Raw genomic sequence first — 94289 nt, 5'->3', positions numbered from 1 at the left:
TTGCAGGCTCACTGGTATCTAGAATTACGGATAATTTTCAGATTTTGAAACCAGCATCTTCAAGTTGAACGGGTATAATCTAAGGCGCTTTTGTCCCCGAGCGTGCCTTAAACCCGATGATATAATACAAGCCTGAACAAATATTTGTTAGTGCTGTTAATAAATTAGTGATAAGTTCTTTATTGCAACCTTCAAATGGGTATAAATCAAAGTTTCTGATCCAGAAATCGTGAGCTAATTTTTCGAATCAAGAGTCCCAAAGAAATGACATCTTTCATTGAAGCATATAAAAGAACAGGAAACTCAATAATCGCCTATAAACAAGTCGTAAACTGTGACGATAAGTCTTTGAAAGAGATAGTCAAAGAGTCATTTTCGTCTTTAGAGCAAGTTTTCGAAGAAGTGGATTTTTATGTATCAACCGAAACTAAACGCGGCATTCTTAGAAATACAGGCAAAATAATAGGTGGTATTGTGTCTCTCGGTGGCTCTTATATGCTGGAATTGCATAACAAGCACTATTCTGACATTTACGAAGCTATTTATAAGCCAGCTTGCAATATAATTGAGTCAATTGAAAAAGACACTAATGATTGCCTATCTTCGATAGGGGAGCAACTGACTGAGCTAAACAAAACACTCAAGCCAGTTGGAAATATTCTTAACTCAAGGACAAACAGTGATCCAGCAACGCGAGACTCTTTGACTCGGATTAACAAGTTTAATACTGGCTTTAATACATCTTTAAATACGGGTTTCGGTGGCCTAGTGGGCGGCTCTGCGGCTCTTGGCGCATGGGGACTAGTTTCGCTGATTGGTTCCGCGTCTACTGGCACAGCAATATCTTCCTTGTCAGGTGTTGCTGCTACCAATGCTACGTTAGCTTGGTTTGGTGGAGGGTCGCTTGCTACGGGTGGAGCTGGAATGGCTGGTGGATTTTGGGTTCTAGGAGGTATTGTTGCTGCCCCAATAGTATTTTTCTCGACGAAAAGCGCTTATAAAAAAGTAGATACTGTCAAAGAAAAGAGAAATGAACTGACTGAAGAGTCAGATAAGGTCATGAAACTAACAGTACAAGCCTCGACTCAGTTAATAGAAGCTAGAAAACAACAGGCCCAAATAGCAGCTTTGATTGCCGAGTATGTTCCTAAAATAAAGGGCGAACTAAGATTATATAAGTTTCACCGTTCATTCTGGAAAGACATCTTTGGCTGTACAATGAACTCAGAGCAACAGAAACACTATAATAACTTGAACAAACTGGCAAGCGAGCTTCTAGATAAGCTAGGTATTAAATAAGCTTACATACTACTGCTAAAAAATTCCGAATATGGACTTTCGTTGCTTACGTCTAAGACAATGAGGTTTTCCACCGAGCGTGTTATTGATGTATATACAATTTCTGGGGTATCCTTTTGGTCCATTAGATAAAAAACCGTCTTAGATTCTAACCCCTTAAAACTGTGAACCGTTGATAGCTTTATCAGACCGCTATTGGCGTAAAAATGGTTCTTCTTAATGCGTCTTGCTCGTTCCATATCAGAACGTAATTCTTTGTTCTTATATACATATTGATGTAACTCATCTTCAGACATTGACTTGAGTTGTTCCAATGAAACTTTACTATCATAAGCCTTTATCATTTGATGTAATTCTTGATAGGTTTCAAACATACAGTGAGTCTTCTCTATTTCATTAAACTTTTGGACCAACTTTCTGACGAGGTAAATGTTTGACGACAATATGACCACGTCATTCGGATTAAAGTTATTAACCCTGATAGTTTTTTGAATAAGTTCAAAAGATTTCTTTTCCCAGTCACCACTACATTGATGAAACTCTAATATCTCAAATGTAAATCCTTGTTGTATAGGGACTGTTTCTATCAATTCTGAATCTGAATACTTTTCAATTAGATACTTTGACTGGTAGTCTTTGAATACTTGGTTGAGGGGGGATTCCAAACTGGTTCGGTACGAACGTTTTAACTTCTTCCAACTTCCAAATCCCTGTGCAATCACAGCCGCACGCTTGTCATCGCGCTCGTAAATGTTTTGTGATTCATCGCCAAATAACACCATCTCACCTTCAGAAGAAAGAAAATTGTCTCTTAATATCTTGACCCATTCACTCTCAAAATCCTGAACTTCATCGACGAGAATTGTTTGGTATCGAGTTAACTGGTAATTCTGAAAACAGTCTTTTTTATACAAACCATCTAGGCTAAAGCGTGCTATTAAATCAGAGATATCCTGTCCACTAGCGTTAATTTGACTGTTATAGAATTGGTGGTAATTGGTAACCGCAAAATTTTGCTCATCACGGTAACCTAATATATCACTAATCCTGTCTTTTATTAGATTTTTAAGAGTGATGTTAAACGTTACAATTAGCACTCTTTCCTTATGTCGCTCGTGCGCATTGACAGCTCTTTGGGCGATTATTGTAGTCTTTCCACAACCAGCAACACCTTTAATCTTTTCCTTCCCTACGCAACTTACAGCCAACTTAGCTTGCTTATCGTCTAAGGAAACAGCTTTACCTTGCTTTAATACATGTTCACAAGGCATTAGACGACGCTTCAGGTCATCATATACTCTATCATCGAATAGTACTTGAGATTTGTAGTTTTTGATTTTACTTACTAATTTATGAGTTTGTTCGCCAGAAAATATCATCGCCTTATCACGAACTATGCGTTTTTTAGTCCGAGATAATCCTTCTGCACGTCTATTATAAGTGTCTACATCGATACTGCATTTACGTTTAGCATTGAGAAGTTCACTTGTTTTCAGTCTTAAGTCATTCTCGGCAGGTTGATATAGCGCGTCCACTTTATCTTTATCTGCCTTATGCAAATAGACAATTGGTTGGACAAGGTTAAAAAAGTTTCGGTTGCCTAGTTGCCCTATGCCTAAGACGGGCAAATGTAGCTGGTACAAATTCTTTTTATAAGTAAACGCTTGTGACTGAGGAGACGATATACTAGATTGCCCATTAGCGTATTTCACTGACCACTTGTTATAGCTATCAACTTGATAGTTATCCAAATTGTAGTCTTTAACTTCGATTACAAATATCGCGACACCCTCTCTAATGATTATAAAATCAGGTCTGTCACCATCCAAAAAGGGATTAAAAAACACCTCAAAGTTATCGTCTAAGTTTTCTTCAAAGTAATTGAGGAGATGTTGTTCACCCTCAGTAGGTTTCACTTTTAGTCGCAAGATATTTTCTATAGTAGGGTAAAATTTAGCCATAACACTTTCTTATAATAATGGTAGCCTGAATAAAGCATCTACAATGACGATAGAGTAATTGGAGTCGGTAAAACAAATTCAGCTATTAAAAGAATAGGTCAATTGATAGTGATAAAAACGTGTCCTCAATCACAGTGTCTTCAATGATAGGCTGAAAATTTTTAAACCATAAATGTTCTAGATTGGATGCTCTAAGGCGCTTCTGTCCCCAAGCAAGTCACGACCGAAACCTCTCTACATTGAAGTTTAATGAATAAAAACTCACTTTCACGCTATAAAAAGCACAAACGTTACATTAGAAATTTTTGGGTAAACACCGACCCTATTCAAAAACTAGTTTGTTGCCCGAAAATGATAAAGGGGCAAAATCGTCTCAGAGAAGAAGGCAAACTACGACAAATGGCACCGAAAAGTTTCGTACTTTATTGTCATAGTTCTAATCTTTATTGTTCGAGTTTCAAACTTTGTTGTCCACCGACAAGAAATTGCTGAACTTAACGAACTCACCAGTAAAGGTAAGCACAACGCCAGAAAGCTAAAGCGTGCCCAAATCCTTTTACTGGCAAATCACAGGCAACATACAGACGCTGAAATATGTCAGCTCTTAAATACCAGGACTTCAACGGTCTATAGAACCAAACGCGGCTTTGTTGAAGAAGGCCTACAATCTGCACTGGAAGAAGGAAAACGTCTTGGGCAGTCGAAGGCATTAAGCTCAAGCGAGGAAGCCACGCTTATCACTATCGCCTGTACCAAGCCACCTGAAGGGGTCGCTCGATGGACGCTTTCTTTAATTGCAGACCGGCTGATTGCTTTGACAGACTTAGAAAGTATTTCTCTGGAAACAATCCGCTCGCGACTTAAGGAAAATCAACTCAAACCATGGCAGAAGAAAATGTGGTGTATTGGTCAACTTAATGCGGACTTCATTGCACAGATGGAAGAAGTTTTGGAGTTGTATGCTCAACCTGCCAACCCCAAAGAGCCGGTCATTAACTTCGATGAGGCCATGAAGCAGATGGTTTCCCATACAAGAGAGCCTATTTCAGCTAAACCTGGACAACCAGAACGGATCGATTATGAATATCGCAGGGAAGCGGTAGCGAATATCTTCCTGATGTATGACCGACATAATGGTTGGCGACATGCGAAAGCAACAAAAACCAAAAAGTTCGAAGACTTTGCTTGGTGCATGAAAGAGTTAGTTGATGAACATTACCCGGATGCAGACCAAATTCATGTTGTGTTGGACAATTTTACCACCCACAAGGCTGGCGCACTTTATCACACGTTTCCTGCGGGAGAGGCTCGCCGAATATTAAGGAAAATCACTTTCCACTATACCCCTCCTCATGCCAGTTGGCTCAACATGGTGGAGATTGAGATCGGCGTTATGAATCAGCAATGCCTTAATCGACGTATCGGGAGTTGGGAGGAATTACATCGGGAGCTTAAAGCTTGGGAGACTATGCGCAATGCAGAGAAAGCATCCATCGAATGGTTGTTTGATGTAGACAAAGCCCGGAACAAACTTCACCGGGCTTATGATGAACTAACCATTCAAAACTAAATGGAAAAGGTAGTAGTTTGCACTGACGGTAACGGAAGGTAAATTCAAATTAAACGTTGAATCTTGCATGTACTGATAGTGTTCAACATTGGCTCGTTCAGCGGCTAAAGAATGGTTACTTTGCTGCAAAATTTCCCAAGCTTGCTGGAACGAAATGGGCGCAGCGGATACCGATGAAATACCCAGCAATGAGCACATCAAGAGAGTGAGTGATTTTGGCTTCATACTTTCCGTTCAGAATCAGGTTTAGAGTTAATGCTCTATATTATAGATTTTCGACAGGGCTGAGTAGTATTTTGTTGTAACAAAAGTCGAATTGCTGATTCGAAAACCCGAACCAGCAATAATGTTATATATGAATATTATGAGAATAGTAGGGACATAAGAAATCTGCGCGCCATATGAGCTTTTTGGTCCCTTGCATTGTTGTGAGTACATCTTTTCCAGACATTTGTGGGAACGCAAGCAAGACACGTAAGTTTTCATGATCTTCGGTTTCTAATTCATAGGCCCGGACATGAGTAAACGTCGAAAGGAGATGCTCGTTTAGCATGTCTCGTGAAAGGCATATACCTAAAGCATCTTTTTCCATTGTTACTTTCCTCCTGACAATGTATAGGGTGAGCTATCTACCACATTAGTCATTATAATCGAGCGTAGAATGGCAATAACTTTTACTCCTCACTGCTCCATTTAGTATATAGGTAACCACGCAATTAGGCAAAAAATACGCGAATCTTAATGTGATCAATGACAGATTTTCGAGTGTAAATAGGGAAGAGTTATTAGCTAATAAATTTATCATTAATGAATCTTTGTCTTCCTTTATTTTATATTTATAAATCATAGCGTTAAGTATTATTATTTCGAATGACTGACTTTCAACCAAGCCAAGTTAGCTAGAATGATTTTGGTAAGCGATTAATTATCAGCGTTATTGATCAGAACCAGCAAGCCTTTTAGGCTTTACCGATATTCCATGGTAGAAGGGATTCGATTTGTTCGACTGTTTCGGCATACGGCAGGTTCGTCAGAACAGTATGAAGATACTCATATGGCTCCAGGCCGTTTAGCTTCGCCGTTTCTACAATGCTATAGCAGACCGCACTGGCTTTTGCCCCCTGTGAGCTATCTGCAAACAACCATGCCTTTCTCCCTACCACGAACGGGCGGATAGCGTTTTCAGCCAAGATATTACTGATACGTAACTCGCCATTCGTACAGTACACGACAAGCTTTTCCCACTGGTTTCGCATATAAGTGATCGCTAAGCCTGTCAGACTGTCTGCGGGAACTTTGTTGGCATTATTTTCGAGGAAGATTTTCAGCTTATCCAAAAGCGGAACACTGTGCTCTTGACGATAAGCAACGACTTGCTCTGGGGTGTATCCCGCTTTTTCTTTCAGCTCATTTATCTGACATTCAATATGATAAAGCTGATTAATATGCCCGAGTGCGGTATCGGCATTGCTAACTTTGGCTTTTTTACCTTTCGGCTGCGCCGCTTGCGCTTCAATAAATTTCCGGCGCGCATGATCCATACAGCCCACTGGAGTTAACTGATATTTCTTGCAGGCAGCGTTGTACCCCGCATAACCATCGGTTTGCAGGTAACCTTTAAAGCCGTCAAGCAATGTAATTGGAACCTCTCCGCTTCGGGATGGGTCATAATGGAACAGAACGCTCCGCTCACTGGGTGGCCCACCCAGTGATACCCACATCTGCTTGTCGGACGTAGCTGGCTTACCCGGCTCTTTCAACACCTGGATGCGAGTTTCATCCATCGCAATGATATGGCCTGCATTTTGATGCTCCCTGAGCAGATTCACCAACGGCTGAAGCACCTGCGCCGATTTCATCACATAGTTGGCGAGTGTGGCCCTGGAGATATCACCACCGTAGCGGCTGAGCATTTTTTCGATTCGGTAAAGCGGAAGACCGTCCACATATTTAGACGTAATGGTATGAGCAATCAGGCTGGTGCTACCCAGTGAACCTGGCAGTGGATGCTTTGGCATCGGCGCTGTCACCATAGTCTGGCCATCTTCTGTGTCGAACACCGCTTTTTCTTGCATGTATTCCAGGACACGAACTTTGGCGGGTACGATATCTAGCTCTTCTTTCACTTTGGCGAAGAAGGTGCTCTTAGCGCCAGTTTTTTCTGCATCTGTCAGGTACAGGAAGATTTGTTCACGCGGTAAATCGTTAGACAGTGGCTTACGGCCACGAGGTTTAGATGTGTTCTTTTTCTTCTGGTCTTCATCCTGCTTTTCATGAGCGTCAAGCACAGGATCGGTACACAGTTCCGCTTCGTCAAACAACCGGAACTGGCCAGGATGGGTTTTCTCGCTACTTGGGGTAAAGCGTTTGATTTTCAGGTGGCGAACGATTTCTTCTAAAATCGCAATGCGGTCTGACTGAGATTTCAAACGTTCAGACTGGTTTTGAAGTTGTGCTTCTTTTTCTGCTAACTGAGCACGAAGTTGCTCTATTTCACTCAGGTTTTCAGAAGAGGAAGTCATGATTCAAATTGCCTTTAACGCCTTATTTCAACAGGGTTTATTGTACCAAATTCCCGTTAATAAGTCGCTAAAATAAGGACTCATATTCCAACTTTTTATGCCCTTGCATCAAGGAGATATCGTAACCATCAAGCAGCCAGTTTATCTGTTGACCCGTGAGTGTAATGACTTCATCTGTTCGCTTGGGCCACTTGAATTTTTCTTCAGCAAGTGCTTTGTAATAGAGCACGAAGCCGTTGTTTTCCCAGAAGAGACATTTGATTTTGTTGCGTCGCTTATTGGTAAAAGCATACAAGTTGCCACTGAAGGGGTTGTGGCCTAACTCTATTTCAATAAGCGCACTGAGTCCCCGGTGCGATTTGCGAAAATCAATCGGATCGCGATAAAGATAGACGCAATTGAGGTGCTGAGCTGGTCGGAGTGTCGGCTGCATTTATCGAAGCTCCCTGAGAAGTTGGGCAACTATCAAGATATTCGTGGCACTGACATCCGTGATCTGAGTTCCATCGGGTAAGCAAATCGTCGGCCCTGACTGGGTGGATATCCGTGTTTCGAATTGAGCCACGACAAATCCAGACCGAGTTTCTCCTTGGTTAGTTTGCTGAGTGGCGTGATATTTTTGTTTCCAGTAAGTGAACTGGTGAGGGGTAAGCCCATGATGACGGCAATAGTCAACTTGAGTTTGCTGGGTTTGCATCCATGCCTGGATGTGTTCAAACCAGGTATCCGGTGATAGTGACATAGTGAAGAACTCTTGTAGTGGTAATGACGGCGGTCATTATGAGCCTTTACGAATGAACTAAGGCGCTAATTAGATGGTACGCCCCTCCATTCCACTAAACTCGACAGTATCGAGTATAGGAAAGGTGACCATCATGCTTAATACACAAATTATCGGTATTGATTTAGCTAAACATGTCTTCCATCTTGTAGGCCATGACGTAGCAGGCCGTGAGACATTCCGTAAAAAGTTAACTAGGCAAAAAACTCTCCAGCTTCTTTCTGTTCATGAGCCTGTTACTGTGGCAATGGAAGCATGTGGTGGGTGCCATTGGTTTGCCCGAAAATGCCAAGAATATGGGCATAAAGTTAAGCTAATTCCAGCTCAATACGTAAAACCTTATGTAAAAACCAACAAGAATGACTTCATTGATGCTGATGCCATTGCGGAAGCAGCCATGAGGCCAAAGATGAGGTTTGTTTCACCAAAAACAGAGCAAGCCCAACTAGGTCTGGTGATACGTAAAGTTCGTTCTGGTTACATCAAAGAGCGAACTGCTTGTATGAACCGAATTGGCTCTATGCTACTTGAGTTTGGGATCAGTTTTCCCAGAGGCCATCATCAAATGAAGGGGCTTTTTCAATGGCTAGCAGATAATAAAGAACCAGTACCACCACTTCTGATTCTCGAACTACGACAACAGCTCGATTATTACAATATTCTAAATCAATGGATAAAAGAGCAAGAGAAGAAGCTAGATCAGCTCAATAAAGGCAACGAGCTTATGGAGTTATTACAGAGTGTTCCCGGAATTGGCCCAATAACTGCCTCGTGTTGTTTATCTGTTATTGGTAATCCTCATGACTTTTCCAATGGAAGAAACTTCGCAGCGTGGATAGGTTTAGTTCCCTATCAATACTCTACTGGAGGTAAACCCAGAATGCTGGGGATATCTAAGCGTGGCAACAAAGAGCTAAGAACCCTATTCATTCATGCTGCAAGAGCTATTCTTTGGCGAAATGCTTCGGTAGAGCAATATTTCGGAACATGGTTAATTGGGCTTAAGCAAAGAAAACCATTCAATGTAGCAGTTGTTGCATTAGCCAACAAGCTTGCTCGAATAGCTTGGTCAGTAATGGTCACGAGAAAGCCCTTTGAAATAAGAAGTTAAACAGAGTTTGCATATGATAATGATAGATGACAAAACGGTCAGACCACCAGATTGAAGACCTGCGGGACAAAACAGCAATTAAAAGTGCTTAGGCGCTTATGAGGACAATCTGGCGCGGATCTCATCGTAGAGCGGGACGGTTAATGAATTGAACGTCTCATATAGACTCTGAATACATTGTCGCAAACCAGCTCGGTTATTTTGAGTTATCAACTTGCAAAACCGGGGCGTACCATACATTTTGTCCCGGAGCTAAGAGGGTAAGAGAACATCTGGGTAGGTTACTAAGGCTCGACACATTAGATCCGCAAGGATATAGTGCATCGTTTCTCACTAACCCACTAACATCCGCTTTTTAACAGAACACCTATGAATAACCATTTATCCCCAATCGACAAAAATCATTTGAAGAAACTACTTCGCTTAGAGTTAGATCCGACATGGTCTGATAGTCTGTCGGCAACACCTGATATGTCTTGGGTTACGCCCATAGTGTTAGAAACACTATTTACTGAGTTGATGATCCACACCCGAGGCAATCAAACAAAGGCTGCAAAAATGCTTGGTATTAACAGAGGAAATTTAAGCTCAAAAATCAAACGGATATCAAATCGAGAGCTATGAACCTCAACAGCAGATTTAAACGCCAAGTTAAGTGCATCTAAGCCGCCTTGTCCAAATTCAATGTTATTAAAGCTGGAAAATACAATATGTTAGTCTTTAACTGCACTAAAGCTGCTGCTGAATTTTTTACGGTGACACGTCAAGGTCAAAAGTGTTCAGATCTAGAACCTGCACCACATAAAACCATCTCAGAATCAATTGAAACGCCTATTTTCCCAAATGGGGTTGATGCCGACAAAAATGGTCAATTTCAATGGCAATGGGTACTTCATTGTGTATCCATTAAACGCAAAAAATACTTAATGGCAATGGACTATCAAAGCCGCTTTTGTATTACGGTACTTGCATGTAAGAAAGGTGATATTTATCAGTTTCTCAACACCTTTGAACCCATGCTTAAGGCATGTTTTCACAGTTTAGCCAATCAAAGTGGTGTCGATGCCGTCGAGATTGAGAGCTGCATTGACCATTACGACAGAGCGGTGAATGATTGTGCATTCCATCCTAGAGGAGACCGTAGCGTGCAGGCACACATAAATGACGTGCTTTGGCACCTTGAACGCCACTGCTATGAAGATGGCATGTTACTTGAGGATGTTGACCTACTTGGGTTTAATTTGTTTGCCAATCAGTTTCCTCGTAAGAGTAAGCATCGAAAAACGTTCTTTTTTTCAACTGAAGAGTTTGTCAAACACTGGCGCGAATGGGTATTTGAGAGCGTCCCCTTGGATATGAGTAGAGTCATTAATCTGAGTGATTACAAGAAGGCAAACAAAGAGTAATGTCATGCATGAAAGTTCGTAATTGAGGGCATTCAATTCAAGGTATGAACTGTACCACCGATTTTGGACACCAGTTAAGCGAATCTAAGGCGCTTCTGTCCCAATCCAATCGGAAGGCAACACTCATTTTTACCTGAAAGTGAATGTCGCTATACGTGTTGCGCGATTCTTAACAGTGGTATCACAAAATCATGAAGTTGCTTCTCTATAGATTCTACTGTTGTTAGCGTACTCGGCAATATAGTTGACATTGGAGCCTCTATATCAACGACCGGAGCTTTCCCATGAGTTCTGTCTACTGTCCTCTTACAAATGGATACTTCAGAACCAAAATCAAGTCGTTTCACGGCTTGGTAAATATCTTCTTGTCTATTTGGATTCGCTGAAAGTCGAACAAGGAAACGTTCAGGCTTAATAGGATTCACGTAAACCGCGCTAGCTAGATTTGCGTTTTCATGCTCAAAATACCGTTCAACAATGTCGCCAACGCCAATTTTCCAGCCGCCTTGCTGCGCCTGAGCCTCCGTCGTCCCCCAGAACTTAGAGAAGTTTTCACGTTGCTCTCTTGGCGCCTGTCGAGATAAATCCCCTATAGTTGGGTTAGGAGGAACAAAGCCCATATACTCAAAGCCGATCTTCAGTTCTTGCACTAGCGGGTTACTATCTTCGATCAATAGATCATAAAAGTCTCGCCAGAGAAAATGCTGCCTATTTTGCGGCTTTACATATCTAGAATGATTTAAAACTGTCGCTGAAGGCGATTTCAAACTAGTACGGATGTAGAGAACCCCATCCACATCAAGTTGAAGATACCGCTCAAGCTGAGGCATAAAGTCTGTGTCCTCATTACCTCCAGTTTCCATCGCATCCAGTTTGTTTTCACAAAGAAATACACTACCGTCATCAAACGTGAGTTTCATGTCTGGACGGCAGTTAGGATAAGCACATTGTGTTTCAACAGATAACAACGTTTTAGTACATTGCTCACCAAGCACCAGTCGCACAAATGCTAAACGAAATTGCTCTAATGAATTAAGGCATGCTGCCAAAAACTCAGTAAGGTGATCTTCTCGTGCTTGGGTCAATCTTTGGGTATTTCGAAATAGACTCATATTCCACTGTGCTCGATAGATTAGTGTAGTGCTCTTAGCATAAGGCAAGGACGAATAAAAAATTGGAACATTAAACTAAGAATTGTCAATAAGATCAGTGATACCGACTCGCTTTTGTCCCGAAGTGACCTTGCCAACATAAAAAATCATTTTTACTGCATGATTGTTGTTGCCGTCACATGAGCAGGATTTGGGCAAATTCCGGTTATCTTCTAACATGTATGTTATAGCTGAAAACGATTTTGGGGCAAAATCGTCTCAGAGAAGAAGGCAAACTACGACAAATGGCACCGAAAAGTTTCGTACTTTATTGTCATAGTTCTAATCTTTATTGTTCGAGTTTCAAACTTTGTTGTCCACCGACAGGAAGCACTGTTGGATTTGGAGTCCTTACCCCGGAAACAGATCCAGGTTCTTTATTTATGGCTATCTACCAATTGCCGTTATCTCTTGCGATATTCGGTGCGTTGCTTGGGAAGATAATTAATCAAACTAGGGATGTAATTGAGCGAAATATGAATGGCACAGCTAAATTTAATAACTACAAGGGTCACGTGATTGTTGTCGGATACCGGGGCGAAGAAACCGACACCTTAATCAAATGTATCTTGTCTGACTCACGTCGCCAAAACGGACATATACTCCTTTGTGTTAAAGATTCCACAATGACACATCCGTTAAGTGATTTGACTGACGTTGTATTTGCAAAAGTATCATCTTTTTCAGATGCCAATGAACTTCGACGAATAGCTGCACATGCGGCCAATCGAGTGATAATCCACGCTGAGAATGATGAACAAACTCTGACTGCTTCTCTAGCACTATCAACTGCTGTGAATGATAAATGCCACATAGTTGCTTATTTCGACTCACCTGCAAATGCTGAGCTACTCGACAAACACTGCAAGAATGTTGAATGCGGTACGAACCGCACTTCATCTCTACTTGCTCGCGCTATGCAAGATCCTGGCTCCAGCCGCGTGATTAGCCAATTACTAAACCCGCAAACGGGTGCAACTCAATTCTCTCTGCAAGTCCCTGTTTTAGACTCTCCAGTCAGTGTAGGTCACCTATCTGGATTAATGAGGATGAAGAACAAAGCGACGTTGATTGCTGTATCCACTTTGCAATCTGGCGACGACGTAATCCTAAACCCTGACGATAGTCATAAAGTTGAATCGGGACATTACATTCACTACATATCCGCAAACCGGTTGATGGTTGATGAGGTTGACTGGCAAGCAACTTAATATTAAATATTGGCCGCTTCGTAACAGCGGCCACTTAATGACTTCCCAATCAAAAACTTAACTCCGAACTGACTTCTTCTGTGGCCCAATTATGGTCGGATACTTCAACACGAATCATTCGTGCTGTTGAATGGACTTCGGTTTCCTAACTCAGTGTCTCGGTTGAATCGTTCGAGTTTTATGTTTAAAAAAATTGCTCCATCGTAGCCAAGATAAACCTATCGGAACTGCAAATAGAATCGCCGCATCGATATACAGCAAATGAAATTCTTCCAGATGCCAGAAATAGATTGATGCCCAAACAGCCAGCCCCAATAGACAAAGCCCTGCTACGAAATAAAGTGGCTTTTTCTTAGCCTCTAGTTCTGCCATATGGTTGATTCCCCTTTTACTTTTCTTTGATACCCAGCTTCTTCCGTGCTTCAATTACGTCAGATTTATTTACGAATAGATCACGAATACTGCTTGCTTCAAAGGATTTAGCAATAAACAAAAAAATAGATATAAATGACAATATGACTAAAAATGCCGTCACTGGACTTTCAAAAGCAAGCCGCCATCCGGAGATTGCCATCTCAAATATACTTAGCTGTGAAACTTCGCCATGAGTCATAATCTTCGTTTCCTATGCCAAACTATCCCAATCAAAATCCAAGAACTGCACTTCTTTTGAATGAGTAATGTAAAAATTCTGTTTAGCTCTTATTCCAAGCAAATCGTACATGAACGATACATGATTCGGATCGAAAGCTTCATTCCATAAAATGTTATGGTGCAGTTGAATGTTGCGGATTATCTGTTTATCGACACTACCCGATAAAATCAATTTGTTCATTTCGGTGGGGCTGATAATAGTATCTGGATCTCGAAAAGAAGTTCCCTTTAATGACCCCTCTCCTAGCTCACGTTCTAACTCATGAACCGCATAACCATACTCATGTTGCCCTAACCATGCCTGTTGTATTTCAACTGGTTCATCACTAACTTTGTCTTTTAGAGCGTATGGGTTTTTTACAGAAATACTTTGGTAGCACGTGTCAAAGTTAGGGTCATAAGCTCGTATCTGAGTCATGTAACACTCACTACTACAATAGTTTCGCAACTGGCGATGTATCAGCCGTAGAAAGTCTTCACATGCATACTCTGAGTAGATATTGTGAGTAGTAAAGTAATCGCTACTTTCATGGCTTAAGTAAGGATAAACCTGAATATCATCTTGGTCTGAGAATCGACAATCAACGCCAATACTCTCGTCCATGTATGGCGTTAATTTGTCATCCATCCGTGCTCTGTATGGACTTAAATCAAATCTAGACTTTTTAGCTAGGTTGCTGCCTTGTGGGATGTCATAATAACGCAACAATTTGGGCATTATACTGCCATGCTGTTCTTGAAAGTCACTTTTTATAGATACTGGATGAAGCTTTTCAATGCTTCGCTTTGTATCGTCATCAACGTCAAATAACCAATTGTTCGGATAGTTTCGTAACATTAGATTACGGGCTAAACGTTTTGAGCCCCATACGCCTATTTGTACAAACATTTATACGTCCTATACTTCGGTGGTCACTGCCACCAGCCCAGTTTCCCATGTTAGCTTGTCTGAATAGCGTTCCTATGTTGTAGAATAAAAAGCCATCACAACCTATAACTTACTGATTGATATAGGTGTCATAGGAAATTTTTATCTACCAGCTAATAGTCTGCTCGCGGGTTTCAGCTCAGTGTTGGAAGGATATATAGTGGCCTTAGCATAGTCTTCGAGCGTTAATTGGTCGACGTGGCAACTACTTTGTTTGGCAAGTCTAGGGTGTTTGTTAACCCATTCTTGTGCTGCTCTCTGACATGGACTTCCAACAAAGTAATTAAGGTAAGCTCCAGTGAACCACTCATTTTCAGCCTCTATAGGGATGCCGAATTGTTCAGCGAATACAACAATATCATTCAAACTAAATTGAGTTAGATCGATTTCTTGTTCGTCGTCATAGCGGCAAAGATGATAACCCCGTTTAAACCTATGATGTGGTTTGGGTTCTAAGTAAGCAATAATCGCATTACCTATTTCAGCTGCGTGCGACAAAGGATTGTCGAGCTCAAAGATACTCAGTCCTCGATAGTTAACGATTGCACTAAAGGTTCTATTTTGAATTTCACATTGAAACACAATATCGCGCTTATTCATTTAGATTCTCACTGCAAATAGTATGTAACCTAAGATTAGCAGTTATTGTCCTTGTTCATCCACGGAGCAAACTCCGACGATACTGTGTTTTCATCTTTAGTAATTCACATACTACCGGATACACGTAATCACACTAGGCAACCGGAAAGGGAAAGCGTATATCCCTGCTCGTTCTTCGATTGACCGCGGCTTGGTTGTTCGTGAACAGGACAGTCTAAGAACCTGTCGCTTAAATAACATTCCAAACGGTGATGAGATAAATGAGTTAAAGAAGAAAGCCCTCCGATTTTTGCATCCGTTTGAGAGGTTCCGATCAGAAGTGCATTTTGCCGTCGAACGCCTACATGACTCCATAGAGGTCACAGGTAACTCCACGCAGCTTAGCTTGGTTCGACAACTACAATCTGAGAAGCCAGGCAGGACTGCCAAGAAGTTGCATGCGGTAAACTCACCGAAGAACAACAACAGGCATAAGTCATGCTGGGCTTCTGACGGTTTTTGCGAACCACTTACTCAATTGTTGTGGTCAGAAGGTGGGTCGGAAGAAGTTAGACCAAGCTAAAGAAATTAGAGTCGAAATTATCTCAGAAAGCGAATATTGGGATCGTTATAAAGACTAATCATCACCCGACTATGTAAAGCCAGATTTGAGCTGGCTTTCTGCATCGCGGGTTGCAGCAAGTAACGTAGCCTAATTAAATCATCCAACAGCCCATTGAGATACAAATGAACAACACACAGATCAACTCAGATGCACACCGCTTTAATGGCACAGTTTCACTAGCCGTTTTCCTAACTAAAATTGAATCGCTGTATTCTGGATGTAGTATAACTACCGAAGAGCATATTGAGCATGGTTCAGCCTTAACATTGTTTTACGTGAATGACGGACATTGCGGAACCTGGCAGTGTGGCTCTGGGGTAATTTTCTCAGCCTCTCGCGTTGAAAGGAACATTAATACATCAAGGGAGCTTACTGATTTCATGTCTACAATAGACGTGCCTACTGATTTCTAAACACCAACTATCACAACTGAATGACTGGAAAGAAAAATTACGGCAGACGACTTACACCTATCCCCACCAGATGGAAAAAAAGATAGAGTAAAAAAAATTTCATTTATTTCCAATCTGCCCTTGTAATCCACATGAAGAAATTTATATGCTTTTATTAAATAAAAAAAGCAAATGAAATACATCCAAGCTCTAACAGTGCTGATTAACGCGCTCACTAAGTTAATCCAAACTCTCGATCACAAACCAATGCTGGTACAACTTTCTGTTCTTGTATTGTGCTTAAGCATATTGACCGTTACGGTTGGCATTTTCTTAACGTCATAGAATGTTAAACGCGCATCACACCTGTTGCGCGTTTACTTTTGAACTAAGCGTACTCTGCCTCTAATATTTCAAATGAATTTCGCTTAAGCTCTAATACTTCCCCAGGTTCAGGTGGTTTCAATACTGATTTAGGGCAGAACAACACCACGTTATCATAATCACCACCAACCCCTATATATGATTCAAAGATCGCTATCGCCTCCTGCGCACCGTAGGCAACCTTAGCCGCATATCCTTGTGATAGAAGCATCCGTAGAGTAGCCAATTGGTGAGGCTTTAATGCACTTCTGGCTTCTGATATTGAGCGATAAGATTCAACAGGTCGTTTAAATTCAATGTATAGCCCATGAAACCCTAGTTTTGGGCAGGCAAATTGGCAGTCTGGCCAACCAGCTTTCTGCCCTTCTGCGCACAACCTGAAACGCTCACCTTTGCGTCTAAAACCGCCGTTTGGTGTTGCTGCTAAAAAATTGTAATACTCAGGATAATGCTCATATACGTAGTCAAAAAATAGAGTTTGCTCGTAATGCTCCCTGTCTTTTGAAATCAAGTCTGGACGTTCATCTAAACGAATGATCTCTTGCCTATGCGGATTGGTTTCTATTTTTTCTTGCTGTGCAGTAAGGTCATTGAACTCTACAAGTGATAAGTTGCGATTTTGAGGTAGTTGCTTTGCACTAACTTGCCTGAACCCAGTTCGACGCTGTTTACTCGCTGCTTTACTATTACTGCCAGAATTTTTGCCACTACCGTATGTGGACTGGGCAAGTAACGCCAGTCTCTCTGCTTTTGGGAGTACTGCCATCTTTAAAATCAGCCCTCTGAATAGCCCGCGCTATATGCGTCAAAGGCTTGGCTGTAACGTTTATATCGATTGTTGTATGGCTTATTGTTTTCAGCATCGGCACGTCCCGCCTTGTATGCAGAGCTAATTTTTAGCACCTTCACCACAGGAAATAGTGGTGAGGTTAACGTAAGAAAACTCGTGACCAGGATTGACCACAATGGCGGTTCAATTCCAAATGCGCCTGTAGCGCTAACCGCGATAGTTACAACCATTAATCCGTGAAAGAGCCAAGACTCAAGAATGTTTTGGATATACAGGCAAAACAGGAACAGAGTAGATTGTTTCTTGCTTAAATGACCTGATCGATGTCTTTCTAGATACTGCTCGATTGTACGGCTTCTCAGATAACCATTTTCAAAGTACACGTATTACTCCGCTTTCAATATTTAGCGTTATTGTAACCCCATGAAAAGTTAACATGCTATTTTTACCTGTAATGAATCCCCTACTCTTCTCAATTCGAACATAGTTCTCAAATCCGATCTCCTGAACAAATCAGAGAATTTTTTCGCACCATAACGTTTATGATGGATACTAGGGTTTAGTGAACGTACACTTCTATTAACACTGGCGGTCATAGCCCAGCCATCAGAATTCAAATTCTGTTTAATGGCCTTCTTAAGTAATTTGATAAGCTTTAAAAGCGGCCCAGAAAGACCGTGAGGACGTTTGTTTTCTTCTACCACCTCGTTGTAGCACCAATAGTTATTGCAAGCCATACGAAAGCTCTCAGGAGCCTTAGCTTCACCAAACCCCTGAACATCGACCCCCAAGTTTCTGAATCGTCGAGCTAGAACTGCGAAATCAGAATCCGAAGTGATCAAAGCTATTTGTTCAAACTCGCTGCGTCGCTCATACAGCAAGGTCATTGCATCTACCACTAGTGAAATGTCACTACTGTTTTTTCCAGCAATGGCCCCAGGCTCATTAACTAAAACCATGCCTTTTGATTTAGCGTACTTTTTCCAAGTCTTGAGGCCAGACCTTGAGAAGTCGCCATATACACGAATTTCTATAAGATTGTCGTTTCGTTGAATAAATTTGATCACTTCGCTCAGTTTCTTGTACGAATAATTCTCCGCGTCAATCAAACAGATCGTTCTTGTCATAGGTTCATGCTCCACATTGTTTTCCTGATTAAGGCCAATGAAAACATGAAACACATAATCCACAAGGCACAAAAAACGCGGCTTATGCCGCGTAATTATCTTGCTATTTCCGTCGAGATGTTCCGTATACGAGCAATAGTCCAACTGTTGCTGCTACCGTGTTACCGATATTATTTGTGCCACCAGCAATCGCAATTAACACAGCTAGGGTTAGCGTTATTCCGATATAGACTAAGTGAGTGTTCTCCCTTGCCTGTTCATAGTTTGCTTGGCTGTCACGGGAATCTTGCCCACTTTCGGAAATACATACCTGCTTTTGTTTCAGCTCTTGCCACTTGAAGCAAAGTCCAATCGCTAAAGTCAGCCCTATACTCATGATTAATATTGGTGTTGGGATCATAAAGTGTACTCCTACCTAATAGTCATCACGCAAACGAGAGCGTATCTCGCTAAAGATTGGCATCGCACGCTTAGCTGCCTTTTCACTAGCAAAACGGTGCAACACATATTCTTGGCTACCTTGGACAAAGAAAAGTTCGTAACCTGATTCAATGAGCCCTTCACTATCTATAGACGGTTTTGTTGTCGACCAACCTCCATCTACGGAATGGAATACATCGCGCATCTCAATCTCTGCAGTGCTATTAACAAACTCCTCTTTGCTTGCAGAAACAAAGTTACCGTTACGAATCTTTTTCAATGCTTGTGCATCGAAAGTACCGTCATCGCATGTGTCCGATAAGTAATGCAATTCTAATGTAGAATAAAGGTAAAAATGGTTCCCCTCTCGGACAAATATATTCTCTTCATCTTCAGCATCAGCCAGGTCAACTGCATTGACTTCTAATCCGGGAACATTTGTGAAAACGCGGTCCAAGCGTCCGTTATCAACTTCAATATAGACTGAGGGTGAGGTTGCGTTCACTGACTCAAGTTTAACTATCGATTGGGTGTCCTCTGGGGCTGTTAGATGACCATTGGTAATGCTTGCCTCAATTGCAGCGCGAACATTTTCTTTGAGTGCTTCTGCTATTGACTCAGGAAAGACAACACCTTCGACTGAAAATTTAAGATTGATATCGATTGAGCTCATGGGGCATTTCCTTGTATTTAAGTAGATACCCCAATTAAATGATTCTTTGAAAATCGCGCAATATACTATTTATGCTGGGATTCCCTTATGTGTAAACTCCACCTCAGCGCCTATTAGACCAAGCTCTGTAACAGCTAGACTGAGAGAATCAGACTCACCTAGTAAAGTGAACTTTGTCTCACTTAATATGTTCTTCTTCCAGTCAGCCACTGACAATCCGCGTTCAGGTTCTATTTGCAAAATACAGATCAACGTTGAAGCTATCGCATCTGGGTCAAATGCCCTTTCAACACGGTGAATCTTTTCCTGATCACTTAGTTGGTCCGGGTCGTATGGAGCTAACATTGTGTCTGGCCACAGAACACCGTGCATGTCAGACAAAATCAGCCACGGTGTCTTTTTCATTTCCACGTATGTCTTACACGCACAGAACATCGGTGATGTATATAGCGAACGTGCTTCTGTCGCTTTTTCAGACCAGTTTTGCTCTACGGATGCAGAAACAATGAATACGTTGTACTTAGACATACACCCTCTTATCTATTACGAATTCAATTTTTAAAGTTAGTGGCTTTAAAAGCGCTGCTAATTTAGACTATTACACCAGAACCTAAACTCTAGAAGCCCAGACATAAGATGAACGAAGTTAATTTCCCAATTTCTGCACAACTCTTAATACCAAGTGAAGATCGTGTATCAGTGCGTATTATGTTCAACAAAAGTGAGAACATATCTAACAGTATAACTCTCAGGCCACTGCAAACGCTATCTATTAATAGCGTAAGCGTATCTATTGAGCGTATGGATTCTACGGATTTGGGTGATTGGTCGAAGTTTAAGATTAACGCTGAGACTGGTGAGGATGACGTTCTGGCTCTTGATTTGAACTTTATGGGGAATGAGTTTCGAATTGAAGAAACAGACGGTGTACATTGGCACGGTGATGAAGTCTGCTTTGACTTACCTGAATGCTCAGAAAAAGAGCTAATATTTTGGATTATGAACAACCACTAAATTAATGAATCATTCTGTAGCCCTGAGAGGGCTACCTATTATTGCGTTTACGACCCAATAGCCCAAGTCTGATTGTTACATTCCACGCCTAGTCCTGCGTGTTTTAGCTCAGTCAATGTTGCCTGTAAGACATTATTACCAACAACTATTGGACCATGTGCTTTTGCCCACTCAATCTCACCATTTGCATTCAACTCCCCAACTTCCAATACAGCATCTGTGATAGGTATTGGCTGGCCTAATGAACCAAACCATTCATTGGGGTTTGCATTAGCTAACTTGGCACGATCAATTAGACGCTTAACTATTTTTGGCTTGGCCTTAGAACGCGGTTTTAATATTGCCCAGGGGAGTACTTCAACCGACATAGATTCTGACTCAAAAACAAACCGGTAAAGTCCATCACCGTGGTTAGCCATTTGGTGGATACTCAACAAAGAGGATTGACCACTCCTATCCATACCAAGCTTTAGCGCTGACATTTCAAAGTTAGCGTTGGAGGATAACCAGCATATAGGCTTTTCTGGGTATGTAGGTTTCAACGGGCTTGTGCGCAATAAGCCCATTTCAAGAATTGAATTAAGTTTTATACCAAGAGTATAGTGGTAAAGTTTCACGTAATTGCCCTTAATTTGTTTCGACTTCACTAAGTAAAAACCGAAATGGATATCGCGCAATACGTGAAACTGACCTTCTATTTCGTTTATTTAGCTACCCTTCTTCGAAGGAATGCGGCTAGTAACAAGAAGAATGCGGCTCCATATGAAGTGCTACCTCCTGAGCTACCACTACTACTTGTTTGATAGCTAGATTCTTCACCTTCTTGAGATACGTTGATGTCATCAGGGTCTTCTACTGTTGAAATATAGGAATCGCGCATAGTAGAAGTAATTACTAGATCAGGCGATACCTCTTTGTTCAAGACTGATTGAATCCAATCGGAGTAATCAGCAACTTCGGTGAATACCGAAGTGTTACTTGTTGTATCGCTATGACAATCATTCCATCCATAGCTAGTGATCCCAACTTGAATATACTTAAATCGGTTATTGTCGTACCAATAGAGTGGTCCACCTGAATCACCAGAACAAGTTGTGTTCCTTACCTCAGTCGTTTCATTTAATTCGCCGTTCATGCAGAGCTGTGATGGACCGGCTCCCATAACACAATTTTCATTTGGTTCATAAGTAAGGTCTGTATAGAGCAGTTGATCAGCATACCTGCCTGTTTCCGTAAGCCCCATACCTACGGCAATAAAGCTTTCCTCTTCCACACGATACGAAGTGACCTGACTAGAATCGGCAAGCTCAGCATAGTCCAAACTGGACACGTTCATACTTTCATTTAGCTCAAGTACTGCAATATCATTTGGCCACGGCACTGAACTCTCAGAGGCTGAATCGATGTAGTCCGGGTGACGATATACATTCTTGACTCTAATTCGCTCTACCGACCCCGAAAGAAACTGAGATGAATCTGAAAGTTGTGGAAGAACAGACGTAAAGATTAAGTACTCTTCATTGAGCCCACCGTTATCATCACTGATACAATGTGCAGCCGTGGCTACATGTGTGGAATCGATTATCGTTGATCCACAGTACTGGCCGTATAACCCAGTATATTCAACAGCATCATAGTAAAGTGCTGAATACGATGGCCATACTGCAGAACTAGTTACCTCACCATTATAAATGTATGTGCTGTATTCATCGCCGTTCGCGCAAACCGAACTGCTCATTACGAATGCAGAGCATACAACACCGATTAGACTTAAATTTTTCATTTGAACCTTATAAATTTTATTACTTTTGCTCTAACAAACTTTCTTTGTATAAACCATCTTCAAATAGCTTTCGATTTACCGTGTGAGGATAACGGTAAGCTCTTTCAATAAATTCAATCTCAGACATCGAGCATTCTTGCTCACGAGTACCATAAACCGTTTTAATTCCTTCAAATTCGTCATAGTCAGGATTGTGCTCTGTCTCATTTGAGATAAATATACTTGGACTCCAAGTTTGACGATTTAACTTTTTAGCATTGACCGCTGGTTCATTGCCATAGAAAACCTTGTTAAAGTCAGATTTAGAAAGCGTGAGACCACCATAATCAATATCCACGTTTTTGCAATACATCATCAGCAACTTAAAGTGCTTTCGACACTTACTATAGCTCCAGGGCTCTGCACCAGAAATACTATATACCTTGACTTCTTTGTTATTCACTACCTTTGTTCTAGTGAAGATGACACCCACTTCTAATGTGCCTTCAATAGCGTCACCTCGTGCCAAGTCATAAGCTGTATTTTCCGAATCTGAACCTACAATAAATTGTACCTGTATTCGTTCACCACGCAGTTTTAACTTAGCCAATTGAGCAGCAACAACGCCTACTCTTTTATAAACTTTGAATTCTTTTAATTTTTTATTGCATTGGTCACACTGACCTTTTAACCAGCCTACTTCAACATTGAACAAATCGGACAATTCCTTCAAAACGACATCATCTAGCACATCAATTAACTTGTTATCATCGCTCAATGATGAGCGCGCAATCTCTTTGCTTTTAATTAATAGTGGAATATCAAATACTCCAATCTCATGATCCTCGAATAGATTGCGGAAACGAGAGCAAATTATGCTTACGTTATCAGTCGTAGGATTTCCACTAGCATTCATTGCGGATGCAAGTGTCGTGGATACTATTTCATCGATTGTTTTCCCTTCTGTCTCTGAACGCTGATGAAGCCAATCGCTTAATTCAGGACTAAACCAATTATCGGATTCATTGGCTATAACTTTAATATCACTATCAGCTGATCTGGTTTTCGGTAGTTCCCCAGTAAAGAGCACAAGTGCGCGCTCTTTAAGCCCCAATTTTAGTTGGCTCATGTCGTCTATCTCCATTCCACACATACTTTCTTGCTTACTAATTCTTAAACTATTGTAACAAGCAAGCTCAGTTTCCAAACTACTCGACCAATTAAATCGCGCAACACAACATCTAACCAAACTAAAGTCACTATCAACATTGCGCGTTTTACAAGGTAGGGTCTAATCGAATTATTAATACTGAAACGAAGAAAAAACGATGGATAACAAATTAGAGTTGGTTATACGTAAAATTCACAAAAACCTGATTGCCACAGGCGTTATGTTGACAAGTAATCATTCTGCTGGAGAGCTTTCAGGTTACGAGCTGTTTGGAGAAAAAACAGGAGATAACACGTTTCTTATACACTTGCGTAAAGAGTGTTTTGAGCCAAGAAATGAGTTCAATGAATCCTTTGAAAAGCATGCTTTATCTGAGCTTCCAACTGAAGAAATCTGGAGGCGATTTGAATCAAAGCAAGCAAATTGGTTTGGCGGCGTGATTATGGGGCGTGACAACCAGAAGTTCGAATTTGAATCGGCTGACTTAAACCGCATCGCATTAGTTTCCGTCTTAGAGGACACTACGAGAGTTGTTCAAACCGACGGCCATTATATGTTTCGCTCTACTCACTGCGTGGAGTCTCACGACTTTTTGACCTTCTTCATGGAAAGAGACGAATGCGAAAACACAAAGTCTTTACTAAGAAACCTAGAGGGTGACGGTTTGATGTCCTTCTACCGCAAGCCATTTTGGACCGATCTTGAAGAAAATGTATATCGATTGAAATCTGATTTAAGCCTCAAAGGGATTGAGCTACATAAGCTCCAGTACAGGGACCTTATTCAATATGGAAGCGTACAGCCATCTACCAAGGAAGTGATGCGGTCACACTGGTTAAACGTCAACGATGAAAAAGAATACGTAGACTTTGTTCAAGCTCTAGATCACGAAACTAATTTAGCTTTCGAGCACTTCGATCGCCTGCTTACCGAGTCTGAACACCAGGCAATAAAAGATGCGGTAAAACGCATAACTAAAAATAACTATCCGCAAGTAAATAAGTGAGATCACTCATGAGGACAATGCTAGTTGGTGAGGGCACCCACTATGAGAAGGCACTTTCGTGGGTTAAAGCGGAAATTGGTGACAACATAACAATGCCTGACGGGTCTAACTTTAAGCTTGAGAAGAAGAATGCTAAAAGTGCCGTGTGCCTTGATGATGCAGGCGACAGGATTTGTATACCTATTAAGAAATTGCTTCCTCACGGATCTGATGCTTACGTTTCGTCAGTGGTGCGCCAGATACAAGATTCTGATGAAATTCATTTTGATACAAAGGCTGAAGAATTTTTTCAGGACAACGAATTGCCCTCTTACAATTGTAGCAATTCACTTTCATTGGCACGTAGATTAATCCGGGCGAACCGTTGCAGCACCGATCCAAGGAGAGACATTCTTGAGCATTTATCGCATAAACTATCAAAGGCGGATGCTGCTCTAAGTGGCGAAGTTAAAAAGAACGCAGCAAAACTGGCTGCACGACATTTACTTGGTGATTTTCCGGTGCCAATGCACAGTGACACCCAATACGCAGCTGCTGAGTGGATAGCATTTGATTCGTGGTTCTTCAGGCACCATAAGACTTCTAGACTGATTGAGCTGGCCAAGAATTTCGATGACATTCTTAAAACCCGGATTGGAAGCAAAATCTTCAATACTGTTTTCGCTTACCGCCGAGCAGCCACTGCAAAAGAACAATGCACAAAGCTGTCAGATTGCCTTCACGGATGGTTTATGCGTGCTGATACTCCAACTCTTCAAAAAATGGATGAAGCGTACGAACACCTAATGAATCGCATTGATAAACAAACGAGCCGTATGGCTTACATTGTTATGCACAAAGAAGTGTTCGATATAAACACTCCAATAGAATTAGTTGTACGAACACTCATAAATAGCGACGCATCAGACTTGCTCCAGCCCATCTTGGTGTACCTACGTAACGTCGAGTTTGGATATTCAAGCCGTTCTGTTTTACCAACCTATAATGACTTGCTGAGCGGTCGAGTCACAATCACTGATATCCAAGACGCTATGGTAAAACGCGAACAGGACATAGAAAATCAACGGAACCAACATGCTCAAGACGTAGCAGCATCCGTAAGTATGGTTGCAGCTGTACTCGAAACAATTGAGAGTAGCCACCTGCCATATATCAACAGAAGACTACGTGAGTCTGGCTGTAAGAAATTCACTAAAGAGTGGTCATCTACAGAAAATGATTACGTCCTTCGACTTAACTGCGCAGGCCGATACATTCAATTACCGATTTGTCATGACGACGGACTGAAGTCTTTTATGGTCAAAAATTTTATTTCCGCGCTCGATGCCAACCTTACTAACGCAGGGGAAATACTCACTCACAAGGAAATGGAACGCTCAATCGATAAAGCCTTCGTAACAACATCTGAATTTTTGAAAACTTTAGATTTAGGGCAATAACATTGAGTACATTTCACCAAAGGAAGCACGAGAGAAAAGAATACTACTTCAATTTTGTTTATGGATGGATTCAAGTGCCCTGCACTTCCTGTAGCGGAACCGGTCGTTATGATCACAACGGCTCGCCGCCGTGCGGAAGCTGTAATGGAAGCGAAAAAGAACGCATCCGAGGATTAAAGCCACCTAGTTTTAGCCTAACTCAAAAAGTTAAGCCTTGTTCTCGGTAATACAGAGCTGCATTTTTAAATACGACAGAACCTTGTTTAGAGATAAAAGTATTGTAAAATCAGCATCATGGCTGTGTAGGCTTAGCATACATTTAAAATCACACCATACTACTATCGTTCCAATATATTCATCTAGACCAATGATTACGCGGGACGTTCAACTCCAAAACCATAAGTAAAACTACAATGTATCATTTCGAAAAGAATAACCCATTGGCGACCATACCAATTATCGGCTTTTTCACAGGCATTCTTGTTTCAATAAGATATAAGGAGTATCTAAGGGTCGCCTGCACCATAACAACCATATTGGGCTTAGCGATTTACGGTTATTACACCTATGGCAGCAACCTAGATCAAATAATCAAATATGATGTGAATTTTTTCTATACAAACACTCATTTTTTTAAACGAGAAATAGAATACGTCTCGGCAATATGTATGGTTGGCCTCATTATCCGACTTACATCTAAAGGTGTTAAGCAGAGTCTCCAGGATGGTAAATTCAAATTTATGCCTTTGCTTGTATACCCTTTTGCTGCGATTTTTCCAATCGGTGTTGCCCATTCTCATTACAATTGGAACAATGAAAGATATCTTACTGGCGACTTATACATCTCAACAGTTTTAGGTCTGATCGCATTCTTTCTATTCTTCAAACCGATTGCCGATGCAGTGTTATTTGGGTGGTATTCATTCTGGTACTGGTTGACCAATTCGGTCGATGGTTACGCATCTGGCGAAATTCAAAAGCAAAAGGCCGAAAGAAAAGCAGGTCAAACGATGCAGACTGGAACGGGGCAAAAAAGAATTGACGAGGGTGAGTACAATGTCGCAGCAATTTGCTCTTCGATCATATGTGTAATTGGCATTATCTGGAGCGTTTATTATTTTGCAGATGCAGGGAAAAGTGCGAGAGGTTTTACTGGTGTATTCGTACTTTTCAACATTGTTTTTTGTATATTGTTTGCTTTTGCAATTCGTCACGAACCTGATGGTACAGATACAAAGTGGGACGAAAAACGCAGAGAATACGTCACTGTGTATGTGTGGAGAAGACTCAACAAAGAAGAGGAGCAAAGAGATAGAGCTAACCTTGTGATTCCAACCTGGGTTTACGCTTGTAATATAGGTGCATTTACCTCTATCTGTTTATTTAAACTCGACATTAGCTTGGACAATTACTTTCTAGGATTTTTAGCTTTTGGCGTATCGGTAATTATAGCGGGGCTCATAATGCTATTTATTGCAGAAACCGCCAAAGAAGAAGTGGCATGCGGCAGACGAGGTGGCGGTTATGCAATGCTCCTATTGTTGTATATGTCCCCATGTATCACCGTAATATGGGCAGTATGTAATCTGCTTTTTAACCTATAAAGTAACCTCGAATAATATAGAACGGAGAACTGGTCTGGTTAAGGCCAGCCTCAATCACCTGCACCTATAAACACGGTAATCATTATCTTGTCTATTTGTTATTTACTTATTGGTTCCTATCCCTCCGGTTGTCCAAATCTTTTTGGGGTTTTTCTGAGGGAAGTAACCGCGAAAATAAGAGTAACTTCCAAGTCATAGAATTCTTCGGTTTAATGGCTACGGTTCTCTGTATGGCAAATACTGAGACTAAATCTTTAAGCATTCTTTTTAATAGTAACTTTCAAAGTCACTAATTACCCTTAACTCTCCTTATTTAGAAATTCCGCATTTATTGCGGAATTCTTGTCTGTGCCTGGCTCTTGTGCGATCTGCCTTTTAGCGGAGTATTTGAAATATCAGAACAACAAACAACTGAGATTTTCGAATATGAAAAAACTAACTGAAGCTCTTCGCAACGCTCTACCTCACCAAGTGGCCACCGTGGTAACAACGACTGGGGAGGTTAATGGCACCATTAAAATGCTTATAGAAGCTATTGAAAGTAGTTCTAAAACAAAACCATTCCTCAAGCTAGAAAAAGTAGATGACGTACTCCCGGCTGAAGTTTTCACCCTTGATGACGACTTAGATGGAGCCTCATTTGCTGTCTTAACTAAGCTTTGGTGCGAGCGTTTAACTATTCAACAAAATCAAGATGCCTTCTTATTGTCTCTCGTTAAGCGGGCAATTGCTGCGTTAGCTCTAAACAACGATCTTCCTGAAGACGTGAATGCATGGGACATGTTGAAACTTGCTGAAATCGGCAATCGAATCAGCCAGGTATTTCACACCTCAGTTGGAGACGTCTACCAGTTCAATTCCACCATCAGTTGCTGGGAGTGTAGCAACAACAGATTCGAGATTGATTCGGAAGGTTACCCTTGCGATGACCACGGTAACCACGTATCTGGAACTTTCTTTAACCCGGCACCTGAAACAAAGTAACGAACTGGAGAATCACATGGGCAAACATCTATCCATAAAACTCGGAAATCTACCTCGTACCTTTAAGAAAAGCTTATCAGGGTTACCGCCCGATATAGCTAAGAAGGCAAAAAGTATCACCCAGCAAATTGCATCCGGAACTCCCACAGGTGATTTTGATGCTAAGCGACTCACCATTAACCGAAAGGTAATGTCATTCAAAGTTGGAAGCCGGTACCGGATGTTGATGGCGGAAACTTCCAACGGGATCGAACCTTGGATGTGTGTGAGCCACGAGGACTACAACAAACTGTACATGCGAATTTCGACCTCATAGTGACGTCGACCAGGACTTTATATAAGTCTCAGGAGACTTCTCAAGTTTCATGTCCTTTTGAACTTTGCAAGCTTATAGATTTTCAACGTCCCAGATAACACCTGAGAAGTCGTACAGAACACTTGTGGAATTTGTTCAAGGCGGAAATTGATATTAGCGCACCCAACTCTGGGTAAATTTCTATAACTAAATTGGAGACAACAATGCTAACTGTAATTAACTACTTCCTGTGGTCATTCATTGGCCTGATTTGCGCGTACAAACACCAAAACCGACATACTGAAAGTATATCGAGAACACCGTGGATTTTTATGTCGATCATTTCCATGTCAGTAGCCATCGCTCAAAGTTTTGATACTTTACTGCTCCCCACTTTTCGACTGTTTGCCAACTACCTAACGGTCGAGTTGCAGTTCGGTCAGGCACTCTCAGAGCTTATTGTACTTACCGGCTTCACGGTCATATGTTCTGCCTACTGCTACATGCTGCCGATTCGAGTCTCGGCATGGGCATCGAAGCGTGCGATTGTGCAATTTGGAGTACATGAGACCATTTAAATATCAATAAGAAATGGGGATTCAGAATGAATGAGCAAACCGTTTACACGTGGTACCTAGAACACACGAACAGCGCAGAGAACAAGCATAAGTTCTATGAGGTTTCTATCGTTCAACGAGGCATAGATTCTTTTGCAGTAACGCGTCGATATGGCCGAGTTGGAACCAACCCGAAACCTCGTGATGTAAACAGCTTTTCTATCTATGAGTCAGCGTTGAGTAAAGGTCAGGAGATAGTTTCCTCTAAGCGATTTAGCAACCGTGATGCTTATACGCTTCTAAGTACAGAAAGACCGAATGAACTCATAAAAAGCATCCCAACACCTAAAGTAGTCCCAGACATACAAGAAAACGTAATTGAAGATGAACCTGCACTAGATAACTCCTTCTGGGCAGGCTTGAAATTGGCTTAAATGAGGTAGGTCTGCGTAGCAGGCCTATATTGTCAGAGTGAGATTGATATGAGAGCAAGTAAAATTCCCCGAAATGATGCATACAAAATTCTACGCAGCTTAAAAGATGTACCTTGTTTGTCTCCACAGGAAATAAGTGCATCGGAGAAACTTGGCCATTTGAGCCCAGGTCGCGTGGTTGATCAACTACAGTCATTTGCTAATACCGAAAAACAGACCACTGAACTTAATCGTCGATGTCGTGCTGCCGGGCTTCAATTCTTTTTTGACCAAGGTGGTTTAGTTCAATTTCGAAAGGTCATTGAAGAGGAAAAGCCATCATGTATGAGTTAAGTATCATCGATGCTGATAGTCTTCTGGACTTACATACCTTAGATGTTCCCTTATCTGGCGATACGCCGCAGATCACTGACAAGGAGCATGCTTTATTTCGGCTATCGACAAACAATAAACTGTGTTCAAAAACGGGCGTTCGGGCACTGGGTCCATCGACCACGATTAACGTGATTGAGGGTAAAGCATTCACAAGTCGTTTAGACGCTGAGGAATCACTGCGGCTAGATTTAATGGATAATGCTGATTTGATTTATGCTGTCGTTGTAACTCCGGATTCAGCACCACCATTTGTGTTATACGCGGCTTACGTTTATAACCCGCAAAAAGTCGCGGCAAACCGTCAAAAAGTGAACATGCCGCTCACGGCAAAAATCACTTTTGATAATTATTCTGCGCCGGAAAAATCCGTCAATGAAAGCAACATCCAAGAAGTAATGGACCTATTATCAGTTAATAAAACTATTGAGTCTAGAATTGAAGGGGACACTTATTGTTTGCTCTGTGAAAGCCGTGACAAAGATGATTTGTATAATTCGGTCAGCAATATCATACGTCGGATGCACCTTGACTTGTCCGGAACTCATTTTGAAGGTGTAAGTGCAGTAGTAAAATACGTATGAATTAATGGTGCAGCTTGATGGCTGCGCCGCCCCATCAATGCCTCCTGAATGGTTACCACCAGCAAAACTCCCTTAGTTGTTCCCTCAGGAAATTTCTCTCTGCCCCCCAAAACCCTCAATTTGTCACCATATACCTAAACCCTTCAATTCGTCACGAAAATATCTATCTAATTGATATTGTGCGATTTTAATTTTGTATCAGAATTTCATTATCACTAGATGAGGTTATAAAAATGCAATTAACTGATACGCAAAAGATGGAAGCTATAAAACAAGGCCGTGACATCTGCCCAATTTGTTCTGAGAGCTCAATCGAGTATGACGAGCCAGAGTTCGGTGACATAACAGTATCTCAAAGTGGCCAATGCTCACACTGCTTTGCAGGATGGACAAACCAATACTCTCTGTCAGCAGTGAATCTGTTAGAGCCAGGTAAGCTTGAGATTAAAGCAATCAGTCCACTACAAGCAGAGCGTTACCTAAGTCATGGCCAAGCATGTGTTGTTTGCCAATACGAAAATGTTGATTCTTTGGAACTCGGATTGAATTGTGATGAATTTTTAAAGGTTGGAGCTAAAGCTAAGATGGCAGTTAGCTGCCCTTGCTGTAAAGCATCATGGAATGATGAATTTGAGTTGTCCGACGTAACTATCACTGATGCCGGTAAATATGCTGACGCCGAGGAAGATGTAGATGATTGAGAAGGTATTTCTAGACACAGATGGCCATATTTGGTTTAAAAGCCAGCACCTTTCCAATTGGTATGATCACCCTTCAGTTAACGTTGCCAAGCGTGCACGACAGGATAGTAATGGTCACCCGCGGTTAGCTGGCATTTACCTGGCTGGGGTAATGATCTCTGACATCGATGCTGATCTACAGAACAGAATGCAAGGTGCGATCAGAGAACTCAGCCTACCCGAGTACTTAATGGTAAAGGCTTCCAGCAACTTAAATCGGGTTTTACCTGCCCTGCCCCACTAAATAAAATCTTGGTCGAGCGTCATGATCACTGGCGCTCCATATCTTACACATTCAAAACGCAGCGTTTTCAATTTTCACTTGATGTACAATATCGAAATAGATCCTATCTACGACATATCAATGAGGACTTATGAGGCAACATAAATTTTCGATCGGTTTAATGTATATATTACTGTGTACGGGAGGCTTGCTTCTTTCACAGTTAAAATTGTTTTTTATACCACTTCTGATCACTATATGGGTGACTAGCTGGTTATTTAGTCACGGCGCCACACCACCAGCACGACACTATTACAGCCATTTAATGTCGACATGTAAGTACTGCACGTTAATCATAGCATTCGGCATACCGATGATGTTCGGGGCCACTTTTATCCAATACCAACTCAACGAACTGGTATACCCGACAGTTGAGTGCATCGCTCAGTACCCCGTTATGGCAAGTCAAATAGCAGTAGCTACCATCCAATTATTTGGTCTGCTTTGTCTCGGCATGCTCGGTTTATTAGCATTTAGGGCTTATAGATGCCTTGTTCCCCTATTCAAAGAGTCATAATATCTCACTGCCACACCACAGCAGCAATTGTAAACTACCTAGCGACTTACTGACGCGAAATCACTGGTTTTACTCGTAGCAACGTAATCGTCACACCTGCACTCAAACAGGTAATGGACGAGATCATCGGTAACTACAAAATTCACCTCAAAGGAGAGTTTTAGTAAACCTACCGTGCTCAATCAAACTCATTGCAAAGCAAATGAGTATTCCTACCCACTCGCTTCAAATCTCGAATCGCCGCAGACTCTGTGGCGATTCTCAAAGGTCTTTCATACAGAATTGTATTGTTCAGAATATCGATATCGTCGCGATCTGTATGTGTAAATTCGATCACCCCGTATGGAGTTTTGAAAACACCTTTTCGACCAGTCGTCATTACTGTCAGGCGATCAATAGGAATTTGAGAAATTACACCATATTCTGAAAGAGCGGATTCAAGCGAGATGTAATTGTATTCACCACGACGTAGACCTTTAGCTACATATTCAATGGTAGAACCACCTTTGTGGCGACTTAAAGCAAACACGTAAACGCCCCGGCAAGCTCGTTCTAGTACTCCGAACTTGATTAAACGCGATAAACTTTGCTTAAAAGCTTCCTCACTGTCATCAAAAAATACTCTTCGTAAGTTGCGCTTGGTATATACGTAAATTCGTTGCCGATCAAATTTATGCAGACGCTCTAGGGCAGTTTTAATATCCATATTATTAAGTTTATTAAGTAGGCGATATTGGCAACCATAGCATACTTTAATGTCCACTTAATGAATCTTTGACAGTATCACATTCCACTTCATTGAAGAGGTTACCTTGAGATTCGTCGTTAGGTTTCAACGCTTCTGAGCGTTTGGCGAACTGACGGTCGAAGGCCAGTTTGAGTTGTTCAAGAAGAGATTGACGCTCTTGTTTCCATTCTGTTTTCTCCGACAACAGCGCTTTGACCATCACGCAACGCTCGGCAACATCAAAAGTCAATTAGCCAATGAACCTAAGCTTAATGTTGGGCACTAACAAGGAGGTTGATATTGTCATCAAATTAGGTAAGTAGAGTCCGGAAATATAACTCGGCTTTTTTATTCACTCTTTCGCGTTTTCAAACTACCCGTACTCTTAAGTCACTAACGTAAGCAACTAAAGGGTATTCGTATGAACAACGCATCTTTCTCTCATATGCTCATTCAAGAAACAGAAACGTTTAGCGATATTGATAAAGCGATTTTGGTAAACCTACTCTACTTACAAACCACCGGAAGCTTGACCCTTGACCCAGAGAACGACAGTTCCACCGTCGATTGGCTCAAAGAGAATGACTTCTACAATGTTCTATTGCTTGAACCAGAGGAAGCGGGAAACATCTCGCTAGGTTTCACAGATTAAAACACATACGGCATCCGTAGTGGCGATTTCTCTAGTCGCCACTTCATAATCACTCCCACCAGCCCTTCCCCGACTGAAACCACACTAGTTGCGCGATTTTCCAATCGAATCAAAATTATCCCTGAGTTGAGTAATTTATACTTTGAAAAGGTTTATTCATGAGCGGATTATTTCTTACAGATGATATGTTTGATGCATCACACATGGCAAGTGTTGAGGCATTCCTATCTCAAAACGCACCACAGACGCCTACAGTGGCGCGCAACGGCTTTTTCTTTACAGACGATGACCTTGCTGCGGCGAAACTGAATGAGGGCTTACCGTTCGTTATTACTCCTGCCTATGACACAGCAGGTAATGCAAATTTCTTCGACAGTAATGGTGATTTAGTTGCTGGGATTTATGCTGATATGCCTAACGAGGTGTACCACTCTCTACCAGCAACAAGTTCCAGCCAAGTTAAGAAATATGCTAAATCACCTGCTCATTACAAACGTGCATACGTAGATAAAATTGACCGTAAACGCACAACTAAGACGACTGAGCGCACCTATGACGCCGGTACGTATTCACATGAGCTTATATTGGAGCCAGAGGGCTTTTACGACCGATATTTCCGCTTACTCAATCCAAGTGAACATGAGAACAGCTTGCACACCACAGACGAGCTAAGGGAGAAGTGTAAAGAGCTCAAATTAGCAGTGTCAGGTTCTAAAGCCGTTTTAACTGAACGTATCCTTCAAGCTGATCCATCGGCGTTTATATTTGATGAGCAACAAAAGCAACACCTCATAGATAATGCAGGTGAACAAGCAGTACTAAAAGCGTTAGAGGTGCAATCTGACTCGACTGGACGACCTTCATTGGTTGATTGCATGACTAACGATCAGGTTAAGCCGCTACTCGAAAAAACACCGATTGACCCTATCGTTTGGGATGATGCTCACCGCGCTTGTGAAACAGTACGCAACCATGATTGGGCAAATACCATTCTTCAAAATGGTTTTGCTGAACTGTCTGTCATCGCTCAATGTCCAGAAACAGGAATGATGCTGAAAGTGCGCTTCGACTGGTTATCTAAAGATGGGGTTCCTGCCGATGTTAAGACAACACGCAGCGCGAATCCTCTAATGGCAGCGTACCAGTTTGGTGACCTCGGTTACGATCTTCAAGCTTACATGTATACGTACGTAGGTCGCTTAGCTGGCATACCCTGCCCTATTAACATTTTTCCTTTCGTTACAGTGGAGTATCTGGAAGCAGACGTATGTGAAGTGTTTGAACTATCAGATAGCGATTGGGAGATAGCCGAAAGAAATTTTCACCGTCATATAGTGAATTTGAACCGCTCAATCCAAGAAAATGACTGGCCAGGATATACGCACAGAAATGGCAGTACGTTACTAACATTGCCAAAACGAGGCCGAGTTTAATCCCCACAACACGCCTCTTAGAGTACTCAACTCAACCTTTCTCAAAGGCGCGCATTTAGCCTATTGCGCATCGAGCAACTTGGCTGAAAATTAAATCTCAATTAACCAAAACACTGTGAGAAATCAAATGACTGCAATTAAAATCGATAAAAACATGTGCCAAGTTCTACGTACTGAACTGGAATCTGCATTTGAGGAAATTAAGAAAAAAACAGGTGTTACACTTAAGGCAGGCAATATGTCTTATGCTCATGACGGTTCAGAGGCATCTGTTAAATTAACAATGCTTGGCGCTTCAGCTGACGGCACAGTAGTATCGCCTGAGTATAAAGCTCTTGTGTCTGTGCTCTATGCCTTCCCTTTCCTAAATGAGGATAAAATCAAACGAGAGTTTAAGTGCGATGGACAATGGTTTATCCTCACTGGTTTCAATAATCGAGCAAGAAAAAACCCTTTTCAAGGTCAGTGTGTTGACGGTGCTTCGAAAGGTAAAAGCTTTGTTTTCCCTCGGGATACCATCGAGGCTGTGTTTACCAATGATAAATTCTTGCGAAACTAACCAACACTAAATTAATGGCTCAGCGGAGCCATTAATTACTAGCAAATGCGGTGCACTGCCTGCATACCAAATATGCGCCGCATTTCCTGGTCCTTTCAAGAAAGTGCTCCTGTCACGCAGCCCTATCGCCAAAACCGCAACATTTTGCGCGTTCGTAAAACAAACATTTGCCACAAAGCGTCATCAATACCATGCTCAATTGTGTGCTGCTTCATATCCTGTTTTAGTAGATATAGCTCTCTTTTAAACAAGATATGACGGCCTAACGTAATTCCAAAAGCAGTGATCGAAGCTATCGTTATGCCGAGTAAAACGTTATTAAATTCCATCCAATTTCCCTATTTAATGAACAAGTGCTAGTTGTTTTGTCGACACTCAAATTCAGCATCAATTTCGAGCAATAATTGCTGATGAAAATGAAAGAACTCTGTTTGTGTTATCTTGCCTCGATTTTGTACACGGGTAAGCCACGACTCATACTGTTCGTCAGCGAATTTAAACTTGAATATATGAGCGGATTCGGGTGGTATATCGCCTAGTGGCACTTTTTTACCGATTGAACATAACCACTTAAACATAAAGAAAGATAAGAATCGTGGTTTCTTGTATTCGTACCAGAGCATCCATATTGCATGGCCTAGAACTAAGCAAAGAACAACCCCAAAACTTAATTTAATTGGGTCACTCAATAGCAACTCCCCGCGTTACCAAATTATAAATGAAATTAGGAGCCAAAAAACTTACATGGCATATACGTCTTCAACCTGTTAAGAAACTAAGGTGAGTAGTGATTCTTTAAGTTTTTGTGGGGGTTCTTCGCCACGAACTTTCTGATATGTGACTAAAAAATCCATCGCCCATGCCAATGTTGGCTTGTTACTTTCATCGTTAAATGAGTCCAGATATACCAAGCCAAGTTCTACCCAAACGTCATCATCAAGTTCATCCCGTACTGGGGGATTGGAAACATCCGTGAATGCTTCAAAACCTAAATAATCCCCCTTAAATGGATCTTGTTTCTCTATCCAACGAAAAGTGATAGATACGATTGAATTCCGACGCCCGCCTTTAGCAGCATTTTCTTCATACGATAAGCAAATGTCAGATTTGTTATGAATCTCTGTAACCGCAGGGATTAGAAAGCGTCGACGGAAGTCCGACATACGTTGATAAGAGGCTGGAAGTTCATATCTGGAGATAAGCCAATCGATCCCAAATGTGACCGAACGCTCGACACCATTTTCGGCATCATTTGCGTTGCGTTTTAATGTCACCCACTGACGAATAGATTCATATAGTCGCAATGCGTATTGGTTATTGAGCTTTGCTACTACATGGAGAAAATAACCTGTATAACGACCATCTGCTCGCAATAGATCGACTAATTCGGCATTGAATGAAAGTACCGTTGTCCCTCGCTTGGGCCGAACTGATCGTTTAGTGGTCCAGCTAAGACCATCTAGTGCTTTTTCACCATTGTCTGCATCTTCACTTGGGACATAGAAAACTATCTCACGCTTGTTTAGAGCAGCCGATGCTTTTGCGATATCGCGGCTAATATTCTTGTCCGATTCATCGAAAACACGTGCGTATTCTGAATGACTAATGGTTACGTCGAATCTACCCCGTTCTTCTTCCACTGAGCCAGAGAAAATTTTCTCTAGCGAAAGGTAGACCAAACGCTTTTCATTGCGTGAAAGCGTATACGCCGCCGTAGTCAGTGCATTCGACTGTCGAAGATAAACTGATTTTGATTGTTTTTGACTAACAGTAATTGGCGCGTTCATAAAACTCGTGACAGCTTAATCAGTGAAGTCACGGATTCTAATTTAATTGATTATCAATTATCAAGCATAAAACGCCATTTATTGAATTTGAAATCAAACATAAACAAATCAAAAGTTAAACGGCAACTTAAAAAACAGAAACCTTAATACAATGTCATGCATTTCATCTGTGAATAACTCTTGAATAAGCAAGTTTTCTTTCCTTCATATTGTCACGAAATTACCTTCAAGCCGTCTACATTCCCCCTTCAAACTGTCACGAAAACCCTTCAAAATGTCACGACGAAAGCTCTGAACCCATTGGTATATAAGGGCTGACGATTCTTAATAAGATCTTTTAAAAAGGATCATAAGAAGATCTTTAATAATGATAGTCCTTGGATATGTGGATTTCTGCTGCGCAGTACCCCACAATATCCAACGAAAAAAAATGTGGGTACGTGGACAGCAAGCTGACCGACATACCCACATTCAATAATTAATGTTTTAATTTTTTATCTGTATAAGAACATGCTAATTTGAATTCCATCTACGATAGATTTCACATTCAATGATACCTGTTTAGTTGTACAGGCCATTAGAACGCGCTAGGACTCTCCCTGTAGCTCATACACTGACAGCTTACCTCTCAGCTCTCCTGCTGCCTCAATAGCTTTCTCATAAGCTTCTGAGGCCAAAATAAGCCTATCACTAGACCTTTGTAGCTGTTCTCCTTGCCTGGTGTTCTGTGTAACCAGTTGTTCTATAGTTCCTTCTGATTGCACTAGCCGCACATTCAAATCTTTAATTTCGATTTTCTGTGATTCGTTTTTGGTTTGTAGTCGTTCTAGTTTCTTTTCTTCAGGGTTACGATTTTTCTTTAGTGATACAACTTCTGCTTTGAGGTCTTTTATCGAATTATTGCATTCAGCTAGCTCTATGTCTGACTCTGACTTCTTCGTAGTTAATTGCTCAACCTGTTCCTCAAGTTGTTTTACCTTCAAATCTACGGCATCTCGTTCAGAAATTAACGTATTAACCTCAAGACGAGTGTTGTTTAGCTGTTCTTGGGATTCACTCAGTTTTTGCTCGGAAGTCTCCAAGTCTAATTCTAAAGCCTGAACTCGGCTTTCATTGACTTGGTTCTTTTCTTGTAATGCACTGATAGCTGTTTCTTGCGCAGTTTTTAGGTTTTGAATGAGAGATTGAATCTGCGTGTTTGCTTGTTCAGATATGGCCAGTTTTTGCTCCAAACCTTCAATAACTTTGGCATTCTCAACCAGCTTTAAATTTGCATCCGTAAGAGTTGATTTCGTTAACTCAAGTTCTTGGTCATTGGCTTTTAATTTCGATGCAACGGCAGCATGAATTTCACTCTCCATGAGAGGCCAAATTTGTTCACCTAACCCTATTAAGTTATTAATGAACTGACTAACCCATTCTGGTTGTTGTACTCGTACCAAGAGGTTTTTTGATTCTTTGTATTCCAATAGCCACTGAGCACATTCTTCTAATGAGTGATTTTCAGCTACTTCATAGAGCTGTTGGGGTGAGACATTTTCTACCTGTTCTCCACAAGCAACAAGCTTAAGTATCTTTGTTTCTAACTCTGAGTTTGTTTCTAACTCTGTATTCATTTCTGTACCACTCATACATCGGACATTGAAAACTTGAGTTTACAATCAATTTGCTAAACCTATGTACTCAAAAATCCATAAAATAAACAGTAAAAATACTTATATAGTTGTTTTTTAAAATACAAAAACACTTACCAACTGAAAAAATTATTTTCAAAGAATAGCGTTTAAAGCTATTGCGCGTCACATAGTTTGGCTTAACATTTTTATATCAGAGGGGCTAACCACCCTGATTTTTTAAAATGCTGTGGAGGCAATCATGGAACTTATATCAACATCGGCATCGTTTCTATTAAACTTCATCGGTCACGCGTGTAATAATGCTGATAGTCGTCAAACTGGCATCTCTGCATTTGATTTCGTGTTAATTGAAGCGAACAACGGTCATCTACAGATCACTGGGAGTAATGGTCATCAGTCGTTTACTCGTATCTGTACCACTGACCAAATTGAAGTGATCGGTAATGGAAGCCTATGTGTTGATGCTGTAAAGCTATTTCAAGTCACGCGCGCCCTCCCTAAAAACACATTAGTAAAGATTAAAGAAGTGCATGGTAAGGATCGAGCTGTACTTTCATGTGGAAAGTCACGACTACAGATCAAAACAATTCCTGTAACAGAGTACCCTACAGTAGACATTATCAAAGACGCTGAGAGTTCCTTTACCGTTCAAGCTAAAGAATTTATGAACCTAATTTCAAATGTTCTTTACGCTTCTGGTCGTAATGATGTACGTCATTACCTTAATGGTGTTTATCTGAACGTTAACCGAGGCGCATTGTTCGCCAACGCAAGTGATGGTCACCGCCTATGCGTTAACAAAATGCAAGTGGGAAAGAATGTAAACAAGATGGGTCTATTGCTCCCATATAACTCAATGGCAGTATTCACTCGCCTTAATGAGCCAGCAGAAGAAATGACGATTTCTTACAACAGTAACCGTGCGGAGTTCAACTGGGGTGGATTAGTGTATCGTACCGCTCTTATAGACGGTAAATATCCAGAGATCTCTCGCATGTTTCCAGCCGAAACAAAGAGCAAGCTAAAATTTAACCGATTGGACTTCCTTGAACTTCTAAAACGCTTGTCTGTATTAGTGACTGATGACAAGTTTCCTAAACTAAAACTTTCATCAACAGAAGACCAAGTTAAGCTACAAACCGTTATTGATAATGAAGAAGATGGTTTAGGGGAGGACATGATCTCTGCTCAAACTTCTGGTGAACAAATTACTTATGAATTTGGGATTAATCCAAAATACCTTATTGATGCAATAAGCCACATGTATACTGAATACGTCACGATGGAATTCACAGAAGCGAATGCGTCATGCTGTGTTTCTCCAGTCGGACAGATAACTTGCAAGTCACTTATTATGCCAGTACGAATCTAGAGAATGAGATCAAACACAAAATTTAGTCAACATGGCGACCAATGGGTCGCCACTGTTTCGGGAATGAAAGTTGTGCTCAACAAACATTGCATGACAGTGTTCCACGGAGAGAATGATGGGCTTGAGGGAGTTATAAGGTTTCCTAATGGCCTCAACGATTTTACTGTTACTTCATTCACCTACAGTGAATTTGGAACTCGTGCTGCAATCCTATTGCCAGAAGATACAGGTCACATTGAAATCTTCCCGCGAGGCAATACCCTCTATCTCAACTACTTCAACGGTAATGGTACTCTAGAAGATAAGCTAGAGGTTGCCACTCCCCTCACGAATAACGTGTAATTCCACAATTTAAACTTCCATACGCTCCGTGTATTATATTCTTACATCATCAAAACGGAGCGTATTCATGATTCACCATATTTCATTCATGCCTGTCAGGGACGCAAGAAAGCTTGTTCCTGATAATTCTAAAGCACTCATATCAATTCACGATGATGGCCATGATGCTGATACGCTAGTGCCAAAAGAAGGTTGGGGTTATTACGATCATATTGGATTTGATGACGCTGCCTATGACGAAGAACTAATCTCTCAGTATGGCGCTGACTTTTGGGATTACTTTGGCGGTTGCGCTCGTAACGTTCATGCGTTAAAAATTTTGTTAATGTTCAAACGAATCGAAGAATCCCCATACATTACAGAAATCATCGTTCACTGTGATGCAGGACGTTCACGATCAGCAGCCGTTGCGAAATTTTATGCTGAGAAAAACAACTTGGAACTTGAGGGGGATACCACTTACGCAAACTCGCTTATCTATACCCTTTTGAAGAATCCAAACCACTACGAAGAAGCCCTTGAGAAATACGTTACCAATGCACCAAAAGGCTTACAAACTGTCGATAAAACTAAGGATGCGAACCTGTTACCTTTTGGTTGGGTTGACGTTCTTATTGAGAAAATATTTGGTAAACCTCAGCAATGATTTGTGGATGACATAAGCAATACAAGCCGCGAATCTGTCTTCTCATACTCTGACTAGTGTTGTTCGTTACGATGCGCTTTTATCAAGTTCATTGACTGGATAAGCGCATCCGTAAGTTACGTCATAGATTAAGTAAACCTTCAAAATAGTTACGTCCTGTCATTGGTTGGATTAACTCTTATCGTGTCCGTAGTAGACAAATGTTCACTCCGGTTTACTCAATACCACTTCAATTTTTATTTTTTGCATGTTTCATAATCATCCACTTTAAACTACTTCACTTTCAACATTAATTGTTTTGAGTTAGGATTCTTTCAGACATTAACCTTTAGAGAGAATCCATGTCCGTACCTAACGATCACTTTTTTTACTCAACCAGTACCCGGTCAACTCGAACCACTTTGCCACCAGCAAAAGGTTTCTGGTTTCTACACTACTTTTCTCTTTAGTATTCTCCGGGGTGATTCGCTTAGTGGACTATATAAATGCGCCGCCCCCAATACTTTCTGTATATGCCGATCAGGTTTTTTGTCCAGGGGCACTTAAAGTATCGTCTAAAAACGACTTTGGCTTTATTCTCAACTGTTCAACCTCAACGCAAGACAACGTGCACAGTAGCTCTGTCGTAATCCATAAGCTTTCTGAACTGGACACTAATAACTACAAGGTTGTTGCTGTACTAAGTGGAAAAGCGACATCCGATCCTGATGTCATTGCGACACTACCAAATTTAGCTGAGTCCGAAGTTTTAAAAGCGTTTGTTTCAAATGCAATGAATTTAACTGGAACTGATGTACTTGATTCAGGCTCAATCTACTGGGGAATTGGTAGAAGTGATAAACAAGATCTAGGTTTAGTCTCTGCACTGCTTGACCGCGGCCTATCAAATCCATATTCCCGATTTAATGACACTATCATGAAAGATTTGGTTAAAGAAAATCAGCCATCTCGCAGTATCAAAACCACACCAGATCTTTCAATAACAAAGAATACAGATGAAAAACACGCCTTAGACGATCAGAATATTTCTGTTGAGCAAGGACTATCAGTTTCATCTAATTGCTCAACCCAAGAGAGCGAACCAGCTCTCTGTCAGATGAATGATGAATTGATTAAAATTCTCGAAGGCCCATTGGCAAAAATCATGATGATGTTACTCATTGTTACCGCGATCTATTCCACGATTGTAAGCCCGAACTTAGTTTTATTCGCTTCATGTATCGCGTCCGTATTATTTCTGGCTAATGCATCAACAATACTTTCACGCCTGTTGGGATAACCTATATGAAATACTCAAGAAAAAATCTTTTACGCACTGTCATTCTTAATGCGGCTATTGATCCAAAGAACGTCACTGCAATGTCTCTTTTTGTGTTCTTCGGTGTCAACGTTCTAGTGGCAAACGGTCAACTAGCCCTTATTTTTTGTACAATAGCTAGTTTTTCAATATACGTTGCACTCGTTGTGTATACCATGATGCGAAAGGCTAAGGAGTATGGTTCATTTTACTTCCAAGCATTACATCGGTATCAAATGGATGTGGTTGAAGCTCAGTTATCTAATTTAGATGACTCCACATTAGCAAAGGATTCAAGGGCACTTCTGAGGATGTACTGGGATATGCGGCTATCGGGTAACCTTCCTGATTACCGAAAAGATACCCTTGCTGATGCCTCTGAGCGATATTTTCAAATAATGACGACATCACTAAACGCCATCACACGACTACCTGACGACAGCCAGGCGATTCAATTTGAAAAGAAGAAGCTAGCAGAGCTGTCTGAGTCATACCGTTCCGCTCTAATTTCTGAGTGTGTGAGACAAACATCAGCAGGAAACACCTCGGAATTTACCGGGACCTGATCAGCGAGCTTGAATCCATCAAGTTTTCAAACGAGTTTGTAACACAGTAAATTGCTCCCAAGGAGTTCCTCCCCCCTTGGGAGCTCCTTGTTATTACCATACCGACAAGTCAAATCTCTACCACTCTATTTATTTCAAGCGTTATATTTTATCATTCATGGACTCTACCCCATTGCGGAAACTCTAAAGATTCATAAAGTTTTGGTTATTACCGACATAATGATCTAGTGAGAAAATCATGGAAAAACCCTACTTCACCCCCTCTCCAAAACAGTTAGCTGATATGGAATCGGCATTGGGGAAACACCTTATAGGTAACGATCTTCAACTTAGGAGAATAGTTCTGGAAATGTTGCAGTATTCAGAAGGTGAATCGCAATGGGAGAACTCATTACCAAGAACATTGCCCCTACCGCCACATGATCAGTGTGCACAGTATGAACGTAAATTTTCAGGAACTTTATGGGTATCAACAGATCCTTCAATCAGTCAGGTTTTAATACATTTTACTAAACCTATCTGCTTGGAATCTCACGGCAGTAAGCGTGATGCTGGCGCGGTGATTTATGACTCTGAAACACCATTACAGCCTACCCTTGTTGAAAGTGATGAATGGGCATTCGTTGTCAATCAATACATGGTAAAAGCTGTTACCGTAGCTATGCCCTCGATTGAACAATACGGGGTGGATACTGTGGCCACGGATGTTGGTTGCTTAGAGTTTTTAAGTGAGCAGCTTTTCCTTAAAAACATAGCTGAGGATTTTTGCCCGACCCCTGTGAGTCGTGGCGATGATGGTGCAACTTCAATTTGGATTGAACTGACACGCAGACGCTAGCTGGCGTATCTGCATAAATAACGATAAATACAGGAATTATTTTGAACGAATATACGCTTCTAATGGAGCTTTCAGCAAAAATTACAACTAGAGCTAAGTTAATTTTAGTACACGCCAGAAAACTTCAAGTTGTTGGTATTGTTTTGTTTGGCCTTGGTATTTATGGACTGGACTTGTACACCATTGGCATTGGTTTGGCGATCTGGTACTTCCAACGCGCAACAAAAAGTGTAAATGACCATTTTTACGCTACATCATCCAACATCACTATGAAAGTGTATAAAAATCCGGAGAACTACCCGGCTCTTAATATCTGGCTTGTTCCAAAAGAAAGTAAAGAAATATCACCAGATCACTATGACGAACTGGAAAATTTGCTTCTTGAAGTAAACTCCGATTTTGTGACAAATAAGGTTCAACATGTATACGACTATCGTGGCGGCAAGGTGACTTTTTACGACTTAGCCAACATCATTTTTTTAGTCGAAAGCATCATGCGCTATCGAGCGATACAGCAAGCAGAAACAAATATCTAAATAGAAATTAGTTAATGCAGGTTTATAGCTGCCACCAGTGCCGGAACTGGTAAGTTGTCAGAACATGACGAACGATTTGAACCTCCTTACATTGACCAATATTGTTCATGTAAAGACGGCATTGAGAAGAAAGCAGTTGATGAAGGCACCTCGGGTGCCTTCTATGATAACGCATATCTTTTGCTCGGTCGTAAACTTACTGTACTAGCCCTACTATCCCATTCACTTCGTCATTAATAGCTAATTAATTCTAGCTATGGTTTTCTCCAGTGTCCTTGACCAACAAGTAGTGCATTTTATTACCCTGGCACTATACATTAGAAAATCCAACTACCACGGTCTCAAAACTTAATGTTATTGCGATCAATGCCATTGCGTGATTTATTACCGAACGCATACTCGTGAATAGTAGAAAGTTTAGGGTATTAAAAAATGAATAGAACGTCCGAACAGCAAGCGATTATCTCATTCAACGATGGTAATGCGTTGATAGATGCAGGCCCTGGCACGGGTAAAACGACCACCTTGATTGAGTATATCCTGGAGCAAGTCAAAACAATGCCAGCAACTAACCTGTGTGTACTAATGTTTAATAGTGACATTCAGACTACGTTTACTGCCCGCATTAAATCCAGAGGGTTAACCGACCTTCCCTTGATTAAAACGTTTCACGGGTTTTGCTACAGCCTATTACGTAATTCTGGTCACCTGAATCGGATCGGGTATGAATTGAGTATGGACACTGGAACTTACCAGCTGTCTCTAGCTCGGTCAGCTCTTAAGATCATCGGCGCGAACACACAAAGCAAGAAAATTGCATCCGTGGTCAGTGATAGCAAATCGGCAGACACCCTGATTTCGTTTGTGGGTTTGGTCAAAGCCATGATGTTGCCTGCACATGAAGTGTTTAAAGTCATGGAGGTAAACCCAACTTACTCATTTTTGATAGAGGCCTTCGAGGAATTTGAGAAAGCACGTATGGCTGAGGGTTTACTGTTCTTCGATGACTGGTGCCCTGAAGCGGTTTCCCTGTTACGCCAGGACGCTCAGTTAAGAGACCAATACCAATCCACCTTCTGTAAAATTCTTATCGATGAATTTCAGGACATAAACGCGTCCCAATATGAGCTTGTAAAGCTCATTAAAGCCGATAAAACATCATTAATTGCTGTCGGTGACATTGACCAGTCAATCTACAGCTGGCGCGGTTCTAACCCCGGTTTCATGCTTACTTTCGCTAAAGACTTTCCACCATGCACCAAGCTAACCCTAAGTAAGACCTTCCGCTACGGCCACCACTTGTCGCTTGCTTCAAACCACCTGATAGTAAACAACGCAGAACGCTTCAACACGTTGACTGTTTCCGCCCCTGGCACTCCCAATACAAACGTGGACATATGCCCCACTGGTACGCCCGCAGCAGATGTGATCAAATCCATCAACTCTCACTTAGAATCAGGTGGCAAACCTGCAGACTGTGCGGTTCTGATCCGCCGTTGGTCCCAGTCTATGTTATTTGAGTTGTCTTTTCTTCTTAAGCGTATCCCATACCAAATGCCACCGGAGTTCGCATTACCCAACTCCAGAGAAATTAAGCTTTTGACTACACTATTAAGTTTCGTCACTGGCAACGATAAAGTGTTAGATCCTGAGGCTCGAAGCAATATGTTGTTCGATGCTCTACGTTACCCTCACACTTACGTTCCAAACAAAAAACTTATGGAGATTTCACGACGATTAGGCGGTATCGATGTTGAACAATGGGTTTCTGCAATTGATACTATTCAGTTGGCAGATACCACCAGCAAAACTCGGTACGAAAACATCCGAGAACGCTTGTATATCATCGACACAATGAAGGGGATGAAAGATGCTTCTGCCCTAGATATTTTTGAAACTTATTTGGAAGATTCAAAAATGTCTGAGTGGCTGGCCAATAGTGCAACTAGCGACTCCGATCTGGCAGAGGCTGAGGAAAGGTTCAATTCACTTGCAACCGTTTTAAGGAGCTTAAAGCTTTCACCAGCGGATGCCCTTTCTTACTTCCAGCGACTCATCAATTTGTCGCAACAGCAGACTAAGACCAATTTCGGTGTAACACTTACCACCATTTTCCGGTCAAAAGGCTGTGAATATGATCTTGTTCTACTGCCGTTCTGGGATGCGGATACAATGCCGATTCAGAAAAAGTCGGAAACTGGTTTAGGTGTCGATGAAGAGGAAGAACGCAGATTAGCATATGTGGGAATGACAAGAGCGAAAAATACCGTTCGGATCTTCCACGCCAAGGCTCAAGAGGGAGAACATGTCCTCACAAAAGCAAGCAAATTTCTTCGTGAATCTGAAGTAGATCTATCCATTGCTCTCTGTGATGCCGTGACAGAGAGAACGGAATTACCAGAACGTTCTACCCCTACCTCACTTCGATACCTCGAAGCGATGGTCGCTCAACGCTAATTTGCGCGATTTCAACGACATCGGATACTGACCCATATCAATTACGTTATGGGTCAATCAAAATGAACAAACTACCACTACTAGAGCTTTGTACTGGAATAGGCGGGTTTCACCTTGCCGCAAAGCAAAACGGTCTTATCGAAACAGTCTGTACAGCTGAAATCGACCCATATAACTGCAAATTGATTGACCGCAACTTCAATCTCGACAACTGCGGTGATGTATCTGAAATTGCGCTTCCTCGCGCCGCTCACAGCCATCAAGCACTTATAGATAACGATATGGTGCCTGTAGAAGAAACTGGCTTCACAAGCCTTTGTATAGAGGATTTCTTGGAGGGCATATTGCCCTTCCCAACAATCATATCAGCTGGCTTCCCATGTCAGGATGTGACTCCAGCTAATACCAAGGGCAATCATGTCGGCATCAACGGTGCACGCTCTGGCCTAGTACACGACATTCTTAACATCGCTGAAGACCTGGAAGTTCCGTATTTAGTGTTTGAGAATTCAAGCAACCTCGTGAATCGCGGCCTTGATGTGATCCTTGCCGAATTACACCGCCTTGGCTACCTAGTGGAATGGGAAACAATTTCGGCTACCGGATTTGGTTACCCCCATTACCGCCACCGTACCTATATCGTCGCATATCTACCAACGACCGCTGTCGCTCGTGGTAACCGCCGCATCTTCGATACGGTACGTAAGCAAGCGAACAAGCAACCGAACCACTTTATGCCCCTGCCATCAGAAGATCCAGAATACATCCTCAATGCAGCCGTGGTAAAAGAGCCTCGTTCAATTAAGCTGAGAACAAAGCGTATCAACGGCGTTGGCAATGCCATTGTTCCAGCTATTGCCAAAGCAATCTTTGACGCCATCACTGACGCTGAGTTTTCCTCTGTAAAAGTAAAACAGCCAAAATCACGCAAGAAAGAAACTTACATGGCATCTAAACTTGCTGCTGGCTGGGGTGTATCTCAACTCGATATTTTTTCTATGGACAATCAAGAACTGGTTACGAACATGCCATCACACGGAATTCTGCTCGGTGGTAACATCTATACCGGAGAGCCTGACCGTAATCTAAACCCGACCAAAACCACTTTCCCGAACTTACTGTCTACATGCATTGCTAAGGACGGCAACAACAACTTTACTTCCGGTAGCCGCATGTCACGGCCCGGCAAGCTCGGTGGCTTGATAGGCGATATACAGCGCCTTGGGGCGACTGAGGGTGGCCTTAACCCTGTGTTTGCAGAACGTATGTTGGGCTATCCAGATAATCACACTCGATTGGCTTACTAACAGAAGGGAACACAAATGAAGTATTTTGCTTATCCAGTACTACAAATGGGTGTCTTTACATTCTTACTGCATCCGGTAAAGGCATCATATGTGATTGAATTGGTCATAGCAGCGATGAACTTATTCGCCATAATCTCTCTGTACCGGAGCGTCACCCCTAAAATCAGACCGATGGTGAAACAGAAACTGGCCGTTGTTGTTAATCAACAAGTAAAAACACCAATCGACCTATTGAGAAATGATTCATATGAATCAATGGTGGTCTTTTTCCTTGCAGTTGGTCCAGCTCTACTTTCATTCGTGGCTTATCTTCAATTCTTCAAATAGTCACAAAGCATTTCCCATCTAGCGCGTTTTGCAATGTGAGAGATACTTGTTGTCAGTTCAATTGAATGGGTTGGCAACCAGTTCCTTCCCTTCAAATAATCTCTCAAACTATCTGGCATCAAGAGTACCACTTAAATCGTGATTTCTTGGTGCCGAATACATACGGAACAACATGATGAATCATAATATACACTTCTCAGGGCGCTTAATGGGAATTCGTTCAACAGATAAAAACCTTCCTGTAGACTTCGATAATAAAATCATGATTTACGGCGGGACACCGTTTAGGTTTGTTGAATCCATTCTGTGGACGTTCCATGTTACCGGCATTGCTACACCGGAAGAATTTGCACAATCACCACTTTCAGAATCCCATCAAGATGTCTCTTTTGACTATGAAAGCTTTATCACGAACTGCTACAAAGAGTTTCGTTTAACAGAAGACTGTGACCAATATTACAAAGAAATTTACCCACTAATTCGTCGTAGCGCCTCTGAGATCAAAGAGCAGTGGTCAGGTAATGAGGAAGTATTTCTTCACCTTTACGGCCTGGAGCACGCCGTGAATTATTCTATACATCGCCCTTACCAAAATGAGGTTGAGCTTAAATATCTTGCATCGCTTGGTGAGTACATCAAGGAAGTCATGAACAAACCTGCAGATGCGATGACGATGAAAGCTTACAAACAAGCCGTTTTCCGAATTGGTCAGTACCTCGAACTCGAGATGAATGCAACCGTAGAAGGCGTACTTCAATATATCGATGGTGTCATTTCTAACCCTGCTTCGGCCACCAGTGATACGACATTTATTGCAGGCATTCGGCATATCAAAAATAACTCCAATTTTGCTAGTCATATTACACAGGCCTTTTATGACGATATGAGGGATGCTAAGGACAAGCAATTAAACTCTATGTTTGAGGCTGACAAAGAGATTGTTGTTGAAGCCATCAAGCAGCGTTTTAACGACTGGCGAAAAGCTGCATAACTTGACCATGCAGGTTGGCAACTTGCCAGCCTGCAGCATCTGGCGCGATTAGAGAAGTGTCGGAAAATAGAATCTCAAGCACAGGAGATTCCACGATGAAACTTTACGACTACCTATTACCTCACCTTCAACACGTTAGCCACACTCCCCTTTTTCATGATCAGACACGCGTCTATCAATCGCAAGATCTGACTCTATACCGTGTATTCGATGATGGTGACATTTGTCATGAGCAGTGTCTTATAACCGGAAATGGGCGTTACTCAGATGACAGTTGGAACAGGGCTTACGTGAATCCTGAAACCCATCAAATTGTCTCTATCCACCAGCATCCTAAAACATGCGCAACGGAAGCCCCGCGTGTGTCCTTATGCCTATTTTCATTCCCAAGCAAAGAAGAAGCCCTGAAGCAGTTCACCACCGAGTACTGCAATGTTCTATTTGCAGGCTATGTAACAGAAGCCAAAGAGATTGAAGTTATCTACAACGACATTGCCCGTCCTTTCGACTCACTTGAAGACTGGCCACATTTCGTCAAACAGCTTTTAAACGAGCATCCATTTATCGACATTGGTACCAGCTCAAGCATTCCAGACAGTAAAGATTTCTCGGTCGAACTGTTTCACGCCCTACGAGCGGCATAACTGAGGTAGAACCAATGGCTAAACCACTCCTAATCATCGGTTGCAGCGACAAAAAATCTCACACCCAGGCCCAAGCTTTCGACCTATATTTGGGCAATGTGTACGAGTTAATTCGTGCGAACATAGATAATGTTCACGATCACTTTGAAGTGCTTATACTGTCAGGTCTGCACGGCCTGATTCATTCCAAACAGGTTATTGGTCACTATGACCAGCAAATGCCTAAGCGAACCCAAACAGCGGCGATGGAAGCGTATGTTGATAAGCACACAGCAGGCACCAATAAGCTGTTGAAGCAATACGCAGAGAAATCCCGCGATTTGTTTGTCGTGTTGTCGAATGACTATTTGAAAGCCTTCGACATGATGACTAAAAAGCCAAGCTCCCAGAAGCTGCTTAATACCTTCAATTCGACGTACTTTTGCCGTAAACACATTGGCGTTGGAGTTCTTAGAGGTCGACTAAAGAAGATCCTCAATAACGTACCAAAACCATTTTCCCCTGTTTTGTATCGGTCAGGCTTAGCGTCAGCTGACGAGTTCACCGGCTATTCAGCTGCCAACGCTTGCTTAGGCGCTTCTCTTGCCTACGTGAGCGACATCAAGCAACCTCACCTACTCGATATGATGAAACAGTCATTGATTAGGGGAAACCGAGCTTTTCTCGACAACGGTGTCATTACCGAAGTTGGCAAAGGTAACTTTGTAGAGCCTCAAGAAGTATTCTCGCGGTATAAGCGTATCGTAGAGTCTTTCAAAGGCGATGCAAAAAAGCTAAGCATCGTCATACCAGACAACCCATTTGACCCATTGGCCAGCTTAGCGATCGTCCAAGAGAACAAATCGGTGATTAAGTGGTTAGCACGTCGTTGTGATGTGATTCTGCCGATTCATAAGGCACCAGACATTGGTCAGCATGCTATTTCCATGATGAAAGCACTAAGTTATGCACCTATTCGCGTCGGTATACCCTGCAAGAAGTACATTTCGACTATCGAGGTTGTTGATGGCCAAGAGGTCAAAGTCAATGTACCCGTCAGATTGTCACTTTTGGAAATTGAACAGCTCTTTGAATTAAAAGCGCCGAATAAGGAGAGGCTATTTACTGGAGCTCATTTTCTAGCTTGTTCCGAAGTAACCCGAGGTGGTGTCTATGAAGAACGAAAAACTCTCGCGCATATCCACGGCTTTGATGCAAGTTTCGATGCTTGCAGAACTGCAGCCGTGTTAGGTAATGAAAAATCATCAACCCGCATCGGCTCAAAAATGCTGCGTGAAGTAAACGTCGATTTGGTTAAGGATATGACGATACGTTCACCATCATTCTTACAACACGATCACAACGCGGAGTATGACGACCCTCTAGCCTTTACTTCGGCTGCAGACGCGATAGAAGAAAATGTATTTGCTTTTGTTGAACTTTGGAACAACACAATGGAAATAGGATGGGAATTGAATGTCGATGGTATGCCGGAAGAAGATGCAAAAGAGTATTGCTTGGACTTACTGTTGAGCTTTCCTAGCTACATGGAAGATAAGCTATTAAACGGACTTAAGCTCGCATACTGGGAAAAGTTCAATGTCTATAACTATAAAGCTACGAGTTTTGAGAAAAGGACTGAAACATTCTCTCGGTTGTTCTCTGACGGTCAGCGTGTTGCCGTCCAAACAACCTTACCTATCTAATTGCTACCTTCTGTAGGCGCTACGAGTCGTGGCGCTTTCCAATTTCTCTATCTTTTTCGGTCTTGCGCGATGACCCAACTAGCTTTTAATGGAATCAAAGCACAGGAGATAACGCTCATGACAAAATCAAATCTTAAACCAACCACTACAGGCCAACTAAAACTTCGCGTTGGCACGTTGACTCGTAGTTACATAATCGACACAGAAGACTATATCGATGTAACGGATCTTAAGGATGCCAGAGCAAAGTGGCGCGAGTTTACATCAAAGCAAGACTATAACCGTTACACCCTTGGCGGTGACGTATTTGATGGCGAAGAAGTGGTTGCCGTGTTCTCTCCTAATGGACGATGTTTCAAGCCTTCTGATAAAGGTAACGAGTACTTCAAACGTCTTCCATCTACAGAACTAATTGACATCGACTAAATAACAAATTGCCCCACCAACCTGTGGGGCTCAAAAAATCAAATATTGAGAGAATGAAAATGGCAGCTATACACCCTGATGAAATCCTTATAAACCGATCTAATCCAAATCAAACAGTGGTTACCGCCCCTGATGGTTCCGTGCTTGGTGAGTTTGAACCTCATTTCACTGACATTCAATTGCGTCGCTCTTGGAAGTATCACGTGCAAGCGTTGTGTAATGGCCCTTGTGAAAGCGAACGCGAAGAAAAGCAGGAAGATGACCAGCGATTACTTATAGAGCACCCAGCTCCAGTGACTGTCCAAACCTCGGCGCAGGGAATGGTATTTACAGAAGAAACATTTGAGGGTTACCCATTTTGAAACTGAATCCTGCTATCACTCACCATCAGAATGAGTGCGATTTTTACAACACCAGTCAATTACCCCCACCAAACGCGGTAGCGTTTGGAAGGGGCTTGTAAAAGCCTAATTGACCAGACTAAGCACTTAGAGTGCTACGTTATTTGAGAATAAATAGGCACTTTGGGGTGACTCTCGCCAGCCCCAAACACTGCGGATAGTGGTTAAACAGAGCGAAAGGGTTAAGCTCAGTGCTGCTATCAACAAACCTCAAAATAACATTGTCGAGGCGTACTTTACCCACTTCGGTGGAGAAATTTAGGTAACTAAATGCAACGAACATTAGTTTTAGATAAGAATAAGCAGTCGCTTATGCCGTGCCATCCGGCACGAGCAAGAGCGTTGCTTAAAAATGGAAAAGCAGCGGTTTATCGCAAGTTTCCATTTACTATCATCCTCAAAGAGCTGAATGGTTGTGTAAAACAACCTATCGAGGTAAAACTCGATCAAGGGAGCAAAACCACTGGTATTGCTCTGAACCTGCATGGCAAACGTGGTATTAAAGCCATTTGGTGCGCCAATCTGAACCATCGTGGACATCAGATTAGTGAAGCTCTTGAGAGTCGCGCTGCGACTCGCAGGGCGAGACGAAACAGAAAAACACGTTACCGCCAAGCTCGGTTTGATAATCGGGCCAAACCGAAAGGTTGGCTGGCCCCAAGTATTATGAGCCGAGTGCATAACTGTGAGACTTGGTGTAGCCGATTAACCAAACTTACTCCTGTCAGTGCATTTGTGGTCGAAGCGGTGCGTTTCGACACCCAGAAAATGTCTAATCAAGACATTTCCGGTGCTGAATATCAGCAAGGGGAGCTGGCTGGCTATGAGTTGCGTGAATACATTCTGTTCCGCGACAGACTCGTATGTCAGTACTGTCATAGCGCAAGCAATGACAGTGTATTGAACGTTGACCATAAGCACCCACGGTCTAAAGGTGGCAGCGACAGCGTTAAAAATCTCATCACGTCTTGTCGCAAGTGCAACGAAGACAAGAACAATCTTCTTTTAGAAGATTGGCTTGCCATTGAAAAGAAAAAGCGCAGCAAACTGGCTAAAGCCAGAGTGCTACATATACCAAAAGTGATTGCAGGTAAATTCACGCCATTGCGTGACACAGCAGCGGTAAACGCGGCCCGATACCGACTGGGTGACTCTGTAAAACAATTCGGCTTGCCAGTGACATTCACCAGTGGTGGACAAACGAAGTTCAATAGAACCAAGCAGAATTACGAAAAAGACCACTGGATTGACGCAAGCTGTGCAGGTGATACTGGTAGTCGTGTTTTAATCCCAATGGGATTAAAACCACTGGTTATCTCTGCTAAAGGTCACGGGACCCGCCAGATGTGTCGTGTCGATAAGTATGGCTTTCCACGCACCTCTGCAAAGCAGAACAGCGTCATTAAAGGATTTAAGACAGGTGATATTGTTCTTGCTGATGTACCATCCGGTAAGAAACAAGGCAGACACGCTGGCCGAGTGGCCGTTCGGGCCAATGGATTTTTTAATATCACAACCATTGATGGAACGGTGCAAGGCATTAGCCACAAACATTGTCGCTTGCAACAGGCAAGCGATGGATATCAATACAACTAAACGGGGGCTTTCCTCTCCCACTAAATCAGCAAAGCTGATTTTGAAGGAGTATCCAGCGCGAAATATGATGAAATCGATGTACTGCCAGAGCGAATTCCAACATTCGCAAGTGGCCCGAATGGTGACTATGCAAGACCTGCAAACACTATTGGGGAGTTGCCGGGAAAACACCTACGAAAGTTGGCCCTGAAACTTGCCGCTGAGAAATTGGGCGTGGATCAAATCAACTTTGGTTTGGAGATATATAAAACTCTCGGTATGACCAAGAACGAGGCTTTAAAAGATGGTCGGTCATGGCTTCTTCAAAATGGTGACAGTTTGAAGGTTGACCTTTTTTGGCATGACGTGCCACCAGCTTACCCACTGGATCAAATTGCTCGTACTTACCCTACTCCGGTAGGCGATATGCCAATACGTGAATCTGTTCGAATCGCATTGTCAAAAATGTCAGATCGAGAATTAGTGAATGCCATTGGTTCTCGAAGTCTTATTAACCCTGAGTTCATGGGAGAAGCTTTGCAACTTAATCTGGCGCGGAGCTACGACAGATGAAATCTACCAAGCTGTAGAAAAGCGTGAACAGTTAGTGGAAGAAAACAAGGTGGTATCGTGACTCCTATCCTCACTGAGCAATACAAAGATGAGTACTACCATTTAGCGGAAAAGCCGTGGTTAAGCGGCCAAGAAAATTGCCCTGTTTTTCTCGAAGATAAACTAACCTGCCAGGGGCGCTGCTTTTTCAACATAAAGACCAAAATGTGGGATGTTGAATTGGCAAAGGGTTGGGGAATGACTCTAATAGGCAGTCGTGACAACAAGGATGAAGCTATAGCTATTCTGTGGGAACGTAGAACAGAAGGAAGCTCATTCGATATCGGCATATAAAGTACATGCATCCGTTGAGACCGGTTTTCCTTTTAGATCATCGCTCAAGACGGGTGCATCTCTTGTGAACAGATTTGTGTCTGTTTATCTAACACTGGGAGTTTCTAAGTTACCGTAAAACAACTCTTCTATTTGTCACCATTTGCTTCAAATACTGGCAGTATCATTCCCATAAATACCCTCACTGACTACAGAAAAATCCTATTTATTAGTGACTTGTGCGTTACCCGATCCAGCTTACCATCATGGTATAAAGCTTATGGAGAAATGCAAAATGATTGAGAAAGTACCTGCTGCCAAGCCACTGGTTTTGACTGATAAAATCAAAGACGAAATTCGTGGACTATACAAAAGCGTTCAAAATGAACTTTCTGGTTTTAAACCGCGCAAAGAGCAAAGTTACCTTATAGCTGAAATTGCAAAAACTCTTGGCGGTGTCTACACGCAAAATGAAGGCGCGACTCGCCGCATAATAGCTGCCGAAGCTGGTACTGGTACAGGTAAGACATTCGCATACCTTATACCATCAATCGTTTTGGCTAAGGCTCTTAATAAGAAACTTATAGTATCAACAGCTAACGTAAGTTTGCAGAGTCAGCTTGAACTTAAAGACCTTCCATTACTTCAAAAAATTCGCCCTGATATGACCTTCAAGGTAGCGTTAGGGCGTAACCGTTATCTTTGCCGCCGCGATATTGAAGCCGTTGCTGTAGGCGCTCCCCCAGCGCGTAGTGAAGATACCTTATTCGACGACCAAGAAACTCTAGAGAAAGTATCCGGTGCAGATGCAGAACTACTCGAGCGCATGATCGAAAACTACGATATGAAAGCATGGGACGGGGTTATTGATAACTGGCCTGTAAAAGGTGAAGTTATTGCCTCAACGCTTTGGAACAAAGTGAATTGTAAGTCAGGCACATGCACCAAGCGGATTTGTCCCTACTTTGAAGAATGTGCTTTTCACAATGCACGTAAAACCCTTGATACAACGGATGTGATCATTGCAAATCACGCATTAACCATGACCAGTTTAGCGAATGGTGGCAATGTCCTACCTGCGGCTGACGAAGCCATTTGGGTGATCGATGAGGCGCATCATATCCCAAAACAGTATCGCTCTTCTTTTGAGCAAAAGGTAACAATTGAAAACAGCCTTGCTTGGCTTAAGAAGGTATCGCAAGCGGTGTCCAAACTTTCAATGGTTCATGGTCAGGAGATAAGCCAATCCATCGTCAAAGATGGTAAAGAGCTTGATGAAGTTGTTAAAGGCTGTGTAGAGGAACTACGCTCAGTAACAGACATGTTGCTGGCAAACTGCAATTTCTCTAGCGACTACTCTCAAGAACAAATTTATCGTTTTAAAGACGGTCTATTACCATCAGTGTTAGATACATCGCTAAGCAATTTATCAACAATGTCGGGCAAGATTAACCGTTGTGTATCAGCTCACACGAGCAAACTTCAAGAGTGCCTTGAGAAACGTAAGATCCCGTCCAGTTCTGCTATTGAAAAAATCCTGTCTGAGTCAAACCGTTTACAGGCTCAAACTGAGAGTTTTAACGCTATGTGGGAGTTGTTCACAAAGAACGAGCATAAAGGTGCCGTTATCGCTAAATGGGTAACGTGTGGTGGCAATGGTAAACCGGATTTGTCCTTTAATGCCGTGCCTATTAGCGTTGGCCAAGAACTTGAAGATACTCTTTGGTCTAAAGCCGCAGGAGCGGTCCTAACCTCTGCAACCGTAACGAGCCTTGGTAACTTTGACCGCTTTATGCTTGAGGCTGGCCTCCATGCAAACGATGGTACTCAGTACTGCCGTGTTAAAAGCCCGTTCGACTATCAGAATCAGGCTAGGTTAATCATCCCACCTATGAAATTTGAGCCAACTGCAAAAAATGAGGAACAGCACACGTCGGAGATCGTTCATTACACAGAGCAAATGGCACAAAAGCACAATGCGATGCTCATGCTGTTTACGTCTTACCGTCAGCTCAATCGCTATATTGAGTTAGTACCACCAGAACTTAGAACTGACATGCTAATTCAAGGACAAGATAGTCGCCCTATGCTCATTCGTCGACACAAGGAACGAGTGGACAATGGCAAAAGGTCAATCCTTGTAGGTGTAGCATCCCTTGGGGAAGGCATGGATCTTCCAGCTCATTATTTAACAGGAGTTGGTATTGCCAAACTACCTTTCGCTAACTTCAAAGAGCCTGTAGATGAAGCAGAAAGCGAGTTCATCAGTAATCGAGGTGGTAACCCTTTTTACGAATTAAGCTTGCCTGAAACTAGTGCAAAACTAATTCAGCAAGTGGGTCGTCTTATTCGCTCAGCACAATGCCAAGGCGAAGTACTTATCTTCGACCGCCGACTAAGTACTAAGAAGTATGGCGCGCAGCTTATTGATTCTTTACCGCCATTCAAACTATTCGCATAAACATTTTATCAGTGACGGGGTTCTAACCCCGTCACCTCAGACACGACAAACAAGTATTCTTCATTGATGGTTGCGGGATTTGCGAAATCCGTAAACTGGCTGCATAGAAACCAAACAGGACGCAGCTCATGACCACTCAGAAACAGACAGTATACGACTTTTCAAAATACATCACTGACAGCCATAATCCTCTGTACATCCCATCCATACACGGTAGCTTGCCAACTCAGTTAGCCATAGAGTTGATAGAGAAGGTGATCGAATCTAATTGGTGCTTGTCCCCACTGTTTTGTGGCTGCTTTGATACAAAAGAGCATGCCCTAGCTTTTGTGGAACAAGTAACGGACAGCCCCTTGATACTCGCTATCCCAACAATTGGCTATTCAGAAGTGGTTACCGTCAGCGTGTCGCACAATGGCGACCAATGGGTACTCACCGACTACGAGAACGACAGCACTCTGTATACTGCCTTTGTATCGCTTGAACAGCTGCCAGATGCTGCACACACGTTTGGCACTATCTGTGCGGATGAGAGTTTGGAGGAACTGGCCACCTTCAAACCGTCGACATAATTAACAGTCTATTGGATCTCGACAAACAAAGACTGCCCGTCTTTTGCATAATAAATACAGTGGTTACGGGTTTTCATTGCCCGTAACCGTTAAAGAGAGCATTAATCAACAGAGACTTGCCATTTCCCTCCAACGTCTTTTATCTCGTATGAATATCTGTACCCGTTACAACTTACGTCAAGTCCAGCGGAGAATGTCATCTCCATAATACTACTTACAGAATCACACCTATAACCGTTCTTTTGTATTAACGTTACCGAATTATTTATCAGTGTTGGATTGGAAGTGACATGATCTGAAACTAATGCATCTGACTCTAACCACGGGTTATTTAGGCGTTTTATTTTTGCAGATGATTGAGTTTGTTTGGAAGGATAGGATGGCTTTGAGAAGTAATCATACATAAGAGCAGCACCACCTACGATAACTATCAGAACATAAAAATAGTGCTTTACTGTGAAGTTGGTGTTTCCCGCATTAAGATTTGCCTTTAATCTTTCAGACAAAGTAGCGCTATTTATATTTGTCTCGATATTGGACTCAACCTCTGATTCGATTGATTTGTTTACACTCTCGCTAGTAGGACAGCCACAGCTGACACAGGCGGGGGCTTTATCACTATATTTTTTTCCACACTCACTACAATTTATTAATGCCATTGCTTATAAACACCTTAACTTTTATATGCAACTGATTTTAACACATAGCTAATTGATTGATAGTTGGTTCTTTATGCAAATTGGAAGTGCTTAGACCAATAACAAGACTCGGTTAAAAAATCATGCTGGAACTTCAAGTCATCAGTTCGCTCTCTGAGCGAAGGAAGTCAATGCAACCGTAGATTAGCTTTGATGATTTCTACTCTCGGTGTACCAAATACCCACATTTTTCTTCCAAGCAAACCGCGTTTAATAATTCCCCTTTCACCTCTATTGCGCGTTGGTTGATCGCGCTTATCTTGGAATAACTAATTCGAGATAAGGTAATCAACATGAAAGATACACAGCTTCTCAATCCTCAAAATCAATCTACCGTTGTAGTCGCTTTACGCATGATGCAATCACTTATAGAGCAGCAAGGTGGCAAAGAGAGCATCACCAATCAGTTTTCAGAGTCGATTAAAGATGGTTGGAAATGTCCGACTGCCGACTCGATTGATGCACTAATAAAAGATATCAACGTTGAGCACCATTTTAATTCGATGGACTTAAAACCAGTACTAAATGGCCATGAGCGTTATTTAAACCTGTTAGTTTTGATCGAGTATGACCATGACCGCGTTCCTAATTCAGTCTTAGAAGCGTTATGGGACGGCGTTAACTTTAATCGCAATGGTGAAATCATTGACCAGACCCACCACAAAATCACGGGTTGGCAATACATGCCAGAGTTGCCAAGGAAATCCCTTGATATCAATAAGTAATCAATCGCCGCAAATGAACACAGAACCTATGGGCTTTGAACAGTTTAACGAACTGGCCCAGCTTGTTAACCAATTACCGGAAGAGACAGACGACAATGGTAACTACCAATACAAAGAGCATTTCCAACGTGTTTACACGCCTAAGCCACGCAGCTCTTGTGAGTAACCCTGATTCAGACACTTGTCAGATAAGCAAGAATGACCTCACCACCCTATTGATGTCCTATCGGTTTGAGCTTGGCAATCAGGATAAAGAATTTCCGGTTGATGAACTACCAGTAGAAGAAACTCGGGCTACTTTGCTTCGCCACCTTTTCAGTGACAATTTGAAGAATATTTTTGCGGTGTCCATCTTGATCGATGATAAGTACGAAGAAACCTATCACATCGAGACGACTGACGGTGTTCCACCTAAATATGAAGATATACAGCTTGAAGTGAATTCACTCATTCGAAGCCGGTATCACGAGGGTTCAAGTTTCGAAGTAACCAACGTTACCTCTGTGAAAGATAGTCTCGATGCATCACCAGTTAAATTCACCTAACTACGGTTGCATCCGGTAAAGAGCGGCTTTATGCCGCTTTTGTCGGTTATCTCGCAAATTCTATCAACCATAACTTGGCATCACACTAGTTTGTGAGTCAATTAATTCCATTTCCCCTGTACATCATCCACGGAGAAAACTGATACATGAAAACCGTACTGTTTACTATGCTGCTTACTTTTTCCGGCATAGCAAATGCTGAGATTATTCACCGACAATATGAAGGGTTCGAACTGGACATCGATTGTGACCTACGAGGCGCTGTAAGTTACCACTACACACTTGACCGGGATATGGGTGACATTGACCGAAAGAAGGAGTTCACCTTTGACACGGACATACCATCTCGTTGCCAACAGACTAGTACTGATGCGTACCGCGTGAACGGAAAGAGTACTTTTGACCGTGGCCACGGTGTTCCAGCGAACCACATAGATAATTCTGAGGTAGGCATTGCACAGACCAATCATATGGTAAACATATGGCCACAGCACCGAGATTTGAACCGTGGCGCACTTAAGCAAACGGAACTAATTGCCGAATGCTACCGTGACATTGAACCTCTTGATATATATGGCGGCATCATCAAGGGCGCATCTCCAGCGAATACCGACTACTTGAAATCTCATGGCATCGTCACACCAGGGTATTTCTACAAATTGATTGTCCGTAAAGATCGGGCGCTTGCATGGATTCTGCCTAACAAGGCTGGCATGAAAAAATCTGTGCTTGATAGATACCTAGTGTCTGTGGATGACCTAGAGAAAATTACTGGAAAGTCTTTCCCTATGACATCTGACATGAAGGCGGGAAAACCGGAGCACTCTTGGATGATACCTAGAGGCTGTGGATGGAGCTAAGCAATGGCCAGCAACACTGGCCATTACCTTTCGGGAACAATCTACCGGGATTTGAACCGGAATCGGGTTGCTAAGTGGTTGGAGATGGTTTCTGCTTGCCAAACCTATAGATTTAAAAAGGGAGGTCGAGCAACCTGCCGACTTAATCTGTATTTAGGTTTGTAGATAGCTCAGGCTCAATCTTCGCTTTGTTTGGTGTTACCTTCATCATTTTATCTTTGATACCAACAAAATAAGCAGCCCCAATCTCTTGTCTTATTTCATTACCTTTGACTTCGATAACTAGTACATGATCCTTGTCAGTCCTACCAAGCTTAATCTGACTGTATTCACCTATCGTCTCAGTGTTGATAAGGCATGAACGGCTAATTTTTAAATAGTTATCGCTGAACGAGTTTTCCAGCTCAGATAAGGAACAACGTATCTTCTGAGTTGTGCCATTGGTAAAGTGCAATGTCGCATACGGATGAACGTATGTGGCATATAAAAAATCCTTATTAAGCACAAAACCACGCTTATTCTTTGAAATAATTTTTTCAATATTCTTTAGCCGTAGATCGGCCATTGAGTCATCTGCTGTTGGCTTGAAGTCTCTAAACTTGGCGATTTGTCTATTCCTTCGGGATTCGCAGCATCGATGTACAAACCAAAAGAAACCGAGCTGACACATCGCAAAGATGAAGAACAAATAGGGGTTAAGACTCAGACTCTTATACCAGGGTAAATCAATTCGATTTGAAACAACCCATTGCACTTTGCCTAAATCGAGCTCACCCATCTTGAGTTGCGATTCACCGTGAAACGTATCTCTATTTGGCATACTAGCAATTTTTGCTAGCGTATCGTCACGTGTACAAGCTACACGCTCAGCTTGCTGGTGGCGATTGACAGAAATTAATTTCAGACTTACACAGCCACTTATCATTGGAGCTTTTTTTTCAAAGCTCTCGATAAATGCATTCATATGGCGTTCGAGACCTGCAACGTTAAAATAATACGCATTTTCGTACACAAGATCAGATGATGCTCGGTATCTGACAGCCTCATCAAACACTCCCTTTTCGATTCTCAACTTGTTTGTTGTATCTATTCCAGAGAGTACAAAAAGCCCTAAATTGGCGCCAAGGATGAACAATGCAGAGACTAAGATCAAAGCGTTATCTTTAATGAATTTCATTATATTCAACTACTTGATTTGTGGGTTCCATCGTTTCTAGATGCATGATTTGGTCATTTTTTAGTTCGAATAGATACATAGGTTTATCCGCAAAACCATCATCGTCAAATTCGAAACTATTACCTGTGGTAAGCGTGTTGTAAGGTGACTTTATAATTAAATCCATCAGCTCTGTTGGAGTAGTTTCAGCTGTGTAGTCTGAGCTTACCGCCATCAACACTTTCATTAGATCATAAGCCACTGTTACGTGGGACGGGATTGTTTCACTGTCACAGTAAGTATCAACAATGCGTTGTATTGAACTAAGTTTGCGTCTCTGTTCCAATGAATTTCTTATGCTTGAGCGATCGAAGTCCCATTGAGAAAGAAACAGTACCTTCACATCATCTGAAACGCTGCCGATGATGGCTTTGAACTCACCTCGGTGAAGCTGTGAGTTACCGGCAAAGAAGATAATGTCCTTTTTATTTAAATGAACGATTTTGTCATAAAGGATACCAACCTTATTGCTATACATAGGAGCAAAGACAAACGAACCGTTCGGAACTCTCTGCAGCATGTCTTCCAAACGTTCATTTTCTAAACCGAGAGGTAGTACCGTTATATGCTTTTGAGGGTTTATTTTCTTTACTTCACGCTTAAATAATTCGGTGTATTCATTCGAGTAATTGCTTAGCAAGTTAGGAATGATGAAAAATGGTCTTGAACTGTAATGTTCTAAGGCATACCTAGCAGTAAAAGCAGCAGCCGTTTTATTTGATGATGATATGCTGATGCCTTTATACCCAGGCTTGATGACGCTCAGTGAAGTAGCACTCGTAACGTATGGTATTCCGGATATGGAGAATACGTCTGCAGCCGACTCTGCTTGGTTTGATGTAAGATGAATCAGGGCTACCTGTACACCTTGTTCTACAAGAGCTTGGGCAGCTTTCGCACTTGCTATTGCGTAGTTACTATCAACTTCCTGAAAAATAAATCGAATCTGGTCGTCACTGTTGTACAAATAGTAAGAGCGGGCCATACCGCGAACAACGCAAGAACGTTCAAAATTGATGAAATTGGATTTATTTGTGCTGTTGCTAACGATGATCCCAACTTTAAAAGGTTGTTCTGTACTTGAAACTGTTTCGTATGGTGCCGCTTGCACATTAACAATCGATAAGCATGCGTAGACCAGTGTTGTGCACACCAACAACCAGGCGCTATCAAACCAGTTGCCCCAATTTGATGACTTATGAAGCAAATTGTTAACGAATTTTCGTTTCACAAACGACATTTTACCTAATATTTTTCGATTATTAAAATAAACTTAAGTGTATGTTTTTAAAGCACTTTTCGTTAACAATAGTGAATATTCAAACACTTTTATTAACATACCAACTGTTAAAGTTTTAAAAACGCCTCATTTTCAATTATTGTGATGTTCTCCCCAAAATTAACGCTTCTGGCATTCGGGGAGATTCTGGGGGAATTGACTAAAAACAACTCAAAGAAGTTGGTTAATCACCCTATCTAGTAAAAAAAACAAAATAAAAAAATATGAGCCAAAAACATGTTTAATACTAAACAGAATGAAAGTTACATCGATCATCTTGAGAACTGCTGCAATTCGGATGATCTATTAGCTGAAGTAACACCCTCAAACGTCATCAATTTATTTACTGAAATTGCGGCTGAATTCGGCAATGGTGATTTAACCTACTCCTTCGACAGTGACACCCTGACTCTACTAGTTGATATTGATGGAGTGAATGGTTCTATTGCTGTAGGCGATCTAGACCCATACAAAACGTGGAACGCCAATGGCTCAACCGACTTCTTTGTGCTTCGAGCGATCCTGTCAGTGGCACCTACACACCTAAATGAGCTCAATCGTTCTCACCCAAATACTAAATTTTACCTGGACGGGAATAATGTTTTGGCTGAGGAACCGTTTTACCTTTCCTATGGCGTGGCAACGCTAAACGTCCTTGACCGCTTTTCAGCCTTCATCAAAACCGTCAACGCTGTTTGTTAATGACGATTTAGCTCAGGCATACCTCACATTCAATAGTGACGGGATTATACAGATTTTCTAATTGTTAAAAACCACAATAAATTGACTCTGTTATAATTCTGTCACTTTGATTCATACCCCATCCCATTGTTATTTAATAAATATAGTTCGATCATATGGTTACCGTCTTACATACTAACCGCCCTGCTCGTTTGCGCGATTTATACGTTATCGCAATCTGTTATTCCTAAATTTTCTATATCAAAATTAACCAGATGCATCATTGGAACTTTGCAGTATTCAATTTTGTTTAAGTTAAATGCATCAAAATTTCACAAGGAATAACTGAACGTGCAATACATGCAATTACTAGAGTCAATAAAGCAAATGGCTCTCACTTTTGATAGCTCTGAAAGGACCGAATTCCTGAAAAACGCCTTGCAGCGAATCCTTAATTACAAAGAAATTTTTGTACACAAGGAACAGCTACCACCATCATGTCTAAGTAACGCGTTTTCATCACTAAAGCAGCATGAACAAGTCATTTGTGAACATGGTATCGAAGCTATGAATCTCACCATTTTGTACCTTGATGATTTGCTTGGACAACATGATACCGATGTACCTGAACCATGCATTTCTAAATACGACCGTCAAAAGATGCTCTATGTGCCTCACGTTCAATAGAAATTAACCACTACACTTAGGCCAAAGTAATAATGGTAATTGTGCATGCCTGACAAACTTATAGTGACAGGCAGCCAGTGCCCCTTAAGCCCTTACTTGGACTCTTACTTAAAGGGTGAAAAACGGGATATGGCGCATGAAGAAATTCGACTGTTATAATTGGCCTACTGGGTTGTTTGAAATCAAGATTAATAGGAATTGGGCAAAGAGTGATACCTCAGAAAATTGCAAATTTAGAGCAGAGACTAGAGATTTGGCAGCAAGAAAGGGCAAACTGGCTTTGTCAGCAAATCCCTCTGGTTTTGGTTGTTTCAGTTAGCGTGTGTAGTGGTCTTATGTATCTAGGATCGTTCTCGGAGCCCGGTCTAAAATCATCATGGTTACTATGGGGGGCGGTCTTCGGAATTGGTCTAGCTATCACACCAATAAAGCTGAATTACCCAAAGAAACCTACTCAATCTGATGTAGAAGCAGACATTGAAATCCGTAAGGCATTTAATATGGACGCGTCTGTGAGCAATGAAAGGGAATAAAGGAAAGCAACTCCTTATACAATCTTAGAGCTGGCATGATCTTGTTGATAAGTATGCAGGCTTCTAAGAGTGCCCGGCAAAATTCATCTATAAGTAACGCATCCGTAGAGATTACTATATCCGATTGCTAAAAAGGCTCCATCTGGAGCCTTTAGCTATTTGAATTTGTTATGGGAGTTTAGTTAGTGTAATGGACTCAACTAGATTCCCCTTCCATTCGGCCTCCGATTTTGAATTAACGCCATAATAAACATCAAATAAGTCATTCTCTTTTAAACCTAAACTCATTTTGACACGTCTCACTCGAGTCGCCCCGTCTACATTAAAGTCGATGTACTCTTGGTGTACTTGAGAAACAAGGGGTTTAATGGTGAGGTGTTGCTTGTTCAGCCAACGGTTTATGGCGTCCTTCAGTGTTACCTCTGTACTGCACAGGTCATTTAATTCTTGGTCTGTAAACTTAGCGTTAGGCACTAGCATGGGTAAGATTACTTTTAGCTTACTGAACTTATAGACCACTGAATAATCAATCCCCTTAAGGTGACTTGACCACATCGCATAGCAACCAAACTGTTCTGCATGATTAAACGGGATAAGAATGCGTGTGACGTATTCGCCACCAAAGCCATTACTTACAGCGAAAACGTCATCAGGTTGCGGTACCCATGCTACGTGACCACCGCATGCCTCTGCCATCATCTGAGCCGCTTCAAGAGCTAACTTGTGGTTATCGTAAGCTTCTTCTCTAGTTTGTGAGTCTGTGCTTTCGTCAAATGCCTCGGTATGAGTCAGACAAAGGTACTTAGCTCCACCGTAGAGAACTGAATAAGCGACATTGCAATGAAGTAATCCACCAGCAAGGCCAATAATATCTTCTCTTACAAATTCGGCTTCAATCTTAGTTAGTGGATAAATACCACTCTCTTGGTCATCGTAATCAAGTTGATGCTTGTCCAGGTATCGATATGATTCTTCGACGGCTTCACAACAACCGTTTGTTAAGTAGTGTATTTGTTGAGGGTTAATGAGGAGTGGTTTCATTAAATTGCCTTTGGTTGTTTGGTTTTCTTCCAAAGTAATCGGAATAGCCAAACGCACAAGACGTAAAAAATGGCGCCCGGTAAGACCGAAGCGCCAGTTATAAAATTATAACTACTTTAGACTCCTAACCCATTCTATCTGTGAATTCACTACATTGTATGAGTTCCGCATTTCTTCTGCGAGCGACTGGCTTAACCCTGTAAGTATTCGAATCTCCCTGCCATGCTCTGCTCGGTCGAGTACCAAAATCTCTTCGTTTAGCAACAACACGTCCTTACTTAGCTTTGAAACTTTTTGCAAAAATTCAGGGCCAGAACAATTCATCTCATTAACTCGGTTGGCGTGCTCCAGCTCCGCGCTAAATTCCTTGTGGGCTAACCCTTGTTCTACCAACTGCGTCAAAGTACCTATTTGTGGTTCTAATGCTTTGTGAAAAAGCTTAGTAAATTTGCTATCAATGTATTCAAAGTCAGTGTCTTGACCCTTAACCAATAAATGGAAGTGGCGAATACTCTCTATATGCTTGCTTATTATCGCAGTGGCCTTATCGAGTGACTGAAGGAGTTCATAGGATAACAGCCAAAATTCTCTTGGCCTTTCATCTTTATAAAGTTGCCCGAGTTTTTCAACGTCTTGGTCCTTCATGAGCTTATTCAATATTTTGGCGAGCATTTCTTCGGCCTCACATGCCGCTTTAAACATCTGGTTAGCGGTAAACGTCTTCTTGTTCCATGACAGGAACTCATTCGTCAATGCGAGCATGAATGTGTTTGCGTCATACTGCCTTTCAACCTGTTGCTTGTAATCAACGTTCTGTCCTTGAATCGCTTTCGCATGAAATAGTCCAAGAGGTAGCATCAAAAGGAATGCAACTGTGAAGTTAACAAGATGATATGTGTCATAAACGGCCCAATTGATGTGTAGATAGTTAGCACATAGTTGAGAAATGCAGGTCAACAGGAGTAGGTTCAAAGGCTCAAAGGAAACTGAGACTGACATCAGGCCGAATGCGATAAATGCAGCCGGGAATGGCGTTAGTATCAGCCACAGGTATATATCTTTAAGCCCTTTAATTAAAATCATGTACAAAGCGCTGATGATCAAACCGATCAGATAGAAAGCACCAAAGTCAGTTATATAGGGTGTAAACCAAGAAGATACTCCAGGCATGATTTTTAGTTCGTCATGCTTGGAGTGTATTAAGTCGACTAACGGTGACAGCAATTGCTTATCCTGGATAAGCAGCAGTAAGAGCGCAAATATAAACCCTGAGACAATACCCGACATCCAGTTATACGGTTCAGGCTTAACAGGGATTGTCCGAGCAACCTTGATGACTTCTTCCATTCCCTTCCAGCCGTGCTGTTTCGGATCAGGCAACTCAGTAGTCATATACCGCTCGTGTGACGACAATGTTTTTTCTTTCTCAAAAGTATCAATGAGATCTTTGTATCTCAGTTTGAGAATAGTTTTCAAATTTCAAACCCTCAAATATTTGGCCCAATCGTACGACCACAAACTAAAAACCAAGATGCTTATTGCACGTTTAATTTTTATTGTTTTAATAATTACTTACGTAACTGATATTTTGCGTTTTAATGAATTAATTTTCAACCTATGTGGGTTATCACCAGTTTTTATTAAGGAAAAATCATGTGCTCCAACCTTAAAAATCCAATGCCTGAATTCGATATTACCGACACGACTTACTTGTATAACTGTGCGGGGGATTACGTTGGGGAAGAAGAAAAAGCGGCCTACTACGATTCTGACCGTGCTCAACACCTTTGTCATATCGTATCGAACTGGGTTGGTGCCGAATTTGCTGTTGTCCTAAGGCGTGGAGTTTTAGGGGTTATCGCTGAGCAGGAATTTTCTGATATGTCTATTCGAGACAAAGCGATAACTGAGCTTTTACCTGTTTACTCCAAGTTCAACGGTGTACGACACATTCATGTCGGCTTGATCGATAACGACTCTATCTGGCCTCAAATGTTTTTACCCGCGAGTGTTGTTTTTGACCATGTACCACTATCAACCAGTGCCGTCGAAGCATTCTCAAAAGCCATAGAAAATCTATGAAGAGTACACTAACACTCACATAATGTTACTGAGCGGGTCCGTAAATGACTCGCCCAACTCCAAAAATCACATACTTCACATTTAATTATTAAAGTTTATTATATCCACTTCATGCTTAACCCTATTGTGCGATTTCAAACATCGCTTTTAATAGTAACTGTTAATCACATTAAATACTCATAGGTTAAAGCATGACTAAATCAAACACTCTAGAACCGGGCGTCGTCATATCACGTAATGGCGTGAACTACTTAACAACCAACTATGAAGCTGATAGCGAATATGTGTCGGTAGTTTGCATAGAAGACACGGACCAACGCGGTCAAACGTACCAACTTCATATCGAAGAGTGTGTCATCAATGATGAAAGCATCATTGTTGTTAACCGCAGTGAACTTGAATGGATCGTTGACGACATCGATTCTGAGATGATTGCAGCTTTAGAAGATAAGCCCCACGAGCATCTTTTTCTAACCCTCAAACAGCACCAGAAGTTTTATCTACCTAAAACACTGCAAGCTATGATGAATATCAAAGAGGAAGGCTCAGAAGATGGAGAAATGGGTGTTATTTTCTTTGGTGATCAAGAACCCCTTTTCATTGACGAAATCAAGAAGCTGTTTGGATTCTTCGATCAATTAACTATCACGGATGCTTGTGAAACCGGCGCTTCAATTTATGTGAAGAGTTCCAGTCTAAACATCGAAGGCTTCATCGGTGTTAGCTTCAACGGCAAGTGAATTTGATGGCCACCAGTATCTCTGCTGGTGGCCCACAGGAACAACGTAAGTATTAAAGCTTAAGGCAACCCATGAACCAACTAAATAATGACCTCTATGTAGGACGTGAACATCGTCGCCCTGGTTACAAGGTAAAAGACATCGACTCTTTTACCCTTATGACAAAGACTGGTGCAAGCATAGAAAATATTGCCCTACACCTCGATACAACCCCTATTATGATAATGGTAACTGAGGTATTTCCTGGGGTTGAATCACGGAGGCATCCGGGTGAAACACTTCCACATGCAGCTCGCCTGAATTGCGTAGCCCCTGATGTCGTACATTATCGCCATAACCAAAAAGATGTTCATGTCAGGACAGCTCGTTTGCATAACCTCGAACAGAATGCGAGAAAGAACCTTGCCCTATCGCGTGGAGTAGGTCAGGGAGTATTTATCCTACGCGCACCAAATGTATCACCTATCGAGTCGGCAGAAGACCTAAGAAACAACGGTATTCAGTTTGTTGTGTCAAAGGTGTCGCCTAACCGTCAAGCTCGTATTGTTGTTTCAGCAAGTGATAAGTGGCTGGTTGTTCGTTCTGAGTTATACAACCCAGATGCAATGTTGCGCCCTGCCCCCTCAGATACAGAGCAACAAATGAATAATGCGATTAAAGAATGTCTTAAAGCCCCAATATTAGACGATTACGAATACCTCATTGGATATGAGAGACAACTGGTGCGTGTACTCGATGTTATTGAAGGACAGAGAGTAAAAACCGAAAGTGCTCAAGAGCTCTACATGAAACTCAAAGAGGTACAAAGAAGGTTAGCTCTTTGCGAGGCTTAGAAAATAAAAAGGGCGTTAGCTCATATTCAACTAACGCCCTTTTCCACCCACTAAGGCTAGTTAACTGGAGTGATATCTAGCCTTATCTACACAATACCTACTTTCACCATAAAAACAACCGCCATTGATTTGGTACGTAGCTAGACAGTTCCTTGCCCATTTCGCTGGGAAATCACCACAGCAGTCACCCCAAACACCTCCCCCGCTTTCCTTTTATCATGATCACCATCCCCGAAGTCCTACAGAACTTCTACAGTAATACAATATCACTGAGATGTAGCTAACATGTCTTCTAAGAGGTCTTGTTTGACGCCAGATTAGCTCAACTATCAATAAGACACTTTCCGACAAATATCCAAACACTACGTCGATTTATATGTTTCGCGTTTTAATACAAGCCATACAATAATAATTGAACTCGCAGTAATATATAATTCATTCTGCGATGAAAGAGATACGTTACACAGTAACTATTTAATCCAAGCCATCAATCAACACATGTTGGCGCAGCAATTCCCTAAACTGGAGAAATTATGGATTTGAATACCAGTATGACAATCGCCGTTGGTCTAGGACTTGGCATTGCTATCCACTTTTACTTAAAAGCTAAAAAATCACGTGAAGAAAAAAAAGAAGCTGATGCACTTGATGCTGTAGGCAAACGATTGGAGAAACCAATTCGCCGGCCACAACCCAAGGTCAACTCAAAAAATTCAAGTTACCCATCGGCAGGGAGAGTTAATAGTCGCAAGTCTGGAGGCTCACGAACGGTGCGATACAGGGATGATTACGACACTAATGATTTGGTAGGTAACGTGCTAGTTAGTACAGCCATTTTGGATTCAATCGAACCAGAGACAAAAACTTATAGTGGAGGCTCTGAGTCAAGCTCTGACTCTGGCATTAATACCTCAAGCTCTGACTCTGGCATTAATACCTCAAGCTTTGATTCTGGTGACAGCGATTCAAGTTGTGACTGATTGAAGGTTTATTAGTAGCACGTGGCCGCGTAGTTAGCATTGAGTAATAAAACCAGCCACGTTTCAGAGCCTGCATATGCGGGTTACCCAATGAATACCAATTCGTAACCAGCAGGTTCTTAGTAATCAATAATTTTTACAGCAGTGGACTAGGTTGAGTTTGGACGCCAAGTTAACTGCATAAATGCAACCGTAAGAAGAGATTTAATTAATGACCATACACGCCACCAGCGATGAAGTACTTAACAAACCATTATCCGTGTACAACACAGACGACGAGAATGAGCCAGTACTGCCTAAAGGCTATTATAAGGCTGCGTTATGGGGGTGTGCTGGATCACCAGAAATTATCGTTTATTCAGACGGTAAGCAATACTTCTCTTTTGACAGCGCCAAACCATCTGAACCTTTGGATCCAGACGACTTTATGATCTCTCAGATTCCCCTCTTTCCATCAGCAACTGAAGAGTCATTGAAGTATACGCTAAACCAAGCGTTGGAATTCATAGTGAAGACTGGTAACGACTATAAACGAGACCACCACCTAAGCATTCACCATGCTATTGAAGCAGGCTCTTTGGTTACTGAAATCGAATCAATTCTAAATATAAAGAGCACAGGCAATGACTGAATTAGCTAAAGAACCCCCACATACATGGAAAGACGACATACAAAAACTGGTCCTTGGTGCCATCTCATTTAATCTTGGTTTTTTCGGCTTACTGCTACGATTTGGAATTATCCAATTTAGTGAAAGTGCTCCAGAAGAATGGCGCTATATCTTAGAAACTCTGACACACCAGCTCCTGTTCATACCAGCGTGCATAACTTTGTTTGGTCTTGGAATATTATTTATTTGGATAGTGCTTGATGAGCCGATTAAACAGCTAAGAGCTTGGTTGAAGAATAACTAACTCGATTTACACTGTACGCGCCATGTGCAGTGTGCTTTTTATAAACATTCCACTAGAGGTGTAGCAATCTTGAACCTAAACGAAGCTTTTAATCAAATAGTTCTAAGGTATATCGATGCCTACGTTGAGCTTCACGATGAAATTAATTCTACGATCATCATGGAACAATTTCCGATAGCACGTACCAAGATTAGCAACTTGATGACAAGATACTTGAAGGAAAAGCCATCTAACCTACGGTATGTGGCCGCTAGGCAACGATATTTAAAAGGTATCTCGTTCGTTCGACTTTATCTTGAAAAAGAACAAAGCGCATTAGCGTATCTACAGGCTATCGAACTGGCATACCGCCCTTACACGGAAGCTAAAAAACAATAACCCTGTCCATGCCAGACGGAGAGTAGAAAATGAATAGCTATATCGTACACAAGTCAAACCTTTGTAAGAACTGTGGTGAGGTGTTGCTTGATGAAGGTACTCATATCGATGTTAGTGGTTTCATAGCCCGTTTCGATATTGATGCCAGTGAGAAGGTTACATCAATCGAAGAATACCTGAATTACGCTGAATACATCGACTCTCAGTTATTGATGAACGGTCAGATTGAAATAGAGCGTGACGGCGTAACGTATATTATCCGCAAACTGTAAGGGGCTCGCCCCTTACCTACTAACTTTCCATCAAATTATCTCCATTTCAACACCTTGTGTGTTTAGGCATTGCGGTTAACTTGGTTATATCAACCAAGCAACAAGGACTAATTACAATGAGTCACCAAGCAATGAACGCCATGCTGCGTAATCCTAAACAACTTATGAAATACCAGATGACAGGTCGTTTACCTCGTGTGTCAGACGCACCTGCAACCCCTCTGCGCGATCTTATATCGAATATACCACCTCGCCTACGCCTAGAGTTCAAAGGTATACGTCTAAGCGCTTCTCTAGGCTTTAATAGCGGTGCTCAATTCCACAATCTTGAACAACTTTACTCTTGGCTTGGTGCTGATCAGAAACTAATAGGTAGTGCGACAATGCCATATATGAGTTGGCGTATTGCTGCATTCAATAAACCGCTTACTATCGCAGATCTCATACCTCACTGTTCGACGGTTCCTTGTGAGGAAATCATCAACAAATTCGTACACCCTCGTTACCGCTAAGATAGAAAAGGATTGAGTATTATGGACACAGTGGCACTAAACAACATAAAAGAATTGCTTGTAAATAAATCCATTGAACAAGGTAGCACCCCGCAGATTGCCACCCAAGAAGCTGAAAATATTATCGAGGTATTACGTCAACCTGATAACAGTATGGCTTGTCAGCTGATTATGGGTCTAGTTGTCGCTTTGATGTTTGAAGGAACGGAGCGTGATGTGCAAGTGAAAACCCTGATTTTATCTCTTGCGCCTCAAGTTATGCCTTATCTTACACCAGATAAAAAAGCCAAACTTGAATCGTTAATTAATGGCTTCACATCTTAAAGGGAACTAGACATGAACGCGTCTATACAAACAGCTGATTTAGCTTTCACCTCTCTTAATCAGATTGCTGTTGAACACAACATTCCTGTAGAGGAAACCGTGAATAATTACCACCAGTGCTTAACAGCAAACACGACCAATCGATATACAAGTGGTCTGGTAATTAGGGAGCACGAGCAAGCAACACGCTTACAGGAACTAGCGCAATCGGTAGGCCTTAACTCAGTGCTGCACACATTCGGTTTTAGTTCGATTGTGTTTATCCCGACAGTGTAGGTATTTGGAAGCTGGTGGCCGTTGTAAGACTGTCACCAAAGGAAAAACATGCATCCGTAGTTAGTTGGTTCCATTGCGATTGCTACAAACTGCGGGTTCTTGGGTGTCATACAGTTTTTGGCGAGACTTGAGGGATATGCTGTTCTTTTTTAATAGAACTGGCAGGGTTAATTATGTCTGAAATATGGGCTTGCGGAATGGTCGAATGGTGGGAATATGAACATATCAAGACGATACATTAACCAATAACATTCAAAGGTGACGATATGGAAGCAGTTCTTTTTCTAGTAATTCTTTTAGTAGTAGTGGCTTTAGCTAACGAGCCAAAGGAAAAATCATATAAGCATTACGACTTCTCTAGCGAGCTTACGCCAAATCAGACGCTTGCTAAAGAGATCGCAAAGCACATCCCAAAACAGTCTCCTATCCACCGCTTCTAAGAACATGACAAAGGACTTTTTAGCATGTAATGGATTGGAGGTGTGCGGTGATACACATGAGAATGAAATGAGAGCGACCACGATGTTTATCTGGTCGCTTTTTTATTGCTCGAATTCGTAAAATTGTCTTTCTTTATCTGGGTCGTAAGACTCGCCCTTCAACACAATAACCCCATCACGAATGATGTAACCGCAGTGAAGCACAGCTTTAACCGGTATTAGTTCACAATCAGTAGAGGCGTACTTAAACGCTTCAATATTGGTAACAACCTCACTTTCATGCATAGCAAAAACACAGTACCCCTTCGCCTCAGAGTGTACACACCACGTAGCCAATGGAATAGGCAATTCCTCTGGATAAAGCACTCTCTTTAACCCCTGGTGTTGAGCAGCAAGGATGGGCATCTCTTTGGTCGCCCTATCAACACAGAGTGATTGTTCATCAATTTCATCGTTAAACATACCATCACGCCTTTTCTCTGCCCATGTTAGCCAAGTGCTGACAGTTTCTTGCATATTAAGCCAAGGAATAAAATTTCGACTTGCCATTACTTGGCGTCCAAAAGGGATTATTGCAGTCAGCATGCCTCGATTAGAATAGCCACCAGCAAATATGATTGGGGTAGTTTCTAAGAAGTTGGTAAGAGCTTGCTTGTTATCAGGTAGTGATGCGTTAGGACTAAGGTGCTGCAAATGATTCATTGTTGCCTGTAACGCCTCCAGTTCGGCGCTTGGTACCGGTATAGGTTTCGGCATAAACAGGTTTACATGATTCATTAGCAGCGATCCTAAATATTTACATATCTAATGAGCTATCCTTGCTCTTAATGGCTTGATTATACATCTAATTGAACCTGTGTGACACGAGTTAGAGCAGATTACGTAGAACCACATCACGAGCATTTAAACCGCTTGTATGTTCCCAACCCATTTTAGCGGGGCTAAGTTCTTTTGCGGTTTTAATACTCAGAAGATCGACTGCTTCGGCAATAATCTCTTCGCCAAGCAACAACTCCAGCATAACCAGAACAATTTCTTCGCCAACCGCTTTCAGTTCGCGCTTATTCTTAAAGCCTACCTGAATAAGCACTTTTCCGTTTTGAGGGTTCGTCTTAACCGCAACCGTTACATCGGCCAGCACCGTACCTACTTCGTTAGCAATACTTTGCATGCCAAATTGCGCGGCCATATCGATCATCCAGTTTTTGGTTACTTTCGTTTCCCACGGCAAAGCAGGTAAACGATATGGCGTGACTAACTCTCGGTATTTCTCTGGGCAGGCCTTTGCCACTTTCATTGCAATTTTGCGGCCATCACCTCGTTCTTTTGAGGTTATAACGATGGCATTAACCTTCGCTTCCATCATATCGAGAGAGAACTCGACACGCATAGATGGATGAAACTCTTGTGCTGATTTATTTACCGCGTCATAACGGATCTGAAACTCTTCGTTATGTCCTAACTTTACGCTCTCTTCCAAGAAATTGATGTGGCCAGGGAAGCGACTCCAGAAACTCTCTACTGCTTGAGTGTCAATTTTGTTAGTCATTTAGCGATTATCTCCAGTAATCCATTTTAGCAATCTAGTTTTATGAGCAGGTATTGCCGTGTTGAATACCTGCATGCCATTCGAGTGTGCGATTCTGACTGCAGAGCTTAAGCACCCATTACAGTCATTTTGTCTTTGGTTTTCATCAAATTGAGGTTTTGAAGCCCAGCAAATCATAAATCGGCTAATGTCTTTCAAATCACCCCCTATTAAAGCTGGTACATACGTTTCGTACTCAAGTGCGCGTTCATTAGAGATAGTTAAGTTTCGGTCGCGGTATTGCGCCGCCATAGACATAATGCGACCACTTTTCATCTCTTTGAGCTGGTGGATGTCAAACACCTGCTTTGGGTTTAACCCTAGCGTATCCACTTTAAGCGAAGGTACGTATAGCTCCAGAGATGGAATCAATTCTTCCTTAACCTCTGCAGCATCCATAGCACCCCGTATGAATGGCTCTGTCGTGCCCATAAGACCGCCAGTTCGCATTGTGTAACCTGACAGCATAAGTCGCTCTGTAACGACCCGCAGAAACTGTTTCTCGCTCTCAGGGGTATCATCGGAGCATAAACCGGTAATATATCGATGATTGTGCATAGCCACCTCTTCAATTTGACTCAACAATTTTCGTTGCTATTGCAAATCCCGCAAGTCCACCAACAATGAAAAAAGACACCGATTCGGTGCCTTTCATTAAGCTGGAAAAGTAATCCCTTAAGCGGCCAGCATTGCTTCCAATTCCTCAGCTGAGAAATCATCAGTCGTTTCTGTTGTGGTTCGTCTACCGGTTGCTTGCTCTTCATCAATCACTGCCTGAATCGACTGGGCAATTGTCAGACCTTGAGCTTTATATCGGTCAATGGCAGCGAGCTCTTTACCGTCAGTGGTAAACATCAGTTGCTGGTATCGAGGAACAAACAGTCGACAGACTTCCCTTGAACTACCAGTACGAATATAAAGTTCAGAGTACTCACCTTTAACCGTATGGATACTCTTTAGTAGCGCGAAGTCGGTGGCGTTACCATCGAATTGTTTATTCTCACGGACCTTCTCGATTACCTCAGGCTCTTGTCGTAAGAATACTTTGAACTGAGAGTTGTCTGCCATAGCTCGGCCAACTTCAGTCTCATATGCATCGGAAATACTCTGGGTAATACAGATACCAGCAGCTTGATACTTACGGAAACGACGCCAACCTGCTTCCAAGAATTCAGCAACTGCCATACCTGCACCGCCCTTAATCTTAATGTACTCCCAAGCTTCATCTAGAATAAACAGTTTGTTTCGGTCTTTTCCTGACAGGAACATCTCATGCTGGATACAACTGATACATTGCAGAAGTACCGCTATTTGTAGCTGCTTACGCGACTTAAGTTCTTCAAGCTCGATAACAACAAAGTCGCCAGAGAAATCTACTGGTGGGTTCTTATCATCAAAGAACTCACCGTATGGACCATCTTTACACCAAGGCTCTAACTGGAAGCCGATATCGTTAACTCGCGGCTCAGGGTCGGCTTTACACATCTCCGCAAAGTCATCAATCGTTGAATCCTTACCCTTCTCATTCCACAATTGATTCAACAGCACGTTCATACGCGCTGTCTGGAAGTCAGTAAGCGAGCCAGAGGGTGATGCCATGAATTTCAGAAGTGACAACACCATATCACCCTGGCCATCTTTACCCGCGAATTCATGTATCGACTTGAATGGGTTCAATGAATACTTGAAGTTCTCGCCAAACTCCAAGAATCTCCCGTTATAGAGTTCACAGAGTTTTTCATACGATCGACCAACGTCAATGATAAACACACGACCACGGTCAAGAGGCTTACGGTCTTGAGGTAACGGGCTATCTCGATATAGCTTGCCGCCTCCGATATTTCCCGAAGTCAGTACTTGTGATACCAGGTAGTTTATCCAGAATGATTTACCCGACCCGGAAGCCGCCGCAGTGAACATGTTAAAGTTACCATCAGAAGTGAATGGGTCGAAACAGAACATCTGACCGTCACGGGTAACTAGCGGTACTACTGGACGGCCAAGCCCATTCCCTTTCCATGACGCGATCATCGGGGTAATGAACTTCAGTGCATCCGATGCAAATCGGTTAAATCTGTGGAGGTTTTTAACGGTCGCTTCATCACAACCCATAGGTAAAGATGATAGGTAAAGTGGTAAACAAATATAGCGGTCTTCCACAAACTTCCACTTTCTCTTAGACGCAAATGACTGTACGTCCATAACGGACTTTTCTGCTTTTGCTTTTGACTCACTGAAAATGGTCATCTGCAGATAACAATTAGCTATCTGAGCGCCTTTACTCTCTAGAGAGTTGTAAAACTCATCGTAGTCTTTTTTCTGAAACCGTAGTCGGTCTACCCATTTTGCAATTGGCCCAGATGCTTGGTGAGTTAGCCAACCCCGGTTCTTTGTAAACTCACGCTGAGCCTTCTCCTGATTAGGGAAGTGGACGTTTAGCGTCATCAAGAACGGTTCGCGTAAACCTTCCTTACCTTTTCGCCAGTCACATACCAGATCGTAAATATCACCAAATGTGAGTATCTCTGGGTACTTCTGAACTGATAACATCTTAACGTAAGAACCTTCACCCTTCTCGATGTCACCAAATTCCAAACCATCTTGATGAACGAAACAGCTACCGCCTCTCTCCATTACTTGGTAACGAAGAGGTACACCCGCGTCATGGCCAGTAACTCCCTCACGCCAATCAGCCTGCTTCGATTGGTTATGTAAGATCTGCATCCGGTGAATGTAAAGTTCGGGCGTCATGTCTTCCGGGTGAGCACCGATAGAATCAAGAGTAGATTTTAACTGGAGGTATAATCGTCTGAACGCGGCTAGTTCTGATTTAGAAGGCTGCTGTTTCTTAAGAGGCATTTTGAATGATACCCAAACCTCATAGTCACGCACCTTCAGGCCTGTTACTGGGTGGAGAGCCTTATCAGTACACTCTTGATAGTATTGATATGTTGTACGACCAATTTCATCGTACAACTCACCCATCTCCCCTTCAGCTCGGCCTTCACGGATGTTCTCGAACCTCTCCAAGATCCACTTTATGTAAGGAGAACCAAACAAGCTGACCTGCAAAAAACTGTCTGCTGGAAACTGACGCTCATAAAGGTCATCCAGTGAGTTCATTAAGTCATTGTTCACACCTGTCAGTGGCTGACAGATAAAAGTAAAACCTATATACCCACCATCAAGTATGTACCCGTTCATCTCTGGTATGTACTCAAGTACAGGTAGGACATCACCATACTGGTTATGTCCGACTATCGCGTTATGTTTATCTAGTATCCCGGCCATATCAGCTACCCTCTCATTTCACTTGTCGTGGTTGTGTTGCTGATACGCCCATAGGAACTGGTTGTACAATCCCCATACCGTTATCTGCTACTGGGTTGTTTCTGCGCTCATCTTCTAGTGAAGATTTACGGATACTCAAAGGAGTAATGCGTGCAGGACTGGTGCTTGCCCCACGACCAACGACCCAACGGCGCTTCTCAATTTCAACGTAGGTATACCCAGGAATGTGTAAGCGCCCCTCTTCGTCTTCCCATGAATTCATAAGAACACGTAATACTTTTGCTGGTTGACGAACCGCAATGGGCTCTGGCGCGGCTAATTGAGAACGCTTTGATTCGTAATCACGGTAGATGGCTTGACGTTCGGCTGGCGTACCACCAGGGTAAGGCATCGGCTGTGATTGCTCGACGTTGGCAGAGTCATCGTCATCTTCTTGTTGTGACTCTCCGTTACTACGAAGGCGAGCTTCTTCCAGATCCTTCCTGTTATCTGTCAACTTCCAAATTTCACGAGCACTCGTACATGTTATGCCACCACTTTGAGCCGTCGGACATTCTGTAGGCTCTTCACCTACTTCGAACATGCTTGTACAGCCAGAGCTAAGAAGTGTTATACCTGCAAGAATCAGAGCCTTACTTAGATGCTTTAACATCATTTACGATTACCTCTCCTATGTTGTCTACGTTTCGGCTCATGAATTCAGAAAGACTATCAGGCGTACCCTGCAGTTGAAGTCCATCAGCTCTGATTAAAAATGGAAGACCTTTGATTTGCAGAACGCCTGCGACACCAAGGGCTTTTATTAGGGGATCTTTATTACAGGTAGGGAATATCTCGCCACTCGCACTCTTTTGAGCCATCAGTTCATCAAGCGATTTCTGCCGGTCTTTCGCACACCATAGTTTGAGAGATTCATTGATAGAGTCACCCCCCAATAGCGGAGCAAGTACGATTTCAAATGAATACTTGTCAGCCATTGCTTTCATCTGGTCGAAAAGTTTCACATTGAAATCACCGTGAGGGTCCACCAGCAAGGTTACATCAGGCTTATCCTTCTCTAAGCCATAGCGGAAACTCGCCAAATCACCGGTATGAACACCAAACCTATCCAATGTCACCATCCATGCGGCTTTAGCATCGGCCTGCGTGTTGATAGGTCGCTTATTCCACATGTCATACACTTCCATATTGCCGCGGATCGCAATACGAGCTTTCGTGTCCATTAACAGCTTTTCACCCTTATCGTTCTCAACCATGATTAGGTCGTTAACAGGTAAAATCTGCGTCCAGTGGAGTTTATTGAAGTTTTGCAGTGCGGTCTTAACATCCAGGTCAGACATGCCACCAATTAATGCCTTAGCACTCAACTTTTCTTGCGCTGCTTCTTGTTTGGCTAAACGTTCTGCTTGGTCGAGTAAAGGGTCTGCCACTGCATTACTAAGCGTCATTGCAGCTAAGATACCAATTAATGCCTTTGATACTCCCCGTAGTCTCATAATTACCTTCCACCTAAAACAATTCGTAGATAGTAAGCATCCGGGATAGTGATTGTGGCGATTATGTGGGTCTAATTAAAGGGAGTTAATTGTCGCTATCAATATGAAGCGTTAGAAAATAAAAAAGCCCTGACTTAAATGTCAGGGCAAAGCTGGGGTTAGTATGGGAGCTTATTAATTGGTGCTAGTTTAATTCTTCCAATGCCTGCGCCATATCTACAATGCTTGCCCGGTCTTCTAGAGACTTCTTGCTTGGTGCTATACGAGATGTAGTCACCGTAAACTCTGCCTCTACTATATGGTAACAACGAGCAGAGCGATTGTTTACGCATGACGCTAGGGTTTCATTTAGTATGTGCATATCGGTCACCTGCCCAACAGATGCACTTCTTGTTTGAGTAATACCAACAGTTGAATCCATCTTGGTTACATTTAGATATTCAAAGTCAGCCTTACTCAGAGCTGATTGTTTTGCTTTCTCGATAGCGCGTTGACGACCAGTTTTCGAAGTGTCGTACTCTGTCAGTTGGTAGCTAACGCTAGTTAATACTTGTTGTGCAGTGTCAGTAGCTTGAGCTACATGAGCGCCCATTACTGCCAGTGCCAATAGTAGAACGTTATTTAAGCGTACTTTCATACCTGTTATTACCTCTGCATTACTCATACGCTTAGTTAATCAAAAACAAATCCTTCTGCAACTTTTTATTGCGCATTTAATACTGATAGTTTTTAGAAACTCTCTGTACAGTACTATCCGTTACTACTTGCCTTCCTCTGCTTGGCGCATCATTTGGCTCATTTTCTCAGGAGTTGGTACCACACCTGCATATTTGCCAATGTCTCCGACAACACTAGCACTATCCAGTACTAAGTATCCCTTCTCGTTATAAAAATTGATGGTTGTCTCAACAGCTTTGATTGCCAGATTGTCGTTACGTCCTTTCCACTCATTTGCGACCTTAGCCAGATCCAGCACTACTACTTTCGGCACTGATGCTGTCTGTTGTGCAAGTAGTTTCACCTCGTAATCAACTTTGCTTAAACGTGATTCAGTTTCACCGTTCAAAACAAAGACCTTAAGCACTAGACCAAAACCAATACATAGCGCAATTGTCCAAACTGTAAGTATTCCAAATAGACCTTTCTTCGTAACATTCATGGTTAATTTCTCTTATAAGGTTTGTAACCCCCCAGATTACTCTAGGGGTAGTTTGGAACCGCGTTGGATAATGAAGTCAATTGAGATACCAGGGTTAACCTCGATATAAGGTTTCATCTCTTCTGCTAGTTCGATGTAGTAATCAGCTAGTCTTTCCATCGCATCGCCTGCACCTTGCAACGCTGCGGTACCTGCCATTGACTGCATGATTTCTGGATTTTGCATTGGACCAAATATACCTGTCTCATTATCGCCAATACTGTATGTTGATTGCCCTGCTAAGTTAGCCATACCACTTAGGAAACCTGCCCATGCAGATTTCATCGCCGCTTCACCATTCTTAGACACTAGTCGGCCCGGAATACCATTCCGACCATCACCACCTACAGCAAATGCATTTAGGTTGGCTTCAACCGCCTTGCCAGCATCTGTTACACATGAAATAGCCTCTGCACGAAGGTAAGCCCGGCGACTCGCGATATCACCAATACCAGAAGCAACAATCACACACTCGCGAATATCTGCGGTAAAATTGTTAGGCAGTAGCGCTTCCTCTTTGATTCGTAATATCGCAGGGAAAGGGTCACGTTTCGTGGAGTTGCCAGTAGGGACATCCATACCTGTAATTAGAACACCACTAATGATAGAACCAGCCGGCAAGAATATTTCTGCCTTATCGTTAGTCTTGTCTTTATCGGTATCGTCCTCTACAACTTCTTCCTTAACTTCTTCTTCTGCGCGCAATTCTTTTATCTCGCCTGTCGCATCTTGGAATCGGTCACCAGTACTATCGATGGTACGGATACCTATACGCTTATGGTCGATAACCTTTGGCATAACTTTCTGTACAGCGTTAGACATTGGGTTAGCGTTACCTACAGGCTGTTGTGCTTGTGCAACTGGCTGTTGTGCTGGTGGCGTGAAGATAGGCGTTTGCTGCGTGTTAACTTGCTTTTGGACTTCCTCAGATGCAGTTTTCTGAACTTCAAGCTCACGCTTAAGGTCATTCTGGCTAAAGCGTAGAGACTCGAGCTCTTTCATTACGCGATTTTCCATCTGGCGCATTTCTTCTTCGCGTTCGTCGATTGCTTTTTCACGATCAGCCAACTGGTCTTCCATTAACCCGTATATTTCATCCATTCGACCTTGATCAATGTCATCGGCACCATCTTGAGTAAAGAAGTTAGCTTCTACGCGACGCGACTTCTCAGAAACTATTACTTGGCCATTTTCGTCTTTACGGCTTCCGCCAGTATCAATATCGTCTGTACTGAAAGCGATAAAAAAGATGATCCCTAGAAGAACCATACCAACTACGCCGTAACGTACTTTAGGGTTTTGCCATTGCTCATTGGCTTTACCTTTTAAAGAGGTCATATCCATTCTGTAATTCCCCCTTAATACGTACTTGTTAAGCGTGGTCGAGTACGAACTCGCTTAAGCTTCTCGGCATGAAGCTTGTCTCGTAGGATATATAATTCGCTAGATTCACCTGGTGCTAACGTGGCTCTATCAAATACACCAACTGCAATCACATCATCCTTAAGGCAATATTCCTCACGAACTTCACGGAATCCATTGATGTCATTTTTAACTAGGACAACATCGATGATTTCGCGGCCACTAATCATTCGCTGGCCAACTTCGTGATACATACCCATACGAACAATGTCACATGGATAACGCTCATCAGCAGGTATCTCTGTAGTAATATCGAAACCGTTCGGGATGTTACCGCCTGCAACTTCTGCTAATACATTGGTCGCTCGGTTTTCATGTTCTAAATTAACACGTGGGTCATTTTTAACTGTTGGACCTTTCCGGGCTTCTTTTAGAAAGTCATTTTGCTCTTTATCGGCTTGAACTTTCGCAATGAACCTAGCATGTTTAGCCTTAGTCTTTGCGTCCATCCGAACTTTGACATCAACCATTACTGGTGGAACATCTAACGGCATAAGAGTGAGGCTTACCATTGTTTCTGGCATACCTCTCTCCCCAACCATTAAACCAATTGGGGCTTGACTTAGAGGGGTGATATAAACAAAACCACCATCAGTTTGGATAGGCACTTCCATATCAGCTGTCTTAACAATGACATCAACAAACGGAGTCGCAATACGGTTCTGCAATCCTGCAGCAACTGGTAATAGCTCACCATGCCCAGGTTTAATAGTAACCTCTTGGTGAGGCTTGTACTTGGAACGAACAGAGTCAGTGATAGGGTTAGATGAACCTTTCACTTGGGGAACAACAGCTTGGACTGGTGTTGCTGCCATAGCTGGTGGCTGAGCTAGTTGTGTATAGTTCGGGGCAGTATCAACAGTTTTAACTTTTGTGCTTTGAACTGTTGGCATTCCGTAGGAGTCTACAGCTGCCTGCTGTGGTATTTGCTGACTAGCATTGTATTCGTCTACAGATTTCGCAGGCATGCTTTTAGCTACAGCATCCATGATTGCTTGGTCGACAGCATTAGCAACACTGCCATTAGAATTAGATGTATCGACTGGAACGCGGTTCGCATTCATTGGAGTAACGGGTATGTCAGCCGCAACATCCACTTCTGCAGCAAATGCAGGTGATGCAATGGCAACTGAGAGTAGTAATACCAAGGCTGATTTATTCATAGAGTAATGCTTCATCTGTTTTTCTATTCCTCGGCCTGTTTATTTTCTTCTTCCGCAGCTTTCTTTTCTTCCACTTGCTGCTTTTTAAGCTCAATTACACGCTTACGGGTGTTTGGCGCTCCTGGATACTGTGAGAAATAGGTGATTTTCGGCTGACCATTGCGCGCGGCAATTTTAATTTCATATGTCCATTTCTGAGTTGTCGTGGCGCCAGATCGGGTTGAAGTGGTTTTTTTGTCGCCGTAAACCCAAACGGTATCTACCTGAGAATTGTAAATTAGGTCTAGCGGTGTGAAGTTTTCACGTACACCTCGAACCTTTAGGGCTTCTACTTGTGACAAAAGTTGACGTTCATAGTCATCAGCATCCCTGGCAAGAAACATTTTTCTTAACGTATCAACAACAAACATTGCGTTGCGTTCGGAAATGTTTCCAGCCATGTTTGCAGCAAACAAGCCCCACCCTGTCTTATAGGATTCACTAGCCTTATTACCCGCCATAGTGATCTCTTCGGTAAACGTAGGAGGCACTACAACGACAGTTTCATCCTTGCTTAAAGCAGCGTAAGCCAATGCCACTACTGCAATGGCTAGCGCAAGGTTGCTTTGTGCTAGAAATCGAGACAAGGCTACGCTGCTGCTCCATGAGCGCAGCGCTTTGGAATTTTTAAACACTAAAGGTGCTCCTATCTGAAAAGTTCTCTGATGAGCGGGTCGGGCATTGAACGCGAGGTTCTCATTGGAAGAATTCCATGCCACCAGGCAATGTGGCTCAGAATTCCCTTGGCATATTTTGCTTTAATCTTTCTCGCTAAGAAGAAGTACAAAAAGCCAACAGGTAGCACGTAGTTTATGGCGTCAAACGGTACACCTAGCGCGAATGAAAGAATGATCGGCCTTACTTCGTCTACATCCCAAAAGATCACCATCATCGGTTCGTTGACTCGCATTGGAAGGTAATGCTGATCACTTCTTAGTGATTGCTGTTGTGCATCTTCCATACGTTCTCTTTTTTCAAAAATTGGAAACTATTAAGGCGCTTAAGTGTTAGCGCCTTAATCGAGAGGTGGTTAGCCACCAATAAGCGGCAACAACGCAGCAGGAGCGTCAAAAATGGTAGAAGTTAATGATGAATCGATGATCTTGCCTGCGTTGCCTAGTACAAGAACTGACACTACACATCCTGCGAAACCAACAAGGTTTGGCTTAACTGTTGAGAAAAATACAACACCCATAACCATAAGCATCATTAGGATTTTGCCCGGAGCACCACCAGCAAGACCTTTCACTTCATCCCACATGTCAGCAAACTCACCTTCGAGCGTACCTGTCGCAGCAAGTGCGTTAAAAGCAAGTGCAAACGCTACAACACCAAAAGCAGCAACAAGTAACATCATTACCTTTTTGCTATCGAAGCCCGAGCTGAGCATATTTTGGTCCATTACAGCAGTATTTTTCATATCTAAACTCTCTATTTTAATTACGTAAGAAGATTGATTAATCGCGTCTTGATGACAGAGAGTAATATGCCAACAAAAAAAGCCCCACACAGTGATTATGTAGGGCTTTTTAGGTGTATTTATTTAAATGAAGGAGTGATAGATTCGTTTTTAACGTCAGATTTGAACTCGTAGTAGATTGATTCGGAAATCATATCAACCAATACTTGTGCGTCCATAGACAATAGATTGGAAAGCTTGAATTTCTGACGTCCGTGGTAGATAAGTTTATCCACTCCAAGCTGCTTTTCAAGATAAGCCTCAATTTCCATTGGTGTCTTGATACCATCAATTAACCCAAGACCTACCGCTTCCTCTCCAGTCCAGATTAATCCAGACCATATTTCTGATTTATCCTCTAATCTATCTCCTCGGCCTTTCTTGACTGCATTAATAAACTGGTTATGGAGCTTAGTTAATATCGAATCTTGGATAAACGTCCTTTCTTCTTCGGAAACAGGCTTAAACGGATCCATCAGTGCTTTGTGAGTACCAGCATGAAACACTCGACGCTCTACACCAACTTTCTGGATAGCGTCCTGAAATCCCCATCCGTCCATGCGAACCCCAATAGAGCCCACCAGCGATGAGTTCATCGCGTAGATTTCATCTGTAGCAGATGCAATGTAGTAGCACGCACTTGCACACGAAGAACGTACTGTTGTGTAGATAGGCTTCGTATACTCTTCCGAAAAACGATACTTCATGATCGTATTGTAAATAAGCTCTGCGTCGCTTGGTGAACCACCAGGAGAATTGGCCTCAATCAATATTGCTTTAACATTATCATCTTCAATGGCCTCAGTTATTACTTTACTGACTTTCCACCCATCGGTTTCACGGTTGCCTGTTTCTATTGCTCCTGTAAGAGAGATGACAGCGATGTGTGGACCAATTTTCTCACTTGCAGTATCACTTAGAGTGTAACCTACACTTACAAGCATCATTACCGCGATAGCACCGGCTTTTACACCATCTGTCCACTTCTTTACTTTTAGGTGCCGTGATGACTCCTGAACAAAAGCGTCTTTGAGATTCTTAGGCTCTTGTTCAATTTTTTTCTTTCTGAAAGGAAATCCCATTATTAACTCCATAAATGGCATGCCCTACTCACAATGGTAGGGCTTAAAAATCAAAATACTTTACTTACATTGCTAAGCGCGTATCTAAGTGATAAACCGAGGATTACAAACATTATCGGTGGCAAAAGAACGCCAAATACCCCTGCTGCAGGGAAAATGAAGTAAACATCGATGATGAAGAAAGCAAAAATCCCCGCCTTAACCCAAATGCGAAATAAATTCGCACTGGCTATACCGAATTCGTATTGCTTTGTTTTTCGTTTGTAGTAGCCATCAGAGGCTAAAGCGAAAATGAAAGGTGCACCTAATATCAGCCAGTGAAAAAATACAGCCATTCGAAATACCGTTTGGTAGAACATCAGCTTTAAGTTTTCGACAATTCGCACCATTGGTGTACGCCAGAATTCCTCCCCACTAACCCCAGTCAATTCGATTGAACCTTCCAGTGTTGAAATAACACCAGTTTCTACAAACGCAGCATTGAACATGTCAGCTGAATTCTGTAGCACCAGAGCTGAGTCTTCAGGACCAACAACCCGTTTGAATGCATTTATTTCTGCTTGTAATGTTTGTCTGTAACCTTCCGGTGTCATTACAATTACAATGTATGCTAGTGAAATCATGGCGACTGCTGCCACCATTCGCGCAAGGAAGCTTTTTTGTTTATTTGTATCTTTATCACTAAACATGAAATGTTCCTTACGCAGCTTTAAGGAACGGGATGCGTCCCTTCACTTTACGACCATCAGCTAATCGAGCGATGTACTGTAGGTTCGGTAAGTCACCAAGCAAGGTCGCTGGAAATACCTTCTCACGTGTTTGACTTAACTGTTCCTTCAACCCTCCGGAGAATTCACCAAGCGCACCGGTTGTTGATGTACCAGAGTTCAGGGAAAACCCCACCTCACGGATACTTGCTTCACCAAAGTTCTCTGTCGCGTATTCTTGAGTTATGTTGTCATTTACACGCAAACAGAATAGGTTTGATGCTAGACCGAGGATACGACGTGCTTGAGCTTCATTAGTTTTCGCAATGTAATCGGGTAATGTTTGGCTGCTAACATACAGCTCAAATTGAGCCCCCCTAGCGACTGCTAGCATATTGATTAATGGGTCATTTATACAGGCGTGAGCTTCATCTACAAACAAGCTCACGCGACGCCCTTTACCTTCTTCATAGTTGTATCGACGTGCACTAGCCGCACAAACATCAGCAAGAATTAACTTACCTATTGCACTTGCCACCATTGAGTCAGATAAACTATCCAACGCCACATATAAAACGCCACCAGTTCGAACCAGTTTATCCGTATCAACGATAGGTCGTTCATCATCGGTTTCGTCCATACGTAGTGTTGGAGATAACAATTCATCTAGGGGCTTTGATGTCAACTGAGCAAACAATGGTGCTGTAGAACCCAACATTTTCGTCATGTGCTCTTGTGGGTGTGACACCATTTCAACAATGCCGTTGACGGCAGGGTTTGGATGGTCAGCCTGCAGGTTTTGCGTGTAGTAAAAACACATGCCGGCAATCATGCTGCCCTGTCCCATTTTCTCGATGTCTTTACCCATAGTGGTGACCCAATCAGGCCCCAAGACTTCACAGAACAATTTGTCTAGGCATCGTTTCGCGAGTTGGAACTTACCGCTCATTAAGTAATAAGCTACGTTCGTAAGCTTTGGTTTTTCCCCAACGTACAACTGAGCTTCGATAACTTGATAGATACATTTCCATGCGAATTGCACATAAGGATCTGATTCAGACTCACCAGGTAGCAATGATGATAAACGTGAGGCTAATTCGGTAGTTCGGACATATGAAGTTAGAGGGTCAATACGACAACTCTTACTTGGATGTGATGGGTGGAAGAAGTAAAATTTATCCTCCATACCAATAGCTTTACATTCGCGTTGAATAGTCTTACGCCAATCGGCATCGTTCTTCGGGTCGATTATGATTACAACATTCCCACGATGCAGTGCACCACTTGAGAACATGTTCAATAGTGTTGTCTTACCGGTGCCCGGATTACCGAAGATAACTGAATGGGCATGGAACACACTTTCATCAGCAGTAACTTCTTTTTCTTCACCAAGACCATGTATCCACGGTCGACCACCTAACTTCCTAGTCGTCTTTTCGTACTTCTTACTGAAAGGTCGAAGGATTAAGGGCAATTTGATCTCAAGGTAGTCTGTAGACATAGACATAACTTGATAAGCGCGTTGAGCATGTTCCGGCCCCCAAGGGAAGCCACGACCAAGAAACGCGGTATCTTTTTGTTTAAGGTTTCTTTCTCTGAAACTTAAGGCGCTAATAACGTAGAAATAGTTAACAAATAGCTTGAACTGTCGTTTTAGCAGCGGCAGGCCTTGTTTAACTCTTAGACCAGCTTGAATCATCATAAAGACAAACAGGATCACATGGATTGGCACAGAGGTATCTAGTGCCAATCCTCCTGTAAACAATGTTATGACACCACCGATAAACCATACCTGTGCCTGTTTTAATTCGAATACTGGACGGAACATATTTTCCATCCAGAATTGCTTTCCTCTATCTATCATTGAACCTCACTACCCAATTAGTTCTTTACGAATCAAGAGATGTTTCTTTCGCCCTGAATCTGTTTCTAGGTCAGTCACACCGTCAGCCATTAAGGTCAATTCCTTGGAGAGGGTATTGCGACTTGCCCCAGGGCGTACATCTTGTATAAATGACTTGATAGCGCCTTGAGCATAAATACCCCAATGACGTCCATCCTTAGTTTTTTGCATGAATTCACATCCATTTTCTGACTTGGTATTTAGGTACTTCATCAGTAGTGTGATTTCGTCATCTCCACCTGCATTCTCACCTCCGGTCATCTCAATTTTTTTAGCAAGTTCACCACTCTCTGGCTTATCACTAGGCGCAATGGTTTTTTCAATTTCATGTTTTGGACTCGTATCTCTACTTGGATTACCTTGTTCCTCAGCGTTGTAATCAATGTTGTTCACGGTTATCCCGAGTTCAGAACACAATTGCTGACTGGCAGACTTAATGAGAGAGAAGACCATTACCTTGTGACGCCCAAACGTTTTTCGTTGCACAAGTAGGTTTGGTTTTAGCTTGTCGTAATCTAATAGACGTTCATTCTTAAGGATTGACGATATAGGTCCCGCTTCAACGTCGAGAACCTTAGTCAGCATCTGCGTGTCAATATGTAACTGACCATTAGTCAGGAAAATGCCTTCACCAGCTTCGACACTCAAATCTCCATTGGCCATCGCATTAGCTAAATCAATTAGGAACAAATCTGCCTGACTTCTACCGTGCTTTTTCTGCCCCAACCAACCTTTTGTCTGTGATATTTGTGGCTTGGCCTTACCAAACGCCTCTTTACGCTTAAGAAGCGTCCCCATAGGAACAACACCTTTGGCTGATTCAGAAGCTTTAGTACTCGACTTTTGCTGGGAACTCTTTTGTTTTACAGGTTTAACAGGTGCCTTATCGCCAGTTGGATTACCCTTTTTCTGATTTGGATTTTGATTAGGTCTTGGTTGAACGGTTGCATCATCCTGCTCACCGAGTAAATATGCTGGTACCTTGAGTTCATCACCACCTTCTGTGTAACTACTATCATCATATTCATCAGCCATTAGGTATGCAGGAACATCCATACCTGAGTCACTTGCGCTTACAGAGTCTTTTACCTGTGGTTTGTCTTGAACTTGCTCAACCTCCTTCTGTTCATTTGGATTAGTTTGCTGGTTGGGTTCACCCTGGTTAGCAAACACAAGCCCCTTATTACCATCAGATTTTGGAGCTGGCGGTGTATTTTCGGCGCCGCTTCCCTTCTTGTTGTCAGGTTTTTTAGGTACTGATTTCTTACGCGGCTTCTTAGTCTTAGAATCTACCGTTTTATTTTGGGAGCTCGAATCATCTGTATCTTCCTTAACTTCAGATACGGACTTAGCAGCATTTTTCAGGTTCTTTCGTTGCTGGGTTGCTTCACGACTTGATTGTGAACCTGTCGAATTTGACGCTTTATCCGCTCGTTCTTCCTCTGGTTCAATCTCAATTACCGAACCGTCTTTACGGTACTCAAGTGACTTACCATCATTATTTAACCGTAGGAGTCCCGGTACTGATCTAGGAACGGGCATCGTTTCGTACAGTAGCCCCGGCCAAGCGAGTTGAATTACACGTTCGGCTCCTGTTACACCATCCATTTCTGGAGTAAACATGCTGTATGTAACGCTATCGTCCATACGGTTAACCAAGTTTCGCTCTTCCAGTATTTCTAGAATTCGAGTCGGGTTAACAGGAACATCTACCTTGTCTTCTTGAAGTTGCTGAACAATGAGCTGTATCGACTTTGGCCAAGCTAGATATACTTCTTCACCAATAACCCAAATGTGTCCTTTGGGCTTGTTCACCTCCCAACTATCACGCAGTCTTCGCATTGCTTTTACAATGGCACTTTCCAACGGATAACGGCGTTTACCTATCATTTCATGCCATTGGGTACGGATGTCTTTTTCTGTACTGGCACTGTCAGCTTCGCGGATACATGTTTGTAGATATCCGTCATGGCCCCCGTAATGAGCAAGTGCATGGTTAATGGCAATAGGCAATTCATCCGAGTTATCCATTAAATAGAATTTAGCTTCTGGCGTTAGAATCCACTCCAAAACCTGAACACTTAGGTTTTCATGTTTTTTATGGCGATGCTCTGGTTTCCAGGTCACTCGGTATCGAGACACCTTGTTTTCGTGAGCCCACGAGATTAAATCAGACAGGTATGGATTCCAGTCTTCACCAGTGTCAACATCATAGACTCGCATGTCATAGAGTATTTTCCCTGCGTCATGCAGTAACCCACAGATCCAAGCCGCATATTGCCAACGAGGTTTTCTTGCCTGCTCTTCGTCTAAATGTCCAATGGCTGGCAGAACTTGCTGCTGTGAACGACGCAGACTATTCAATGCCACTTCAAGACTGTGACGTGCGAGTCCACCAACATCACTATGATGGTGGTTTTCTGAAGCGGGTAATAAATGTACATATCGGATGTAATTGGTAACTACTTGGCGAAATAAAGTATCGAAGTTCAGCTGATACTCTTTTTTAGCTTGGTCATCCTTAGATTTGCCTTTTTCCTTCTCAGGGTCAGGCATGCCTGAATCACGATGCATCAACCTTAAGATCTCGCTTTGAGAGGCAAGGATTTTTTCCAACGGTATAACTGGAATACCTTTGGTTTCTGGCGGGTAGCGAATTAGGTCTTCAATCGATAATTCTGGCGCTGGTATTTCAATACTGTTGCTTGTTGCAGGAGCTACCTTATCGGCAGCCCCAGCTAACATTTTGTATACCACGCCTCTGAAACGGCTAAGCATTAGGAACTCCAACTATTACGCTGCAGATACAGCTGTGTCCTGTTCCGGACTATCACTTTCTTGTTTTTCAGGTGCTTCTTCGTTCTTAATCAGAGCCTGCATTAGTTCGTTGTAGGCTTCCGGATTATATAAACCACCTTTACGATTGCGCGATGCATTCGTTACGTAGTAGATACGGTTAACCATTGTGCGGATAGTATTGATAGCCTGCCCTTGAGCATTTTGAAGATGCACATCTTCCAACTGCCCAGACAGCCAAAGAAATTCAATTTCGCCCATAACTACATCAATCATTTCTACCAGACCAATGAGCTTCCAGAAGATTGGGTGTGTAATCTCAACTACATACTTGTAGTTATCAGGAACCTTCGGGCGAGGAACGTTCATGACGACACCTTCACTGTATTTTTCCTGTTGAACAGACAATGCATTTGCACGTTCAGAAGCATTCTCAATGACACTCTCAAACCAGGTATCCAAACGCTCACGTACAACAGCATCATTTGCAGTGAATTGGATAAGGCCTGCAACTCGCTGGAATGCACCCGCCGCCGCGCCACCGTTACGAGACATGTAATCCAACATCGCGTTTGATTGGACCTGTAATGTGTATGGAACTGATTTACGAGTTTGAACAAATTCATTACGACGTTGCTGCTGTGGTCTACGATTAGCTGGGCTATTGCTTTGAGCCGTTTGTGTTTGTTGTGAATTTTGATCTGCCATTATTGTTGTTCCTCTGTGTTCTGTGATTCGGGTTTATCCATCTTTGAAAGGAGTCGACTTAGATACGCCTGTGCTCCATGTACACTTTCAATCGCATACCGTAGCGGTCGAAGTTTGTTTTCAGCCTCTTCAATCATTTCGAGCTCCCAAGGTTGGGCTTTCTTCGCAAACTGAGACATTTGATAAACAGGCCCTTTTCTTGGGGCGACACGTTCACCCCACGATTTTTTTCTTCCTCCATACCTTCCTGGGCCATAGAAAACCCATTCGATATAGGTTTTTCCTGTACGAACGGTAATCCGAGGTCCGTAATTACCACGCAGGTAACCTTCTGGTGCACCCTCTTTCCGCTCACGCTCTTGGAGTTTCATATTCATCATTCTGAATTCGATCCAATAGCCATCAACAACCGTAGTTGCCTCATCAACGAGCTTTTCCAAGGTGCTCCTGATTTCTGCCCTTGCAGCTTCTATTGATTGTCTTGGCATACGCCCCCTCAAATTTCTTATTTATTTTCAATCTCTACACCTATTTGCTCGGTGCCGTGTTTGACAATTCCGGCAACGGGTGCAGAAATGATTGCAGAATTCAGTTCGGTGCCGGGTTTGCCCCGAAGATGACTTTTTTGAATAAAACAAACGCCGACCACATTGAACCCTGCAATAGTTCGGTGCCGAGTTTGGTTAAATCCGGCAATGTTAGAAAAACTCACTTCTTATAGTTCGGTGCCGTGTTTAACTCCCATAGTGACTCCACGAATAACGCAAAACCCAATCTACAAACGTGTTGGACTTTAATTCGGCAATAGTTCGGTGCCGAGATTATTAGTTTCCAGCAAATGACAGGTTTACATTACAGACCCAGTTCGGTGCCGAGTTTAACTCCCATAGTGACTCCACGAATAACGCAAAACCCAATCTACAAACGTGTTGGACTTTAATTCGGCAATAGT

At 42.3% G+C, this 94289-nt stretch carries 107 protein-coding genes and 2 pseudogenes; 59 read left to right on the top strand and 50 right to left on the bottom strand.

The features are described 5' to 3' along the window. Positions 1-264 precede the first annotated feature (264 nt). Positions 265-1299, top strand: coding sequence for a hypothetical protein (locus R7127_RS08440; RefSeq protein WP_065871669.1), 1035 nt, complete (start codon positions 265-267; stop codon positions 1297-1299). 2 nt (positions 1300-1301) lie between these two features. On the opposite strand, the gene R7127_RS08435 is transcribed toward R7127_RS08440, so the two are convergent. Next, complete coding sequence (locus R7127_RS08435) at positions 1302-3260, bottom strand: UvrD-helicase domain-containing protein (protein WP_065871668.1); 1959 nt, start codon at positions 3258-3260, stop codon at positions 1302-1304. Between the two features lie 445 nt (positions 3261-3705). On the opposite strand from R7127_RS08435, the gene R7127_RS08430 reads away from it, so the two are divergent. After that, positions 3706-4830: an IS630 family transposase gene (locus R7127_RS08430; protein ID WP_318148379.1), complete on the top strand. Its 1125-nt coding sequence runs from the start codon at positions 3706-3708 to the stop codon at positions 4828-4830. Positions 4831-4842: 12 nt separating this feature from the next. Here the strand turns inward: R7127_RS08430 and R7127_RS08425 are convergent. The 5 genes and pseudogenes from R7127_RS08425 to tnpA all read right to left on the bottom strand — a co-directional run. Continuing rightward, a pseudogene (locus tag R7127_RS08425) lies at positions 4843-5055 on the bottom strand (TolC family protein); the annotation flags it as partial. Positions 5056-5179: 124 nt separating this feature from the next. Continuing rightward, on the bottom strand, positions 5180-5422 hold the full coding sequence (locus tag R7127_RS08420; protein WP_041156857.1) for a hypothetical protein: 243 nt from the start codon (positions 5420-5422) through the stop codon (positions 5180-5182). A 367-nt stretch (positions 5423-5789) separates the two neighbouring features. Further along, positions 5790-7352: an IS66 family transposase gene (gene tnpC / locus R7127_RS08415; protein ID WP_318148378.1), complete on the bottom strand. Its 1563-nt coding sequence runs from the start codon at positions 7350-7352 to the stop codon at positions 5790-5792. Positions 7353-7419: 67 nt separating this feature from the next. Continuing rightward, positions 7420-7785 carry an IS66 family insertion sequence element accessory protein TnpB gene (gene tnpB, locus R7127_RS08410; RefSeq protein ID WP_041156858.1) on the bottom strand — a complete coding sequence of 122 codons (366 nt, stop codon included), beginning with the start codon at positions 7783-7785 and terminating at the stop codon, positions 7420-7422. After that, positions 7786-8094: an IS66 family insertion sequence element accessory protein TnpA gene (gene tnpA, locus R7127_RS08405; RefSeq protein WP_318136147.1), complete on the bottom strand. Its 309-nt coding sequence runs from the start codon at positions 8092-8094 to the stop codon at positions 7786-7788. 133 nt (positions 8095-8227) lie between these two features. On the opposite strand from tnpA, the gene R7127_RS08400 reads away from it, so the two are divergent. From R7127_RS08400 to R7127_RS08390, 3 genes are all read left to right on the top strand, one after another. Then, the gene (locus tag R7127_RS08400) at positions 8228-9244 is read left to right on the top strand and encodes an IS110 family transposase (RefSeq protein ID WP_318148377.1); all 1017 of its coding nucleotides are present in this window, start codon (positions 8228-8230) and stop codon (positions 9242-9244) included. Between the two features lie 369 nt (positions 9245-9613). Next, positions 9614-9868 carry a helix-turn-helix domain-containing protein gene (locus R7127_RS08395; RefSeq protein ID WP_041156860.1) on the top strand — a complete coding sequence of 85 codons (255 nt, stop codon included), beginning with the start codon at positions 9614-9616 and terminating at the stop codon, positions 9866-9868. Between the two features lie 86 nt (positions 9869-9954). Beyond that, positions 9955-10650 (top strand): DUF6933 domain-containing protein, encoded by a 696-nt coding sequence (locus R7127_RS08390; RefSeq protein WP_041156861.1) that lies wholly within the window; start codon positions 9955-9957, stop codon positions 10648-10650. 149 nt (positions 10651-10799) lie between these two features. Here R7127_RS08390 and R7127_RS08385 read toward each other — a convergent pair whose 3' ends face one another. Next, positions 10800-11762, bottom strand: a complete 963-nt coding sequence (locus tag R7127_RS08385) for a hypothetical protein (protein WP_318148376.1) — start codon at positions 11760-11762, stop codon at positions 10800-10802. Positions 11763-12184: 422 nt separating this feature from the next. Here R7127_RS08385 and R7127_RS08380 point away from each other — a divergent pair, with 422 nt between their 5' ends. Beyond that, complete coding sequence (locus R7127_RS08380; protein ID WP_206954378.1) at positions 12185-13012, top strand: hypothetical protein; 828 nt, start codon at positions 12185-12187, stop codon at positions 13010-13012. A gap of 150 nt (positions 13013-13162) precedes the next feature. On the opposite strand, the gene R7127_RS08375 is transcribed toward R7127_RS08380, so the two are convergent. The 10 genes from R7127_RS08375 to R7127_RS08330 all read right to left on the bottom strand — a co-directional run bounded on the left by R7127_RS08375 (position 13163) and on the right by R7127_RS08330 (position 20112). Further along, positions 13163-13384 carry a hypothetical protein gene (locus tag R7127_RS08375; protein WP_206954380.1) on the bottom strand — a complete coding sequence of 74 codons (222 nt, stop codon included), beginning with the start codon at positions 13382-13384 and terminating at the stop codon, positions 13163-13165. A gap of 16 nt (positions 13385-13400) precedes the next feature. Beyond that, on the bottom strand, positions 13401-13625 hold the full coding sequence (locus R7127_RS08370; protein ID WP_206954382.1) for a hypothetical protein: 225 nt from the start codon (positions 13623-13625) through the stop codon (positions 13401-13403). Between the two features lie 12 nt (positions 13626-13637). Continuing rightward, positions 13638-14555 carry a hypothetical protein gene (locus tag R7127_RS08365; protein ID WP_206954384.1) on the bottom strand — a complete coding sequence of 306 codons (918 nt, stop codon included), beginning with the start codon at positions 14553-14555 and terminating at the stop codon, positions 13638-13640. 141 nt (positions 14556-14696) lie between these two features. Then, positions 14697-15194 (bottom strand): hypothetical protein, encoded by a 498-nt coding sequence (locus R7127_RS08360; protein ID WP_206954386.1) that lies wholly within the window; start codon positions 15192-15194, stop codon positions 14697-14699. Between the two features lie 1384 nt (positions 15195-16578). Then, positions 16579-17340, bottom strand: coding sequence for a hypothetical protein (locus tag R7127_RS08355; RefSeq protein WP_206954388.1), 762 nt, complete (start codon positions 17338-17340; stop codon positions 16579-16581). Between the two features lie 8 nt (positions 17341-17348). Continuing rightward, positions 17349-17747: a hypothetical protein gene (locus tag R7127_RS08350; protein ID WP_139374578.1), complete on the bottom strand. Its 399-nt coding sequence runs from the start codon at positions 17745-17747 to the stop codon at positions 17349-17351. Positions 17748-17795: 48 nt separating this feature from the next. Beyond that, on the bottom strand, positions 17796-18491 hold the full coding sequence (locus tag R7127_RS08345) for an NYN domain-containing protein (protein WP_206954392.1): 696 nt from the start codon (positions 18489-18491) through the stop codon (positions 17796-17798). A gap of 103 nt (positions 18492-18594) precedes the next feature. Next, positions 18595-18891: a hypothetical protein gene (locus tag R7127_RS08340; RefSeq protein ID WP_206954394.1), complete on the bottom strand. Its 297-nt coding sequence runs from the start codon at positions 18889-18891 to the stop codon at positions 18595-18597. A 15-nt stretch (positions 18892-18906) separates the two neighbouring features. After that, entirely contained in the window at positions 18907-19584 is a 678-nt protein-coding gene (locus R7127_RS08335; RefSeq protein ID WP_206954395.1) for a hypothetical protein, read from the bottom strand. A gap of 69 nt (positions 19585-19653) precedes the next feature. Further along, entirely contained in the window at positions 19654-20112 is a 459-nt protein-coding gene (locus tag R7127_RS08330; RefSeq protein WP_206954397.1) for a DUF6884 domain-containing protein, read from the bottom strand. A gap of 108 nt (positions 20113-20220) precedes the next feature. Between R7127_RS08330 and R7127_RS08325 the strand changes: the two genes are divergently transcribed. Beyond that, entirely contained in the window at positions 20221-20598 is a 378-nt protein-coding gene (locus R7127_RS08325) for a hypothetical protein (protein WP_206954399.1), read from the top strand. 47 nt (positions 20599-20645) lie between these two features. On the opposite strand, the gene R7127_RS08320 is transcribed toward R7127_RS08325, so the two are convergent. The 3 genes from R7127_RS08320 to R7127_RS08310 form a co-directional block, all read right to left on the bottom strand. Beyond that, on the bottom strand, positions 20646-21215 hold the full coding sequence (locus tag R7127_RS08320; RefSeq protein WP_206954401.1) for a hypothetical protein: 570 nt from the start codon (positions 21213-21215) through the stop codon (positions 20646-20648). An 86-nt stretch (positions 21216-21301) separates the two neighbouring features. Next, positions 21302-22381 carry a S1 family peptidase gene (locus R7127_RS08315; RefSeq protein WP_206954402.1) on the bottom strand — a complete coding sequence of 360 codons (1080 nt, stop codon included), beginning with the start codon at positions 22379-22381 and terminating at the stop codon, positions 21302-21304. A gap of 19 nt (positions 22382-22400) precedes the next feature. Continuing rightward, a complete protein-coding gene (locus tag R7127_RS08310; protein ID WP_318148375.1) occupies positions 22401-23489 on the bottom strand; it encodes a hypothetical protein in 1089 nt (362 codons plus the stop codon). Positions 23490-23688: 199 nt separating this feature from the next. On the opposite strand from R7127_RS08310, the gene R7127_RS08305 reads away from it, so the two are divergent. The 10 genes from R7127_RS08305 (at position 23689) to R7127_RS08260 (ending at position 31790) form a co-directional block, all read left to right on the top strand. Continuing rightward, positions 23689-24537 (top strand): hypothetical protein, encoded by an 849-nt coding sequence (locus R7127_RS08305; RefSeq protein ID WP_206954406.1) that lies wholly within the window; start codon positions 23689-23691, stop codon positions 24535-24537. A gap of 17 nt (positions 24538-24554) precedes the next feature. Next, entirely contained in the window at positions 24555-25976 is a 1422-nt protein-coding gene (locus R7127_RS08300; protein ID WP_206954407.1) for a hypothetical protein, read from the top strand. A gap of 413 nt (positions 25977-26389) precedes the next feature. Continuing rightward, entirely contained in the window at positions 26390-27580 is a 1191-nt protein-coding gene (locus R7127_RS08295) for a hypothetical protein (protein ID WP_206954408.1), read from the top strand. 426 nt (positions 27581-28006) lie between these two features. Continuing rightward, positions 28007-28564 (top strand): hypothetical protein, encoded by a 558-nt coding sequence (locus R7127_RS08290; RefSeq protein ID WP_206954409.1) that lies wholly within the window; start codon positions 28007-28009, stop codon positions 28562-28564. A gap of 519 nt (positions 28565-29083) precedes the next feature. After that, positions 29084-29437 (top strand): hypothetical protein, encoded by a 354-nt coding sequence (locus R7127_RS08285; protein WP_206954410.1) that lies wholly within the window; start codon positions 29084-29086, stop codon positions 29435-29437. A gap of 26 nt (positions 29438-29463) precedes the next feature. Then, positions 29464-29850, top strand: coding sequence for a WGR domain-containing protein (locus R7127_RS08280; RefSeq protein WP_206954411.1), 387 nt, complete (start codon positions 29464-29466; stop codon positions 29848-29850). A 48-nt stretch (positions 29851-29898) separates the two neighbouring features. Continuing rightward, positions 29899-30183 carry a hypothetical protein gene (locus tag R7127_RS08275; RefSeq protein WP_206954412.1) on the top strand — a complete coding sequence of 95 codons (285 nt, stop codon included), beginning with the start codon at positions 29899-29901 and terminating at the stop codon, positions 30181-30183. Then, entirely contained in the window at positions 30171-30806 is a 636-nt protein-coding gene (locus tag R7127_RS08270) for a hypothetical protein (protein WP_318148374.1), read from the top strand. The genes R7127_RS08275 and R7127_RS08270 overlap by 13 nt, the downstream gene beginning before the upstream one ends. 233 nt (positions 30807-31039) lie before the next feature. After that, entirely contained in the window at positions 31040-31507 is a 468-nt protein-coding gene (locus tag R7127_RS08265) for a hypothetical protein (RefSeq protein WP_206954414.1), read from the top strand. Continuing rightward, positions 31500-31790, top strand: a complete 291-nt coding sequence (locus tag R7127_RS08260; protein ID WP_206954416.1) for a hypothetical protein — start codon at positions 31500-31502, stop codon at positions 31788-31790. The genes R7127_RS08265 and R7127_RS08260 overlap by 8 nt, the downstream gene beginning before the upstream one ends. 291 nt (positions 31791-32081) lie before the next feature. Here R7127_RS08260 and R7127_RS08255 read toward each other — a convergent pair whose 3' ends face one another. From R7127_RS08255 to R7127_RS08245, 3 genes and pseudogenes are all read right to left on the bottom strand, one after another. Continuing rightward, a complete protein-coding gene (locus R7127_RS08255; protein WP_258509686.1) occupies positions 32082-32210 on the bottom strand; it encodes a hypothetical protein in 129 nt (42 codons plus the stop codon). 314 nt (positions 32211-32524) lie between these two features. Beyond that, positions 32525-33052 (bottom strand): type IV toxin-antitoxin system AbiEi family antitoxin, encoded by a 528-nt coding sequence (gene abiEi / locus R7127_RS08250; protein ID WP_206954535.1) that lies wholly within the window; start codon positions 33050-33052, stop codon positions 32525-32527. 64 nt (positions 33053-33116) lie between these two features. Continuing rightward, a pseudogene (locus R7127_RS08245) lies at positions 33117-33293 on the bottom strand (IS66 family transposase); the annotation flags it as partial. Positions 33294-33494: 201 nt separating this feature from the next. On the opposite strand from R7127_RS08245, the gene R7127_RS08240 reads away from it, so the two are divergent. The 3 genes from R7127_RS08240 to R7127_RS08230 all read left to right on the top strand — a co-directional run bounded on the left by R7127_RS08240 (position 33495) and on the right by R7127_RS08230 (position 35717). Continuing rightward, the gene (locus tag R7127_RS08240; RefSeq protein WP_258509687.1) at positions 33495-33725 is read left to right on the top strand and encodes a hypothetical protein; all 231 of its coding nucleotides are present in this window, start codon (positions 33495-33497) and stop codon (positions 33723-33725) included. Between the two features lie 158 nt (positions 33726-33883). Then, positions 33884-35158, top strand: a complete 1275-nt coding sequence (locus R7127_RS08235; protein WP_206954420.1) for a PD-(D/E)XK nuclease-like domain-containing protein — start codon at positions 33884-33886, stop codon at positions 35156-35158. A gap of 127 nt (positions 35159-35285) precedes the next feature. Continuing rightward, entirely contained in the window at positions 35286-35717 is a 432-nt protein-coding gene (locus tag R7127_RS08230) for a hypothetical protein (RefSeq protein ID WP_206954422.1), read from the top strand. A 122-nt stretch (positions 35718-35839) separates the two neighbouring features. Here R7127_RS08230 and R7127_RS08225 read toward each other — a convergent pair whose 3' ends face one another. The 3 genes from R7127_RS08225 to R7127_RS08215 all read right to left on the bottom strand — a co-directional run bounded on the left by R7127_RS08225 (position 35840) and on the right by R7127_RS08215 (position 39135). Beyond that, on the bottom strand, positions 35840-36046 hold the full coding sequence (locus R7127_RS08225; protein ID WP_206954423.1) for a hypothetical protein: 207 nt from the start codon (positions 36044-36046) through the stop codon (positions 35840-35842). Between the two features lie 438 nt (positions 36047-36484). Next, entirely contained in the window at positions 36485-37504 is a 1020-nt protein-coding gene (locus tag R7127_RS08220; protein WP_258509688.1) for a RepB family plasmid replication initiator protein, read from the bottom strand. A gap of 587 nt (positions 37505-38091) precedes the next feature. Beyond that, on the bottom strand, positions 38092-39135 hold the full coding sequence (locus R7127_RS08215) for a hypothetical protein (RefSeq protein ID WP_206954426.1): 1044 nt from the start codon (positions 39133-39135) through the stop codon (positions 38092-38094). A 244-nt stretch (positions 39136-39379) separates the two neighbouring features. Here R7127_RS08215 and dnaN point away from each other — a divergent pair, with 244 nt between their 5' ends. The 21 genes from dnaN (at position 39380) to R7127_RS08110 (ending at position 58469) form a co-directional block, all read left to right on the top strand. Next, positions 39380-40513 carry a DNA polymerase III subunit beta gene (gene dnaN, locus R7127_RS08210; protein WP_206954427.1) on the top strand — a complete coding sequence of 378 codons (1134 nt, stop codon included), beginning with the start codon at positions 39380-39382 and terminating at the stop codon, positions 40511-40513. A gap of 3 nt (positions 40514-40516) precedes the next feature. Further along, positions 40517-40855 (top strand): hypothetical protein, encoded by a 339-nt coding sequence (locus R7127_RS08205; RefSeq protein ID WP_206954428.1) that lies wholly within the window; start codon positions 40517-40519, stop codon positions 40853-40855. A 67-nt stretch (positions 40856-40922) separates the two neighbouring features. Beyond that, the gene (locus tag R7127_RS08200; protein ID WP_206954429.1) at positions 40923-41501 is read left to right on the top strand and encodes a hypothetical protein; all 579 of its coding nucleotides are present in this window, start codon (positions 40923-40925) and stop codon (positions 41499-41501) included. A 472-nt stretch (positions 41502-41973) separates the two neighbouring features. After that, the gene (locus tag R7127_RS08195; protein WP_206954430.1) at positions 41974-42780 is read left to right on the top strand and encodes a hypothetical protein; all 807 of its coding nucleotides are present in this window, start codon (positions 41974-41976) and stop codon (positions 42778-42780) included. A gap of 5 nt (positions 42781-42785) precedes the next feature. Further along, entirely contained in the window at positions 42786-43364 is a 579-nt protein-coding gene (locus R7127_RS08190; RefSeq protein ID WP_318148373.1) for a hypothetical protein, read from the top strand. 238 nt (positions 43365-43602) lie between these two features. Next, on the top strand, positions 43603-44202 hold the full coding sequence (locus R7127_RS08185; protein WP_206954432.1) for a hypothetical protein: 600 nt from the start codon (positions 43603-43605) through the stop codon (positions 44200-44202). Positions 44203-44243: 41 nt separating this feature from the next. After that, positions 44244-44738 carry a hypothetical protein gene (locus tag R7127_RS08180; RefSeq protein WP_318148372.1) on the top strand — a complete coding sequence of 165 codons (495 nt, stop codon included), beginning with the start codon at positions 44244-44246 and terminating at the stop codon, positions 44736-44738. Between the two features lie 54 nt (positions 44739-44792). Continuing rightward, positions 44793-44975, top strand: a complete 183-nt coding sequence (locus R7127_RS08175; protein ID WP_206954435.1) for a hypothetical protein — start codon at positions 44793-44795, stop codon at positions 44973-44975. Between the two features lie 195 nt (positions 44976-45170). Beyond that, positions 45171-47195 carry an ATP-dependent helicase gene (locus tag R7127_RS08170; protein ID WP_206954436.1) on the top strand — a complete coding sequence of 675 codons (2025 nt, stop codon included), beginning with the start codon at positions 45171-45173 and terminating at the stop codon, positions 47193-47195. A 62-nt stretch (positions 47196-47257) separates the two neighbouring features. Beyond that, positions 47258-48502 carry a DNA cytosine methyltransferase gene (locus R7127_RS08165; protein WP_318148371.1) on the top strand — a complete coding sequence of 415 codons (1245 nt, stop codon included), beginning with the start codon at positions 47258-47260 and terminating at the stop codon, positions 48500-48502. A gap of 15 nt (positions 48503-48517) precedes the next feature. Beyond that, positions 48518-48829 (top strand): hypothetical protein, encoded by a 312-nt coding sequence (locus R7127_RS08160; protein WP_206954439.1) that lies wholly within the window; start codon positions 48518-48520, stop codon positions 48827-48829. Between the two features lie 172 nt (positions 48830-49001). Continuing rightward, entirely contained in the window at positions 49002-49820 is an 819-nt protein-coding gene (locus R7127_RS08155) for a hypothetical protein (protein ID WP_258509693.1), read from the top strand. Between the two features lie 95 nt (positions 49821-49915). After that, on the top strand, positions 49916-50464 hold the full coding sequence (locus R7127_RS08150; RefSeq protein WP_206954441.1) for a hypothetical protein: 549 nt from the start codon (positions 49916-49918) through the stop codon (positions 50462-50464). A 14-nt stretch (positions 50465-50478) separates the two neighbouring features. Then, entirely contained in the window at positions 50479-52149 is a 1671-nt protein-coding gene (locus R7127_RS08145; protein ID WP_206954442.1) for a DUF6884 domain-containing protein, read from the top strand. Between the two features lie 117 nt (positions 52150-52266). Next, on the top strand, positions 52267-52575 hold the full coding sequence (locus R7127_RS08140; RefSeq protein WP_206954443.1) for a hypothetical protein: 309 nt from the start codon (positions 52267-52269) through the stop codon (positions 52573-52575). Between the two features lie 59 nt (positions 52576-52634). Then, on the top strand, positions 52635-52937 hold the full coding sequence (locus R7127_RS08135) for a hypothetical protein (protein ID WP_206954444.1): 303 nt from the start codon (positions 52635-52637) through the stop codon (positions 52935-52937). A 309-nt stretch (positions 52938-53246) separates the two neighbouring features. Then, positions 53247-54572: an RNA-guided endonuclease IscB gene (gene iscB, locus R7127_RS08130; RefSeq protein ID WP_318148370.1), complete on the top strand. Its 1326-nt coding sequence runs from the start codon at positions 53247-53249 to the stop codon at positions 54570-54572. A 213-nt stretch (positions 54573-54785) separates the two neighbouring features. After that, a complete protein-coding gene (locus R7127_RS08125; RefSeq protein WP_206954448.1) occupies positions 54786-55124 on the top strand; it encodes a hypothetical protein in 339 nt (112 codons plus the stop codon). Positions 55125-55181: 57 nt separating this feature from the next. Next, positions 55182-55457, top strand: a complete 276-nt coding sequence (locus R7127_RS08120; protein ID WP_206954450.1) for a hypothetical protein — start codon at positions 55182-55184, stop codon at positions 55455-55457. A gap of 274 nt (positions 55458-55731) precedes the next feature. Further along, on the top strand, positions 55732-57897 hold the full coding sequence (dinG, locus tag R7127_RS08115; RefSeq protein ID WP_318148369.1) for an ATP-dependent DNA helicase DinG: 2166 nt from the start codon (positions 55732-55734) through the stop codon (positions 57895-57897). A gap of 128 nt (positions 57898-58025) precedes the next feature. Beyond that, a complete protein-coding gene (locus tag R7127_RS08110; RefSeq protein WP_206954453.1) occupies positions 58026-58469 on the top strand; it encodes a hypothetical protein in 444 nt (147 codons plus the stop codon). A 101-nt stretch (positions 58470-58570) separates the two neighbouring features. Here R7127_RS08110 and R7127_RS08105 read toward each other — a convergent pair whose 3' ends face one another. Next, positions 58571-59128 (bottom strand): hypothetical protein, encoded by a 558-nt coding sequence (locus R7127_RS08105; protein WP_206954455.1) that lies wholly within the window; start codon positions 59126-59128, stop codon positions 58571-58573. Positions 59129-59460: 332 nt separating this feature from the next. Between R7127_RS08105 and R7127_RS08100 the strand changes: the two genes are divergently transcribed. The 4 genes from R7127_RS08100 to R7127_RS08085 all read left to right on the top strand — a co-directional run bounded on the left by R7127_RS08100 (position 59461) and on the right by R7127_RS08085 (position 61297). After that, a complete protein-coding gene (locus tag R7127_RS08100; RefSeq protein ID WP_206954457.1) occupies positions 59461-59892 on the top strand; it encodes a hypothetical protein in 432 nt (143 codons plus the stop codon). Positions 59893-59905: 13 nt separating this feature from the next. Beyond that, positions 59906-60058: a hypothetical protein gene (locus R7127_RS08095; protein ID WP_206954458.1), complete on the top strand. Its 153-nt coding sequence runs from the start codon at positions 59906-59908 to the stop codon at positions 60056-60058. Continuing rightward, positions 60051-60437 (top strand): hypothetical protein, encoded by a 387-nt coding sequence (locus tag R7127_RS08090; protein WP_318148368.1) that lies wholly within the window; start codon positions 60051-60053, stop codon positions 60435-60437. Before R7127_RS08095 ends, R7127_RS08090 begins: the two co-directional genes overlap by 8 nt. 146 nt (positions 60438-60583) lie before the next feature. Then, positions 60584-61297 carry a DNA/RNA non-specific endonuclease gene (locus tag R7127_RS08085; protein ID WP_206954462.1) on the top strand — a complete coding sequence of 238 codons (714 nt, stop codon included), beginning with the start codon at positions 60584-60586 and terminating at the stop codon, positions 61295-61297. 142 nt (positions 61298-61439) lie between these two features. On the opposite strand, the gene R7127_RS08080 is transcribed toward R7127_RS08085, so the two are convergent. After that, positions 61440-62474 (bottom strand): LytTR family transcriptional regulator DNA-binding domain-containing protein, encoded by a 1035-nt coding sequence (locus R7127_RS08080; protein ID WP_318148367.1) that lies wholly within the window; start codon positions 62472-62474, stop codon positions 61440-61442. Continuing rightward, the gene (locus tag R7127_RS08075; RefSeq protein WP_318148366.1) at positions 62461-63744 is read right to left on the bottom strand and encodes a hypothetical protein; all 1284 of its coding nucleotides are present in this window, start codon (positions 63742-63744) and stop codon (positions 62461-62463) included. The genes R7127_RS08080 and R7127_RS08075 overlap by 14 nt, the downstream gene beginning before the upstream one ends. A 285-nt stretch (positions 63745-64029) precedes the next feature. Here R7127_RS08075 and R7127_RS08070 point away from each other — a divergent pair, with 285 nt between their 5' ends. From R7127_RS08070 to R7127_RS08060, 3 genes are all read left to right on the top strand, one after another. Next, positions 64030-64494: a hypothetical protein gene (locus tag R7127_RS08070; protein ID WP_206954468.1), complete on the top strand. Its 465-nt coding sequence runs from the start codon at positions 64030-64032 to the stop codon at positions 64492-64494. A gap of 330 nt (positions 64495-64824) precedes the next feature. Beyond that, positions 64825-65160, top strand: a complete 336-nt coding sequence (locus R7127_RS08065; RefSeq protein ID WP_318148365.1) for a hypothetical protein — start codon at positions 64825-64827, stop codon at positions 65158-65160. A 209-nt stretch (positions 65161-65369) separates the two neighbouring features. Further along, positions 65370-65693, top strand: a complete 324-nt coding sequence (locus R7127_RS08060) for a hypothetical protein (RefSeq protein WP_318148364.1) — start codon at positions 65370-65372, stop codon at positions 65691-65693. Between the two features lie 168 nt (positions 65694-65861). On the opposite strand, the gene R7127_RS08055 is transcribed toward R7127_RS08060, so the two are convergent. Both R7127_RS08055 and R7127_RS08050 read right to left on the bottom strand, forming a co-directional pair. Beyond that, positions 65862-66734 (bottom strand): hypothetical protein, encoded by an 873-nt coding sequence (locus tag R7127_RS08055; protein ID WP_206954473.1) that lies wholly within the window; start codon positions 66732-66734, stop codon positions 65862-65864. 111 nt (positions 66735-66845) lie between these two features. Beyond that, positions 66846-68081 carry a hypothetical protein gene (locus tag R7127_RS08050; RefSeq protein ID WP_318148363.1) on the bottom strand — a complete coding sequence of 412 codons (1236 nt, stop codon included), beginning with the start codon at positions 68079-68081 and terminating at the stop codon, positions 66846-66848. 306 nt (positions 68082-68387) lie between these two features. Between R7127_RS08050 and R7127_RS08045 the strand changes: the two genes are divergently transcribed. The 11 genes from R7127_RS08045 to R7127_RS07995 all read left to right on the top strand — a co-directional run bounded on the left by R7127_RS08045 (position 68388) and on the right by R7127_RS07995 (position 74485). Continuing rightward, positions 68388-68816: a hypothetical protein gene (locus tag R7127_RS08045; RefSeq protein WP_318148362.1), complete on the top strand. Its 429-nt coding sequence runs from the start codon at positions 68388-68390 to the stop codon at positions 68814-68816. A 191-nt stretch (positions 68817-69007) separates the two neighbouring features. Beyond that, complete coding sequence (locus tag R7127_RS08040; RefSeq protein ID WP_318148361.1) at positions 69008-69556, top strand: hypothetical protein; 549 nt, start codon at positions 69008-69010, stop codon at positions 69554-69556. A 71-nt stretch (positions 69557-69627) separates the two neighbouring features. Next, positions 69628-70389 carry a hypothetical protein gene (locus R7127_RS08035; RefSeq protein ID WP_318148360.1) on the top strand — a complete coding sequence of 254 codons (762 nt, stop codon included), beginning with the start codon at positions 69628-69630 and terminating at the stop codon, positions 70387-70389. A 533-nt stretch (positions 70390-70922) separates the two neighbouring features. Then, positions 70923-71369: a hypothetical protein gene (locus tag R7127_RS08030; RefSeq protein ID WP_318148359.1), complete on the top strand. Its 447-nt coding sequence runs from the start codon at positions 70923-70925 to the stop codon at positions 71367-71369. Between the two features lie 211 nt (positions 71370-71580). Beyond that, positions 71581-72000: a hypothetical protein gene (locus R7127_RS08025; protein ID WP_318148358.1), complete on the top strand. Its 420-nt coding sequence runs from the start codon at positions 71581-71583 to the stop codon at positions 71998-72000. After that, positions 71993-72283: a hypothetical protein gene (locus tag R7127_RS08020; RefSeq protein WP_318148357.1), complete on the top strand. Its 291-nt coding sequence runs from the start codon at positions 71993-71995 to the stop codon at positions 72281-72283. Before R7127_RS08025 ends, R7127_RS08020 begins: the two co-directional genes overlap by 8 nt. 407 nt (positions 72284-72690) lie before the next feature. Then, positions 72691-72933 carry a hypothetical protein gene (locus R7127_RS08015; protein ID WP_206954489.1) on the top strand — a complete coding sequence of 81 codons (243 nt, stop codon included), beginning with the start codon at positions 72691-72693 and terminating at the stop codon, positions 72931-72933. A gap of 116 nt (positions 72934-73049) precedes the next feature. Then, entirely contained in the window at positions 73050-73445 is a 396-nt protein-coding gene (locus tag R7127_RS08010) for a hypothetical protein (protein WP_318148356.1), read from the top strand. A 21-nt stretch (positions 73446-73466) separates the two neighbouring features. Next, positions 73467-73769 carry a hypothetical protein gene (locus R7127_RS08005; protein WP_318148355.1) on the top strand — a complete coding sequence of 101 codons (303 nt, stop codon included), beginning with the start codon at positions 73467-73469 and terminating at the stop codon, positions 73767-73769. 12 nt (positions 73770-73781) lie between these two features. Next, complete coding sequence (locus R7127_RS08000) at positions 73782-74045, top strand: hypothetical protein (RefSeq protein ID WP_318148354.1); 264 nt, start codon at positions 73782-73784, stop codon at positions 74043-74045. 266 nt (positions 74046-74311) lie between these two features. Next, positions 74312-74485 carry a hypothetical protein gene (locus tag R7127_RS07995; RefSeq protein WP_318148353.1) on the top strand — a complete coding sequence of 58 codons (174 nt, stop codon included), beginning with the start codon at positions 74312-74314 and terminating at the stop codon, positions 74483-74485. 102 nt (positions 74486-74587) lie between these two features. Here the strand turns inward: R7127_RS07995 and R7127_RS07990 are convergent, their stop codons facing one another. The 19 genes from R7127_RS07990 to mobI all read right to left on the bottom strand — a co-directional run bounded on the left by R7127_RS07990 (position 74588) and on the right by mobI (position 93825). Next, positions 74588-75262 carry a hypothetical protein gene (locus R7127_RS07990; RefSeq protein WP_318148352.1) on the bottom strand — a complete coding sequence of 225 codons (675 nt, stop codon included), beginning with the start codon at positions 75260-75262 and terminating at the stop codon, positions 74588-74590. A 91-nt stretch (positions 75263-75353) separates the two neighbouring features. Next, positions 75354-76034, bottom strand: a complete 681-nt coding sequence (locus tag R7127_RS07985) for a hypothetical protein (RefSeq protein ID WP_318148351.1) — start codon at positions 76032-76034, stop codon at positions 75354-75356. Then, positions 76035-76631, bottom strand: coding sequence for a hypothetical protein (locus tag R7127_RS07980; RefSeq protein WP_318148350.1), 597 nt, complete (start codon positions 76629-76631; stop codon positions 76035-76037). A 117-nt stretch (positions 76632-76748) separates the two neighbouring features. Then, a complete protein-coding gene (locus tag R7127_RS07975) occupies positions 76749-79364 on the bottom strand; it encodes a TraC family protein (RefSeq protein WP_318148349.1) in 2616 nt (871 codons plus the stop codon). A 13-nt stretch (positions 79365-79377) separates the two neighbouring features. Continuing rightward, complete coding sequence (locus tag R7127_RS07970) at positions 79378-80019, bottom strand: TraV family lipoprotein (RefSeq protein ID WP_318148348.1); 642 nt, start codon at positions 80017-80019, stop codon at positions 79378-79380. Further along, positions 79997-80860, bottom strand: coding sequence for a hypothetical protein (locus R7127_RS07965; RefSeq protein ID WP_318148347.1), 864 nt, complete (start codon positions 80858-80860; stop codon positions 79997-79999). Before R7127_RS07965 ends, R7127_RS07970 begins: the two co-directional genes overlap by 23 nt. A 184-nt stretch (positions 80861-81044) precedes the next feature. Further along, on the bottom strand, positions 81045-81497 hold the full coding sequence (locus R7127_RS07960; protein ID WP_318148346.1) for a hypothetical protein: 453 nt from the start codon (positions 81495-81497) through the stop codon (positions 81045-81047). A gap of 123 nt (positions 81498-81620) precedes the next feature. Beyond that, on the bottom strand, positions 81621-82019 hold the full coding sequence (locus tag R7127_RS07955) for a hypothetical protein (RefSeq protein WP_318148345.1): 399 nt from the start codon (positions 82017-82019) through the stop codon (positions 81621-81623). 36 nt (positions 82020-82055) lie between these two features. Further along, complete coding sequence (locus R7127_RS07950; protein ID WP_318148344.1) at positions 82056-83402, bottom strand: TraB/VirB10 family protein; 1347 nt, start codon at positions 83400-83402, stop codon at positions 82056-82058. Positions 83403-83416: 14 nt separating this feature from the next. Next, on the bottom strand, positions 83417-84643 hold the full coding sequence (locus tag R7127_RS07945) for a hypothetical protein (protein ID WP_318148343.1): 1227 nt from the start codon (positions 84641-84643) through the stop codon (positions 83417-83419). A gap of 23 nt (positions 84644-84666) precedes the next feature. After that, on the bottom strand, positions 84667-85317 hold the full coding sequence (locus R7127_RS07940; RefSeq protein ID WP_318148342.1) for a TraE/TraK family type IV conjugative transfer system protein: 651 nt from the start codon (positions 85315-85317) through the stop codon (positions 84667-84669). Between the two features lie 11 nt (positions 85318-85328). Further along, the gene (gene traL, locus R7127_RS07935) at positions 85329-85643 is read right to left on the bottom strand and encodes a type IV conjugative transfer system protein TraL (RefSeq protein WP_206954512.1); all 315 of its coding nucleotides are present in this window, start codon (positions 85641-85643) and stop codon (positions 85329-85331) included. A 69-nt stretch (positions 85644-85712) separates the two neighbouring features. Beyond that, positions 85713-86102, bottom strand: coding sequence for a hypothetical protein (locus tag R7127_RS07930; RefSeq protein WP_206954515.1), 390 nt, complete (start codon positions 86100-86102; stop codon positions 85713-85715). A 119-nt stretch (positions 86103-86221) separates the two neighbouring features. Then, positions 86222-87223, bottom strand: coding sequence for a signal peptide peptidase SppA (gene sppA, locus R7127_RS07925; protein WP_318148341.1), 1002 nt, complete (start codon positions 87221-87223; stop codon positions 86222-86224). Positions 87224-87273: 50 nt separating this feature from the next. Further along, the gene (locus R7127_RS07920) at positions 87274-87912 is read right to left on the bottom strand and encodes a DUF4400 domain-containing protein (protein WP_206954518.1); all 639 of its coding nucleotides are present in this window, start codon (positions 87910-87912) and stop codon (positions 87274-87276) included. A 10-nt stretch (positions 87913-87922) separates the two neighbouring features. Continuing rightward, the gene (gene traD / locus R7127_RS07915) at positions 87923-89767 is read right to left on the bottom strand and encodes a conjugative transfer system coupling protein TraD (protein ID WP_258509710.1); all 1845 of its coding nucleotides are present in this window, start codon (positions 89765-89767) and stop codon (positions 87923-87925) included. A 36-nt stretch (positions 89768-89803) separates the two neighbouring features. Beyond that, a complete protein-coding gene (mobH, locus tag R7127_RS07910) occupies positions 89804-92611 on the bottom strand; it encodes a MobH family relaxase (protein WP_318148340.1) in 2808 nt (935 codons plus the stop codon). Between the two features lie 15 nt (positions 92612-92626). Continuing rightward, on the bottom strand, positions 92627-93337 hold the full coding sequence (locus tag R7127_RS07905; RefSeq protein ID WP_318148339.1) for a hypothetical protein: 711 nt from the start codon (positions 93335-93337) through the stop codon (positions 92627-92629). Further along, positions 93337-93825 carry a conjugative transfer protein MobI(A/C) gene (gene mobI, locus R7127_RS07900; protein ID WP_206954530.1) on the bottom strand — a complete coding sequence of 163 codons (489 nt, stop codon included), beginning with the start codon at positions 93823-93825 and terminating at the stop codon, positions 93337-93339. The genes R7127_RS07905 and mobI overlap by 1 nt, the downstream gene beginning before the upstream one ends. Positions 93826-94289 lie beyond the last annotated feature (464 nt).

The organism is Vibrio sp. 1159, assembly GCF_033340395.1.
GTDB lineage: Bacteria > Pseudomonadota > Gammaproteobacteria > Enterobacterales > Vibrionaceae > Vibrio > Vibrio alginolyticus.
The sequence above is the reverse complement of the archived record's forward strand: the minus strand, read 5'-3'. Positions and strand labels throughout refer to the sequence as shown.

Bases quoted from the DNA above. Each gene is read 5' to 3' on its own strand.
- R7127_RS08295 (WP_206954408.1), top strand. From the start codon at position 26,390: ATGTATCATTTCGAAAAGAATAACCCATTGGCGACCATACCAATTATC.
- R7127_RS08040 (WP_318148361.1), top strand. From the start codon at position 69,008: ATGACTAAATCAAACACTCTAGAACCGGGCGTCGTCATATCACGTAAT.
- R7127_RS08100 (WP_206954457.1), top strand. From the start codon at position 59,461: ATGAAAGATACACAGCTTCTCAATCCTCAAAATCAATCTACCGTTGTA.
- R7127_RS08365 (WP_206954384.1), bottom strand. From the start codon at position 14,555: ATGTTTGTACAAATAGGCGTATGGGGCTCAAAACGTTTAGCCCGTAAT.
- iscB (WP_318148370.1), top strand. From the start codon at position 53,247: ATGCAACGAACATTAGTTTTAGATAAGAATAAGCAGTCGCTTATGCCG.
- R7127_RS08340 (WP_206954394.1), bottom strand. From the start codon at position 18,891: ATGATCCCAACACCAATATTAATCATGAGTATAGGGCTGACTTTAGCG.
- R7127_RS08330 (WP_206954397.1), bottom strand. From the start codon at position 20,112: ATGTCTAAGTACAACGTATTCATTGTTTCTGCATCCGTAGAGCAAAAC.
- R7127_RS08050 (WP_318148363.1), bottom strand. From the start codon at position 68,081: ATGGAAGAAGTCATCAAGGTTGCTCGGACAATCCCTGTTAAGCCTGAA.
- R7127_RS08080 (WP_318148367.1), bottom strand. From the start codon at position 62,474: ATGAAATTCATTAAAGATAACGCTTTGATCTTAGTCTCTGCATTGTTC.
- R7127_RS08055 (WP_206954473.1), bottom strand. From the start codon at position 66,734: ATGAAACCACTCCTCATTAACCCTCAACAAATACACTACTTAACAAAC.
- R7127_RS08400 (WP_318148377.1), top strand. From the start codon at position 8,228: ATGCTTAATACACAAATTATCGGTATTGATTTAGCTAAACATGTCTTC.
- dinG (WP_318148369.1), top strand. From the start codon at position 55,732: ATGATTGAGAAAGTACCTGCTGCCAAGCCACTGGTTTTGACTGATAAA.
- R7127_RS08360 (WP_206954386.1), bottom strand. From the start codon at position 15,194: ATGAATAAGCGCGATATTGTGTTTCAATGTGAAATTCAAAATAGAACC.
- R7127_RS07930 (WP_206954515.1), bottom strand. From the start codon at position 86,102: ATGAAAAATACTGCTGTAATGGACCAAAATATGCTCAGCTCGGGCTTC.
- R7127_RS08045 (WP_318148362.1), top strand. From the start codon at position 68,388: ATGTGCTCCAACCTTAAAAATCCAATGCCTGAATTCGATATTACCGAC.
- R7127_RS08280 (WP_206954411.1), top strand. From the start codon at position 29,464: ATGAATGAGCAAACCGTTTACACGTGGTACCTAGAACACACGAACAGC.
- R7127_RS07985 (WP_318148351.1), bottom strand. From the start codon at position 76,034: ATGACTAACAAAATTGACACTCAAGCAGTAGAGAGTTTCTGGAGTCGC.
- R7127_RS08095 (WP_206954458.1), top strand. From the start codon at position 59,906: ATGAACACAGAACCTATGGGCTTTGAACAGTTTAACGAACTGGCCCAG.
- R7127_RS08155 (WP_258509693.1), top strand. From the start codon at position 49,002: ATGATGAATCATAATATACACTTCTCAGGGCGCTTAATGGGAATTCGT.
- R7127_RS08025 (WP_318148358.1), top strand. From the start codon at position 71,581: ATGACCATACACGCCACCAGCGATGAAGTACTTAACAAACCATTATCC.
- mobH (WP_318148340.1), bottom strand. From the start codon at position 92,611: ATGCTTAGCCGTTTCAGAGGCGTGGTATACAAAATGTTAGCTGGGGCT.
- R7127_RS08220 (WP_258509688.1), bottom strand. From the start codon at position 37,504: ATGAACGCGCCAATTACTGTTAGTCAAAAACAATCAAAATCAGTTTAT.
- R7127_RS08205 (WP_206954428.1), top strand. From the start codon at position 40,517: ATGAGATCAAACACAAAATTTAGTCAACATGGCGACCAATGGGTCGCC.
- R7127_RS08260 (WP_206954416.1), top strand. From the start codon at position 31,500: ATGATTGAGAAGGTATTTCTAGACACAGATGGCCATATTTGGTTTAAA.
- R7127_RS08305 (WP_206954406.1), top strand. From the start codon at position 23,689: ATGGATAACAAATTAGAGTTGGTTATACGTAAAATTCACAAAAACCTG.
- R7127_RS08390 (WP_041156861.1), top strand. From the start codon at position 9,955: ATGTTAGTCTTTAACTGCACTAAAGCTGCTGCTGAATTTTTTACGGTG.
- R7127_RS08145 (WP_206954442.1), top strand. From the start codon at position 50,479: ATGGCTAAACCACTCCTAATCATCGGTTGCAGCGACAAAAAATCTCAC.
- R7127_RS08170 (WP_206954436.1), top strand. From the start codon at position 45,171: ATGAATAGAACGTCCGAACAGCAAGCGATTATCTCATTCAACGATGGT.
- R7127_RS08240 (WP_258509687.1), top strand. From the start codon at position 33,495: ATGAACAACGCATCTTTCTCTCATATGCTCATTCAAGAAACAGAAACG.
- R7127_RS08000 (WP_318148354.1), top strand. From the start codon at position 73,782: ATGAACGCGTCTATACAAACAGCTGATTTAGCTTTCACCTCTCTTAAT.
- R7127_RS08345 (WP_206954392.1), bottom strand. From the start codon at position 18,491: ATGACAAGAACGATCTGTTTGATTGACGCGGAGAATTATTCGTACAAG.
- R7127_RS07905 (WP_318148339.1), bottom strand. From the start codon at position 93,337: ATGGCAGATCAAAATTCACAACAAACACAAACGGCTCAAAGCAATAGC.
- R7127_RS08225 (WP_206954423.1), bottom strand. From the start codon at position 36,046: ATGGAATTTAATAACGTTTTACTCGGCATAACGATAGCTTCGATCACT.
- R7127_RS08290 (WP_206954409.1), top strand. From the start codon at position 28,007: ATGAAAAAACTAACTGAAGCTCTTCGCAACGCTCTACCTCACCAAGTG.
- R7127_RS08440 (WP_065871669.1), top strand. From the start codon at position 265: ATGACATCTTTCATTGAAGCATATAAAAGAACAGGAAACTCAATAATC.
- R7127_RS08150 (WP_206954441.1), top strand. From the start codon at position 49,916: ATGAAACTTTACGACTACCTATTACCTCACCTTCAACACGTTAGCCAC.
- R7127_RS08165 (WP_318148371.1), top strand. From the start codon at position 47,258: ATGAACAAACTACCACTACTAGAGCTTTGTACTGGAATAGGCGGGTTT.
- R7127_RS08200 (WP_206954429.1), top strand. From the start codon at position 40,923: ATGATTCACCATATTTCATTCATGCCTGTCAGGGACGCAAGAAAGCTT.
- R7127_RS08370 (WP_206954382.1), bottom strand. From the start codon at position 13,625: ATGACTCATGGCGAAGTTTCACAGCTAAGTATATTTGAGATGGCAATC.
- R7127_RS08315 (WP_206954402.1), bottom strand. From the start codon at position 22,381: ATGAAAAATTTAAGTCTAATCGGTGTTGTATGCTCTGCATTCGTAATG.
- R7127_RS08105 (WP_206954455.1), bottom strand. From the start codon at position 59,128: ATGGCATTAATAAATTGTAGTGAGTGTGGAAAAAAATATAGTGATAAA.
- R7127_RS08375 (WP_206954380.1), bottom strand. From the start codon at position 13,384: ATGGCAGAACTAGAGGCTAAGAAAAAGCCACTTTATTTCGTAGCAGGG.
- R7127_RS08135 (WP_206954444.1), top strand. From the start codon at position 52,635: ATGGCAGCTATACACCCTGATGAAATCCTTATAAACCGATCTAATCCA.
- R7127_RS08420 (WP_041156857.1), bottom strand. From the start codon at position 5,422: ATGGAAAAAGATGCTTTAGGTATATGCCTTTCACGAGACATGCTAAAC.
- R7127_RS08325 (WP_206954399.1), top strand. From the start codon at position 20,221: ATGAACGAAGTTAATTTCCCAATTTCTGCACAACTCTTAATACCAAGT.
- R7127_RS07995 (WP_318148353.1), top strand. From the start codon at position 74,312: ATGGAAGCAGTTCTTTTTCTAGTAATTCTTTTAGTAGTAGTGGCTTTA.
- R7127_RS07965 (WP_318148347.1), bottom strand. From the start codon at position 80,860: ATGAGACTACGGGGAGTATCAAAGGCATTAATTGGTATCTTAGCTGCA.
- R7127_RS08015 (WP_206954489.1), top strand. From the start codon at position 72,691: ATGAATAGCTATATCGTACACAAGTCAAACCTTTGTAAGAACTGTGGT.
- tnpA (WP_318136147.1), bottom strand. From the start codon at position 8,094: ATGTCACTATCACCGGATACCTGGTTTGAACACATCCAGGCATGGATG.
- R7127_RS08190 (WP_318148373.1), top strand. From the start codon at position 42,786: ATGAAATACTCAAGAAAAAATCTTTTACGCACTGTCATTCTTAATGCG.
- R7127_RS07955 (WP_318148345.1), bottom strand. From the start codon at position 82,019: ATGAATGTTACGAAGAAAGGTCTATTTGGAATACTTACAGTTTGGACA.
- R7127_RS08355 (WP_206954388.1), bottom strand. From the start codon at position 17,340: ATGGCAGTACTCCCAAAAGCAGAGAGACTGGCGTTACTTGCCCAGTCC.
- R7127_RS08310 (WP_318148375.1), bottom strand. From the start codon at position 23,489: ATGAGCCAACTAAAATTGGGGCTTAAAGAGCGCGCACTTGTGCTCTTT.
- R7127_RS08265 (WP_206954414.1), top strand. From the start codon at position 31,040: ATGCAATTAACTGATACGCAAAAGATGGAAGCTATAAAACAAGGCCGT.
- R7127_RS08270 (WP_318148374.1), top strand. From the start codon at position 30,171: ATGTATGAGTTAAGTATCATCGATGCTGATAGTCTTCTGGACTTACAT.
- R7127_RS08215 (WP_206954426.1), bottom strand. From the start codon at position 39,135: ATGAGTGGTACAGAAATGAATACAGAGTTAGAAACAAACTCAGAGTTA.
- R7127_RS07980 (WP_318148350.1), bottom strand. From the start codon at position 76,631: ATGCACAATCATCGATATATTACCGGTTTATGCTCCGATGATACCCCT.
- traD (WP_258509710.1), bottom strand. From the start codon at position 89,767: ATGGAAAATATGTTCCGTCCAGTATTCGAATTAAAACAGGCACAGGTA.
- R7127_RS08140 (WP_206954443.1), top strand. From the start codon at position 52,267: ATGACAAAATCAAATCTTAAACCAACCACTACAGGCCAACTAAAACTT.
- R7127_RS07975 (WP_318148349.1), bottom strand. From the start codon at position 79,364: ATGGCCGGGATACTAGATAAACATAACGCGATAGTCGGACATAACCAG.
- R7127_RS08275 (WP_206954412.1), top strand. From the start codon at position 29,899: ATGAGAGCAAGTAAAATTCCCCGAAATGATGCATACAAAATTCTACGC.
- R7127_RS08020 (WP_318148357.1), top strand. From the start codon at position 71,993: ATGACTGAATTAGCTAAAGAACCCCCACATACATGGAAAGACGACATA.
- R7127_RS07950 (WP_318148344.1), bottom strand. From the start codon at position 83,402: ATGGATATGACCTCTTTAAAAGGTAAAGCCAATGAGCAATGGCAAAAC.
- R7127_RS08160 (WP_206954439.1), top strand. From the start codon at position 48,518: ATGAAGTATTTTGCTTATCCAGTACTACAAATGGGTGTCTTTACATTC.
- R7127_RS08110 (WP_206954453.1), top strand. From the start codon at position 58,026: ATGACCACTCAGAAACAGACAGTATACGACTTTTCAAAATACATCACT.
- R7127_RS08385 (WP_318148376.1), bottom strand. From the start codon at position 11,762: ATGAGTCTATTTCGAAATACCCAAAGATTGACCCAAGCACGAGAAGAT.
- R7127_RS07970 (WP_318148348.1), bottom strand. From the start codon at position 80,019: ATGATGTTAAAGCATCTAAGTAAGGCTCTGATTCTTGCAGGTATAACA.
- tnpB (WP_041156858.1), bottom strand. From the start codon at position 7,785: ATGCAGCCGACACTCCGACCAGCTCAGCACCTCAATTGCGTCTATCTT.
- R7127_RS08185 (WP_206954432.1), top strand. From the start codon at position 43,603: ATGGAAAAACCCTACTTCACCCCCTCTCCAAAACAGTTAGCTGATATG.
- R7127_RS08300 (WP_206954407.1), top strand. From the start codon at position 24,555: ATGCTAGTTGGTGAGGGCACCCACTATGAGAAGGCACTTTCGTGGGTT.
- R7127_RS08235 (WP_206954420.1), top strand. From the start codon at position 33,884: ATGAGCGGATTATTTCTTACAGATGATATGTTTGATGCATCACACATG.
- R7127_RS08085 (WP_206954462.1), top strand. From the start codon at position 60,584: ATGAAAACCGTACTGTTTACTATGCTGCTTACTTTTTCCGGCATAGCA.
- abiEi (WP_206954535.1), bottom strand. From the start codon at position 33,052: ATGGATATTAAAACTGCCCTAGAGCGTCTGCATAAATTTGATCGGCAA.
- R7127_RS08335 (WP_206954395.1), bottom strand. From the start codon at position 19,584: ATGAGCTCAATCGATATCAATCTTAAATTTTCAGTCGAAGGTGTTGTC.
- R7127_RS08010 (WP_318148356.1), top strand. From the start codon at position 73,050: ATGAGTCACCAAGCAATGAACGCCATGCTGCGTAATCCTAAACAACTT.
- traL (WP_206954512.1), bottom strand. From the start codon at position 85,643: ATGGAAGATGCACAACAGCAATCACTAAGAAGTGATCAGCATTACCTT.
- R7127_RS08230 (WP_206954422.1), top strand. From the start codon at position 35,286: ATGACTGCAATTAAAATCGATAAAAACATGTGCCAAGTTCTACGTACT.
- R7127_RS08070 (WP_206954468.1), top strand. From the start codon at position 64,030: ATGTTTAATACTAAACAGAATGAAAGTTACATCGATCATCTTGAGAAC.
- R7127_RS08030 (WP_318148359.1), top strand. From the start codon at position 70,923: ATGGATTTGAATACCAGTATGACAATCGCCGTTGGTCTAGGACTTGGC.
- R7127_RS08285 (WP_206954410.1), top strand. From the start codon at position 29,084: ATGCTAACTGTAATTAACTACTTCCTGTGGTCATTCATTGGCCTGATT.
- R7127_RS07990 (WP_318148352.1), bottom strand. From the start codon at position 75,262: ATGAATCATGTAAACCTGTTTATGCCGAAACCTATACCGGTACCAAGC.
- dnaN (WP_206954427.1), top strand. From the start codon at position 39,380: ATGGAACTTATATCAACATCGGCATCGTTTCTATTAAACTTCATCGGT.
- mobI (WP_206954530.1), bottom strand. From the start codon at position 93,825: ATGCCAAGACAATCAATAGAAGCTGCAAGGGCAGAAATCAGGAGCACC.
- R7127_RS07920 (WP_206954518.1), bottom strand. From the start codon at position 87,912: ATGTTTAGTGATAAAGATACAAATAAACAAAAAAGCTTCCTTGCGCGA.
- tnpC (WP_318148378.1), bottom strand. From the start codon at position 7,352: ATGACTTCCTCTTCTGAAAACCTGAGTGAAATAGAGCAACTTCGTGCT.
- R7127_RS08005 (WP_318148355.1), top strand. From the start codon at position 73,467: ATGGACACAGTGGCACTAAACAACATAAAAGAATTGCTTGTAAATAAA.
- sppA (WP_318148341.1), bottom strand. From the start codon at position 87,223: ATGGGATTTCCTTTCAGAAAGAAAAAAATTGAACAAGAGCCTAAGAAT.
- R7127_RS08395 (WP_041156860.1), top strand. From the start codon at position 9,614: ATGAATAACCATTTATCCCCAATCGACAAAAATCATTTGAAGAAACTA.
- R7127_RS08035 (WP_318148360.1), top strand. From the start codon at position 69,628: ATGAACCAACTAAATAATGACCTCTATGTAGGACGTGAACATCGTCGC.
- R7127_RS07945 (WP_318148343.1), bottom strand. From the start codon at position 84,643: ATGAATAAATCAGCCTTGGTATTACTACTCTCAGTTGCCATTGCATCA.
- R7127_RS08255 (WP_258509686.1), bottom strand. From the start codon at position 32,210: ATGCACTCAACTGTCGGGTATACCAGTTCGTTGAGTTGGTATTGGATA.
- R7127_RS08380 (WP_206954378.1), top strand. From the start codon at position 12,185: ATGGCTATCTACCAATTGCCGTTATCTCTTGCGATATTCGGTGCGTTG.
- R7127_RS08435 (WP_065871668.1), bottom strand. From the start codon at position 3,260: ATGGCTAAATTTTACCCTACTATAGAAAATATCTTGCGACTAAAAGTG.
- R7127_RS07960 (WP_318148346.1), bottom strand. From the start codon at position 81,497: ATGAAAGTACGCTTAAATAACGTTCTACTATTGGCACTGGCAGTAATG.